108 protein-coding genes (2 of these 108 only partly in view) are annotated in these 115,343 nt (G+C 42.6%); 21 read left to right on the top strand and 87 right to left on the bottom strand.

Annotated elements, in window-relative coordinates; genetic code table 11:
- On the bottom strand, positions 1 to 623 hold the 5' portion of the coding sequence (locus ACZ5AE_RS02160; RefSeq protein ID WP_464569052.1) for a YhfC family intramembrane metalloprotease. It extends 211 nt beyond the left edge of the window; the window shows 623 of its 834 coding nt (coding positions 1-623); the start codon lies at positions 621 to 623; its stop codon lies beyond the left edge, outside the window.
- Between the two features lie 207 nt (positions 624 to 830).
- Between ACZ5AE_RS02160 and ACZ5AE_RS02155 the strand changes: the two genes are divergently transcribed.
- Positions 831 to 2,009, top strand: a complete 1,179-nt coding sequence (locus ACZ5AE_RS02155; RefSeq protein WP_464569050.1) for an SLC45 family MFS transporter — start codon at positions 831 to 833, stop codon at positions 2,007 to 2,009.
- Between the two features lie 135 nt (positions 2,010 to 2,144).
- Positions 2,145 to 3,116, top strand: a complete 972-nt coding sequence (locus ACZ5AE_RS02150; RefSeq protein WP_464569048.1) for an NAD(P)H-dependent flavin oxidoreductase — start codon at positions 2,145 to 2,147, stop codon at positions 3,114 to 3,116.
- Positions 3,117 to 3,250: 134 nt separating this feature from the next.
- On the opposite strand, the gene ACZ5AE_RS02145 is transcribed toward ACZ5AE_RS02150, so the two are convergent.
- The 3 genes from ACZ5AE_RS02145 to ACZ5AE_RS02135 all read right to left on the bottom strand — a co-directional run bounded on the left by ACZ5AE_RS02145 (position 3,251) and on the right by ACZ5AE_RS02135 (position 5,063).
- A complete protein-coding gene (locus tag ACZ5AE_RS02145) occupies positions 3,251 to 3,706 on the bottom strand; it encodes a hypothetical protein (protein WP_464569046.1) in 456 nt (151 codons plus the stop codon).
- A gap of 27 nt (positions 3,707 to 3,733) precedes the next feature.
- Positions 3,734 to 4,240, bottom strand: a complete 507-nt coding sequence (locus ACZ5AE_RS02140; RefSeq protein WP_464569044.1) for a hypothetical protein — start codon at positions 4,238 to 4,240, stop codon at positions 3,734 to 3,736.
- An 88-nt stretch (positions 4,241 to 4,328) separates the two neighbouring features.
- Complete coding sequence (locus tag ACZ5AE_RS02135; protein WP_464569042.1) at positions 4,329 to 5,063, bottom strand: sulfite exporter TauE/SafE family protein; 735 nt, start codon at positions 5,061 to 5,063, stop codon at positions 4,329 to 4,331.
- Positions 5,064 to 5,244: 181 nt separating this feature from the next.
- Between ACZ5AE_RS02135 and ACZ5AE_RS02130 the strand changes: the two genes are divergently transcribed.
- Complete coding sequence (locus ACZ5AE_RS02130; protein ID WP_464569040.1) at positions 5,245 to 6,150, top strand: SDR family oxidoreductase; 906 nt, start codon at positions 5,245 to 5,247, stop codon at positions 6,148 to 6,150.
- A gap of 286 nt (positions 6,151 to 6,436) precedes the next feature.
- On the opposite strand, the gene ACZ5AE_RS02125 is transcribed toward ACZ5AE_RS02130, so the two are convergent.
- From ACZ5AE_RS02125 to ACZ5AE_RS02055, 15 genes are all read right to left on the bottom strand, one after another.
- The gene (locus tag ACZ5AE_RS02125; RefSeq protein WP_464569038.1) at positions 6,437 to 6,952 is read right to left on the bottom strand and encodes an RNA polymerase sigma factor; all 516 of its coding nucleotides are present in this window, start codon (positions 6,950 to 6,952) and stop codon (positions 6,437 to 6,439) included.
- A 13-nt stretch (positions 6,953 to 6,965) separates the two neighbouring features.
- Positions 6,966 to 8,948 (bottom strand): DUF6449 domain-containing protein, encoded by a 1,983-nt coding sequence (locus ACZ5AE_RS02120; RefSeq protein WP_464569036.1) that lies wholly within the window; start codon positions 8,946 to 8,948, stop codon positions 6,966 to 6,968.
- Positions 8,923 to 9,822: an ABC transporter ATP-binding protein gene (locus tag ACZ5AE_RS02115; RefSeq protein ID WP_464569034.1), complete on the bottom strand. Its 900-nt coding sequence runs from the start codon at positions 9,820 to 9,822 to the stop codon at positions 8,923 to 8,925. The genes ACZ5AE_RS02120 and ACZ5AE_RS02115 overlap by 26 nt, the downstream gene beginning before the upstream one ends.
- A 5-nt stretch (positions 9,823 to 9,827) precedes the next feature.
- Entirely contained in the window at positions 9,828 to 10,205 is a 378-nt protein-coding gene (locus ACZ5AE_RS02110; protein WP_464569032.1) for a GntR family transcriptional regulator, read from the bottom strand.
- A gap of 269 nt (positions 10,206 to 10,474) precedes the next feature.
- The gene (locus ACZ5AE_RS02105; RefSeq protein WP_464569030.1) at positions 10,475 to 11,653 is read right to left on the bottom strand and encodes an amidohydrolase; all 1,179 of its coding nucleotides are present in this window, start codon (positions 11,651 to 11,653) and stop codon (positions 10,475 to 10,477) included.
- Between the two features lie 2 nt (positions 11,654 to 11,655).
- On the bottom strand, positions 11,656 to 12,885 hold the full coding sequence (locus ACZ5AE_RS02100; protein WP_464569028.1) for an allantoate amidohydrolase: 1,230 nt from the start codon (positions 12,883 to 12,885) through the stop codon (positions 11,656 to 11,658).
- 15 nt (positions 12,886 to 12,900) lie between these two features.
- Positions 12,901 to 14,112 (bottom strand): hypothetical protein, encoded by a 1,212-nt coding sequence (locus ACZ5AE_RS02095; RefSeq protein WP_464569026.1) that lies wholly within the window; start codon positions 14,110 to 14,112, stop codon positions 12,901 to 12,903.
- Between the two features lie 256 nt (positions 14,113 to 14,368).
- A complete protein-coding gene (locus tag ACZ5AE_RS02090; RefSeq protein WP_464569024.1) occupies positions 14,369 to 15,361 on the bottom strand; it encodes a LacI family DNA-binding transcriptional regulator in 993 nt (330 codons plus the stop codon).
- Between the two features lie 3 nt (positions 15,362 to 15,364).
- On the bottom strand, positions 15,365 to 15,823 hold the full coding sequence (locus ACZ5AE_RS02085; RefSeq protein ID WP_464569022.1) for an aldose epimerase family protein: 459 nt from the start codon (positions 15,821 to 15,823) through the stop codon (positions 15,365 to 15,367).
- A 33-nt stretch (positions 15,824 to 15,856) separates the two neighbouring features.
- Positions 15,857 to 17,344: a UDP-glucose--hexose-1-phosphate uridylyltransferase gene (gene galT, locus ACZ5AE_RS02080; protein ID WP_464569020.1), complete on the bottom strand. Its 1,488-nt coding sequence runs from the start codon at positions 17,342 to 17,344 to the stop codon at positions 15,857 to 15,859.
- On the bottom strand, positions 17,341 to 18,522 hold the full coding sequence (locus tag ACZ5AE_RS02075; protein ID WP_464573515.1) for a galactokinase: 1,182 nt from the start codon (positions 18,520 to 18,522) through the stop codon (positions 17,341 to 17,343). Before ACZ5AE_RS02075 ends, galT begins: the two co-directional genes overlap by 4 nt.
- Positions 18,523 to 18,660: 138 nt before the next feature.
- On the bottom strand, positions 18,661 to 19,416 hold the full coding sequence (locus ACZ5AE_RS02070; RefSeq protein ID WP_464569018.1) for an NRDE family protein: 756 nt from the start codon (positions 19,414 to 19,416) through the stop codon (positions 18,661 to 18,663).
- A 353-nt stretch (positions 19,417 to 19,769) separates the two neighbouring features.
- The gene (locus ACZ5AE_RS02065) at positions 19,770 to 21,395 is read right to left on the bottom strand and encodes an ATP-binding protein (protein ID WP_464569016.1); all 1,626 of its coding nucleotides are present in this window, start codon (positions 21,393 to 21,395) and stop codon (positions 19,770 to 19,772) included.
- 1,222 nt (positions 21,396 to 22,617) lie between these two features.
- Entirely contained in the window at positions 22,618 to 24,087 is a 1,470-nt protein-coding gene (locus ACZ5AE_RS02060) for a PstS family phosphate ABC transporter substrate-binding protein (RefSeq protein ID WP_464569014.1), read from the bottom strand.
- 150 nt (positions 24,088 to 24,237) lie between these two features.
- Positions 24,238 to 25,470: an allantoate amidohydrolase gene (locus tag ACZ5AE_RS02055; protein WP_464569012.1), complete on the bottom strand. Its 1,233-nt coding sequence runs from the start codon at positions 25,468 to 25,470 to the stop codon at positions 24,238 to 24,240.
- 465 nt (positions 25,471 to 25,935) lie between these two features.
- On the opposite strand from ACZ5AE_RS02055, the gene ACZ5AE_RS02050 reads away from it, so the two are divergent.
- Positions 25,936 to 27,093, top strand: coding sequence for a M20 metallopeptidase family protein (locus ACZ5AE_RS02050; RefSeq protein WP_464569010.1), 1,158 nt, complete (start codon positions 25,936 to 25,938; stop codon positions 27,091 to 27,093).
- Positions 27,094 to 27,216: 123 nt separating this feature from the next.
- Here ACZ5AE_RS02050 and ACZ5AE_RS02045 read toward each other — a convergent pair whose 3' ends face one another.
- From ACZ5AE_RS02045 to ACZ5AE_RS02025, 5 genes are all read right to left on the bottom strand, one after another.
- Positions 27,217 to 28,599 carry an L-cystine transporter gene (locus ACZ5AE_RS02045; protein ID WP_464569008.1) on the bottom strand — a complete coding sequence of 461 codons (1,383 nt, stop codon included), beginning with the start codon at positions 28,597 to 28,599 and terminating at the stop codon, positions 27,217 to 27,219.
- A 213-nt stretch (positions 28,600 to 28,812) separates the two neighbouring features.
- Positions 28,813 to 30,222 (bottom strand): amino acid permease, encoded by a 1,410-nt coding sequence (locus ACZ5AE_RS02040; protein WP_464569006.1) that lies wholly within the window; start codon positions 30,220 to 30,222, stop codon positions 28,813 to 28,815.
- Between the two features lie 96 nt (positions 30,223 to 30,318).
- Entirely contained in the window at positions 30,319 to 31,938 is a 1,620-nt protein-coding gene (locus ACZ5AE_RS02035; protein ID WP_464569004.1) for a M20/M25/M40 family metallo-hydrolase, read from the bottom strand.
- 28 nt (positions 31,939 to 31,966) lie between these two features.
- Entirely contained in the window at positions 31,967 to 32,770 is an 804-nt protein-coding gene (locus ACZ5AE_RS02030) for a dimethylarginine dimethylaminohydrolase family protein (protein WP_464569002.1), read from the bottom strand.
- Between the two features lie 19 nt (positions 32,771 to 32,789).
- A complete protein-coding gene (locus tag ACZ5AE_RS02025; protein WP_464573514.1) occupies positions 32,790 to 33,644 on the bottom strand; it encodes a dimethylarginine dimethylaminohydrolase family protein in 855 nt (284 codons plus the stop codon).
- A 169-nt stretch (positions 33,645 to 33,813) separates the two neighbouring features.
- Between ACZ5AE_RS02025 and ACZ5AE_RS02020 the strand changes: the two genes are divergently transcribed.
- Entirely contained in the window at positions 33,814 to 34,554 is a 741-nt protein-coding gene (locus ACZ5AE_RS02020) for an IclR family transcriptional regulator (RefSeq protein WP_464569000.1), read from the top strand.
- Positions 34,555 to 34,627: 73 nt separating this feature from the next.
- On the opposite strand, the gene ACZ5AE_RS02015 is transcribed toward ACZ5AE_RS02020, so the two are convergent.
- A complete protein-coding gene (locus tag ACZ5AE_RS02015; protein WP_464573513.1) occupies positions 34,628 to 35,098 on the bottom strand; it encodes a nucleoside deaminase in 471 nt (156 codons plus the stop codon).
- Positions 35,099 to 35,683: 585 nt separating this feature from the next.
- Between ACZ5AE_RS02015 and ACZ5AE_RS02010 the strand changes: the two genes are divergently transcribed.
- Positions 35,684 to 35,809, top strand: a complete 126-nt coding sequence (locus ACZ5AE_RS02010) for a hypothetical protein (RefSeq protein WP_464568998.1) — start codon at positions 35,684 to 35,686, stop codon at positions 35,807 to 35,809.
- A gap of 202 nt (positions 35,810 to 36,011) precedes the next feature.
- Here the strand turns inward: ACZ5AE_RS02010 and ACZ5AE_RS02005 are convergent, their stop codons facing one another.
- Both ACZ5AE_RS02005 and ACZ5AE_RS02000 read right to left on the bottom strand, forming a co-directional pair.
- On the bottom strand, positions 36,012 to 36,605 hold the full coding sequence (locus ACZ5AE_RS02005; protein ID WP_464568996.1) for a biotin transporter BioY: 594 nt from the start codon (positions 36,603 to 36,605) through the stop codon (positions 36,012 to 36,014).
- A 148-nt stretch (positions 36,606 to 36,753) separates the two neighbouring features.
- A complete protein-coding gene (locus ACZ5AE_RS02000; RefSeq protein WP_464568994.1) occupies positions 36,754 to 38,058 on the bottom strand; it encodes a S8 family peptidase in 1,305 nt (434 codons plus the stop codon).
- A 280-nt stretch (positions 38,059 to 38,338) separates the two neighbouring features.
- Between ACZ5AE_RS02000 and ACZ5AE_RS01995 the strand changes: the two genes are divergently transcribed.
- Together ACZ5AE_RS01995 and ACZ5AE_RS01990 are read left to right on the top strand one after the other, a co-directional pair.
- Positions 38,339 to 38,851, top strand: a complete 513-nt coding sequence (locus ACZ5AE_RS01995; RefSeq protein ID WP_464568992.1) for a DinB family protein — start codon at positions 38,339 to 38,341, stop codon at positions 38,849 to 38,851.
- Between the two features lie 106 nt (positions 38,852 to 38,957).
- Positions 38,958 to 39,494, top strand: coding sequence for a ribonuclease H-like YkuK family protein (locus ACZ5AE_RS01990; RefSeq protein ID WP_464573512.1), 537 nt, complete (start codon positions 38,958 to 38,960; stop codon positions 39,492 to 39,494).
- A 140-nt stretch (positions 39,495 to 39,634) separates the two neighbouring features.
- Here the strand turns inward: ACZ5AE_RS01990 and ACZ5AE_RS01985 are convergent, their stop codons facing one another.
- The 4 genes from ACZ5AE_RS01985 to ACZ5AE_RS01970 form a co-directional block, all read right to left on the bottom strand.
- Positions 39,635 to 40,585, bottom strand: coding sequence for a siderophore ABC transporter substrate-binding protein (locus ACZ5AE_RS01985; protein WP_464568990.1), 951 nt, complete (start codon positions 40,583 to 40,585; stop codon positions 39,635 to 39,637).
- Between the two features lie 90 nt (positions 40,586 to 40,675).
- Complete coding sequence (locus ACZ5AE_RS01980; protein WP_464568988.1) at positions 40,676 to 41,434, bottom strand: iron ABC transporter ATP-binding protein; 759 nt, start codon at positions 41,432 to 41,434, stop codon at positions 40,676 to 40,678.
- Positions 41,431 to 42,381, bottom strand: coding sequence for an iron chelate uptake ABC transporter family permease subunit (locus tag ACZ5AE_RS01975; protein ID WP_464568986.1), 951 nt, complete (start codon positions 42,379 to 42,381; stop codon positions 41,431 to 41,433). The genes ACZ5AE_RS01980 and ACZ5AE_RS01975 overlap by 4 nt, the downstream gene beginning before the upstream one ends.
- Entirely contained in the window at positions 42,374 to 43,324 is a 951-nt protein-coding gene (locus tag ACZ5AE_RS01970) for an ABC transporter permease (RefSeq protein WP_464568984.1), read from the bottom strand. The genes ACZ5AE_RS01975 and ACZ5AE_RS01970 overlap by 8 nt, the downstream gene beginning before the upstream one ends.
- 208 nt (positions 43,325 to 43,532) lie before the next feature.
- On the opposite strand from ACZ5AE_RS01970, the gene ACZ5AE_RS01965 reads away from it, so the two are divergent.
- The gene (locus ACZ5AE_RS01965) at positions 43,533 to 44,048 is read left to right on the top strand and encodes a redoxin domain-containing protein (RefSeq protein WP_464568982.1); all 516 of its coding nucleotides are present in this window, start codon (positions 43,533 to 43,535) and stop codon (positions 44,046 to 44,048) included.
- Positions 44,049 to 44,056: 8 nt separating this feature from the next.
- Here the strand turns inward: ACZ5AE_RS01965 and ACZ5AE_RS01960 are convergent, their stop codons facing one another.
- From ACZ5AE_RS01960 to ACZ5AE_RS01885, 16 genes are all read right to left on the bottom strand, one after another.
- Entirely contained in the window at positions 44,057 to 45,076 is a 1,020-nt protein-coding gene (locus tag ACZ5AE_RS01960; RefSeq protein WP_464568980.1) for a DUF418 domain-containing protein, read from the bottom strand.
- 286 nt (positions 45,077 to 45,362) lie between these two features.
- On the bottom strand, positions 45,363 to 46,880 hold the full coding sequence (locus tag ACZ5AE_RS01955) for an acetyl-CoA hydrolase/transferase family protein (protein WP_464568978.1): 1,518 nt from the start codon (positions 46,878 to 46,880) through the stop codon (positions 45,363 to 45,365).
- Between the two features lie 131 nt (positions 46,881 to 47,011).
- Positions 47,012 to 47,656 carry a LytTR family DNA-binding domain-containing protein gene (locus tag ACZ5AE_RS01950; protein WP_464568976.1) on the bottom strand — a complete coding sequence of 215 codons (645 nt, stop codon included), beginning with the start codon at positions 47,654 to 47,656 and terminating at the stop codon, positions 47,012 to 47,014.
- Between the two features lie 88 nt (positions 47,657 to 47,744).
- Positions 47,745 to 48,245 carry a hypothetical protein gene (locus tag ACZ5AE_RS01945; RefSeq protein WP_464568974.1) on the bottom strand — a complete coding sequence of 167 codons (501 nt, stop codon included), beginning with the start codon at positions 48,243 to 48,245 and terminating at the stop codon, positions 47,745 to 47,747.
- Between the two features lie 45 nt (positions 48,246 to 48,290).
- Positions 48,291 to 48,899: an SAM-dependent methyltransferase gene (locus ACZ5AE_RS01940; RefSeq protein ID WP_464573511.1), complete on the bottom strand. Its 609-nt coding sequence runs from the start codon at positions 48,897 to 48,899 to the stop codon at positions 48,291 to 48,293.
- Between the two features lie 5 nt (positions 48,900 to 48,904).
- Positions 48,905 to 50,281, bottom strand: a complete 1,377-nt coding sequence (locus tag ACZ5AE_RS01935; protein ID WP_464568972.1) for an RsmB/NOP family class I SAM-dependent RNA methyltransferase — start codon at positions 50,279 to 50,281, stop codon at positions 48,905 to 48,907.
- Positions 50,282 to 50,511: 230 nt separating this feature from the next.
- A complete protein-coding gene (locus ACZ5AE_RS01930) occupies positions 50,512 to 51,318 on the bottom strand; it encodes an MBL fold metallo-hydrolase (RefSeq protein WP_464568970.1) in 807 nt (268 codons plus the stop codon).
- A 265-nt stretch (positions 51,319 to 51,583) separates the two neighbouring features.
- Positions 51,584 to 52,141, bottom strand: coding sequence for a hypothetical protein (locus ACZ5AE_RS01925; RefSeq protein ID WP_464568968.1), 558 nt, complete (start codon positions 52,139 to 52,141; stop codon positions 51,584 to 51,586).
- 18 nt (positions 52,142 to 52,159) lie between these two features.
- Positions 52,160 to 52,777: an SCO family protein gene (locus tag ACZ5AE_RS01920; protein ID WP_464568966.1), complete on the bottom strand. Its 618-nt coding sequence runs from the start codon at positions 52,775 to 52,777 to the stop codon at positions 52,160 to 52,162.
- Between the two features lie 348 nt (positions 52,778 to 53,125).
- Positions 53,126 to 54,805 carry a cbb3-type cytochrome c oxidase subunit I gene (locus ACZ5AE_RS01915; RefSeq protein WP_464568964.1) on the bottom strand — a complete coding sequence of 560 codons (1,680 nt, stop codon included), beginning with the start codon at positions 54,803 to 54,805 and terminating at the stop codon, positions 53,126 to 53,128.
- Between the two features lie 14 nt (positions 54,806 to 54,819).
- A complete protein-coding gene (locus ACZ5AE_RS01910) occupies positions 54,820 to 55,287 on the bottom strand; it encodes a cytochrome c oxidase subunit II (protein ID WP_464568962.1) in 468 nt (155 codons plus the stop codon).
- Between the two features lie 11 nt (positions 55,288 to 55,298).
- Positions 55,299 to 55,448 (bottom strand): hypothetical protein, encoded by a 150-nt coding sequence (locus ACZ5AE_RS01905; protein ID WP_464568960.1) that lies wholly within the window; start codon positions 55,446 to 55,448, stop codon positions 55,299 to 55,301.
- 356 nt (positions 55,449 to 55,804) lie between these two features.
- Complete coding sequence (cyoE, locus tag ACZ5AE_RS01900; protein ID WP_464568958.1) at positions 55,805 to 56,737, bottom strand: heme o synthase; 933 nt, start codon at positions 56,735 to 56,737, stop codon at positions 55,805 to 55,807.
- A gap of 161 nt (positions 56,738 to 56,898) precedes the next feature.
- Positions 56,899 to 57,687 (bottom strand): enoyl-CoA hydratase/isomerase family protein, encoded by a 789-nt coding sequence (locus ACZ5AE_RS01895; RefSeq protein ID WP_464568956.1) that lies wholly within the window; start codon positions 57,685 to 57,687, stop codon positions 56,899 to 56,901.
- Between the two features lie 238 nt (positions 57,688 to 57,925).
- Complete coding sequence (locus tag ACZ5AE_RS01890) at positions 57,926 to 58,393, bottom strand: phage tail protein (RefSeq protein WP_464568954.1); 468 nt, start codon at positions 58,391 to 58,393, stop codon at positions 57,926 to 57,928.
- A gap of 452 nt (positions 58,394 to 58,845) precedes the next feature.
- Complete coding sequence (locus ACZ5AE_RS01885) at positions 58,846 to 60,030, bottom strand: ATP-grasp domain-containing protein (protein WP_464568952.1); 1,185 nt, start codon at positions 60,028 to 60,030, stop codon at positions 58,846 to 58,848.
- Between the two features lie 152 nt (positions 60,031 to 60,182).
- Between ACZ5AE_RS01885 and ACZ5AE_RS01880 the strand changes: the two genes are divergently transcribed.
- From ACZ5AE_RS01880 to ACZ5AE_RS01870, 3 genes are all read left to right on the top strand, one after another.
- Entirely contained in the window at positions 60,183 to 60,977 is a 795-nt protein-coding gene (locus ACZ5AE_RS01880) for a YheC/YheD family protein (protein ID WP_464568950.1), read from the top strand.
- Positions 60,978 to 61,114: 137 nt separating this feature from the next.
- Positions 61,115 to 62,158, top strand: a complete 1,044-nt coding sequence (locus ACZ5AE_RS01875; protein ID WP_464568948.1) for a Mur ligase family protein — start codon at positions 61,115 to 61,117, stop codon at positions 62,156 to 62,158.
- On the top strand, positions 62,134 to 62,367 hold the full coding sequence (locus ACZ5AE_RS01870; RefSeq protein ID WP_464573761.1) for a hypothetical protein: 234 nt from the start codon (positions 62,134 to 62,136) through the stop codon (positions 62,365 to 62,367). Before ACZ5AE_RS01875 ends, ACZ5AE_RS01870 begins: the two co-directional genes overlap by 25 nt.
- Positions 62,368 to 62,549: 182 nt before the next feature.
- On the opposite strand, the gene ACZ5AE_RS01865 is transcribed toward ACZ5AE_RS01870, so the two are convergent.
- The 8 genes from ACZ5AE_RS01865 to rlmD all read right to left on the bottom strand — a co-directional run bounded on the left by ACZ5AE_RS01865 (position 62,550) and on the right by rlmD (position 71,640).
- A complete protein-coding gene (locus ACZ5AE_RS01865) occupies positions 62,550 to 63,881 on the bottom strand; it encodes an amidohydrolase (protein WP_464568946.1) in 1,332 nt (443 codons plus the stop codon).
- Positions 63,878 to 65,590 (bottom strand): adenine deaminase C-terminal domain-containing protein, encoded by a 1,713-nt coding sequence (locus ACZ5AE_RS01860; RefSeq protein ID WP_464568944.1) that lies wholly within the window; start codon positions 65,588 to 65,590, stop codon positions 63,878 to 63,880. The genes ACZ5AE_RS01865 and ACZ5AE_RS01860 overlap by 4 nt, the downstream gene beginning before the upstream one ends.
- A gap of 77 nt (positions 65,591 to 65,667) precedes the next feature.
- Complete coding sequence (locus ACZ5AE_RS01855) at positions 65,668 to 66,726, bottom strand: ABC transporter substrate-binding protein (RefSeq protein WP_464568942.1); 1,059 nt, start codon at positions 66,724 to 66,726, stop codon at positions 65,668 to 65,670.
- Between the two features lie 55 nt (positions 66,727 to 66,781).
- A complete protein-coding gene (locus ACZ5AE_RS01850) occupies positions 66,782 to 67,822 on the bottom strand; it encodes an ABC transporter ATP-binding protein (protein WP_464568940.1) in 1,041 nt (346 codons plus the stop codon).
- A gap of 41 nt (positions 67,823 to 67,863) precedes the next feature.
- Positions 67,864 to 68,643: an ABC transporter permease gene (locus ACZ5AE_RS01845; RefSeq protein WP_464568938.1), complete on the bottom strand. Its 780-nt coding sequence runs from the start codon at positions 68,641 to 68,643 to the stop codon at positions 67,864 to 67,866.
- On the bottom strand, positions 68,636 to 69,472 hold the full coding sequence (locus ACZ5AE_RS01840) for an ABC transporter permease (RefSeq protein ID WP_464568936.1): 837 nt from the start codon (positions 69,470 to 69,472) through the stop codon (positions 68,636 to 68,638). Before ACZ5AE_RS01840 ends, ACZ5AE_RS01845 begins: the two co-directional genes overlap by 8 nt.
- A 378-nt stretch (positions 69,473 to 69,850) precedes the next feature.
- Positions 69,851 to 70,222 carry a hypothetical protein gene (locus ACZ5AE_RS01835; RefSeq protein WP_464568934.1) on the bottom strand — a complete coding sequence of 124 codons (372 nt, stop codon included), beginning with the start codon at positions 70,220 to 70,222 and terminating at the stop codon, positions 69,851 to 69,853.
- Between the two features lie 47 nt (positions 70,223 to 70,269).
- Positions 70,270 to 71,640: a 23S rRNA (uracil(1939)-C(5))-methyltransferase RlmD gene (rlmD, locus tag ACZ5AE_RS01830; RefSeq protein ID WP_464568932.1), complete on the bottom strand. Its 1,371-nt coding sequence runs from the start codon at positions 71,638 to 71,640 to the stop codon at positions 70,270 to 70,272.
- Between the two features lie 408 nt (positions 71,641 to 72,048).
- Between rlmD and ACZ5AE_RS01825 the strand changes: the two genes are divergently transcribed.
- Complete coding sequence (locus ACZ5AE_RS01825; RefSeq protein WP_464568930.1) at positions 72,049 to 72,369, top strand: hypothetical protein; 321 nt, start codon at positions 72,049 to 72,051, stop codon at positions 72,367 to 72,369.
- A 195-nt stretch (positions 72,370 to 72,564) separates the two neighbouring features.
- Here the strand turns inward: ACZ5AE_RS01825 and ACZ5AE_RS01820 are convergent, their stop codons facing one another.
- The 3 genes from ACZ5AE_RS01820 to ACZ5AE_RS01810 form a co-directional block, all read right to left on the bottom strand.
- Positions 72,565 to 74,034: a nicotinate phosphoribosyltransferase gene (locus ACZ5AE_RS01820; RefSeq protein ID WP_464568928.1), complete on the bottom strand. Its 1,470-nt coding sequence runs from the start codon at positions 74,032 to 74,034 to the stop codon at positions 72,565 to 72,567.
- Between the two features lie 62 nt (positions 74,035 to 74,096).
- The gene (locus ACZ5AE_RS01815; RefSeq protein ID WP_464568926.1) at positions 74,097 to 74,648 is read right to left on the bottom strand and encodes a cysteine hydrolase family protein; all 552 of its coding nucleotides are present in this window, start codon (positions 74,646 to 74,648) and stop codon (positions 74,097 to 74,099) included.
- Between the two features lie 145 nt (positions 74,649 to 74,793).
- Positions 74,794 to 75,735: a diacylglycerol kinase gene (locus ACZ5AE_RS01810; RefSeq protein ID WP_464568924.1), complete on the bottom strand. Its 942-nt coding sequence runs from the start codon at positions 75,733 to 75,735 to the stop codon at positions 74,794 to 74,796.
- Positions 75,736 to 76,151: 416 nt separating this feature from the next.
- On the opposite strand from ACZ5AE_RS01810, the gene ehuB reads away from it, so the two are divergent.
- The 5 genes from ehuB to plsY all read left to right on the top strand — a co-directional run bounded on the left by ehuB (position 76,152) and on the right by plsY (position 80,151).
- Positions 76,152 to 77,018, top strand: a complete 867-nt coding sequence (gene ehuB, locus ACZ5AE_RS01805; protein WP_464568922.1) for an ectoine/hydroxyectoine ABC transporter substrate-binding protein EhuB — start codon at positions 76,152 to 76,154, stop codon at positions 77,016 to 77,018.
- Positions 77,019 to 77,102: 84 nt separating this feature from the next.
- Positions 77,103 to 77,759 (top strand): ectoine/hydroxyectoine ABC transporter permease subunit EhuC, encoded by a 657-nt coding sequence (ehuC, locus tag ACZ5AE_RS01800; protein WP_464573510.1) that lies wholly within the window; start codon positions 77,103 to 77,105, stop codon positions 77,757 to 77,759.
- Entirely contained in the window at positions 77,756 to 78,466 is a 711-nt protein-coding gene (gene ehuD, locus ACZ5AE_RS01795) for an ectoine/hydroxyectoine ABC transporter permease subunit EhuD (protein ID WP_464568920.1), read from the top strand. The genes ehuC and ehuD overlap by 4 nt, the downstream gene beginning before the upstream one ends.
- A gap of 98 nt (positions 78,467 to 78,564) precedes the next feature.
- On the top strand, positions 78,565 to 79,338 hold the full coding sequence (ehuA, locus tag ACZ5AE_RS01790; protein WP_464568918.1) for an ectoine/hydroxyectoine ABC transporter ATP-binding protein EhuA: 774 nt from the start codon (positions 78,565 to 78,567) through the stop codon (positions 79,336 to 79,338).
- Between the two features lie 186 nt (positions 79,339 to 79,524).
- On the top strand, positions 79,525 to 80,151 hold the full coding sequence (gene plsY / locus ACZ5AE_RS01785; protein WP_464573509.1) for a glycerol-3-phosphate 1-O-acyltransferase PlsY: 627 nt from the start codon (positions 79,525 to 79,527) through the stop codon (positions 80,149 to 80,151).
- Positions 80,152 to 80,261: 110 nt separating this feature from the next.
- Here the strand turns inward: plsY and ACZ5AE_RS01780 are convergent, their stop codons facing one another.
- Complete coding sequence (locus ACZ5AE_RS01780; RefSeq protein WP_464573508.1) at positions 80,262 to 80,816, bottom strand: thioredoxin family protein; 555 nt, start codon at positions 80,814 to 80,816, stop codon at positions 80,262 to 80,264.
- Between the two features lie 224 nt (positions 80,817 to 81,040).
- Between ACZ5AE_RS01780 and putP the strand changes: the two genes are divergently transcribed.
- Positions 81,041 to 82,519 carry a sodium/proline symporter PutP gene (gene putP, locus ACZ5AE_RS01775; RefSeq protein WP_464568916.1) on the top strand — a complete coding sequence of 493 codons (1,479 nt, stop codon included), beginning with the start codon at positions 81,041 to 81,043 and terminating at the stop codon, positions 82,517 to 82,519.
- Positions 82,520 to 83,173: 654 nt separating this feature from the next.
- Here the strand turns inward: putP and ACZ5AE_RS01770 are convergent.
- Positions 83,174 to 83,707, bottom strand: coding sequence for a DUF1697 domain-containing protein (locus ACZ5AE_RS01770; protein WP_464568914.1), 534 nt, complete (start codon positions 83,705 to 83,707; stop codon positions 83,174 to 83,176).
- A gap of 142 nt (positions 83,708 to 83,849) precedes the next feature.
- On the opposite strand from ACZ5AE_RS01770, the gene ACZ5AE_RS01765 reads away from it, so the two are divergent.
- Positions 83,850 to 84,281: a VOC family protein gene (locus tag ACZ5AE_RS01765; protein ID WP_464568912.1), complete on the top strand. Its 432-nt coding sequence runs from the start codon at positions 83,850 to 83,852 to the stop codon at positions 84,279 to 84,281.
- A 342-nt stretch (positions 84,282 to 84,623) separates the two neighbouring features.
- Here the strand turns inward: ACZ5AE_RS01765 and ACZ5AE_RS01760 are convergent, their stop codons facing one another.
- From ACZ5AE_RS01760 to ACZ5AE_RS01705, 12 genes are all read right to left on the bottom strand, one after another.
- Entirely contained in the window at positions 84,624 to 85,769 is a 1,146-nt protein-coding gene (locus ACZ5AE_RS01760; protein ID WP_464568910.1) for a cation:proton antiporter, read from the bottom strand.
- A 769-nt stretch (positions 85,770 to 86,538) separates the two neighbouring features.
- Positions 86,539 to 87,966, bottom strand: coding sequence for an Asp-tRNA(Asn)/Glu-tRNA(Gln) amidotransferase subunit GatB (gene gatB, locus ACZ5AE_RS01755; protein WP_464568908.1), 1,428 nt, complete (start codon positions 87,964 to 87,966; stop codon positions 86,539 to 86,541).
- 12 nt (positions 87,967 to 87,978) lie between these two features.
- Entirely contained in the window at positions 87,979 to 89,430 is a 1,452-nt protein-coding gene (gene gatA, locus ACZ5AE_RS01750; protein ID WP_464568906.1) for an Asp-tRNA(Asn)/Glu-tRNA(Gln) amidotransferase subunit GatA, read from the bottom strand.
- Positions 89,431 to 89,443: 13 nt separating this feature from the next.
- On the bottom strand, positions 89,444 to 89,737 hold the full coding sequence (gatC, locus tag ACZ5AE_RS01745; RefSeq protein ID WP_464568904.1) for an Asp-tRNA(Asn)/Glu-tRNA(Gln) amidotransferase subunit GatC: 294 nt from the start codon (positions 89,735 to 89,737) through the stop codon (positions 89,444 to 89,446).
- 175 nt (positions 89,738 to 89,912) lie between these two features.
- Positions 89,913 to 90,569: a bifunctional 4-hydroxy-2-oxoglutarate aldolase/2-dehydro-3-deoxy-phosphogluconate aldolase gene (locus ACZ5AE_RS01740; RefSeq protein ID WP_464568902.1), complete on the bottom strand. Its 657-nt coding sequence runs from the start codon at positions 90,567 to 90,569 to the stop codon at positions 89,913 to 89,915.
- A gap of 19 nt (positions 90,570 to 90,588) precedes the next feature.
- On the bottom strand, positions 90,589 to 91,530 hold the full coding sequence (locus tag ACZ5AE_RS01735) for a sugar kinase (protein ID WP_464568900.1): 942 nt from the start codon (positions 91,528 to 91,530) through the stop codon (positions 90,589 to 90,591).
- 18 nt (positions 91,531 to 91,548) lie between these two features.
- Positions 91,549 to 92,697 carry a galactonate dehydratase gene (dgoD, locus tag ACZ5AE_RS01730; protein ID WP_464568898.1) on the bottom strand — a complete coding sequence of 383 codons (1,149 nt, stop codon included), beginning with the start codon at positions 92,695 to 92,697 and terminating at the stop codon, positions 91,549 to 91,551.
- Between the two features lie 53 nt (positions 92,698 to 92,750).
- Positions 92,751 to 93,572: a carbohydrate ABC transporter permease gene (locus tag ACZ5AE_RS01725; RefSeq protein ID WP_464568896.1), complete on the bottom strand. Its 822-nt coding sequence runs from the start codon at positions 93,570 to 93,572 to the stop codon at positions 92,751 to 92,753.
- On the bottom strand, positions 93,569 to 94,447 hold the full coding sequence (locus ACZ5AE_RS01720; RefSeq protein ID WP_464568894.1) for a carbohydrate ABC transporter permease: 879 nt from the start codon (positions 94,445 to 94,447) through the stop codon (positions 93,569 to 93,571). Before ACZ5AE_RS01720 ends, ACZ5AE_RS01725 begins: the two co-directional genes overlap by 4 nt.
- Before the next feature lie 123 nt (positions 94,448 to 94,570).
- Positions 94,571 to 95,890 (bottom strand): ABC transporter substrate-binding protein, encoded by a 1,320-nt coding sequence (locus ACZ5AE_RS01715; protein WP_464568892.1) that lies wholly within the window; start codon positions 95,888 to 95,890, stop codon positions 94,571 to 94,573.
- A gap of 268 nt (positions 95,891 to 96,158) precedes the next feature.
- Positions 96,159 to 96,905, bottom strand: coding sequence for an IclR family transcriptional regulator (locus ACZ5AE_RS01710; RefSeq protein WP_464568890.1), 747 nt, complete (start codon positions 96,903 to 96,905; stop codon positions 96,159 to 96,161).
- Positions 96,906 to 97,078: 173 nt separating this feature from the next.
- Positions 97,079 to 97,561, bottom strand: coding sequence for a VanZ family protein (locus ACZ5AE_RS01705; protein WP_464568888.1), 483 nt, complete (start codon positions 97,559 to 97,561; stop codon positions 97,079 to 97,081).
- Between the two features lie 97 nt (positions 97,562 to 97,658).
- Between ACZ5AE_RS01705 and ACZ5AE_RS01700 the strand changes: the two genes are divergently transcribed.
- Positions 97,659 to 98,108: an OsmC family protein gene (locus ACZ5AE_RS01700; RefSeq protein ID WP_464568886.1), complete on the top strand. Its 450-nt coding sequence runs from the start codon at positions 97,659 to 97,661 to the stop codon at positions 98,106 to 98,108.
- A gap of 22 nt (positions 98,109 to 98,130) precedes the next feature.
- Here ACZ5AE_RS01700 and fosM read toward each other — a convergent pair whose 3' ends face one another.
- The 15 genes from fosM to ACZ5AE_RS01625 form a co-directional block, all read right to left on the bottom strand.
- On the bottom strand, positions 98,131 to 98,553 hold the full coding sequence (fosM, locus tag ACZ5AE_RS01695; protein ID WP_464568884.1) for a FosM family fosfomycin resistance protein: 423 nt from the start codon (positions 98,551 to 98,553) through the stop codon (positions 98,131 to 98,133).
- 90 nt (positions 98,554 to 98,643) lie between these two features.
- Positions 98,644 to 99,078, bottom strand: a complete 435-nt coding sequence (locus ACZ5AE_RS01690) for a YueI family protein (protein WP_464568882.1) — start codon at positions 99,076 to 99,078, stop codon at positions 98,644 to 98,646.
- A gap of 267 nt (positions 99,079 to 99,345) precedes the next feature.
- Positions 99,346 to 100,629: an isocitrate lyase gene (aceA, locus tag ACZ5AE_RS01685; RefSeq protein WP_464568880.1), complete on the bottom strand. Its 1,284-nt coding sequence runs from the start codon at positions 100,627 to 100,629 to the stop codon at positions 99,346 to 99,348.
- 75 nt (positions 100,630 to 100,704) lie between these two features.
- Positions 100,705 to 102,297, bottom strand: coding sequence for a malate synthase A (gene aceB, locus ACZ5AE_RS01680; protein ID WP_464568878.1), 1,593 nt, complete (start codon positions 102,295 to 102,297; stop codon positions 100,705 to 100,707).
- A 195-nt stretch (positions 102,298 to 102,492) separates the two neighbouring features.
- Positions 102,493 to 103,110, bottom strand: a complete 618-nt coding sequence (locus ACZ5AE_RS01675) for an NAD(P)-binding protein (RefSeq protein WP_464568876.1) — start codon at positions 103,108 to 103,110, stop codon at positions 102,493 to 102,495.
- Between the two features lie 12 nt (positions 103,111 to 103,122).
- Positions 103,123 to 104,592, bottom strand: a complete 1,470-nt coding sequence (gene cobA / locus ACZ5AE_RS01670) for a uroporphyrinogen-III C-methyltransferase (protein ID WP_464568874.1) — start codon at positions 104,590 to 104,592, stop codon at positions 103,123 to 103,125.
- A gap of 163 nt (positions 104,593 to 104,755) precedes the next feature.
- Entirely contained in the window at positions 104,756 to 104,953 is a 198-nt protein-coding gene (locus ACZ5AE_RS01665) for a Rieske (2Fe-2S) protein (protein WP_464568872.1), read from the bottom strand.
- A 179-nt stretch (positions 104,954 to 105,132) separates the two neighbouring features.
- Positions 105,133 to 106,680: an L-glutamate gamma-semialdehyde dehydrogenase gene (pruA, locus tag ACZ5AE_RS01660; RefSeq protein WP_464568870.1), complete on the bottom strand. Its 1,548-nt coding sequence runs from the start codon at positions 106,678 to 106,680 to the stop codon at positions 105,133 to 105,135.
- Positions 106,681 to 106,877: 197 nt separating this feature from the next.
- Positions 106,878 to 108,041 carry a CamS family sex pheromone protein gene (locus ACZ5AE_RS01655; RefSeq protein WP_464568868.1) on the bottom strand — a complete coding sequence of 388 codons (1,164 nt, stop codon included), beginning with the start codon at positions 108,039 to 108,041 and terminating at the stop codon, positions 106,878 to 106,880.
- Between the two features lie 12 nt (positions 108,042 to 108,053).
- Positions 108,054 to 110,060 carry an NAD-dependent DNA ligase LigA gene (ligA, locus tag ACZ5AE_RS01650; RefSeq protein WP_464573507.1) on the bottom strand — a complete coding sequence of 669 codons (2,007 nt, stop codon included), beginning with the start codon at positions 110,058 to 110,060 and terminating at the stop codon, positions 108,054 to 108,056.
- Positions 110,061 to 110,158: 98 nt separating this feature from the next.
- A complete protein-coding gene (gene pcrA, locus ACZ5AE_RS01645; RefSeq protein WP_464573506.1) occupies positions 110,159 to 112,477 on the bottom strand; it encodes a DNA helicase PcrA in 2,319 nt (772 codons plus the stop codon).
- Between the two features lie 71 nt (positions 112,478 to 112,548).
- A complete protein-coding gene (gene pcrB, locus ACZ5AE_RS01640) occupies positions 112,549 to 113,232 on the bottom strand; it encodes a heptaprenylglyceryl phosphate synthase (protein WP_464568866.1) in 684 nt (227 codons plus the stop codon).
- A 196-nt stretch (positions 113,233 to 113,428) separates the two neighbouring features.
- Entirely contained in the window at positions 113,429 to 113,734 is a 306-nt protein-coding gene (locus ACZ5AE_RS01635) for a YerC/YecD family TrpR-related protein (protein ID WP_213120898.1), read from the bottom strand.
- Between the two features lie 24 nt (positions 113,735 to 113,758).
- A complete protein-coding gene (locus tag ACZ5AE_RS01630) occupies positions 113,759 to 114,811 on the bottom strand; it encodes a DUF3048 domain-containing protein (RefSeq protein WP_464568864.1) in 1,053 nt (350 codons plus the stop codon).
- 73 nt (positions 114,812 to 114,884) lie between these two features.
- Positions 114,885 to 115,343, bottom strand: partial view of an adenine deaminase C-terminal domain-containing protein gene (locus ACZ5AE_RS01625; protein ID WP_464568862.1) — the 3' portion only. It continues 1,287 nt past the right edge of the window; only the last 459 of its 1,746 coding nucleotides appear in the window; its start codon lies beyond the right edge, outside the window — the gene reads right to left on this strand; it ends in the stop codon at positions 114,885 to 114,887.

Genomic DNA, 115,343 nt, shown 5'->3' with positions numbered 1-115,343 from the left:
CCCAACAAAACCAGTAAACTAAAAGCCATCTGCAGGAAAACCGCCAAGAAACGCTCAAGGATGGCTAAGTAATAAAAGCTGGCTCTCTGATTTAGAATTCCCTCTTTAATATCTGACACCTGGTCACTTGGCAGTTGGGCCAATGAACTTTCAAACGTTCCAGCATTGATCATAAAGGAAAAAGCTAAAGCCTGACCGCAAATCATCAGTATTAGAAGGATTGCCTCAATCCCGCCCCAGCCAATGCCAAACGAGATGCCGCCTTTATAGTCATGGAATTTTTTCAAAAGCCAGGTAAATAATATGAACCTTCCCAATTCCTCAAAAAGCCCTGCTGCCATGGCGCCGTATGCCCCCCATGCCCAAGGATGGTCAGCGTAATTTGGGAAGTTTGTGATTACAACCACATGCAAAATCTTCTCAAGCACTTGAGTGAACACGATAAAACCAACTGCTCCTAAAATAACCGGCTTTGCAGACACCCCGGTTCTCTTTCTATAAAACAAAATCAACCCGATAAATAAAACAAACGAAAAGATAATTGGCACAAACATCGCAATAATCTTTGCGGAACTTACCATTTCAATCTCCCCTTTAAGCCCACTGTTTTTTATTATTATCATTATCAATAATGATAATAATATCTTTTCTAATATCTGTCAATTGTTTTTAGGAAAATTTCTTTTACTGGGCTCTTCCTTATCAAGCTATGAAAAAATCAAGCAAAAGAATGAAGGTGCGGCATATGATAATAACATTCCTATTTAAAGGTTTATTCCGCATGCTTTCGATATAGGACAAAAGAATAAGCTGCGGTGGGGGGGCTTCTCTTGCGAAAAACATGGGTGTTAGGGTTCGGATTTTTCAGTATTAGTATTGGCTGGTCTTTGTATAATGGCTTTGTCCCGTTCTTTCTGAATGATTATCTAGAAAGCACGGCTTTAATCGGCTTTCTCATGACGATTGATAATTATTTCGCTCTTTTTATACAGCCCTATGTCGGCACCCTCAGTGACCGTACCCAGACACGCTTCGGAAGGCGCATGCCCTATCTGCTTATCGGCATCCCGCTCGCAGCCCTCTTTATCGGGCTAATTCCTTTCCATCATAATCTTTTCACGTTAATCCTTTTCATGGTTGGTATGAACTTATCAATGGCCATTTTCCGCTCTCCCACCATTGCCCTGATGCCCGACATTACACTAGAACATCAGCGCACCAAGGCGAACGGGATTATTAATTTCATGGGCGGCCTGGGTGCCATCTTGGCGTTTAGTGTGGGAGCGTTTTTGTTTAATGTTCATGAATCCTTTCCTTTTCTGCTAGTGGGTTTTATTTTATTAGTGACATTATGGGTTCTTTTTAAAAATATTAAGGAAAACCGTGATTCGTTGCCGGTAACCATGACAACTGCTTCTAGGATAAATTATAAAAGTGAACTCAACGCACCCACGTTTTTTTTACTTGCGGCCATTTTCTTTTGGTTTGTGGCGATCCAGGGGATGGAGGCGTTGTTTACCTTGTACGGGGTAAAAGAACTTGGCCTGTCCAGAAGTGATTCCGCCTTTTCGTTGGCGTTCTTTTCATTAAGCTTTGTCCTATCCTCTATCCCAAGTGGTTTTTTTGGGGCAAAATACGGAGAGAAAAAGGTGATCTTAATTGGGGTCATCGGGTTGTTTTTTGTCTTTCTCTTCTTAAATTGGGTGGACTCAGTGTTTATCCTGAGATTCTTCCTGGTTGTCGGGGGAATGTTTTGGGCATGCATCAATATCAACGCCTATCCTTATGTAGTTTCAACAGGCAGTGAACACAGAAATGGGACCCGAACCGGCTTGTATTATTTGGTTTCCTCCCTCGCGGCCATCGTATCCCCGCCAGTGTTAGGTCTGCTGATTGACCTCTTTGGATTTGGGATGTTATTCTTTGCAGCTGCGGTAAGCATGCTTTTTGCGTTGGCCTGCATAATTAAAGTGAAGAATTCGGAGGCTGTATCTGATTCGGTTCATTAATATGGAGATAAATTTGAACTTTTTGTGACAAGTTTAATAATATTATCAACTATTAGCACCAGTTGTTAAGGGGCTCACTGCTCTATGGAAACCCTATTGCTACAATGAGAAGGTGTTAAGATCCTTCAAATAATAATGAAATGGGGTTTTTTCTTGGATTTTCCTCAATTGAAAATAGGTCATATGATGCCCAAATTCCCTATCATGCAAGGCGGTATGGGAGTAGGAATTTCTTTAAGTAAGCTAGCATCAGCAGTTGCTAATGCTGGAGGCATTGGAATTATCTCAGGAACAGGGATTACGGTCGAGGAAATGAGATTACATATTCGAAAGGCGAGGGAAGGTATTACTGGCACTGGTTATATAGGTGTTAATGTTCTATTTGCCATGAATGACTTTGCGGAAAAAATGAAAGCAGCCATTGAAGAAAAGGTTGATTTCATTATATCAGGGGCTGGAATTTCAAGAGATATGTATGCCTGGGGCAAAGAAGCAGGCATTCCTGTCATTTCGATTGTTTCTTCAGCAAGGCTTGCAAAGATGTCTGAACGCCTTGGGGCTTCAGCTGTTGTGGTGGAAGGATTTGAAGCCGGCGGGCACCTTGGAACAGACAGGCCGTTATTCGATATCCTGCCAGAAGTAATAGGCGCAGTGAAGATTCCAGTCATTGCTGCCGGCGGCATTTTGACAGGAGAGGATCTTGCCCGCGCCTTAAAGATGGGGGCATCAGGGGTCCAAATGGGCACCCGGTTCGTAGCCAGCGAAGAATGTGATGCACCGTTATCGTTTAAGGAAAAATATGTTCATGCCCGCCAAGAGGATACGATCTTGGTCAAAACAACGGTTGGCCTCCAGGGCCGTGCGATAAAGAATCATTTTACCGAACTCATTTCCGATGAGAAAAAGGTGAAAATAAAGAAGTGCATTGACTGCCTGAAGAATTGTTCTTATCGTTTTTGCACACTGGATTCGTTGATTACATCCATGAATGGGGATAGTGAGAACGGCCTTGTTTTCGCTGGTGCAAGAGTGCATGAAATCAAAGAAATCCTACCGGTTAAAACTATTATTACCAACATCATGAGAGAATACGAAGCTTGTGTTTGAGTGCATGGGTGAGTGCATGGGTGAGTGCATGGGTGAGTGCATGGGTGAGTGCATGGGTGAGTGCATGGGTGAGTGCATGGGGACGGTTCTTCTGCCTCTCCTTAAAAATGAGGAAAAAGAACCGTCCCCATGTTTCACGCCTGAATCACACCCAAAAAAGCATTCTTCTTATTTTCTATTTCCTCTAAAACCGTGTCATTTTCACGAAGGGTTTCCTGAATGTGTTGGACTATCGCGAGCGGTTCCTGCCCGCTGATCTGTTTGGCAACCCGCTCAAGAAGGACCTTTGTATCGACTGAAAATCTCCTAGCAAAGCTATGGCATTTGACAATATTATGGCGGAGAAAATCAGAATACTCCGGGGTGAACGCACGACGGATGCAGCCTCTCATCCCGGCATAGCCATACGAAACCTCAGATGCTGCACGATAAAACAAAATCATCCCATCGGCACGGCTTGACCCCGGATGCAGACGGAGTTCTGTCACATACGACATCAGCCTTTTTACCACAACTATTCCCCTCTCGGTTGCGTCCCACCATTCCAGCAGCCGTTGTCGTTCCTCTTCATTCATTTCCGCACCAGGCATTCCCTGCCCTCCCTATCATTAGTACTATTAAAGACGCGGAATGGCTTGAACCTTTTGCACGCGTTTCAAAATCACATTCCATTCAGGACCAAAAAGAGCCTTGCCGTACTCAATGGCCTGGTTGATTTTTTCAGCAATCTGCCGGTTTAATTGTCGACTCTGTTCGATCAAATAATAAGTATCCTGCCCTGCCTCTTGAGCAACCAACTCAAAATTAGGGCTCAATTGTTTTTCGCTGATTCGCAGCGTGTCGAGGTCGAGGACCAGCATTTCTTTTACTAGAGGAATCGTTTCGCCGCCCCTCAATCGAGCAATCGTCCCCCTGACCGCGTCATAGCCGTACCCGACATCCGCTACAGACGCATGATATGGGTTCAGGCCCGGCGCATTCCGCAGTGAGGGAAGCACGCGTAACCCAGTAGTAATCGAGCAAACCACTTCTTTTGCCACCATCCCCTGTTCCAAGGCAGCATCAATCGCATCAAGATAACCAGTCCACTCAGTACTGCCGCCAACCACAATATCACCCTCCACAAATCCTGCTCCTTTAAGGTATGCCTAAAATGCAGGAACGGTTCTTTCGTTCATTTAAAAATGAAACATTAGAACCATCCCCCACGTATCATATAACTTTATCTACAAATATTTGGAAAATCAGACCGATTGTAACTACTCGCAAAATGGGTTTCACATATTTTGGTTTTAGTTTTTCGGCGATGCGGACGCCGATTTGTGCACCGGAAAGGGAACCGAGCAGGAGCGCAAGCGTCATTGGCCAAATGACTTTTCCAGTGGCGATATAGGAAATGGCGGCGCCAAAGCAGCTGGAAAAAGTCGCAATCCGCACTAAAGCCACGGCACGAAGGTAGGCAATATTCAAATAACCGAACAAATAAAGCATCAGCGTTCCTTGTCCCGGGCCGAACAGACCATCGTACATTCCAATTCCGAACAATCCTGGCACACTAACCTTGTTCATCTTTAACGGTTCCGTGCCGGCGAAATTCCCTTTCCCCTTAAAGGAAGCGATAAAAGCGAAAATAAGCAGAATAATGGCGATGATGTACATATTTTCCCCCGATATATGGGATGCGATGAAGCCGCCTGTCACCCCGCCGCCGAGGCTGACAGGAATAATCCAAATGGCTTCCTTTAGGGATATTTCCTTTTTTCTATAAAGATGGTAAAAGCTCGAAAAAGAACTGACCGTGTTGGATACTTTGTTTGCACCAATAGCCGAGTGGATTGGCAGCCCTAATATCAGCATGGCAGGGAGGCTGATAAGTCCGCCCCCGCCGGCAAGCGTCCCAAGCGTTGTGGCACAGATTCCAATCATGTATAACAAGATATATTCCATTGTGTTTACACCCCCTTGTTACTTCACTACCAGTATATTCCTGTCCCTTTGATAAATAAATTTCGCAGTCTTTATGAAAAAAGATAAGAAATACTTATCGATTTTATCATCCGGTAACCTCTCGGGATTCAACCACATATAGTGTCATAGTTAAATGCCCAAGTTTATGGAGGTGCCTTTCATGAGAAATTATCCGATGTATCCCTACTACAGCAAAGAAACAAAATGTGAGGAGAAGCCAATATCTTTTCCACCTCAGCATCAGGACCAGCAGCCGGGGCTCGAACACTTAATGAATCCTAGGCCGATTTCGGAAAACCCGGACTACAAAGGAAGCGGTAAATTAAGGGGCAGAGTGGCTATAATAACCGGCGGGGATAGTGGGATAGGCCGAGCTGCTGCATATGCTTTTGCAGGAGAAGGAGCGGATATTGTTATTGCTTATCTTTATGAGGAACGGGATGCCGAGGAGACAAAAGCCAGAGTGGAGGAGATTGGCAGGCTCTGCTTGGCCATTCCGGCCGATCTCCGTTATAAGGAAAATTGTCTGGAGGTTGTGAAAAAAACGATTGAGACGTTCGGAAAACTGGATGTTTTAGTTAACAATTGTGCGGTGCAGTATCCACAGGAGCAGTTGATAGATATTTCCGAACAGCAGCTGATCCATACTTTTGCCACGAATATCTTCTCCTATTTTTTTATGACCCAGGCAGCATTGCCCCATTTAAAGGATGGCAGCTCGATTATTAATACAGCCTCCATCACAGCTTATCGTGGCGAAAAAACATTGATTGATTATTCCGCCACAAAAGGTGCCATCGTTTCCTTTACGAGGTCACTCTCGCAATCTATCGTTGACCAGGGTATCCGTGTTAATGCGGTAGCACCGGGACCGATTTGGACACCGCTAATTCCGTCATCGTTTTCGGCGGAACGTGTTTCGACATTTGGAACCGACACTCCGATGAAACGGGCCGGTCAGCCATTCGAGCTCGCACCCGCCTACGTCTACCTCGCCAGCGATGACTCACGGTACGTCACCGGGCAAACCTTGCATGTAAATGGCGGGGACTTCATTTCCTCATAAGAAATGGCCGAGGTCATTAACAACGTATGAAGTTTTGCGCTTTGAACCGTTGCTGGAACTCTATGAAGCTCTCATAACTACCGAGGCTTCACCTTTTCTTTTGGCCCGGGCGTTATGAACCCTTTCATAACCACCGATGCCTCCTTTTTCCTTCTCGCCCGGGTGTTATGAAGCTCTTATAACTAACCTACCATCTTATTTTCACTCGGTTTAGTAGAAATAAAAAAAGGGTGTCCGCCCCACTCGGACAATTGTCCACGCGTGGCGCCTGACACCCTTAAACATACTATCCAGCCGCCAAAATCTCCCGCAGCTGTTTTCTCGCCCGGTAAAGCCGGGTTTTGACAGTGGCGGATTTAAGGTTGAGGCGGCTGGCTATTTCGGTTTCTTTTAGTCCGTACTGCATTTTGAGTATCAGCACTTCCTGGAATTCCTTGGAGAGGTTCTCTATTGAGCCGCCGATCTCCTCTTGGAAAAGCCGGATGACAGCCGCCTCCTCAGTACTAGAACCGCTGCTCGCTCCGACACAGTGCAGCGGTTCCAGTTCGGCATAGTCCATCGGCATCCAATGGCGTCTTTTCTCCGATCTAAGAAAGTCAATCGCGGTTCTCGCAGTAATGGCCGAGAGCCATGCTCCTAATTTACCATTGTCTTCGACCGTGTCCAATTTCCGGTACGCCTTTAAAAAGGATTCTTGGACGATATCTTCTGCCAAATACTCGTCTCTAATATACTGATAAGCAATATAATATAGCTGTTTTGCGTGTTTAGTATATACCTCATTAAAATTTACCGCGTTCATTTCTCGCTCCTGGTTACTTAAAATGATTTTTAATAAACTCCGGCACATGCTCCTCATCAAAATAAGTGATTTCACTAAAATGACCATCTTTAAATTTCACAATTGCCGCATATTCATATCGAGGATTTGTCCCGGCGTTCTCAAGTACTTGTTCAATTTGGCCTTTATCGGTAATTTTCAAGGTGTTCCCGCTGTGTTCTATCGCAGATTCGATATCTGTCGGAAATTTACCGCCATCCTCAATGGAAGAGAAATCCCCCTTGGCCACCAGAACGTGTGAGATATCCTCTGCCGTTACCTTTGCTTGATCGAGAACCTCTTTTTCCTTCAGCCAGCCCTCAAATTTCCGATAAGTCGGCTTTAGTTCAAACATAACAGACTGTTCGTTCCCCAAATTGATTTCAACCATTGAACCTAGACTCGTATAATAAATACTATCATTATAGGATTCAGCAAGCACATCTTCCCTTAAGAGAGACAACGCATGCCTTACATCCTCAGGCTTTGCAAGGGTGACAAACTTGTTCACCGGCCCATTAGCCCTGATTTGCAGATATTTCACTTTGTTTTCATCCATCATAAAAATCTCTTTTGAAGTCATTTTAAATTCCTTCGATTCGTAAATCGGCTTATATATATCCTCATAAAGACGCGTCATGACACGGTACTGGCGAATGACCTTTTTCCCGTTTTTCAATTCATACATGATAAAAAACTCTCTATCGGATTTATTCTTTTCCTGCTGGTTGATTTTTTTATTTGCCAAGATTTGTTTATGCATCTTCAGGACGGCCGCAATGTTCTCCGGTTCCTTCATTGGTTTAGGGTCAAAGACATCCCCGTAAAAACCATCATGGCTCAGGTAAAAATTTGGATTGTCTGTTAGCAGGACATTCTTAATTTCACTTTGTTCGGGAACTCTATTTTCATAGAATCCAAGCGCCTGAACTCCTAACACAAACAGCGCCATTGCAGCTAAATAAACGATCAGTCCTTTGATGCGAGTGAAAACCCGCCATGTCTTACGCAGCACCATCTCAGCCGCAAAGTAGCCGAGGGCTGCTCCGATTCCATAGCCAAACAAGGTCCAGCCAAAATTCCTAAAAGAAACTTCGTTAAAATACGCCCCTCCCAAGAGCATGAAGCAAAAGGCAGTTCCATATTTAAAGACCGAACGCAATTTCGGGAAGGCAATCGCTTCCGAGGCCGACTCTAGATTTCTTTTTTTATAAAAAAGCAAGGACACACCGTACAAAACAATTGTAAGGACAATATATAGTACAGCGTCCTTCCATTGAAAAGCGCGGTTTTCAAGAACGGCCGTAAAGGTGATTGGTGATAATTTTTCCATCTGGCGGTTTAGGAAAAAATCACTCGGGAATCCATAGAGTAAGATTTTCAAATTATATGACAGCAATACGGTAATTCCGATGGGGAAGAATAGAAAAGCATACGCCAGTACAGCTTGAACTACCGTGATTCCCGTCATAATTCCAACAAATACGCTGGCTATATACAGGAGCAGTGTAATAACAATGATTGTGCCTGACCAGTAGAGTAAATCATGGATGGTGAACAAGCTGCCGAGGTCATAGGTGAAATGCATAATGTAAGTGATTCCTGTCACGATGGCTACCGGCAGGACGAGCAGCACCATTCCTGTCAGGGCATAATGGTGAAAAATCCGTTCCCTTTTTAACGGAAGACTGTGCATGAGGTCCGTTGCTTGTTTGACATGCAGGAACCGAAATAAAAAGACAGCCAAAATAACAGGGGCAATCGCGATTAAGAAAACCTGAATCTCATAATCATATTGAAAAAGATTATTACGAGACTGGTAGAATAAGAAATTATCGGCATCGGAATACAGAATTAACAGGATGCGAATCGGGAGCACAAACAGCAAACCAAGCAGATAAATAACAGAAATCCACCCTGTGCTCCTACCCATTTGCAGCATCAGTTCTTTATTAAACAACGACATTTTTGATGGCATAGCCGATATCCCCCATTTCGTAAATAAAGATCTCTTCAAGTGTTAGCGGGAGCAGGTCAAAAATGACGGGATGGGTCTCGATAATTTGTTTGGCAATTGTTGTCTCTTCACCCCTGACGATAAGCAAATGGACACTTCCTCGTTTTTCCGAATGAAGCGGCTTTAGTTTATCGAGCAGTCTGTCCGGTACGCCATTCTTATAGGCAACTTGGACTTTGTGAACATTTGACTTTAGATCATCCAGTTCTTTTTCGATTAAAAGTGTCCCTTTGTGAAGGATACCGATATGGTCGCAAATGTCCTCAATCTCCCGAAGGTTATGGGATGAAACGAGAATCGTCATTTCTCTTTCCGCCACATCTTGAATCAGCAGATTCTTCACTTTTTTTCGAACAACCGGGTCAAGACCGTCCATAGGCTCATCTAGGATGAGAATATCCGGCTTTGCCGCAAGAGCCATAATAAAGGCAATCTGCCGCTGCCACCCTTTGGAAAAGGATTGAATTTTCTTGTTTACATCCACCTCAAACGCTTGGGCCAAATTCTTGAAGCGCTCCTCATCCCAGCTTGGATAACAGCTTCTATAAAAGCGGGCCATTTGCTTGGTGGTGTATTGTGGGAAAACGTATGGATGGTCTGGTATAAAAACAAGTTTTTCTTTGAGGTGGACGTTTTCAAAAACGGGCTGCCCGTCAATCGAGATTTCCCCTTGATCCTGTCGGTAAATACCCGCGAGCAGCTTGATAATGGTTGTTTTTCCTGCTCCGTTGGAGCCGATTAATCCATATATTGAACCCGATTGAATGGTCAGGTTGACGTTTTCAATAGCTGTGTATCGATCAAATTTTTTCGTTACGTTTTTAAATTCAATCATGGCTGTCAGGCTCCCCCCTTAGAAGCATCAAGGTCTTGAATGAGACTGATCAGTTCTTGGGCAGGAATCCCTAGGTATAAGGCCTCCAAGATTAATTTCTCCAGTTCCTTCTTCATTTCCACAATCTTCTCCTTGTCAATAGCTTTTTGGTTAGGATTGACAAAACTTCCCTTTCCTTTGACAGAGTAAATATACCCCTGCATTTCAAGCTCTCGGTAAGCCTTTTGAATCGTATTTGGGTTGATGGAAAGCTCAGTTGCAAGCTGCCGGACCGACGGAAGCTGTTCGTCAGGGTTGAGCAGCTCATTCATAATCAGTTCCTTTATCTTATCCACCAGCTGTTCATATATCGGCTTGCGGCTCCTCATATCCAGCTCAAACATAACTGGGTGCCCCCAATCTGTATTAACTGTACTATCATACATAGTACACTATGATTATATTCCATCCACTTCCAAATGTGAACCCATAATTTTGTAAATTTACGCAAAATATTATTTAGGAGGTGCCAGGCACCTCTTTATGTAGCTTGATTTTTGGTTTTTGGACTGTTTCTATACATGCACATATAAAAAAAGGTGTCAGCCCCACGTGGACAAAATACCATTCTGTCCACAAAGTGCTTGACACCTTGTTCTATTATTCACCTATTCTATTTTTCATTTAGGTATGCCCATGCGTATTGTGCGTAGAGTTCGGCGCCGGTTGCGAGGGCATCTTCGTCGATGTTGAATTTCCCATGGTGGTGGGCCCATTGTGTATCTTTTTCAGGGTTGCCGCAGCCTACAAGAGCAAAGCTGCCAGGGGCCTCCATCATGTATTCACTGAAGTCTTCCCCGCCCATGGTTGGCTTTTCGAAATAGACAGCCTCCTCGCCAAACGCTTCGGAAGTGGTCTTCTGAACAAGCTTTGCACTATACTCATCATTGTTAACCGCTTGGGTACCACGCACGTAATCAACCTGTGCCGTCGCCCCGTAAATGGCTGCTACTTGTTCCGCATATTGCTTTAGCTGGGTTTCAATATGGTCCCTCACTGCCGGGTCGAAACAGCGCACAGTTCCCTCAATGTACGCATTTTCAGCAATTACGTTAAACCGTGTCCCAACGACCATTTTTCCCACTGTTAGAACTGCCGGCTGCTGCGGGTCGACAGTGCGTGAGACCACTGATTGCACATTCATCACAAATGAGGAAGCCACAACCGCTGCATCAATACAAGCTTGTGGAATTGCACCATGACCGCCTCTACCTTTAAACGTGACGGTAAATAGGTCTGCGGAAGCAAAGGATGGTCCAGGATTGCAGGAAACCTTCCCGGTCGGCATCTGCGACCAGATATGGATGCCGAAAACATTATCGACCCCTTCCATTGCTCCTTGTTCCACCATTCCTTTCGCACCTGTCGCCACTTCCTCCGCCGGCTGATAAATCAAACGGACATTACCAGGCAGTTCTTCTTTTATCTCATTCAGAGCCTTAGCGGCAATCAACAGCATTGCTGTATGGGCATCATGACCGCAGGCATGCATTTTGCCATCCTCTTGGGAGGCATATGGAAGATCCCTATTTAATTCATCCACCGTCAAGGCATCCATATCACCCCGCAGCCCTACGGTTTTACCAGGCTTCCCGCCTTCAATCGTGGCAATGACACCCGTGGGCTCTGTCTTCCGGTACGGGATCCCAAGGTTGTCTAGATACTCACAAATAAAGGCGGTTGTCTTATATTCCTCCCAGGACAATTCTGGTTCACGGTGAAACTTTCTGCGCAACTCTACTAATTCTTCGTTATATTTTTGAATCGCTTCTTTAATTTTTGCATGAATCATAGCTATTCTGCCTCCGTTAACGTTTTTGCTGTTTGGTATAAAATCTCTATGGCATTGGCGATATCCTTACTGCTGGACCACTCTTCCGGACAATGGCTGAGCCCGTCCTTACTAGGAATAAACAGCATTGCCACGTCGGTCACATCGGATAGTACCATTGCGTCATGGCCCGCACCGCTGTTGATGGAACAGTAGGAAAGATTCAGCTCGCTGCATTTCTGTTTTAAAAGAGAGACAATCTCTGGATTCATCACTTTCGGCGGCATGTATAATTGCTGCTGGACTGTGGTCTTGATTCCATTGCCATTATAGGATTGGGTCCATTCCAATACCTTCTCGACAGCATCTTGGACGCGTTCCTCTTTTCCGGAACGGATATCGACGGTAAACACAACTTTATCAGGAATAACATTTGCCCCGTTCGGCCAAACGTTAAGACGGCCTGTAGTGATGACTGTTCCTTCCCCTGCCTCACAAGCAATTTCCGGAAATCGAGCAATCATTTGTGCAGCCGCAACTAAGGCATCCGCCCGGCGGTCCATTGGGGTGGTGCCCGCATGCCCTGCACGTCCTTCAACGGTTACTTCCAATTGGGTTAATCCAACAATAGCTTCCACCATGCCAATCGGGATTCCTTTTTCCTCAAGGATTGGCCCTTGTTCAATATGCAACTCCAAATAGGCCTTAAGTGTTTTTGGTTCCCTTTTTTTCGGCAAAGAGGGGTCGAGGCCAATTTCAGTCATCGCCTCGACAGCGGTCTTCCCATCTTTATCAGTAATCTTGAAAAACTCTTCCTCTGTTAATAAGCCCGTTATCCCTCTCGACCCCATCAGACCGCCGCCAAATCTAGAACCCTCTTCTTCTATCAGGGCAATCACTTCCAATGGGTACTTGGGTGTCAGGTTATTTTTTAAGAAAAGTCCTGCAACCTCGAGTCCCGCCACCACACCGGCAGGTCCGTCGTAGGACCCGCCATTTGGTACGGAATCAAAATGGGAACCGACTAGGACACTAGGGGCATCCTTTAACGTGCCTTCAAGTTTGCCAAAAATATTGCCTAAACCGTCTTCGCGAACCTCTAGTCCGTATTCCTTCATGATTTCTTTAATATAATTCCGGGCCTGTAAGTCCTCTTTGCTGTACGTCAGCCGGGTTGTCCCTTTTCCCGGCGTGGCAGTGAATTGGCTCAGGACCTCTATATGTTTTTCAATTCTCTGCTGTAAATCACTCAATATTTTCTCCTCCAATTATTTCAAGAATCCAACAAAGATCCCCGCTAAAATAACCGATACAATTGTCACTGTGATGAAACCACCCACTAGCATTGGCGGCAGCATACGATTTGTCAGGAATTCTCTTTCTTTCTCGTCATCTGTTAACGACTTGATTACTTCATTGGTAATGATATAGTCAGCCGGAAATCCGTATAAAGCAGTCAGGGAAACGGCAAACGCCATTTCTTTGCTCACCTTCAAAATCTTGCCGGCGATAAAGGAGAAGATATACATACCGATTACTGCTAAAATGATGGTGCCCACCAGTGGATATAAAATCTGCATCATCATGCTTGGTGTCGCTTGCTTGAGGCCGTCAAAAATAAACAGCATCAGCGCCATAATGGCTAAACCAAAACCGTTGGCTTTTTGCAGGACCTGCTTTTCCAAAAAGCCAGCACTTGAGGCGATGACGCCAAACAACAAACATAGAACAAACGGGCTGATGGAAACAACCGGCGCGGCCAACGCTGAAACTTGATAGGCAAGATAAGCAACTAATGCAAGTCTAAAAAACTTAAAGAAATCGGTGTTGTATTTATCAGGTAAATTTTTAAACAGCTTAAGTTCAGGTTTTGCAACCGCGGAAGCGGCGGCAACCTCTGCTGCAGCAGTTCCCTGTTCCTTCATCATGGCGATCTCCCCACTGCGGTACTGCTTCAAAAGCCTTTTTCCCTCTTTCTTTAATACGATTGAGGTGATCGGATAACCTGCAAATCCCTGAACAACATAGATAACAATAGCAAAAACGGATAAAGATGCGAGGCCTGCTTCCTTTGCACCTTCAGACATGATTAATGCAGAAACTACCCCGCCCACTAATGGCGGAATCGCCACAACGACTGTTTGAAAACCGAAAATAAGGCTGCCTATGGTCATCAACATGGCAATAATCCCAAGGATTCCAGAAAGGGCAATGACAATCGTTTTCCATTGCTTTTTCAATTCATGAAGAGATAGCAAGGTACCCATATTAGTGATTAACAAGTACATCAGCATCGTCGCAACTACAGGCGGTACACCTGATATCGATACGATATCTTTAGGAAAAAAGGTCCAATAACCAATAATGAATAATACAGCACTGACAAATATTGATGGGATCCATGCTTTCGTCCGTACCGCAACAAGGTCTCCTACTAATAAAATAAATACCACTATGACTAAGGCTAGCATTTGTGACATCTAAATCACTTCACTTTCTTTAAGATGGAATATAAAAATTTGCATTATTGTTATTAGTATAATAATATAATTTTATTTTTCAGTCAATTTATAATTTTTTAATTTTTAAAGTAACCGTTTTCATAGCATTTATCCATTTATCTGCAAATTAATTGTTATTTTAGTAGTTTTATAAAATTATTCCAGAAACATCTATTACCATAAAAAAAGCGGCACCATCCATCCCGAGATGGACAATGCCGCCTTTTTATAGTCATTAGAAAGTGCTGTTTCTAATGACTAGTTCGGTTGCGATCGATATTGTTTTAGCTGTTTTTCTTCCTTCAAACCTTTCTAGCAGCGTATCCACAGCTGTTTCTCCCATAAGCTCTGTATGAACCTTGACTGTGCTAAGTGAAGGAAAAACATATTTGGATACACTTATATCATTAATACCGATAAGGTTAACTCGTTTTGGCACAGAGATTCCTTCTTCAAGGAGCGCCCGCAGCGCTCCAATTGCAAGTGGATCATTTCCGGCTAAGAAAGCCGTTGGGAGGTTATTTCCATGTTCCTGAATAGCTCTATGCATCATGGAATAGCCATTGTCGACTGAGAACATCCCCGTATATATATATCCCTCATTTAATAGACCTTTTTCGTTTAAATGACGTTTGAACGCCAATTCCCTTGGGTCTTCCAGGGTTGAGCTTTGATCTTTAAACCCCTCTCTTCCCCCAATATAACCAATCTGCTTATGCCCTTTTTCCAATAGATAATCTAGGACTTTAACAGTGGCTCTTTCAAAATCGACCACAACCGAATCATATAGATCTTCATCTGGAGAATAATCGACAAACACAATGTTATCCGTAACAGAAGACAATTCACTTACTTGCTTGCTGCTGAATTTACCGATGGCAATAAGTCCCTGGATGACCTCTTCCTTCAATTCCTCGAAGCTATCCTGAAAGTATTTAATGACCTGAATCCCATGGTGCCGGCAGCGGTTTTCCACTCCAAGCCGAATGGACATGTAATACAAATCCTCAAGCTCTTCTTTTTCTGTATACCATTGAAAAAGAGCAATTTTTCCGATTTCGGGTTTACGGGCACTTGCTTTTTTCTTATAATCCAGCTCCTCAGCCACTTCAAAAATCCGCTTTTTCGTTTCGTCGCTGACTGAAAGGGTCGCATCATAATTCAGCACTCTTGAGACAGTGGCAATTGATACTCCCGCTTTTTTTGCAATATCCTTAATAGTTGCCATAAATCAAACTCCTATTGTATTAGAAAAAAAACGATACTTCGTTGTGGAATAGTATACTTCCTCGGGATTTAAAATGACAGTTGGAAAATCCGGATGATGGATGGCATCGGGAAGCCCTTGGGTTTCTAGGCATACGCCCAAATAGTTCCGTGCCCGGACACCCGAGACAGAATACGGCCCTTCTAATACTTTCCCGTCCAATTCAAATTCGGCGCCTTTAATTCTTCCCGCTACCCGTCCAACCACTGCCCCAAAATACGGGGACCATTCCAGATAATCCTCAAAACGGTCAAACCCGAGCACAACATTTTCCACTTTACCCTGCCGGTCAGGCACCAATATTTTGTTGATGATACAGCCATAATTTAGACAGGACACGGCTATTCCTGAATCACTAGTTAGCGTATATTCGTATACCTGCTCACCATTATAACGTCCAAATACATTTTCTGCCATTTCCATTTTCTCACTTCCTCCCAAACCTCAATCTATAGATTACAACGATTTGACAAAACGCAGGAACCCAGCTTTCCCATCTTCATTCCGTTTAAACATGCCCGCATCTTCCAGTACCTTCAAAAATTTCCTTCCAACCTCTGCTCTTACCAACGCACTCACGTTTGACTCGTCAACCTTGCCTTGAAATCGCCGCTTTAACTCCTCAGCCCAGCTTAAATGATAGCCTGCAACCTCTGCTTTTTTGTCAAGGATAAAAGCTTCCACCTCTTGCAGTTCCGCCAACAGGCGCGCCGGCAAAACCGCCAATCCCATGACTTCGATGAGGCCGATGTTTTCCTTTTTGATATGATGGACATCCGCATGCGGGTGGAAAATGCCCAGCGGATGCTCCTCGCTCGTCCGGTTATTGCGCAGAACCAAATCCAGTTCAAAAAGGTCTCCTTTCTTTCGGGTAATCGGTGTAATCGTATTGTGCGGAACCTCTCCGGTCAAGGCGATAATATCAAGTGTTTCGTCGCTATAGTTTTTCCATTTGTCCAAAATAAGGGAACCTGCGGCAACAAGCGTATTCATTTCTTCTGAACGCAGACGAATGACAGACAATGGCCATTTCACAACGGCAGCCTGGACATCCGGGAAATTGGGTATCTCAAATGACCATTCCGATTCCGCCTTTGCCATTGCAAATTCATAGTTGCCTCCCTGGTAATGTTCATGGGATAAAATCGAACCGCCAACTATCGGGATATCGGCATTGGAACCAATAAAATAATGTGGAAATTGCTCAACGAAAGCTAACAGCCGCTGGAAGGTCAGCCTGCTGATTTTCATTTCAGTATGCTCTTCAGACAAGACTATGCAGTGCTCGTTGTAGTAAACATACGGTGAATACTGCAAATACCACGTCTCATCCAGAAGATTCATCCGAATCATACGGTGGCTAGAGCGGGCAGGATGGCCGATTCTCCCGGCATACCCCTCATTCTCAACGCAAAGCAAACACTTCGGATACCCGGTTTGTTTCATCGCCCGCTCAAGCGCAATACTTTTCGGATCTTTTTCTGGCTTTGATAGATTAATGGTAATATCTAATTCACCGTATTCTGTTACTGCTTTATACTCAATATTTTTACGAATCCGCTTCACCTGAATGTAATTGCTATTTTTACTTAAATCATAGTAAAACTCGGTAGCCGCCTCCGGACTCTGCTTGTATTTTTGAAAAAATTGCCGATTGATTTCGGAAGGCCTTGCCATAAAGCAGTTCATGATTTGGCTCGAAAAAATTTCTTTTTCGTCAAAGATATCTTCAATGATTCCTTGTTTGCAAACATAATCGACCATTTGATCGAGTAAATCCGGGATGGACAAATCCATCTTTTCTGCCGGTTCGTTAATGCTGAAATCTTTCAAATGCAGTAGTGAGAGGACTTGATTACGTGCATAAATAACATCCTCTTTCTCTATTAATTGAGCCTCCAACGCACGCTCAACTAATTGTTGGACTAGTTGTTGAGTGCTCATCTCACTTCCTCCATTCCGATTTCCTTCGCCCCATCGCCAATGCCCGCCACGTAAAAGTGCGCAGCCCGGCCAATTTTATCAAGATAGGCCGCACCAACATTGGTAATAAACTTTTCAACCTCTTCATTGACAACAATTGCAATGGCGCAGCCCCCGAATCCTGCCCCCGTCATCCTCGCCCCAACGACTCCTGGCTGCTTCCAGGCCGCTTCTACTAAACTATCAAGTTCAATTCCAGTAACTTCATAGTCGTCCCTTAAAGAAGTGTGGGACTGGTTCATCAACTGTCCAAACGACACTAGATCGCCAGCCTTAAGTGCATCGAGCGCCTTTAATGTTCTGACATTTTCATAAACTGCATGCTTCGCTCTCTTGCGTACTATTTCATTTGTGATGAAAATCTGGTTTTCAGCAAACTCCTCTTCAGATAACTGCCCCAGCGCTTCAATAGGAAGCTTTTCCTGAAGCTCTGCAAGAGCCGTTTCACATTCGCTTCTGCGCTCATTGTATTTTGAGTCAGCAGATTCACGCCTCTTGTTCGTATTCATTATGATAATTTTGTGGCTATCTAGTTGAATCGGTGCATACTCGTATTTGAGAGTCTGGCAGTCTAGTAATATTCCTGTATCCTGCTTTCCCATACCAATGGCAAATTGGTCCATAATCCCGCTGTTTACTCCAATAAATTCATTCTCAACCCTTTTGCCAATTTTAATTAAATCAAGTCGTGGTATCTCCAATTCAAACAGGCCATTGACAAGGACACCAGTTAACAATTCAATTGAAGCGGATGATGACAGGCCGGCACCATTCGGGATATTACCATGGATGACACACTCAAAGCCCTCTGGTATTCTATAACCTTCCTCGATAATATAACGGATCATCCCTTTCGGATAGTTGGCCCAATTGTGCTCTTTATTATATTCAAGCTGATTTAAGTCAAATTCAATTACTCCATTATCGGGAAAGTTAACAGAATAAAGACGAACCAGCTGGTCCTCACGCCTGGCAGCAACTGCATATGTTCCATAAGTAATCGCACATGGGAATACATGACCGCCGTTATAGTCGGTATGCTCGCCGATCAAATTAATCCTTCCCGGGGCAAAGAAAGCCTTTTGGGGTGGGGCATGAAATAAGTCATTAAAGGTTTTTTTCAGTGTAGTCTCATTCATCATGGTTTCCTCCAGCTACTTAAAGTCTGCTTCGTTACCTTCATTGTACTAACACAAGTAAAACTAAGGCAATTATTTTTACTAAAATTTTTACTAAAATGATAATAAAAAAATACAGCAGATGCATAATCCGCTGTATTAATAGGAGATGATATATTTTTGATCATTGGTACCTTCAGTTGAAAAAACTCGTTCTATATATTTTATTTCATTATCAGACAAAAGCATAACCGTCGAACTTCTTGTCCCGTAATTCCCACTTTTGATAAACATTGGTGAAAGCATTCTTTCCATCTCTAATGACACGCCCGTATTCGGCAGTCGTTCATCCGGTGCAGAATCTGCATTATTGAGAAGGGTCATAAGCTGCTCCTCGAGGACCTTCGGGTCATTGGCTACGATGTTTGACATGCCAGCCTTCCCCATTATCACCTTTGGCCACTCGGTATTAAGAAGATGGTTGCTGACCCCATAAATGCCCGGCTCAAGCTTTTGAAACTCTTGTCCAATGTTAGAATAATAATAAAGTCCCTCGGCATCCCCTGCCAGCAGGTTGTAGCCGGGGTATTGCTCCTTTGTTTCTGACAGCTTTTGCATGTAACTTTCAATGGTCCCATTGTAATTCAAGGCATCCGCCACCAGTTCCCCCCTTGACCGTTTTCCCTCGGCAACCTCTTTTGGATTGCGATAGTTGGTCAATGCGGCAAACCGCCCTCCCCGGGTGACACCCATCCAAGTTCCCATTTTCTCCAGATCCCTGCCGGCAAGGATATCAGGCTCATCTTCCCAAAAATGGGCAGGAGCAGTCGGCCTTTTATAAAACTCATCCCGATTGGCAGCCACAATCAGCTGATACTTAGGGTGCACTTTATATGCAAAAAGAATTAAACACACGAATCATCACAGCCTTTTTGGAAAATTTCCCTTCTACTATTTTAACGGTTTATTACCTTATCCGCCATGTTCTTGATAAAACTCAATCAAACGTTTGATTAGCTTCTCAAAGCCTTATGTATCAAGTAATCCTGCGTTTCAATCAAACGTTTGGTTAGTTTTTTCCTCACATTTCTCAAATCTATACAAACGGTTGATTAATTTTTCCGTTCGACCTAAAAAATCCAATCAAACGTTTGATTAGTTCCTCCAACCCTTATGTGCCAAGCATTCCAACGTTTCAATCAAACGTTTAATTAGTTTTTCCAACAAAAAAGAGACTCTCTGAATAGACAGTCCCTCATACCAATCTTTTATATTGCCAGCGGTAATTTAATTTCTACTACTGTTCCTTCGTTTTGTTTGCTTGAATACGAAATACTTCCTTTATGCTGCTTGATAATCTTATGGCAAATCATCACACCAAGTCCGGTTCCTTTTTCTTTTAAACTATAAAACGGTTCGCCTAACCGCGGCAAAAGCTCTTCCGGGATCCCGCAGCCATGGTCCTTTATCGTAACAATACAGTCACCATCAACTCCTTTACAGAGATGGATGTCAATATCGCCACCCTTCGGCATAGCCTCCATGGCATTCTTTATAATATTCAGGAATACCTGCTTCAACTGGTTTTTCTCACAAATAACCGGGAACGGTGCCCCTTCAAACAACGTGTTCATTTGTATACCGGTCATAAGTGCCTGCGGAGATATAAATTCAATTGTATTGTCAATCAGTTCCCGTAAATCCGCCCTGGTGAGTTTAACCGCTTGCGGCTTGCCCAATGAAAGCATCTCACTTGTAATGGTTTCAATTCGGGACAGTTCACCCAGCAGCAAATCACTGTATTCAAAAGAACTGTTTGCAGCTTTATAAAGCTGAACAAATCCCTTAATTGTTGTAAGAGGATTCCGAATCTCATGGGCTACCCCTGCTGCAAGTTCTCCGACGATCGAAAGCTTCTCGGATTGCAATAGGATCTCTTCAGATTTTTTTCGCTCCGAAATATCCCGGCTAACGATGACAAGGTGCTCAATCAACTCATTCTCCCCTCTGACTGGCATGCAGCGGGATTCAAATTCAATCCAGCGCCCATCTTGATGAAGAAAGCGAATTTCCATTGACTGGGCTTCTTCTTTATCAAACATCCTTTGAACCGTTTTTCTAAAAAAATCCACATCATTTGGATGAATGAATTTACACAGTTCGACTCCCTCCAACTCCGATAACTGATGTCCCAGGATCAATTCATGAGATGGAGAAAAGTACGTAACTGAGTGATTTTTACGCATTACTTTAATCAGGTCAGAAGTGTTTTCTGCGATCAATCTATATTTAGATTCGCTTTTCTCAACCATCTTATACATTTCTATTAATCTGCTATTCATTCGGTAAAGCTTTAAATAGGATTCGATTAGCAAAACACCAGTAATGACACCGAGCAGGACGAAAGCTACATATTCAATGTGAAAAAGTGGCTTATCTCTCAAAACATTAAATATAATCGGTACTTCTATAAAATAAATAATGGCATAAAGGGCAAAGAATATAACACTTCTTTTCACTGCGGTAAAGCGGGCTGTAAATACATGGGCAATACAAAAGCCAGCTACAATAATTAACCAGCCGATGATTGGTGTGGCCAGCTGCCCCCCTACAAGCAGTCTTGCACTAATTGAACAGATTGCAGTAATCACGCCGCCGACTGGACCAAAATAGGCAAAACTGATAATGACTGCTGCATAACGGATATCATATATATATCCGCCCCTGTGAATGGCGAGGGCAACAAGAATAGCAGAAACCATTCCTCCATAGAACCCCACAATTAACCGGTAATGTTTAAGCGGTTTAAAATCACTAAATGAACCCGCAACAATTGGTAAAAATATTAAAAATGCAAAGATTGCAAGATTAACGATGTAATCTAATAGAACCAACTGACTCCCACCTAAAAACTAGTATATATATATATCATAAACCAGACTGTCTTTCATTGGAATAGTTACCTTTAGGTGGAATTTTCCATTAAAAATATTCTCTTTTCTAATAGATTGTTGCTTTCTAATATAAAAACCGCTTCAAGAAGGAAAGAATCACTAACTGCCTCGCTATAAGCGATCAAACATTAAAAAAATTAGGGAACTGGGCGCATATAGCCCTTCTATGCACCCCAACTCTTGATAAATTCTGCGGTCCGGGCGCATATAGCCCTTCTATGAGCCCTAACGCTTGATAATTTCTGCGGTCCGGGCGCATATAACCTTTCTATGCACTCCAACTCTTGATAAATTCTGCGGTCCGGGCGCATATAACCTTTCTATGCTCCCCAACTCTTGATAATTTCTGCAGTCCGGGCGCATATAGCCCTTCTACGCGCCCCAACTCTTGATAAACTCTGCGGTCCGGGCGCATATAGCCCTTCTATGAGCCCTAACGCTTGATAATTTCTGCGGTCCGGGCGCATATAACCTTTCTATGCACCCCAACTCTTGATAATTTCTGCGGTCCGGGCGCATATAACCTTTCTATGCTCCCCAACTCTTGATAATTTCTGCGGTCCGGGCGCATATAGCCCTTCTATGCTCCCCAACTCTTGATAATTTCTGCGGTCCGGGCGCATATAGCCCTTCTATGAGCCCTAACGCTTGATAATTTCTGCGGTCCGGGCGCATATAACCTTTCTATGCACTCCAACTCTTGATAAATTCTGCGGTCCGGGCGCATATAACCTTTCTATGCTCCCCAACTCTTGATAATTTCTGCAGTCCGGGCGCATATAGCCCTTCTACGCGCCCCAACTCTTGATAAACTCTGCGGTCCGGGCGCATATAGCCCTTCTATGTGCCCCAACCCTTGATAAATTCATCGGTCCAGTCGCATATAGCCCTTCTATGCGACCCAATGCTTGATAAATTCTGCGGTCCGTTGCATATAGCCCTTCTATTCGCCCCAACTCTTGATAAATTCATCGGATCGGTAGCATAGGAGCAAAAATCACACTATTTACGAAAACAGCAGAAAAATGACCCTCCCGCAAAATACGAAAGAGCCTAATTAATATTCAGTTTTAATTTTCTAATATTATTAATGTTTAAAAATTGTCCACACCACCTGGACATATGTCCACGGACGGTGCGTGTCACCTCGATTGACACCACATTACTGTTCAGCAAGCTTGATATAGCCAATTCTCTCAACTAATTCCTGGCCTTGCGGGCCTTGCATCCAGTCGAGAAAGGGTTGTATGTTTGGGTTTGTGTTGTCTTTAAGTGTGATGGCGTAGAGTGTGGCAGTGAATGGGTAATTGCCGCTTGCGATGTTTTCTGGATCTGGTTCAATCCCGTTAATTGCCAACAGTTTAATATCTGGATTTTCCTTCATTCCGGTTGCAAAAAAACGAAATGAGAACCCTATTGCATTTTGATAGTTTCGATAGTCGGCCACTTGTTCAATAATCCCGCCCATCCCTTCGGGTACATCCTCCTTAAGAGGCTTCATAATCTTTGTTTCTCCCATTATTTTTTCCAAAAGGGTTTGGCTGCCGGAATTTTTCGGACGCTGAAAGGCAATAATTTTCTCGGAACCTCCTCCAAGCTCGGACCAATTGTTAATCTTTCCAGAGTAGATTCCTTTAATTTCAGAAACCTTTAAACTATCTACCTCATTTTTCGGATTCACGAAAAAGACAAATGCTTCCTTGCCAATCGGGGTCATAACCAGCTCTTTCCCAGCTTGCTTTGCCATTTCTCGCTGCTCCTTAGAAGGCTCAGCCCCAAAGTAAATGTCTACTTCTCCCGATAATAAGCGTTCATAGGAATAAATGGTGTTTGTAAAGCTGACAACCTCCCTGCTTTCACCCATCACCTTTTCAATATTTTCATAAGTTGCGAGGGCAAAGGCAGAATAAACCGGAAAGGCCGCTTCTGCCCCATCCAGGACGGGCATTTCCATTGGGTTCGTTATAATAAAAGTTGATTTTGTGGTAACCTTCGGTAACTTGTTATTTGGATTTGTCACATCGTAAGGAGTTAGGTCCGTGCTTGAGTAGCCGCCTGCGTATTTAAAGCCATAAGACGGCAAAACGGTTTGGCTGCGATACCATTGAACAGCTGAACCAGTTCCAATTGCCAAAAGGAGCACCGCTAAAATAGGTAAAAACTGCTTCTTCTTGGTCAAAACAACAGTGAATTGTACCTTACGAGAGGCCGCTGCTATAATCACTCCGATAGCAAATGAAAGCTCATAGGCCAGCGGTGCCCATAAAAACAGCCTTCCCTCGCCGCCAAACATAGCAGCAAAGTAAATCGGTGCATAGGCGATATGAAAGATGCAATAGAATAACCATGAATCTGCCCCGTAAAATCCGCCATTAATCAGCATAAAAACAGCCCATAGCACTGTAGTATAAGTAAGTGGAACCGGGATTAGGGCAATATACTCTTTTAATTGGCACAATCTTAGCAGTTTCCTGCCAGCAAAAAATCCTGCCAAACCGCCGCCCACGAAGAGAACAGACAGCAGGATTTCCATAAGCTTTTCAAAATTCCCCATTAATGGCAGTGTAAGGAAAGATAACCCTAGTGGCACTAATCCAAAATAAAAGATGAAAAGTAGCAGTTTTTTTCCCATTATAGCCGCCCCCTCTTTAATATCTAGTCCCTTTTAGAATATTATGGTGTAATTTTACACCATAACACCAACTTCAACAACACATTTCTTCCTTAATTTAACATTAAAAAAACTCCTCCGATAAACGGAGGAGTCTGTTCCATTATCATTTTATTTATTTAACAGTGTAAGAACTGTATCCAATACGACATTGACCCCTTTTTCGCAGTCTTCCCAGGCAGTCAATTCTTCCTCGCAATGGCTTTTTCCGTTGATGCTTGGAACGAACAGCATGGCCGTTGGGACATAGCTTGCAATGAACTGGGCATCATGCCCGGCGCCGCTAACCATTCGTTTATGGGTATATCCCAGCGACTGGGAAGATCGCTCCAAGGAAGCGCAAAGTTCCGGTTCGAACCACACCGTGTCGCGCTCCCATAATTTTGTTATCTTGATTTCACAACCTTCGTCGAGGCCTAAATGCGGCAGCCCTTGAACGAAATCTTTGAAAGTGTTGACGATTTCCATGTCTTTATGGCGTGCTTCAAGCGTAAAGACAACTTTATTCGGAATGACGGTATGGATGCTTGGATATACGTTTACCCTGCCGATGGTGAAAACAAGATCGGAGTCCAAAGCACTTAGACGTTTACGAGTTTCATTAATTAGGTTGTTTGTTGCAAATAGGGCATCCTTGCGCATGTTCATTGGAGTCGTTCCGGCATGGTCCGATTCCCCGGTTACCTCTATTTCAAAGCAAGCCATGCCGACAACACATTCTACTACACCAATTGTGTGGCCTTCTTTTTCGAGGATAGGCCCCTGTTCGATGTGCAATTCCAAAAAGGCGGCTGCTTCTTTAAGACGGTTTTCTACACTTCCATCATATCCAATTGCCTTAAGAGCTTCTTCAAAGGTTATCCCTTCTGAATCTTCCTTTTGAAGCATGGCGGCTTTGTCAAATTTACCTGCGAGTACACCTGATGCCATCAACGAAGGCTCGAATCTTGCTCCCTCCTCATTCGTGAAATTGACAATTGTAATCGGGTATTTAGGTTTAATTTTATGGTCGACAATTGTACGCACGACTTCAAGCCCTGTCAAGACACCTAAAACACCGTCGAACCGGCCACCTTTTTTAACGGAGTCTAAATGGGAGCCAATCAGGATGGGAGGCTTATTTTCCGTTCCACCAAGCGTCGCATACATGCAGCCCATGTCGTCAACCTTCACAGTCATCCCTAATTCCTCACAGCATTTGCGAAAATAACCTCTTGCCGCACGGTCCTCTTCCGATAAAGAAAGACGGGTGACACCATTATTTTCCGTTCGGCCAAACTGGGCAAAACGTTCCAATTCTCCTTTAAGTCTTTCTCCATTAATCAATATCTTTTGTTTTTGCATTTGAACACTCCCCTTTAAAAATTAATAACGGTTTTATACTTTCTTGAGGAAGACAATGCTTTTGTTTTAAAAAAATAGATTCTAAACATTATAGGAATATTCAGTTATTTTAATTATAGTCCAGCTAAACGAGATTTCACTAGATAGTTTGAAAAATAAAAACGGATAACCCACTAGAAGGGTTATTCTGTACGGTCCATTACCCCTGAAAAAGCACTTTATTGTTTTTCATCCGGTTCTCCTCTATCTAAAAATCTTACAAAAACTATATCTCTCTTAATTAGGTTACTAGTCTAGTGAATTTCTTTTCCGAATTAGCTCCCTTTTTTGACTATCTATTGATTCCTGAACACCCCGCTACATGAAAACATTTATTTCCATCCAGTATTTGATTCTTGTAATATAGTTGAATATATCTTAAAATTGGTTGCATAAAAATACACATAGGATCGAAGGAGTTACATCATGTTACAGACAAAAAATGTTGATTCAGAGTTAAAGGCCTGGGCCATCGAGCAGCGCCGTCATTTTCATATGCATCCGGAGCTGTCCGGGCAGGAATACAATACCTCCGCTTACGTAAAAGAAAAATTGGCGGAATTCGGGATCCCTTTAGACAACAGGTTTTCCGGCCCTAGTGTGGTGGCCTTTTTTAAAGGAACAGAAGGAAGCAAGACGATTGCCCTAAGGGCCGATATGGATGCCCTGCCACTCCAGGAGGAAGGGGACAAGCCCTATATTTCCAAAGTTCCTGGCGTCATGCACGGCTGCGGCCATGACGGCCATACGGCCATTTTGCTGGCGGCGGCAAAATGGATGAGCAACAATCCTGATTTGGTGAAAAATAATATCCGCTTGATCTTTCAAAGCTCAGAGGAAGCCTCCCCAAGCGGCGCCCAGAAGCTTGTGAGAGAAGGAGTGCTGGACGGGATTGACGCGATTTATGGAATCCACCTGATTTCACGCATGCCTATGGGAAAGGTTGGCTTTGCCACCGGCTATGCGATGGCTTCGTGTAATGACTTTGATATTAAAATTGAAGGTAAAGGCGGACATGGCGGATACCCCCATGATACGGTCGACCCGATTTATATTGCCAGCCACTTGATTCAGGCTTTTCAATCAGTTGTCAGCAGGAATTTGCATCCATTGCATGCAGGAGTTATTTCATTTGGGGGGATGCAGGCAGGAAATTCCTACAATGTCATTCCTCACGAGGTGACATTGAAGGGGACAATCCGGGCATTGACCTTTGAGGCAGCCGAGCTCATGCATGAGAAAACGGCCCAGTTGACAGAGTCCATCTGCGCAAGCTTTGGGGCTAAAGGACTTTATCAATTTATCGAGGGAACCCCTCCGTTGTACAATCACCCGGAAGCATGTGAATTTGCCCGCGGTGTCATTGAAAATACCTTTGGAGCAGATGCTTTCTTGCCAATAGACCCAGTACTAGGAGCCGAGGATTTCTCCTATTACTTGAAAGAAAAGGTCGGGGCCTTCATCAATGTCGGGATGCAAAGTGAAAAAAGCCAGTATCCGCACCACCATCCGAAATTCGATATTGACGAAGACGCCATCCCAACCGCCATTGAACTCATGATCCAACTGGCGCTGCAAGCGTAAAACTAAAATATCCTGCAGAATGCGGAACTTCAATAAGCACGCAAAGAAGCCGAACCCCAACCATAACATTTGGGGCTCGGCTTTTTATATTATGTGTCCACGCCGGGAGCCTGTCACCCGTGCTTACGCTTCAACGATGTCCGGCTGCTTGTAAGTGTCGGTATCGAATTCGCCTGTTGCTTTGCTGGTAAGAACGCCAGCTGTCATGGCACCGCTGACGTTTAGGGCTGTTCGGCCCATATCGATAAGAGGCTCAACGGAGATGAGCAGGCCGACGATGGCAATTGGCAGATTCATCACGGATAGCACGATGAGGGCTGCGAAGGTCGCGCCGCCGCCAACACCGGCCACACCGAAAGAACTAATAGCAACGACAAGAATAAGAGTCAGAATAAAGCTTAGACTCGTCGGATCGACACCGGCAGCAGGTGCAACCATGACCGCCAGCATAGCTGGATAAATCCCTGCACAGCCATTTTGCCCAATAGTCAGTCCGAAGGAGCCGGCAAAGTTTGCAATCCCTTCAGAAACACCCAAATCCTTTGACTGGGTTTTAATCGTCATCGGGAGCGTTCCCGCACTCGTTCGTGAAGTGAACGCAAAGGTTAACGTAGGGAGTGCTTTTTTCACATAGTTATATGGACTTAGTTTCGCCGCCATTAAAAGCAATAGATGCACAATAAACATAATGATGAGCGCTACATAGGAGGCGACCACAAACGTCCCTAGTTTCACAATTGCATCGTAATCACTTGTTGCAGCCACCCTCGTAATAATCGCAAGTATTCCGTATGGTGTCAGCCTAAGCACCATGGTGACCACTCTCATCACAACCGAGTATACGGTGTCGATGATTTTTGAAAAGAATTCCGCATGCTCCGGTTCTTTCCTTTTTACACCCAAATAGGCAATTCCAATAAAGGCGGCAAAAATGACAACAGCTATAGTTGAAGTTGGTCGGGCGCCTGTTAGGTCTTGAAACGGATTACTTGGGATGAAATCAACGATTTGCTGCGGCAATGTCATATTTTCGACTGTCGGAACCCGTTCCTCCAATTGTGCAATACGAGCCTTCTCTGCATCGCCTTGGGTCAACTGAGCTCCGTCTAAATTAAATCCCAGAGCAGAGCCAATTCCGATGGCTGCCGCAATCGCTGTCGTACCGAGCAGGATACCAATGACAAGAACACTGATTTTGCCAATGTTTTTAGATAATTTCAGTTTCGTAAATGCCCCGACAATCGAGACAAAGATCAACGGCATAACTACCATTTGCAGCAGTTTGACATAACCGTTTCCGGCAATATTAAACCATTCAATGGAACGTGCCAGTACCTCAGATGTCGTACCGTAGATGGCATGAAGAATAATTCCAAAAATAATACCCAAGCCAAGTGCCGTGAAAACACGCTTTGAAAACGAAACATGCTTCCTTTGCATCTGGAACAACCCGAACATGAGCAACAACAGAACAGCAATGTTTACAATGATCAGAATGGTATTCATGTTTGTCCTCCCCTTTTGATTTTTTGGAGAAACGCTAAACTACACATTCCAATGCGCCAAGTCGGAATTCCGATTTAAACCATCAAACGTTTGTATTACATAAATATGTATGGAAGAATGTTAAAATTCCATTACAAAAACGATCGAAAAGAATAAATTTTTCAAAGAAAAAACTGACCTGCCTCCATGCAGGTCAGTTAAAATGAAAAGTTCTTAAAGTGGAGTGATTTCGTTATTCGTCGGGCTGAGTTTTTCCAATTTCTTGTTTCTAAAGTAATAGAACAAATAACAAATTAACAAGAAGCCTAGTCCTACCAGGAGCCCCGTCAGCTGGGCTGGGTCGAAGGCCAGGAAAATTAATATCGATACACAGAAGATGATACATACCAATGGAACTAAAGGATAGTAACGTACTTTAAATTGCAAGTCCTCCAATTTTCCGCCTGCCTGTAAGTATTTGCGCCGGAACATCAACTGGGATAACGCAATTCCCATCCAAGAAATCGTTACAGAAATCCCCGCAATTGACATTAATAAAACAAACACTGTATCCGCGGCTACTACGCTTGTCAATAACGACAGCAAGGAGAAAATCATCGTAAACACAAGGGCTGCGAATGGCACTTTCCGTTTGGATAATTTTCCGAAATACTTTGGTGCCATGCCGTCATGCGCCATCGCCCAAAGCAGCCGGGTGGAAGCATAAATACAGGAGTTCCCCACCGAAAGAATTGCAGTTAGAATAACAAAGTTCATAATATCAGGAGCAAATGGGATTCCCGCTAAGTCCATTAGCGTAACGAATGGGCTTTCCAACAAGCCAAGTTCCTTCGTCGGAAAAATGGCCGATAATATAATTATAGAAGCAATATAAAAGACGATAATTCTGAAAAGGACATTTCGAATGGCACGAGGTATATTCTTATGAGGTTCTTCACTTTCGCCGGCAGCAATGCCGATTAATTCTGATCCTTGGTAGGAGAAAATAACGTTCATCATCGTTACAAAAATAATCGTCAGTCCTGCTGGAAACAGTCCTTTTGGAGCGAGGTTTTCCATAAATGGGGCCGGTCTGTCATCAAGCGGAATAATACCAAAAATCGCCGCTGCCCCGATAATAATAAAGAAAATAACAGCTATGACCTTAATACCCGCAAACCAATATTCCGCCTCCGCAAAGCCCCTGGTTGTCAGCGCGTTGAGTACAAAAAGCAGAGCAATGAAAACGGCGCACCAAATCCATACGGAAACACCGGGAAACCAGCGCTGCATTAAAATACCTGCAGCGGTAAATTCCACCCCCGCTGTCGTGGCAGATCCAATGAAATACATCCAGCCTAACGAGAAACCGGCTGCAGGATTAATAAATTTACTGGCGTATGTTTGGAAAGAACCTGTAACCGGCATATAGACTGCAAGCTCTCCCAAGCACACCATTACCAAATACAAAATAAGGCCGCCAAATAAAAAACCTATTAACGCGCCTCCTGCTCCTGCTTGGTTAATCGTGTAGCCCGCATTTAAAAATAACCCTGTGCCAATTACACCGCCTAATGAAAGCATAAACAAATGACGCCGTTTCATTGACCTGTTTAACTGGTTCTTTTGACCTTCTTGTCCCATCTTTACCCACCCCTTTTTTAAAGTCCACCCATGTGGAAAACACTCATTTGTCCACGCACGGCGCCTGACACCCATTCCAATAACATTAATTAATTCCTAGCAGCGAACCTTTTTATCCGCCAGCATTTTGATCATGCCTTCGACGAGGGCTGGTACTTCTTCGAAGGCGTTTTTGATGTGGAGGCGTTCGGTTCGTTTGTGAGCGTCTTTGCCAAACGGTCCGACGTTTAATACCGGTGCCTGGAGCTGCGTCATTTCATCGAATGGGATGCTGTAGCTTGTTCCCCAGACCGGTGTATTTTCTTTAAACACAGTCCAGCCTTCGCCGGCATCCAGATAATTAACATAGCTTAAATCGCTGATTCCATTAAAATAGTGGACTTGATTGACAGGAAGCACATACTTTTCAAAACCGCGTTTCTTCACGTAGGCAATACACTTTTTCACCAATTCATTTTCCGACGAGTTTACAGCAGGATAATATGGCGGTGCATACAAGAGGACAATCGCTGGTGCTAGCTCCTGACACTCAATGATTAGGGCATCCGCAATACGGAAAGACTTTTCCCGGTCATCCCACTCCTCCCTTTTATGAACGGAGGCTTTGACTCCCGCAACAAATTCTGCACCAAATTTTCGAAGCGCATGCTTTTCCAGTTCATCATAACGCAGCACTCGTACTTGTCCTACCGGAGTAACCGACTGCGCTTTGCAAATCTCATAATAGGCCTGATTGCAGGATTTAGCTGCATCTAATGCAACTTTTTCGAACATATTCATAATTTCTTCCGCATTCCGCTGCATTAAAAATACGTTATACAAAGCGGCCGAACGGTATGGTGTTTGAACAGAGTACTCCAGTCTTAAATCCTTTTGCTGCAGTGTCACTGGAAGCGGCGTTCTTTCTCCCATCACCGTTTCCTGGAGGCTTAAATTCCACTCCATCCTCTGTGTTAAAAATGAAGCAATATACGGTCCGGTAATGCCGCTAAGCGGTTCCCCAACATGGGTCTCTTTTCCGTAAAAAAGGGCAGACGGCATAATCTTGCCGATTGAACCTGAGTACACATAAAAGTTTCGGTCACCCGGCTCTTGGGTAAAGACCGGCTCACTATTTAGGAATAGGTTAAAGGTAAGCTGATGCTTTTCCTTTAATTTCAATAATTTCGGAACCGCTGCACGCATCCCCGAAGAATTCACTTCTTCATCCGGAACCGTCAGGAGCAAAAGATTAATCGGCCATTGCTCGACCGAAGCCTTTTCAATCAGCCCCATTTGCATGACCAGACCCATTTTCATATCCATCGTGCCCCTGCCAAATAGGTACTCTCCTGATAAAAGATCTTCCCGAGCCTCCGCCGGTAATTCATCGATTCGGGAATGGAGAAGTTTCGTTAATTCCTCTGGCCGATATGCATACTCCTGAAGGTCTCCGTATTCTTCGGTATTCACCGTATCAAAATGACTAATCAATACAATCGTTTCCGCCGCACTCGGATGTTTATATAGAGCGGTAACAAAACGGCGGCCTAGATCTGCATCATGAAGACTCAAGTGTTCTGGATTTTCTTGAAAATATGCCAAATCTTTAAGCTTCGCCGCCACCTTGGAAGGAAACTCACGCTCTCCCTCCGTCAGCGTCATACTTTTCCAGCTTACTACTTCGCATAATAGCTCCCGCAAAGCCTTCGGTGTCCCCCACTTAAGCTGTCTCATGGCTCCCAAACTCCTTCAAACACAATTTTTAAAATCTTAGTGACAAGCAGCTCAAACCGCCGTCCAATTTCCGGAATTCCGATGTATCAACCTCAATTGTCTGATATCCGGCATCCTCAATTTTTTGTTTTGTCTGCGGGTAACCTGCAGGGATGATCACGTAGTCATTTACCTGAATGCAATTTGCCGCATACTCTTCTTCCGGAGGCACAATAATTTTTTTGTAAGAATTGAAATCAGGGTGATCGACAAATTCACCAGCCGCCACAATCGTTTGATTTCCTAAATAAGCAATGCCGGTTTTTAAATGGAAAAACTTCTGAAGCGGTACAATGGTAGCTTTATAGTTTTCGGTTTCTAAGATTTGTTTCAGCTGCTCGGCACCTTCCTGGTTTGTCCGCTCGGAAATACCGATATAAAAATGATCATCAGCTTGTAAAATATCTCCTCCATCGAGCGTGCCAGGCGCTTTAATATAGTAAATTTTATCGTAGAAGGATTTGATGGCAGGCTCCATGTCTTGGATTTCGCCGTTTCTTGATGCAGCCCCCGGATTGGAAATAACCGCAAATTCCAGGGTTAAAACAGCAGTATCTTCCACAAAGGTGGAGTCCGGAAATTGTTCGTTGCTTGACAGGACAGTTACTTCAGTGCCGCATTTTTTAAGAGCTTCAATATAAGCATCGTGCTGCAGTAATGCTTTCTCTAAAATCGGTGTGCCAAGGTCGGAGGTGGTTAAGCCATTGATATACGTATTACCGGGTCTTTTGACAATAGTGTTATGAAACATTTTCCCTTCTTTTGCTTGTTTTAATGCAGATTCCTTTAACATGTTTTCTTCCTCCATTTTTTTATTTTCGTTCCACCGGACATGTCAGACACGTAGGTCCACCCGTCCCTAAATAAGAGATTTCATTTCCTTCATACTCATATACGGTCGCCCCGGATTCTATTAATTGGCGCTTCGTGACTGGGTTTCCGGAAACCATCATGCAAACCTGCGGTTCCAGCGCCAGCACGTTGCAGCCGAGTCTTAAGTACTCATCTTCGGGTACCTCTACCAACTCGAAGCCGCGTTTAATGAGCATTTGTCTGAGAAACACAGGCATCAGCCGTGAATAAACAACTGCCAAATCTTTGTCCACGATACTGATTATGGACATTAGGTGCAGACATTCGTCCTCCCCTTGGTCATGCGGGAGTTGCACCACGATTACCTCATCGACTTGATCTGCAACCAACTCTTTAATTTGCCGGATGGCTTCATCATTTGTCCGGTAGCCGCGTCCGATTAACAGTGTACGGTCATCAAACCAGACAAGGTCTCCCCCGTCGGCAACAGCCTCGCCCGTCAATTCTCCTACTATCGGAATCTCTTTTTCTTGTAAAAATTCTTTGTAAACCTCTGCCTCCGGCTGCCGCAATGTTTTTCCTGATTTCAAAATGATGGCGCCCTTTGGCGTGAATTTAACGGGATCATGGGCATAGAGTGAATCCAATCCAACCTGTTCTGATTCCGGCAAGAACTCAACATCCCCTACATGCTCCTTGATAATGGCAAGAAACTGCTCATATTCCTGTTGTGCCTTCGTGAAGTCAGGTTCATTAATATAGTTGAATCTTTTCCATTCCTTACTTAAATGCTCCTGACTGATAAATGCATCGTTCGGATGTTTGACAATGACCCTGTTGAGCCTTTTATACATAGATGTTAACAAAAAAACACCTCCGCTTTTCCACATAGTGGAATCGGTTTCCTGTGACAGGAAAACTTATAATATGATATTATAAGCTTATAAAGTAGATGTCAATATTTTTCAAATTTACTGAATATAATAGACGTTTTCCAAAAAATCAAATAAGGCAGGGAAATACATGCAAACAATTGATCGAGCAATGCAGATTATTAAGGTTCTTGCAGGAAGTGATACAAAAAGATCGTTCGCCATTTCGGAATTATCGAAGGAATCCGAACTGCCTGTCAGTACATTGCATCGGCTATTACAATCCATGAAGCAGCATGGACTAATTCAACAGGACCCAGAGACAAAGTTCTATTCAATGGGGAATGCCTGGCTCCAGTATGGCCTGCAAATGTACGACACCTTTGACTTTTTGGCGCTGATCCGCCCAGAATTGGAAAAATTAATGCATGAAGTAGAGGAAAGTGTTTATTTTAGTAAACCTATTGGTTTAGAGTCTTTAGTTGTAGAAAGAATTGACTGCCTGAATAACCCGATTCGAATTTATGATCAGCTTGGAATACGGATACCTTTGAACATTGGAGCAGCCAATAAAGTGATGCTTGCTTATATGCCTCCAAAAGATAAGCTAAAAATTGTTACTTCTCTAGTACCTGAAAATGAACACGAGGCGTTTATACAATTATTGCAGGAGGTTCAAAAGCTTGGGTATGGAGAAAGTCATGGGGAAAGGACACCAGGTACGTCATCGGTCGCTGCTCCGATTTTCAACCACCAAAACGAACTAATCGGTGCCATCAGCATCGGTTACGTCAATTTCAATGTAACGGAGGAACGGAAAAGCTTTTTGATTGAAAAAGTAATGGAATTCGGGCTGCGCATCTCCAGAAAATTAGGAGCAACAAAGCAGTAACGGGATCAGGCACTGAAAAAAGACAAATGTCCACCCGGGGTGGACACTGAGGTCACCTATAGATGGACATTTGTTAGTATTGTTGTTTATTGGCTTTATTGACCCATGCTGTGAAGGGCTGATAAGTGTTGTTCGTGAGGAGCTGTATCATGGGAATGGTTCGTCTTTCTGGGGGAACGGAAAGCTGTTCGTAAATAAATTGGTCGTCAAATCCGATTTTCGCAGCATCTTCATGTGTACAGGAATAATACACCTTCTCTAATCTAGACCAATAAATAGCACCAAAACACATTGGGCATGGCTCACAGCTTGTATATAGCTCACAGCCGGTCAATTGGAAACTATTTAAAACCTTGCAGGCTGCCCTAATCGCCTGCATCTCAGCATGGGCGGTCGGGTCATTCTTCAAGGTTACCTGATTGCTGCCAACACTAATAATTTGTCCATTCTTCACGATAACCGCCCCAAACGGACCGCCGCCATAGCGGAGAACATTATCAAGCGCTACATCAACGGCCATCTTCATAAACATTTCGTCCCTCATAGATTCCCCCCAACTCTCAGACATTATCTCTTCCTTTCAATTTATTATCCTTCTTAGGAAAAAAGAATGATGACTTATCTTCCCAATTAAAATACAGGCGGGATATTTTAAAAAAAATGTAGGTTTAAATAATAGAAATTTTGTAAAATACTATTATCCATTGCTTGGCCTATAATTATTTTTGGCTCTTTTCGTAAAGTTTGTTGTTTTGGGAATAACACTGTCCGTTCCTTTCCGCTACAGGCGCTCAGCAAACCCGCGGGGAGGAAGTCGAGCCTCCTCGACGTTCCGTCTGCGGGGTCTCGACCTTTCCTCTATTTCCCGCAGGAGTCAAGCACCTTTCGCTCCAATCCACTCAGTGTTTTCAATATAGTTAAAAGCAACAATCTCTGAGAAAAGAGCCTTATTTTTTTACTTAATCAAAGAATTCATTGCCTCTTCTTTAAACACCTTTGGAAGGATTGACTGCCATGTATAAAGCCAAGCTTTGACAAAGAAAAATCATTAAATAATGTCATTGATTTGTTTGGGGGTTCAGGATTTAAATTGATTACATGTGAACAAATTGGTAAGACTTCTTTCACAATGGAACAAACTGTTGATTTGGTTAACGATATTCGCAATGGGATTGAAAAAGGATCAGTAAATGCGGAATACAACGGGGACAACATTCTGATTTTTTATACAGCATCTTTCGGACTTTACTACTAAAAGATAAATGAATATGTTTCAATGGAAAAAGCCTACGGCTTCATAAACAAAGAAGTGGCAGTAACCTAACAATAGGTACTGCCACTTCTTTTCTTAATGATATCACTTTTTAATATTACCCGCTTCTGTCAGGCACCACATAAAGAGACATTTGTTCACGTGGCGTGGACAATTCAAGATTATTCCCCTTTTGCCTTTGCTCTTAGGATGCCCTCTTTAAGTTTTTGAATTGTCCCTTAGAAAGGACGGTTTTTTCCAGACGGTGGGCCATAATGCCGGCAAAAACAGATAGGACGATGTCTTTAGGGAGTGGCGGTACCATCCATAGCCAAGCCATTTTATAGGTGAAGCCTTCCGGCGCTGCAGCCCAAAGTTTGTAGGCATAATACATCCAGTTGGTTCCAAACAGGTAATTGACCGCCATTCCAATTAAAGCCGCTATAATAAAAGCAGGCAAGCCTTTTTTCTTTTCGACGATTCTTCCAATGATAAAAGCTGCAAAAATATAAGAAATAATAAAGCCGAAGGTTGGACGAAGGATGATTCCTAGTCCTCCAAAAAAGCCAGCAAAAACTGGGACTCCGACCATGCCGACTAACGTATATACAATCATCGCAATGGCTCCCAATCGGCTTCCTAATATTAGTCCTGCCAATATAGCAAAAAAGGTTTGCAAGGTGATCGGCACTCCGCCAACCTGCAAAAACGGAGCAATAGTCGTAATGTTTGCCCCGACCGCCATCAGGGCCACGAACATGCCGACAAGCGTAATATCCAGCGCTCTTAACTTTCTCATTTTCTTCCCACCCTTAATTAAATTCTGATGTCTGATAATTTAAAAATAATGGGCGGGTGATTATTTGTCAACCAAAACATTATTTAAGTTAACAAAAATGGCCGATTTCTACCATAATTAAGAGATCTCCCTATTCTGCTAATTTTGCTTACTTCGGAATTGATCTATCCGCATTAATATAGCCTTCGCCGTAAATTGCGTTTTCGCGGTCCTTCCATAAACCTGTCCCACTTTTCAGCAAATCTTTCACTTGCTGCGGTGCTGCATTAGGGACTTGCTGTTTAACCAATGCACATATACCGGCACAAATAGGTGTTGCCATCGAAGTGCCCGATAAAACAAAGTAATCATTGTTTACCCTTGCAGATTTTTGCAGCTTATCCAAATAGGAATTAGGAGATCTTAGTGAAATGATATTCACCCCTGGCGCTAAAATATCCGGCTTATTTAATTCATCGGAAACATTTTGGAATCCTCTGCTCGAAAAGCTGGCCACATCGTCATCGCCGCGGTCCACTGTATTTTTATCATCAAGAGCCCCAACTGTAATCACTTTTTGACTAATACCGGGACTAGCGATGGTTCCATAATTCGGACCTTCATTCCCGGCTGCCACTACCACCACAATACCTGCTTCCCAGGCCTTTTCAACGGCCTTAACCATCAGATCTTCACCCGGCTGAGCTGTGCTGCCTAATGACATGCTGATGATATCAATTTTTTCAGGCGGATTACCGGCATTGTAATTAATGCACCAATCCACCCCTTCCATGACTGTATCCAAAGACCCTGAGCCCAATTTATCCAACACCTTTACGCCAATCAGATTTGCACCTGGGGCAGGTCCAGCATAAGGGCCGCTCGCGGCCGCGTCACCAGCACAGTGCGTGCCATGGCCATTATCATCATAAGGGTCTGTTTCATTATTGACGAGGTCAACAAAACCTTTAATTCTATCCCCTAAGTCCTTGTGTGGATAAATGCCAGTGTCGATAATCGCAATTGTTACACCTTCCCCCGTTAGTACAGTGTTATTCCTTGTGATATTTTTGGCATTAGCGGCAGGAACAGCAACATCAAGCAACGCCTTCACTTCCCTATTTAAATAAACCTTTTTGACGTGATGGCAGCTTGACAGGATCCCTTCTAACCCATTTGGGGTCACATCTGCACTATGGCAGGACACACTTGATAAACTTCGTTTCATACTATTTCGGGCATGCTGTTTCATCACTTCTGATACCTGATGGCAGCCTTTTTCAAAACAGCTTTCCTCAAATTCAATAATGACAGGAATTTTCCGGCCCCATTTAAGGAATCTCTCAAAATATTTATGCAAAAAGCACGGCGTCCAAGTAAAGGGTTTGTACAGGTTTAAAACTTCTTCCCGTAAATGCCTGTCCAGTTTATGTGCATGAGTCCGAACCATTTGAACCATTGAATATCCAAACAATTAATTTCTCATCCTTTCATAGCTTTTTAAATAAGCTATGAAACTTTTAAAAAATGGTAACGGTACCTGTCCAATATCTAGTAATTAGCGGTTCTTTTGGGTTTTTGAAAAATAACTCGTTTGCTTTGTAAGAGTGCCAAGCACCGCTCGTGGAAACTGTCCCCCTCAGGCATAGAATTTCTCACCAATGTTGTTTTGCTGAAAAAGGAATATTTGGCTTGAGGCCGAATATAAAACATAGTGGGACATATTTTGTTAGTCCAATATAGGGGGAATGATTATGCTTGATTTAGAGATACTTCATGAAAGGCTGGCTGAGACACGCAAACAGTTGCTAAACGAGATAAATAATCTCAGTTCAGCGGAATTAAACCAATCACCTGGCGAAGATAGCTGGAGTGTGGCTCAGGTCTGCCACCATCTTTATTTAACTGAAATGGCATTTACCAGGGGGGTAGTCTATGGCATGAACTCAGACACTAGCAAAAAGGCAGCTCCACAACCGTTACATCTATTTTTATTAGACCGTACTAAGAAAGCAGATGCACCCAGTATCGTTGCCCCTTCATCAGAATCTTTTGAGCTGCAGGAAATTCTCAAATTGCTAGATGAATCAAGAACATTTTTACTCGATGTTATGGATGGAATAAAAGACAAAACCATTCTGACCGAGAAATCTGCTAAACATCCTCTTTTTGGCTATCTACCTCTTTACCAATGGATTGAAAACGTCTATTTGCACGACCTGCGGCATATTGAGCAAATAAAGGAAATTAAGTCTGAAATTCTCTAAAGGCCCATTCCTAGAATCATTTCAAACGCTGCACGCAATCCTTATTTTTCCATAAACTAGAATAATAACATCAAAGATTTGAAGGGAAAGATGTGGTGGATTCATGATGGTAAATCCCAGGCCTGCGGGTCATACATTTAAAAATCTTCAAGACAGCAAGATGTCATTTGAACAGGTTTTCGAGCGAATAACTGAATTTATGCATAGCGACCCATGCGGGAATTATCGCTTGATGGTCGGAACGGATTCTCAGGTTCACAGGTCACATACCATTTTCATTACCGGTATTGTCATTCAAAATATGGGGAATGGCGTTTGGGCGTGTATAAAAAAGGTGATTGTCCCAAGAAAAATGACTCAGTTGCACGAGCGGATTTCACTGGAATTATCTTTAACGGAGGAAGTCGTCTCCCTGTTTACAGAGGAAAAGAAAAATGAATTAATCAATATTGTTCTGCCAAATGTCTATCAAGGGGCTACCTTTACGATAGAAGGCCATATCGACATCGGGGCGGGAATTCGAAACAAAACGAGTGAGTTTGTTAAAGAAATGGTGTTGCGAATGGAATCCATGGGCGTAGAACCAAAAATAAAACCTGACGCCTTTGTCGCTTCAAGCTACGCCAACCGTTATACAAAATAATGCTAAGCATAGCAAAAAAGTGTCCACCCCTGGTGGACAAATTGCCCATTTGTTCACGAGGGGTGCCTGACACCTTTTTTTTTGATGGCCATTTTAGCTTTATTCCAATTCTACATAGAAATAAAGATGATACGGGGCTCTTATAGCGCTTTTTCGATTTCGTCCGCCATTAATTTTATCGATTTTAAGCCGCCTCCGCTTAAATACCAAGTATTAGCGTCCAGATAAACAATTTTGTCGTTCTTGTAGGCGTTGGTTTTCTCCACTAACTCATTTTCCACTGCCTTTTTGGCCCCTGCATCTCCCCCGACCGCTACATTACGGTCAATTACAAATAATACGTCCGGATTCTTCTCCATAATGTACTCAAATGTAACTGACTGACCATGTGTAGATACCTCGATTTTTTCATCAGCTGCTCCGAAACCAAATACATCATGAACCAAACCAAAACGGGAACTTGGGCCGTAAGCGCTGATTTGTCCTTCGTTTGCCAAAACAATTAACCCTTTTTGCTTTGCGGAAGATGCCTTCTTATTTAACTCAGCAATGTCAGCTTTCACCTCTTTTAATTCTGCAGCAACCTGATCTTCTTTTCCAAAAACTTCACCGACTATGTTCATATTTTTCTCGAAGGATTCCATGTATTTGGAGTAATCAAACTCAATAAATACGGTTGGCGCAATCTCAGCGAATTGATCATAAAGCTCTGCCTGCCTTCCTGAGATAAAAATAACATCTGGCTTCATGGCGTGAATCGCTTCAAAATCAGGCTCTTTTAGGCTTCCGACATTCGTATATTTTTTATCTGCATATTTTTTCAAATAATCAGGCATCGCTGCTTGCGGTAGACCAGCTACTTCCACACCAAGTTCATCTAATGTATCCAAAATACCAAAGTCAAACACGACAACCTTTTTCGGATCTTTTTCAACAACGGTTTCACCGTATTGATGTTTTATAGTAATTTTTTCTGATGTTTCCTTGCTTTCCGAAGCGTTTTCTGTTCCTGCTTCTTCCTTTGCCCCTCCGCAGGCGGCCAATACTAGAATGATAGAAAAAACAATACCTAGCAAACTCCACTTTTTCATTAGTAATCTCTCCTTTAATTATGAAATGAATGAAAACTCGCCGATTGGCAAGTCCGATTGCACATTCATGAGGCGCAGTTGAATTTCCTATTAGCTAAAATAAACACATATTCGGCAGCTGCCCATTTGCTGGATGGGGATATCCATATCGTAAATTTCCTTTAAGGCCTCCGACTGAATGATGTCTTCGGTCGGGCCATCCTTGACCACCCTGCCATCCTTCATCGCGACAATCCAGTCCGAATAAACAGAGGCAAAATTAATGTCATGCAGCACAATCACAACGGTTTTTCCCAGTTCATCAACGAGGCGGCGCAATATCTTCATGATCTGAACCGAATGCTTCATATCCAAATTATTCAGCGGCTCATCGAGCAAAATATACTCTGTATCCTGGGCAATGACCATCGCAATAAAGGCGCGCTGGCGCTGGCCCCCAGATAGTTCATCCAAATATCGGTCCTCAAGGTCGGTTAAGCGCATGTATTCGAGAGACTGGTCAACTATTCGCTCATCCTCCTCGGTCAGCCTTCCCTTTGAGTAAGGAAAGCGGCCGAAAGAAACAAGCTCGCGAATCGTGAGGCGCACATTCATGAAGTTGGACTGTTTTAGAATCGAAACGCGCTTGGCAAACTCATTGGACTTTATCTTTCTGGCATCCGCTTGGTCAATCAGCACCTCCCCCGTGTCTGCATCCAAGAGACGGCTTACCATCGAAAGCAAGGTTGACTTCCCCGCCCCGTTAGGTCCTATAAAGGAAGTTATTTTTTTCGGCTGAATTGTTACCGATACGTCCTCCACGACTGCCTTTTTCCCATAAAACTTTGATAGTGACTTCACTTGAATCATGCAGCTTTCCTCTCCTTCAGCAGTAGATAGATGAAATAGACTCCGCCTACAAAATTGATAATCACACTAAGCGTCGTTGAAAAGGTGAAGACCCGTTCAACCGCCCATTGCCCGCCAACTAATGCAATGATACTCATGACAATCGCCCCGCTGATCAGCATCCTGTGTTTATACGTTTTGAAAAATTGATACGACAGGTTGGCGACAATCAAGCCGAAAAAGGTAATCGGGCCGACAAGGGCGGTCGAGATAGAAATAAAGATGGTGACAATAATGAGCATTTTTTTAACAATCGAATCATAGGGGACACCCAGATTGATTGCGGTTTCGCGCCCAAGGGATAACACATCCAAAAAAGGTAAATACCGCCACGCATAAATAATGACAGCACAGATAATGATTAGCGCAATCCACACTAAATCTGAATTGATATTATTAAAACTTGCAAACATGCGGTCTTGAACGATTTGAAACTCGTTTGGATCAATGAGCACTTGGAAGAACGTCGATATACTAGAGAAAAACGTGCCGACAATAATACCAACCAGCAGTAAAAAGTAAATTTGCTGACCACCCTTTTTAAATAGGAAACGATAAAGCAGCAAGGCGAAAACAATCATCGCAGCCACTGAGATTAAAAAGTTTAACTGCTTATTTACCACGATGATATGACTGGAGCCAAGAAAGAAAATAATCAGCGTTTGCAATAGCAAGTAGAGCGCATCAAGCCCGATAATGCTAGGTGTTAAAATCCGGTTATGGGTAATCGTTTGAAAAACGACTGTCGAGTAGGCAATCGTAAATCCGGTAATCACCATAGCCAGCACCTTTAGCATGCGCCTTGGCAGGGCATAATCAAAGCTTCCGTTTAAATCATGGAAAAGGTATAAGGCGCAGCATCCCGCAGCAATGATAGCGAGGCCGGCCATTTTCATTGAATTACGCATGGGCTTTCCTCCTGAACAGCAGGTATAAGAATATTCCGCTTCCAATCACGCCAACCATGAGGCTGATGGAAATCTCATACGGATAAATGATGACCCTGCCCAAAATGTCGCAAATCAGAAGGAAAATCGCGCCAAGGAGCGCCGTATGCGGCAATGTTTTTTGCAAATGATCGCCTTTAAAAATCGAAATGATATTTGGAATAATCAACCCGAGAAACGGAATGACTCCAACGGTTAAAACGACTGTGACTGTTATGAGTGCCACGAGAATGAGCCCGATATTCACAATCCGGCGGTAGGCAAGGCCGAGGTTTTTTGAAAAATCTTCTCCCATCCCGGCAACTGTAAAGCGGTTGGCATAAAGATAAGCTATTACTAAGATCGGTATACTTATGTATAAAAGTTCGTATCTGCCTTTCATAATCGTTGAAAAATCCCCCTGAAGCCATGCAGACATATTTTGAATAACATCGGCGCGGTAGGCAAAAAACGTCGTCACTGAGGACAGGATATTCCCAAACATCATACCGACAAGCGGAATAAAGATGGCATCTTTGAACTTGATGCGGTCGAGTATCTGCATGAACAAGAATGTTCCCCCAAGGGCAAAGACGAAGGCAACCGCCATTTTCTCCATCATTGATGCGTTTGCAAAAACAAGCATTGAAACAAGAATTCCCAGTCTGGTCGCATCCAAGGTTCCGGCGGTGGTCGGCGAGACAAATTTATTTCGGCTGAGCTGCTGCATGATTAGCCCCGCAATACTCATACCCGCACCGGCAAGCAAAATGGCAACAAGACGCGGCAATCGGCTAATTAGGAATATTTGTGTTTCCTCCGAACGCAGGTCCAGCAGGTCCAAAGGCGTTATACTGCTAACGCCGACGAATAATGAAATGATCGATAATATAATTAATCCAGGCAGTAAATATCGCTTTTTCATGATTGTCTCCAATATTTCTAGTATTCTATCGTTTTAATAAGCAAATAGCTAATCTCTAAGTGATATTGAAAATCATTATCAACTATTTACAATATTCATTATAGCAATGGAAAAATGCAAGTCAACACTTAATTGAGAATTTCTATCAATTATTTTTCCAATATTGAACAGTTATAGTGTTGATCATGCTTTTTAATTTCGTTTAATAATGGAGAAGATACTTAAGTATGAGATTTTTTTAAAAGGAGGAATCACGTTGGAGGTTTCTTTGAAAATTGGGGGCCAAGCACCAGACTTTTCATTACCGGCAACCACTCAGGAACAGCTGTCCCTGTCCGATTATCGAGGGGTAAAGAATGTTGTTATCGCTTTTTACGGAATGGACTTTACCCCCGGCTGAATTAAAGAAATCGCCTCTTGGAAAGAGGACTACAAGCGCTTTAAACAGCTGGATGCGGAAGTGCTGCCCATCAGTGCGGACCATATCCATTCCCATCGCGTTTTTGCGGCCAGCATGGGGACATTGCCATATCCCCTGGTATCAGACTGGCATAAACAAACCATTAAAAGCTACGGGGTGTTTAACGAAAAAGGCGGAGTCGCCATCCGTTCCGTCTTCGTAGTCAACAAAGAAGGAACCATCACCTACATCAACACCTCCTTCAAAGCTGACAAAAGGGAAGATTATGAGGCCGTCTTTGCAGAACTTGAAAAGTTAAAATAACCCGGGAGTCAGGCCCCCGGGTTTTTCATATGCCGCCGCATGGGCGGAAGCTTCATGTATGTGATTGCCCGCCAAATCCATTCGAACGGTCCGTATTGGAAGAATCGCAGCCAAATGACACTATATGTCAATTGAATAACGTAAATGGCCAGACATATGTAGAGTGTTTCGAGGTAAGAAATTCTCCCGAACAGGTTAAAGGTATATCCCGCTAGATAGATAAATACAGTTTGCATAATGTAGTTTGTCAACGCCATCCTGCCGTAGCTTTTTAAAGGTGACAACAGCTTTTGGAAAATCTGAAACTGTAGCACCAGAACTAAAAGTCCCGCATAAAATGCCGAAATAATTGGACCTATTGTTATACCTAGATCTATAAACCTCACTGTCTCTTTTACAGATGGCCCAGCCCATTCTTCGGAAAAAACCGGTGCGTATTGATATTGATAAAGCAATCCTATTCCGCTTAACACGAACATAATTACAGTAAAAACGGCAATTGGTTTTACCCTTTTGGATACCGCTCCAAACAAACCTAACTGACCTGCAGTAATTCCTAACAGCATAACTGGAATTACTATAAAAATTTTAATGGAGGAGATGCCAATAATGACTAACAAACCGAACCCAATGATGAGATTCACTACTTTATTTACCTTATAAAAAGGCAGCAGGATCATTCCACAAATAGCGTAAACGGTCAGTGCCTCTCCCGGATGAAACCGTACATGAATCAAGCCAAAGAGGAATAATACCGCAATTCGCCGCAAGAATAAGACATATCCATTCATGCCCTTTGCATTGGCCCGTGTAATAAAAATATAGAATCCTACACCAAACAAAAAGGTGAAAATAGTGTAAAAGCGGCCTTCCACTAATAAATATAAAAATCGCCAATAGGAAGCGTCCAATGATTGAGACGCGGGAGTTTTAGCAGACAGCAGTGGTCCAATATTCACTAAAATGATTCCCAACAAAGCAAAACCGCGCAAATAATCAATTACATCAATTCGTTTATCTAACTCCATTGTACTCTCCTTAAATTGGTCCCTGACACCAGATCACTCTACTCCCACACACGCTTAATACTGACATTTTGATTGCAAAAGGTCAAAAGGAAGACAAACATTCCCCCATAAAAACAAACAAGTACCCTCTACTTCTTTTATTTCGCCGCTCTCCTAGTATCCCTTCCTTGCAAAAAAAAAGAGAATTAACCTACCATCAGGTTAATTCCCTTTTTCCATCATTTATTCCTTATCAGCTAAATTATCATGTTCTTCAAATTGCGGCGGCTATTCGTTTTTCAATATTTTATACCGTTTCCGGCACAGTCAGAAGCATTGTTCCATTAGCTGCAAAATTAGTATGCCAGGAGAAAGCCTTTTCCAGCACATGAGGAGTTTGTCCGCCTCTAGTGAGAGCTTCCTGATAATATTCGCGCAGCTGCTGACGGTACATTGGATGTGCGCAGCGCTCGATAATCAATTCCACCCGCTGTCTTGGTGCAAGTCCTCGTAAGTCTGCATACCCCTGTTCCGTCACAATGACATCGACATCATGCTCAGTATGGTCGACATGGGATACGAAAGGCACGATGCTTGAGATCTTACCGCCCTTAGCGATGGATTTCGTTACAAAAATCGAAAGGCGGGCATTGCGGGCGAAATCCCCGGAACCGCCGATTCCATTCATCATCTTTGTTCCAAGTACATGGGTGGAGTTGACATTACCGTAAATGTCTAATTCCAGCGCAGTATTAATGGAAATTAATCCAAGACGGCGGATAATTTCCGGATGATTGGAAATCTCCTGTGGCCGCATAATAAGCAGATCGCGGTATTTTTCAAAATTGCCATAAACCTCTTTCATCTTCTGCTCAGACAATGTTAATGAGCAGCATGAAGCAAACTTAACCTTCCCAGCATCAATTAAATCAAACACTGCATCCTGTAATACTTCAGAGTATACTTCAAGGTCTTCAAACTCTGAATCCAAGAGGCCATGAAGAACCGCATTCGCAACCGAACCAACCCCTGACTGAAGCGGCGCAAGCCGGTTTGTTAGACGGCCCGTTTGCACTTCGGTTCGTAAGAAATCGATTAAATGGCTGGCCATGATGACCGTTTCGTCGTCCGGTGGAACAATCGTTGAAGGCGAGTCTAACTGGTTGGTAAACACGATCCCTCTTACCTTATCAATATCAACCGGTATTCCAATCGTGCCAATCCGGTCTTTTACCCCCGTTAATGGAATCGGGCCGCGCTCACCCTGCTTCACAGGCTCATATAAATCATGCAGCCCTTCAAGGTTCACCTGATGTGCCAAATTGATCTCGATAATAATGGCCTTTGCATTCAGAGCAAACGATAGTGAATTGCCTACTGAAGTGGTCGGAATCACCATTCCATCCTCAGTAACTGAGAACGCTTCCAATATAGCGAAGTCGACAGGCTCCATGACACCGGCGCGAACTAGTTCCGAAGTATGTGATAAATGCTGATCGACAAACAATAACTCACCATTATTAATTTTCCCGCGCATCGTTGGGTCTGCTTGAAAAGGAAGTCTCTTCTCAATAATTCCAGCCTCAGCAAACAGCTTGTCGACATCTGATCCTAATGACGCCCCCGTATATACATTGACCTTAAAGGATTCCTGCTCAGCCCGTTTCACTAAGGCAAACGGAACCGCTTTCACATCACCGGCACGTGTAAAACCACTTAACCCTAGTGTCATTCCGTCCTGTATCCACGATGCCGCCTCTTCCGGCGTCACCACACGGTCCCAAAGTCGTGAATCTTTTATCCGTTCATATTTGCTTTCTAACATTTCATCCCACTCCCCAATGGAATATAATACTTTAATTTTAACCCGTAAATGTTTTCAGTAAGATAAATTGGGGATTAGTTACGAAATTTTCGGATAAGACAGAAAATCTAATGACTAAAGCAGAATTTTTCCTAAAATCCTAACAATCTACGAAAATAGCCCGAATAAGATTGGCTGACCTGCACCCTGTCGCCATTTTTCATCGTTAGAATAAAGGTTGAATGAGTGTCCGGGTGAATCTCCTTGATATGATTAACATTCACAATAAACGAGCGGTGGCAGCGGATAAAGTCATCCTTCGGAAGCAAAAATTCAAATTCCTGCAGGGAATATCTATGGGTACCGCTGTGCTCTTCGGCATAAACAAAGGTCTTTTTCTCCTTTGCCTCGATGTAGATAACTTGTGAGAAAGGAACCGGAATCCAGCCGTCCTCTGATTTAATGGTAACGACTAGCTTGCCGCTCGTCAGCGACGGAAAAATCGCTGTCACACAGCCCTCAATCTTCCCGTCATGAAAAAACGGCACCGCCATCCCATGATAGGGAATTCCAAACACATCACGTTCGATAAACTCCGAAACCTTCTGCCCTGAATTCACCGCTTTATGGGCAATCGTCCCTTCCTTCAAAGGGTCTCCACGCTTAATCTTCAAATCAATCCGCTTGCTCGGCCGGTAATAAATATACTCACTAGTGTTGGAAACCGCAATCGAGATCTCCTCCGAAAACAACTCACTAATTACATCTAACAGCGAAACAACCGTAATACTCTCCATTCAATATCACCTCCAAATTAGGTATCAGGCACTGTCCGTGGACATTTGTACTCCTGGAGCAGACACTTCCAATTTCAAAACCTATTTATTATAGCGGAATAAACATATGGGCCAGGAATATGACAAGAAAAATCATCGCGGCGGATAGGTGGAACCTGCGGCGGAAGCCGGATGCTTTTTTATGTCTAAGCCACCCCGCAAACAACACGACTGCCAGCGTTACCAGCGCCAATACACCGCTCCATAATTTTAAATGTTCCCAGCCAAGCAGCGGGGCAATTGCATATAAATTGATGACAGAATGACCAATAATGGTTGACGTACCCAATACCGCAATCGGGATATGCCATTTCATAAAATAGCGTGAAAACTTGGCAAGCCGGATTTTCACCTTTCGTATCGACGTTTTCCGAATCACCAAGAATATGAAATACATATTGATATTGACCAGAAACAATAGCATTGCTAACTGAGCCAAAAACTGCGCCAGTACTACCAGGGCATTATCATGAGGACTAAATAACCAAATATAGACGATCGAAATCAAGGCTATACATCCATTTAAAAAAATCCATAAACGGTGGTACATTCATATCCCTCCCGGTGAATCCAGACACTGCCTCACTCAATTTCTCTAATATTCCAGCCGATAGATTAAAAATCGCTCGTTTTGATTATGCCGATAAACATACGGCAGTTTTACTTCCTCCCTCAACTCAAACGCCGTTTGGTTTTCCAGAAAGTAAATATAATCCTCAGAGGGGTAATATAAAATCACATCAAGTTCCCGCGGGTGTTCTTCAACTGAAACTAAAATATTGTTAATAACCTTTTGAAAGACCTGAATCGAAAACGGATTGAAAAAATAAAACCGATTATCCTGAATGTCTATCGGATATTCCTCGGCCAGACAGCATCTAAACTCGATTTTATTGCGGCTTTTCTTTGTTTTTCGAATATAACTTTCGCAATTCGCCAGTGCTGCCTGAAACAGCCCCTCATCCATTTCAACTCCAACCACGGATGTGTGAAAAAAATAGTGGATATAAAAGTTCAGCCGTCCCCGGCCGCAGCCAAAATCCACAATCCGGTCGCCTGGTTTTAGCTCATAGGATTTAAATAATTCTTCCAGTCCGCTATAGGGAGTTGGCTCATAGCGGTGGTAATGCAAGGACTGGTGAAATCCCTGCTGCTCCGCTCTTGTCTTTATATTTAATAGCTTATCATAATAATGTTCCTTCATGTCCTTCAACCAATCCCCGTCCATCTAAGCCCTTTTGGGAAATGGTTTTTCAAACTATGATCTGACAGTTTGCCCCAGCCGATGGAATAGCCTTCTACCTCCAACAAATACCAGCCTTTCGGGCCCTCCGCCGCCAAAGACTCTCCTTTTAAATAGGCGAACATTTCACGGGAATCCTTCTTGAGATTCCATTTATGCTTCACCTGTTCCCCGGTTAAACCTAAAGCGAGGGCATGGGAAGGCTCAAAGCGGTTCTTTTTAATCGTCCCCAAATGCCAGCCTGGTCGGACAACCTTCAAATTTTCCAATGACAGCATCTCTTTCGGCAGCAAGTACAACTGCTCGCCAAATAAAAGAAATTCCCCTTTTGGCGTCTCAAGTAAGGTCTCCTCTGCAAACTGATAATAGCTTTTTAAAACTTTCTGGTCAGACAAAGTTTTGGCGTACTTCAGCCTGCCGCCCGCCTCTTCACCTTCCTTTTTTCTTACAACGGCAATGTAGTGGCCCTCACCCTGTATTTGATGAGGCCAAATCCTGATTGTCTTTCCAAGACCGGAAGAACTATCTGAAATCCAGTCCTGCCTGCCTTTTCCAAAGCCCTCATAAACCTGAACGTCCTCTATCTCAAAGTTAGGGTTATCTTTTAAAAACTTACTAATGACACCTTCATTTTCTTCAGGTGAAAATGTACAGGTCGAGTAAACGAGCCTGCCCCCCGGGCGAAGCATTGTCCCAGCGTGTTCGAGAATATCAAACTGCCGAGCGGCACATAAAGCTACATTTTCAGGACTCCATTCAGCACAGGCATCAGGGTCCTTGCGAAACATCCCCTCTCCAGAGCACGGTGCATCGACCATGATCCGGTCAAAATACCCCGGAAACCGCTGAGCCAGTCTCGCCGGAGTTTCATTAGTTACAACAGCGTTCCTAATCCCCATCCGCTCGACATTCTGCGAAAGAATCTTGGCACGTGCAGGGTGAATTTCGTTCGTGAGCAAAAATCCCTGTTGCTGCATTTTTCCCGCAATATGAGTGGTTTTCCCACCCGGCGCTGCACATAAATCCAAGACACGCTCACCCGGCTGCGGGTCGACTAGCTCCCCTGCCGCCATCGCGCTTGGCTCCTGTATGTAGTATAAACCTGCCTCATGGTAAGGATGCTTCCCCGGCCGGTCCTCTGTTCGATAGAAAAACCCCTCTTTTACCCATGGAATTTTTTCCAGATTAAAAGGGCTGATTTGTTTAAACTCTTCTACAGAGATTTTCAAAGGGTTCACCCGAAACCCTTGCGCTCTATTCTCGTGATAACTTTTTACAAAATCCTCATATTCTTCATCTAAAAGTCCCTTCATTTTTTCGAGAAAGTCCTTTGGCAATTCCATATTGATCACCCATTTGCTGATTAAGATAATGTTTACGATAAATTTACCACTCTTTTAAATAAAATAAAACGGCAGTTCACCGTTTCAGGGTAACTGCCGTTCAAGTAAACATTTTCGATCATAACAATCAGTTAGTTCCAGCTTGCTTGGGGCCCCATTATTTTCAAGAAGGCAGGTGTATGTATCAAATGCTTCCATATAGGTTACCAGTCTATTAGTCCTGTCTACCACTATTCCATAACACCTTTCGAAAAACCCGCAACGATTGACGAAACGATATGAATTGAGTCCCATTCTCCGCCCGAAACAGTAATAAGCGGGTATTTTTTTGGAAACAGCTTTTCATTAATCTCCGCCAAGGAAAGCCCGCCTTTATAGAGATGCTCCACTTCCACGCAAATGTTCTCGAGATTCTCTAATTTTTGCTTCAGCATATCTTTTCCATTCGGTATATAGCCTGCGTGAGCGCAAAACATCGAACCAAAATCATAGTTTAATAGTTTCCGAATCGAATCCATGATGACAGGAATAGACTCGCTCGACATTATCAACTTTGTCTTTGGAGAGACAAATAAATCACCGGAAAACAGCCGGCCTGTCTCCTCATCAAGCAGCGCAACATGATCATCGGCGTGGCCCGGGGTGTAGATTGCTTTCCAGGTTGATTTGTTCGATTGAATTGAATCCCCCAGTGGCAAAGCCTGAAACTCCCTTCGTACTCCCCAGGTAATCTGGCGGTATTTCGGATAGGGAGCAAACTCCCCACAAATGCCTACCCCTTTGGGATGGACATAAATTGGAACATCTCGATGCTCCTGTATCCACGGTGCGGTGCCAGAATGGTCCTCGTGGCTATGGGTTAAAACAACCTTATCAAATGAATGTCCTTTATAAAAAGAAATAAATTCCTCTTCAATGGATTGAGGACCCGTATCAACCAACATGCCGTCTACTAAATAGGCATAAATTTTACGGCCAAACCTTTCAACAGTCCCCTCAATGCAAATGACATCCTCATTCGTGTACAATTCTATCATTTTTGTATCATTCCTTTCCTTCTACCATTATACAATACCAGTTATTGGATGTATTATTTTTACAAATTGAAGAAGGTGTTTCCTCCACTAGTTGTTTGCGAAAACTCACTGGGTATTTGCGATTCTCATCGTTTTATTTGCGAAAGCCACTGTTTTATTTGCGAATCTAAACAAGAGGGAGCTGCCTCTTTGCCCCTGGCTCGGATAAATCCTATAAAAAGTAAAAACAGCCGCCCGGAAATCACTCCTAGCGGCTGCTTTTCGATTATTCATAGTTCGTCCGGTCCGTAAATGTAATATATATCAAGTATATAACTATACATATTGCCGTAGTCAAGAAGCCCCAGCCTAGCGTGATTTGCTCGATAACCAAGTAGTTATTGCATAACTGGACAGGTGCATCAATATAAAGCCATCCTACCACTAGAAACAAAATGGTGAAGAAGATAAAAAGAATGTTTTTTCCAATTGAATTCAGCCTTTTCCAGCTGTCCCTCAAGGGAATTCCAGCTAAAAGCGATAAACTCAAAAACTTAAATACCTCTACGCTTTGATCTGTTAAAGCATCATCCATCGAGCGCGGCAGTGTCCAGAAGTCTATAATTATGACAAACAATAATATTCCCGGAACGCCATTCCCGTTCCATTTTTCAAAAAATCTCGGAAAGCGGTCCATAAAAAATCTTGCCATCAAGAATCCTGCAAACACTACCATTGGCATTTGCATATGCATATGGATAATCATCACGGATTCCATAAAATGGGCAATAGGCGGAATAGCTAGGGCAATAAGTAACAAGAATCCGTATATAAATTGTTGCATTGATTATTCCCCCGCTTCCTAATTTAGAATCTTGACAACCTTATCGGCTGCCTCATCTATTTTTTTATAGTCCATCACATCTTGAAGACTGCCTTTTGGGTCCACTAAATAAAATGCTGAATTATGTGTGAAATTCCCGTATCCGTCAGGAATGACAGTCACTCCAAATTCTTTTAGCAAAGCATCCAATTCATTCTTGTCCGGAACCCTTGCCATCCGCCAGGTTTCCCCATCACTGTTAAAATAAGTGCGGTATTTTTCCAGCGTCTGTGGAGTGTCTCTTTCTGGGTCAAAGCTGATGCTTAAAAATACGATATCTTTACCCAAATATTTCTTCGGGATCTGTTCGTAAACCTTTGACATGTTCATTTCCAACTGCGGGCAGACAGATGTACAAGATGTATAAAGAAAGGTAATAAATACGTACTTCCCTTTGAATTCAGAGATGGAATAATCCCGTTGCTTACTGTCCTCCAACGTTATTTTAGGAAATTTCGGCTTATCGTCCAGCAGCCTGTTGACCCTGGCTGTTTCTGCCGTAAAGGCCCGAAAACCGTCTGTGCCTGTATAGAATAAAACAAATCCAAACACAAACACGACTATTAGTGAAATTACCTGATGCCGATTTTTGATCATAACGACCACTTCCCAAACCTATTTTTAAAAAAGTTCTCTCTCTTTTAGCAGAAAGAGATAGCCCAGCATGCGAGCTATCTCTTCTGTTATCAATTCTGTCCAGCTTCAGCGCCTAAGGGCTCGAAGGTCTACAGCCAATCCGCCAAGAAGGCTAAAGTGCAGACTTTTCTCCAGCTCGACTTATGCCTTTCTCCCCTGTCCAAGGCGCTTCCGCATTTCTACTGTCCAGCTCCAGCGCCTAGGGGCTCGAAGGTCTACAGCCAATCCGTCAAGAAGGCTAAAGTGCAGCCTTCTCGCCGGCTCGTCTTATGCCTGTCGCCCCTGTGCAAGGCGCCTCCGCTTTTCTGTTTACCAAGTCTTGAACCCAGGTGATCCTGGAGGTGCATTGACAATAAATTCTGTTAATGGAACGACATATGCCATTGCAACGACTAACAGCATAACTACAATCCAAAGTCCCCAGCGCTCTGTCCAATAAGGAGTTGGAGAAGCATTTTCTTCTGCTTCCGCAATTGGGAATTCTGTTTCCCCTTTTGGTGCAAAGAACATCATATTAATCACGGCATACACTTGAAGAATAACCCCAATGATTAACAAAGTACCACCGACAGCCAGACACATCATATACGGGCTCCAGCCTAAAGCTGTTGCATGATCGCCATATGTTGTAAATGAAGTTCTTCGTGGTGAGCCAAATAATCCGACTGTGTGCATGGCACCTGACATAAAAATCATGCCGATTGTCCAGATCCAAGTTTGGATGACACCTAATTTATTAATTTGTGGTGTTAGAACACGTCCTGAAATATATGGAACTAACCAATAACTAATCCCAAAGAATGCCAATGCGACCGTCACACCAAGTGTTAAGTGGAAGTGACCGACAATCCACATCGTGTTATGAACAACTGTGTCCAATTGGTTCGTTGTTTGCGCAATACCACCGGCACCCGCTGGAGCAAAGGAAGCCATACTGATAAATAGCGCTAGGAAACGAACATCCCCCCATGGCATCTTTTTATACCAGCCGATCAGACCTTTTCCGCCTTGATTTCTTGCAGTCTTTTCAAATACGGCAAACATAGCCCAAGCAGTCATTAATGATGGGAAACCAATTGCTAAACTCATAAAGACGTGCATCATTTTGACTGGTAAAGAAATACCTGGGTCAATGATTTGGTGATGGAATCCACCGGTAATGTTCATGATTACCAAAGCGATAATAACGACGCGGGTTAATGTATCGCTCCAGCGTCTGCCGCCGATTAATTTCGGTGCAATGACATACCATGCAGAAGTAGCTGTTAAATACCAGATATTTACGAGCGTATGTCCAAAGGCCCAGAACAATGTACGAGAAACCATAACATTAACGGTCTTAACCCAGCCCAAGGACCAAGGAACTAGAATTAAAACTTCAACTGCTACAGGAATAAGTGCAAAAAACATTAGAACGTTAATACCAGTTGCAAAGTAAGAGAAGATTGGAACATGCTTTCCTTTATTATTTTTCCGCCAATTAGCCACTTGGATAAATGCGCCGACGTTGCACAGCCACATACCCACTGCGAAGAATACCAACCCGATATAAAACATTGGGTGTGCTTTTAAAGGCGGATAGAATGTGTACATTACTGATGCTTCATTCATAAGGATTGGAATAACAACCAATACCGCGCCAATAATCTTGGATGCAAACGCAGTCCAGACAATCTTTCTAACCTTTGGAAGAAGCCCTCCCAGTTCATGTGAAAGACCTGCATACAGATAACCAAATGTAAAGAAAGTAGTGAATGCAAGAAGCATGAATACACCGTGCATCGTAAGAACTTGATAATAGTTTAACCACGATGGCAGCTCTAGAAGACCGGCACGGTTTAAACCTTGTGCTAATCCTAAAAACCCACCAACTAACAAGATAACAAATGAAACAAATAAATATGTTTTCGAAATTTTTGCGTCTTCTTTATTAACACCTAGCAATTTAGTTGCTTTTGTTTTAAACGTTTGATTTATTGCTGTTTCCATAGCCTTTCCCCCCTTTACTTAACCGTAATTGTTGTGCTCATCATTTGGTGACCGGCACCGCAATATTCGTTACATAGCACTAAATAACTTCCCGGTTTATCAAACTTTTGAGTAACTCTTGAGATATAACCTGGTGTTACCATTGCGTTAGCGTTTGTTTCGGCAATTTCAAAACCGTGGACAACATCTTTTGATGTTAAGATAAAATGCACTGTCGATCCCGCTGGAACTTCAATATTTCCAGGATTAAAGCTAAATACTTGCAATGTCATGACTACTTCGTATTCATGATCGCCAATCTGTTTAATTCCAGGCTTATCAAATGGCGCTGTTTGATCTACTTTTTGCGAATCGATAGTTTCGATATTACTTGGCGGTTCCATTCCTTCAGCAACTGCCTGATAGCCCGTGATTAACATGAAAATCATCATTATACCAAAGCTTAATGCCAGCCAAATTTTTTCATCAAGATGCATTTTCATTTCTTTCCCCCCTATACTCTAGTCATATAAAGCCCATATAAAGTTAAATAAGTAACGAGAATAACGACGCCAACCACACCTACGGAAATCCATGTACCTTTTAATGGTTCTTCGTGCTGCTTGCTTGGCTTATTATTACGATTTGCTTTTGCAGATGCCATTTGTGAATCCCCCTTTTGATTTATTCTGTTTTCTTACTTCCATAATAGTTAGGAACGATTCTCAGCGAAGTGAACTGCGTCACATTTCATAAGTGATTTTGGTCGTATGAAAAATAGAAAAACTATTGTTCCTTTTGTCCAAAATCCGAATGCTTATGAAAAAGAGTACGGAATATAGCTTTATTCCCACTGTTTTTAACTTGTTAATTGAATTATTTTTATTGTGGAATAGAAAAAAATGGAGAAAAAAGGGGCGGAAATCAAAAATGACAAATTTGTGAATTAAGGTGCAATAACCATAAAGGTATAAAAAAAGCCGCCCTTATTTTTTATAAGGACAGCCAGGAATTAGACTATTAAAATATTGGTAATGTTACCACAATCATCAAAAGAAACAAGATGGTGATATAGTTTACGGAGTACAGAAAATTAATATGAGCCCATTTGAGATCATCTTTTGTAAAAAATCCGCTGATGCTCACAACCAGCCAGCCAAGGTTCATCACTGTCGCTATGATGACAAAGGTCAGCCCAAGCGAGCCCAGATAGAACGGCAATGGCATTAAGCAGGCGATATAGACTACCATTTGCCTTTTGGTCATTTCAAATCCATGTACCACAGGCAGCATCGCCACTTTCGCAGCCCGATATTCCTCGCACTTCTTCATCGCGATCGCAAAGGTATGCGGCATTTGGAAAACAAAGATAATCAGAAATAACATAATCGGAACAATATGAGTCCCCGGCTCAATAGCCGTCCAGCCGATAAGCGGGGTAACAGCACCTGACACGGCGCCGATCACCGTGTTAAGTGTATACCTGCGTTTAGACCACATCGTATATAAGATAACGTAAGTAAACCAGCCCACGAAAGCGTAAATAACAGCTTCCCATCTCGTAAAAGATAAAAGTATGAAGCCGAGTACTGAAAGGACAATTCCTATCTTTAACACTACATTCAGAGGAATATGCCCTGTCACGGTTGGCCGATGCTTTGTTCTATCCATGACAGTATCGATATCAACGTCATACCAGTTATTGATTACAAGTGCTCCGCCCATGACCAGCGTACTGCCAATGATGGTCAGCAAAAATACATTCAAGTAATCAGAAAAAGACGCGTCAGTAAAATAAAGCGCCAGCCAAAACCCAGTAAAGACCGGCAATACATTGGCTAATAAGACAGGACCTTTAAAAAGAGCTTTTATATCAGCCATAAGGCCGGAACGATTATTTGAAAAAGCAGCACTTTTGCCTTTCAGTGCGGAAGGTATTCCATTTTGACTCATCCTTACAACCCTCCCCCATAAATGGTTATTACTATCTACAACTTAAGTACATGATTCCATATTACCATACTTTATCATGAAACACCCTTGTAGAAAAATTGGCAAAAAAAAGACGGGGGATGGCCCCCGTAACTTAAATTATTCTTTTAATTTACTAATTACTATTCTCCCCGGAAAACAGGTTTCCGTTTCTCAGCAAAAGCCTTTACCCCTTCTTGGACGTCTTTTGTTCCAAAACAAACTTTAATTGAAGCTAATTCTTGTTTTAAAATTGTTGTAAGATCCGTGTCTGGGCTTGCTGCAAGCAATCTTTTGGAAAGTGTCAACGCCACAGGGGGGCCTTCCGCTAACTCCTTAGCAAAGTTCATAACCCTGTCTTGAAATTCTTCATCTGGGAAAATTCCGTTAACCAAACCAATCTGTTCGGCTTCTTCAGGATAGATGTCCCGGCCCGTATAGATCAATTCCGTTGCTTTTCCCTGTCCTACCAAACGCGGTAAGAAATAGGTCATACCTGCATCCGGATTAAGACCACGGCGGATGTACCCAGCTGTTACCCTAGCACCAGCAGACATAAAGCGCAGGTCACAGGCTAGAGCAAGAGCAAGTCCTGCACCTGCTGCAATTCCGTTAATCGCGGCAATGACTGGTTTATCACAATGAACGATTCCCAGCGCCTGATGACCAACCCAACCCAAGTCATCTAATTTTTCATGGCGGGTAAGAGTAGATCTATCTCTCTTAGCATAGTCAGAAAGGTCAAGGCCCGCACAAAAACCACGTCCACTCCCGGTTATCACAATGACACGAACTTCATCGTCAGCAGATGCCTCTGCAATTGCCTGAATGATCTCAGCACTAAGTTTATCATTGACAGCATTGAGACGCTCTGGCCTGTTTAGTGTTAAGGTGCGGACCCCATTCTGTGTTTCTACTAAAATATGTTCCATTATATCACTCCTATTAAACTATTAGTTTAAATTTTCTGATTAATGAAAACATAGCATATCCAAGATGATTTGTACAAGCAAAATACTTATTTTGGAAAAATATAACCACCATTGATTTATGTTATTCCAACGAAATCCTCACAAAATTCCTAGTGCTGTACCCATAAAATCTCCAGCCTTTAAGAGGTCCCTTATTATATAAAGGATCTAGTTTTGTTGGGATCATAAACCTGCCCCCCTAATATTCTCCTTTAATGACAAAATATGAGCCCCGAATTGTTCCAGCTAGTTTAGACTTCTGCCTTGCAAACTTAAACTTCCCTTCTAACTCCTTGGGTACTTCCATCCCCTCAGAAAGCTTAAAACCAACGGCCCGCTTAGGCTTAGGGCCATCAACCGTATAAAGGACGTTGACCGAAAGACCATCTTCATAAAAGACGTAAGTCCAATCAATATTTTCCACTTGAAAACGAGACGTCTCTAAAGGTTTTGCCGCAAACTCAATATCACGTTCTTCTTTCAAAATACGGTTTACATAATCAAGAGTCTCCCCGCTTTCACTCGCAGGCACCACCGTAAATTCATGCTTGTATTTGTTCATAAAGTACCGGGCTTCATTAGCACGTAAACCAGCAAGCGCTTCTGATACAGGTGAGGACTCTAAACCAACCGTAGACACATTTTTAAAATCAACGACATAGGACATTTCCATCTCTCCTTTTAGCTCTTTATTTCCTAACAACAGGATACCACATTTCACCAAAAACTAATCCGTTCCACAGCTATATCTTAACCTCTGCAAGTAACTAATGCAGTTCAAAGGAAAATTGGTGCTTCAAAGTTTAATATAAAAAGGATAGACGCCAGCTTAAAAATGCTCCGTCTATCCTTTTTTTAAAATCCTTATATTTTTGGCTCTTTTCGTAAAGTTTGTTGTTTTTGGGAATAACACTGTCCGTTCCTTTCCGCTACAGGCGCTCAGCAAACCCGCGGGGAGGAAGGTCGAGCCTCCTCGACGTTCCGTCTGCGGGGTCTCGACCTTTCCTCTATTTCCCGCAGGAGTCAAGCGCCTTTCGCTCCAATCCACTCGGTGTTTTCAATATAGTTAAAAGCAACAATCTCTGAGAAAAGAGCCATATTTTTTATAAACCTATTTATTTAATCTTTAAAAAATCTCTCAGCCTGTTGTTCTGCGGATATCACTTCTTCCTTGGAGTTACCGGCAAGCAGGCAGCTTAATATAATTGGATTTTCAGTTGTTACTTCTGCTGGTTTATATATACTAAGTGGAACTAGCCTTTTCAGTTCCATTAACCGTCTTATTTCCTTTTCAACCTTTGTAAAATCAATGGTTGTTTTAAATGACCTCAACTTTAGTGTTTGAACGTTTAAGGCATTCATGATACTTTCCTTTAAAAGCAGTGCAACAGTTGACCCGTTTTGTCTAAAATTTAAATCAATAACAAAGACTCGCTCATCTTCCCCTATTACGATATCGATTCCAGCAATGCCCCAATAGCCCAGGGAAATAGATTTTTTCATAATCTTCTCAGCCAATTCAATTACTTTGTTCGGCAGCTGATTGGCTCTTTCAATCCAATTTCCCCCGTACTTGCCTTCTTCAGTTATGATTTGTTCTGCTGCCCCAAGATAAATAAGACTCCCTTTATGAATTTGAGCGAATTGAATACAATAGTTATTCTTGATTGGAATAAATTCTTCTATTACAACGAATTTACATGATTTAAAAAGTTCTTTTGCCTCCAGAAGCTGTGCTTCGTTCCTGCATATAACCACATCGAGTCCGGCTCCAGCTGGCTCATCAGTGACGGCTTTTACTACGAAAGGCAAGTCAAAAAGGAAATTATTACTATTCAAGAAATGAGTTATTGGCATTACCTTGCGATTAGCAAGATTCTCCTTAGGAACAAGTTCTTCAAGGTTTCCTTTATTGTTCAAGTAGGATAGCAGCTTTGGATCGACCCAATATTTTTCGTATTTTAATTCTTCCGGCAGATGGGGGTAATTAATAACAACCTTGTCGGAAGCAATTTGAAAATTATTCAATACTTCATAATAACTATTTTGATCATGATAAATATACCGGTTATTGGCGATTTTCATGCCCATTTCCTCAAAGAAAGCTAAACATGATGGCCCTATAACATTTTGATGGCACACAATAGGCATTTCCCTTGCAAGAAGCAATAAACTTCCTGTAGTCGAATGCTGTGAGATTAAGTCTGGCAGCCATCGTTTATTTTTATATGATGCTCTTGGGTTATAGATATAACCTGGACCAAAAATTTCATAAAGAGTGGTACTTGGCTTAAATTGTGCCATAACTCATCCTCCAATAATATTACTCCTTGTACTAGGTTATTCGGAAAAATGAGGATTGGAGAGTTATCCGCCTTTTTCATTGCCATATGGGCTGTTCAATCAATCTTATATTTTCGTTATAGATATCCTAATTAACAAAAAGGAGAGTTTCTATGTCATCTAATAAAAGGGCTGATAAATATTTCAAATATCAATTATTGCTTGGTTATCCGGGCCTAGAGGCACATAATCCAAAAACAGATTTATTTACAAAAGAGAATCTTTTTAAAATGATGGAGCAGCGTGATGAAATCATTGTTAAACCGATTAGAGGGAACGGTGGAAAGAGAGTAACAAAAGTAACCAAAATCGACAACGGAAATTTCAAAGTAAATCGAAGAAATGCAACCTCATTTTTCCACGATAGGAACTCACTATACAACTACTTAAAAAAAGAAGAAGAAAAGAAAAAAAGACCTTTTATTATCCAACACTATATTCCTTTAGCGAAAATTGACGGGAGACCCATTGACTTTAGATATGTTGTACAGCGAAAACACGGAACAACCGATTGGATCATTACTGGAAAACATGCGAAGGTTGCTCCTGCAGGTTATTTTGTCACAAACTTAAAACAAGGAGCAGAGATTTTAACTGCAGAAAAGGCGCTGGAAAAATCAAACTTAAAAGACGTTTCTATTCAAGAAACATTAAAAGTATTAGATCAGATCGCTTTATTGGCAACTGAATGTTTAACAATACAATTTAAGAACCATACAATTTGGGGATATGATTTAGCTGTAGATGAAAGCGGGCATGTTTGGATCATTGAAGCAAATAGTATTCCCTTGCTCGGAGGTTTTCGTTTATTAGAGGACCGCTCCATGTATGAATCCATGATGTCGATTATCGATTCCAATGGTGAAACATATACCTCCAAGGGCTGGCAACGAGGAAGGCAGCGCTAAATGATTTCTATACAATTAAATGACATATTGAGAATTGTACAAGGTACAATTGTATAGGTAATGGGAATCCAATAGTCAATCATGCTGCAATAAAATATTCTCAGATTCATAAAAAGAAGATGACGTTATTTTTTCTTTTGAATCCAAACGAGCCTTTTAAAAGGTTAAGAAAATATAAAAATGTAATTATTGTTTCGGAGAAACCTATACTGCTGCAAACTGCCAGGTTAAATCACATTATTATCAAGGTAGAGAATATCCAACATGCTTTTTGGGACTTCATTCATCATTATCGAAGCCTTTTTACTATACCGATCATCGGCATAACAGGTACCAGCGGGAAAACGACCACTAAAGAGATGATAAAACAAGTGTTAAAAATAGAAGAGCTAAATGTTAAATCAACGTATAAAAGTTTTAACAGCCCTCGTAGAAATTTGCTCTATTTTTTTGATATGGATAATAAAACGGATGCTGCAGTGATTGAAATGGCTGTGGGAGACCCAGGCGATGTAACCTTTGCATGCAATGCCTTTCAGCCGACAATAAGGATATTGTTGAATATTGGTGTATATCATCTCGATAGCTTTAAAACAGTGGACAACTATATTAAGGCAAAGGCTGAAATATTAGAAGGGATAAAGCCTGAAGATATCTTGATATTAAATGCCGATGATGAATATAGTAAAAAGATTGATAGCAGCCGTGCAAAACACAAGATTTACATTGGAATCCGAGAAAAAGCGGATTTTATGGCAAAAGATATTCAATACAGCGAAAATGGATTAAGCTTTACACTTGTTCACAAAAATGAAGAATACCCCGCAACGATACCAGGATACGGCAAGCATAATGTTTACAATGCGTTGGCTTCGATTGCCGCTCTTTTTCAAATTGGTATTAGTATAAAAAATGCGATTAAAAATTTATCAATGTTCCAGCATCTTGACTCCCATTTACAACTATTATCCGGAATAAATGAATGTTTAATTCTTGATGACACATGGAACAATACTCCTCCAGCTATGGAAGGAGCCTTAAAGGTTTTGAAGGACATTTCAAAGGGGAAGAAGAAAATTGCCGTTTTAGGCTGCTTTCCGCGAATCGGAGAAAGCAATACAGCCGAAAAGGAATATCAAAACATTGCCAAAAACTGGTGGAAACAGGGATTGATCAATTAATCATTACCGACGGAAAATCTGTGGAAATTGGAAACCAAGCTAGTAAGTTGGGAATGGATGAAAAAAACATTCACTATTGTTTTACGGATGAAGCGGTTTTGGAAACCCTCATTCCTTTCCTTACACTAGAAACGATTGTATTATTAAAGTTTTCAAAAATTAGAAGAGGATCCTTATATGATAGCTTAAAAAAAATGATTATACATTAAATATCAGATAATCTTGATCAAATTCAGTTTTGTTCGTCCATTACAAGAACCATTTAAAGGCAACGACCAAAGGGTTAGTTGCCTTTCTTTAAAATGAGTTGTGAGACACTCCCATGTCCCGACTTCGGATTGTAGAGGCGTTTGATCAATTCGGCTAGGGGAGTCTCCAACCACCCCTAATCCTATTTTCCCTCCATTGCTTTTAGAGCCTTTCTATTGAATCCGCATTCTTCCATGGCAGAAGTAAGCTCTGCTCTTAATTGCTTTACATCAAAATTTACTAATTGTTTGTCTGCCACGACTTGCTTTCCAGAAATGAATACGTCACGTACATTTCCGGCATTTGCAGAGTACACCAAAACACTATACGGATCAAAAATAGGAAACATATTGACTGAATCGACTTCCACTAGAATAATGTCAGCTTGTTTTCCTGCCTCGATTGAGCCAATTTGGCCCTCCATACCTAAAACTTTCGCTCCCCCGATGGTCGCTAACTTTACAATCTCTTCAGCTGGAAATGCACTGCGATCCTTTAAAAAAGTTTTATGGAAATTAGCAAACAAACGCATTTGGCTGAATAAATCGAGCGTATTCCCACTGCTTGGGCCATCTGTTCCCAGCCCAACAGTTACACCCGCAGACAATAGATCCTGGACACGGGCCACTCCTTTAGCCGATTTCGTATTGGCGCCGATACAATGAGCAACCTTTACATCATACCTCTTCAGCAGTTCAATATCATGATCAGACAAATGAATACAGTGGGCAGCTACCAGCCTTGAACTTAGCACACCAATCTCTTCTAAAAATTCAATCGGTGTTTGATTGCGTTCTTTTCGATACTTCTCCATTTCAAAATCCATTTCACTGACATGCATCATCCATGGCACATTGTACCTTTGAGACAAAGCATCCGCTTGCTGGAGTACTTCAATGGTGTTCGTGTAAGGGGCATGCGGTGCTATAGATGCCCGAATCCTGCTATTTCCTTGCCATCTTGGCAGAAACCCTTTGGCGTATTGCAATCCGCCCATTGGCTCTGACACATCGACCGTTACGGAATCAATGACTGTTTCTGCCAAAAGGCCGCGGCTATGCATTTCTTCTGCTGCTTCTGCCAATTGCTGCTCAAAATAATACATATCAAAGAAGGTTGTTACACCGGCAAGCTGCATTTCGGCAATTGCATATTTTCCACTGGTATAGGCAAGATGTTCATTCATACATGCATTTTCTAACGGAAATAAGAAGCGGCGCAGCCGGTCAGGATAGTCATCACCTAAAGAACGAAACGGAATCATGCCGATATGAGTATGTGTATTGACCATACCCGGCAGCAAAATCGCACCTCTAGCATCAATGCATTGGTCGCAGGTCATCTTCTTTGGGAGCAAATCCATTGGACCGGCTTCTACAATTTTACCTTCGTCTACTATTAAATAGCCGTCTTGAAACTGCTCCATTTTTTCATTCATCGTCAATATCCAGGCGTTTTTAATGAGCAAATTCAAACTCCCTCACCCTCCACCAATGGGATCATCATTTGCGAACGTACATTCATCATCCCTTTGTCGGTAATTTTGATTGCAGGTGAAACCGGCAAAGATAAAGTTGAAAAAGACATAATCTCATTACTGTTGCGATAGCCTAACTTAATCATCGCTTTGCGTACTTCTTTTAATTGCTTGCCTAGTTCCTGCATCGGTGCATCGCTGATAATCCCGCCGACTGGCAATGGGCATACCGCTTCCACCTGTCCCGCTTGTGTCACGACATATCCGCCTTGCATATCCAATAATCGTTTCTGAGCCGCTAATATATCTTCCGTACTCTTCCCCATTACCATCAAATTATGATGATCATGTGCCCAAGTAGTGGCTACGGCTCCTTTTTCGGATAATGCATTTTCAACAAACCCATAGGCGATGTCCCCTGTTTTCCCGTACCGTTCCATCACGACAATTAAGGCCAGCCCGCTATTCTCCCAATCTAAATAACCATCTGTAACGGCCATCTCCCGCTGTACATGTTCGGTAAAGGTACCCACTTCGGAAATTTGCATCACGTTGACGACAGCCTTTTCAGCCGAATTCACCTTGATCCGCAAATCCTCTGAAGTTAGTGCACGGCATTGTATCGATTGATAGAAGTGATCAGGAAAGGCAGGTTCCACAGCCGGATACTTGATCGCATTTCCCCGTTCGTGTACCAATTTTCCATCCTTATAAACTGCCGCTATATCCAGGCTTTCTACATTATCTATTAATAGAAAATCAGCTATAAATCCCGGGACAATGGCGCCGCGGTCCTGGAATCCCATACGTCTTGCAGGGGTATAGGTAGCACAGTATAGTGCCTGTTCTGCCGGCATGCCGCATGAAATCGCCAACCGTACATTCGCATCCAAATGACCCTCAAGCAAGTCGTCCGCCATCACATCATCTGTAATGATTGCCATATATTCATAGAATTGATTTTCCACAATAACACGTATATTTTCCGGCGTTATTGATTTCTTTTGAAACTCTAAAAACATCCCGCTGGTGATTTTCTCATAAATGGATTGGGGCGACTGGTGGGTATGATCAGCAGTAATGCCCGCATATAAAAATTTGGCCAATTCTAATTCTGAAACACGCGGCACATGTCCTTCCAAAGGCATAGATGGCCTCTCCGTTTGTATTACGCGTAAAATCTGCCGAATCAAGGAATCCTGTTGATTGACAATGCCGTTAAAGTCCATTGCTTCCCCTAAAGCAATTACTTTCGGATTCTTTAGGAGCTGCTTCACTTCTTCCACGCCAATATAACCGCCAGTAGTTTCCAGCTCGGGGGTCGTCGAAGGAACAGAGGAAGGAATCGCATAGAAAATGTCCATGACACTTGGCTGCGAAAAAAATGCCTCCAGCCCTTCCATACCAAACACATTGGCAATTTCATGTGCATCAGCTACCACCGTTGTCACTCCATGAGTTAGGACAGCCTCTGAAAAAATGGCTGGGGACGTCATAGAGCTTTCAATATGCATATGAATATCAATTAAACCAGGGACCAAATATTTACCTTTTGCATCGACTACTTCAACCGCTTGTAAATTCTCTACCTCGTCAGCTGTTACATAGTAAAATTTATCTTCAACAATATACACATTTTTCTGTTCAAACTTTTTCGTAAACGTGTTAAACACCTGTCCATTTATTATGGCTAAGTCAGTATTCATTTATCTTTCCCTCCTTAGATAAACCGCCAAAGAGAAAAGGGCCAAGATGATCCTCGGGCCCTTTTCCTAAACCGAAACTATTTGTTCAAAATTCTATTCCACTGATTGATCCAAGATTCAAGGTTCTTATTGACTAACTGTGAATCTACCTTCTTAGTGCGAGCAGCCACATCACCGTATGTTTTATTTTTAGCAGTTTCTTCGTTTAGCTCTACCTTATTATTGGTTGGCGCTTCATTTAGAGATACGGCAGTTTTTTCTTGAACTTCCTGGCTTAGTCTCCAGTTAATATACTTATAAGCTAAATCTTTATTTTTAGAATTTTTGTTGATATTGATAGTGTTAAAGTTGGCATAAGTACCAGATTGTGGTACAACGTAAGCAACATCCGGATTAGATTCGGTAATCATCGGAACAGCAAAGTCGCCGACAACCGCCGCTGTGATTTCTCCTGATTGGAACATGTTGGCTAAATCAGATGATTTGCTATACGTTTTTACTACGTTTGGTGCTATGTCAGTGATTCCTTTAAACGCAGCCTTACCACTATCTTTTGAAATGTCAGTATTCTCGTGGTTACTTCCTAAATAAAGCATGGCAGGACCAAAGGTGGTCGCAATGTCAGGAATGGAAATTTTGCCTTTCAAAGAAGAATCCCATAAATCATTCCATTCTTTAATATCCTTACCGGCGGCCTTCTTATTATAGACAATTCCGATACTGTTTAACGTATATGCAGGGCCGGAACCATCTGCAGCTAATTCTTTTGCGCTATCGATTAAGTGGTCCATATTCGGAACCTTGGAGCTGTCTACTTTTTCAAACAAACCTGCTGCTACACCTTCCGCCGCATTGGATTGGGACAATTCGATTACATCAACCGTTGAGTTCGGATTGCTTTTAAGCTTAGTTAAACGCTCAGAGCTTGTACCTGTTTCTAACACAATGTCTACATTGTATTTTTTCTCAAATGGTTTGAAGACATCTTCCTGCATTTTATCTTCTTCTAAGCCAAAGGTTGAGATCACCAATGTTTTTGGTTTTTCCTTGCTTGCAGTGCTGCTTCCGCCGCCGCATGCTGCCAGCACACTAGCAGCTGCAAGAGTTAAGCCTACTAAACCTATTTTCTTTTTCATTTTTCATGTCCCCATTTCTCAGATGAAAGTTTTTATTAATAAATTTATTTGCCTATTAAACTATGATTAGCTTGTGAGCAGGGATGGATAATGTAACTGTGTCTCCTACTTGGTAGATGACATCATCCGCTTTATTTGCCAGCAATGTACCAATCGGGGTTTCAACCTCATATTGGTAGGACTTTCCCAGGAACGTACGGACCTTAATCTTGCCTATTACCGTATTATTGGTATTTGGCTCAGTACCTTCTGCAATCTCAATATCATCTGGACGAATGGTTCCTGTACATTTTGCCGGTACCCATTGGCGGGTACTTTCGAAGACCGTTCCATCGACCGCTTTATACTTCCAGTCTTCAGTAGGTGCCAGCTTAAAGAAGTTCTCAAACCCGATAAAACGGGCCACAAACTCCGTTTTTGGATTTTTGTAAATTTCCTCAGGTGTGTCAAACTGCTCAATCACGCCTTTATTCATAACGGCCACTTTGTCCGAAATCGAAAAACACTCCTCTTGATCATGCGTAACAAACACGGATGTAATCCCCAATTGGCTTTGGATCCGTTTAATCTCAATCCGCATCTGGTGGCGCAATTTTGCATCCAAGTTACTGAGAGGTTCATCTAATAATAATAATTTCGGCTCAATCACTAAGGCACGGGCTAATGCTACACGCTGTCTTTGCCCGCCGGAGAGCTGCTTAGGATAACGATTTCCCAGCTCTTCTAGCCCAGTAATGGCTAAAATATCATTTACTTTTTTTTCAATGGCTTGCTTTTTTTCTTTGCGTAATTTCAAACCAAACGCAACATTTTCCTTAATTGTTAGATGGGGAAACAATGCGTAGCTTTGGAAGACCATTCCAAACTCCCGTTTATGAACGGGCACTTTCGTTAAGTTTTGATTATCAACCACGAACTCCCCATCATTTGGCTCAATTAAGCCGGCAATCACCCTTAAAGTGGTTGTTTTCCCGCACCCAGATGGTCCTAATAAGGAGACCAGTTCTCCTTTTTCAATCGATAAATTTAAATCTTTTAATATATCAGCTTTGTTATCATAACTTACACGAATATCTTTTAATTCAACATAGGACATAATACTGTTCTACCCCCGTCGCTGTTGGATTCTGTCTATTCCTATGAAATACTGGCTAACCCTAATGTTTTTTCAATAATAAACATCAAAACAATCGTCCCAAGCATTAATACAACGGATAATGCCGAGACGGACGGGTCGTAGTTGTACTCAATATAATTCATTAAGCTGGTTGGCAGCATGGTAACACCTGGTCCTGATAAAAACTGCGAAACAGGGATATTGTTAAAGGAGTTAATGAACGCAAGCATAAAGGATGCAAAAATTCCCGAAGTAATGTTTGGCAGCACCACTTTGATAAACGTCTGTAATTTTGTGCAGCCTAACGTCCATGAAACCTCTTCAATTGAAAAGTCTAACTGCTCTATCGTTGAGCCCACAACCCGGATTACGTATGGCAGGCAAATTAAGAAATGGCCTAACAACAATCCTTGGATAATCGGAAATTGGAACTTAATCACGATAAATTGATACATCGCATATCCAACGACCAATCCAGGCACGATTGTTGGTGAAAGGAAAAAACTCTTAATCCAATTCCTTCCGAAGACCTTATGACGTGCTAAAGAATAGGCGGCTGGCACACCAATAATCAACGCCAAGAGTGTTGCAATAAAAGCTACTTTTAAACTAAGAAAAAAGCTGTCCATAAAGGCTTCATTGCTAAACACCTTGCCGTACCAATCAAAGGTAAAACCTTTAATGGGAAATTGAATGGTTGAATTAGTTCCAAAAGAAGTCACGATAATAATTAGCAAAGGTACTAGCAAAAACGCAAATACCAAACCCGCAAAGACTTTTAAACCAATGTTTTTACGCACTTGCCTCACCTCGCTTATCCATGCGGCCGGCAACCCAGTTGAATAGCTTCATCACGATTAATGTCGCCACAATCATAATCAAAGCAATGACACCGGCACCCTGCCAGTTTCCTAACGCGGTCGCATTTTGATATAGGAAGGTTGCTAACATGATGTTCCGGTTTCCACCTAATAATTGCGGGGTAGTATAGGCTGTCAAGCTTCCTGTGAAAACTAAAATACTCCCAACAATAATTCCCGGCACACTTAATGGCAATATCACCTTCATAAATGCTACCAAGCGATTCGCGCCCAACGTTTCTGCTGCTTCCATAATCTCCGAATCAATGTTCTCTAATATCCCTACTAAAGTAATAACCATTAAAGGTAAGAAGAGATACACAGAGCCAATCACAATGGCGAATTCCGTATAAAGCAGAGTAAGTGGTTTTGATATTAACCCCACGCTCTTTAAAGCATTATTTAGAATACCGTCTTGTCCCAAAATGGTGATCCATGCAAAACTTCGCACAACCGAATTCGTCAACAACGGAAACAGTGTAATCGACATTAACAGGCCACGCCATTTTTTGGGACTTTTCGAAATATAAAAGGCGGTTGGAACTCCTAACACTACACAAATCAAAGTCGCAATCAGTGAAATCTTTATCGTCCGCCAAAAAATACCAAGATTATAATCATCCTTAAAGAATGAAGTGTAGTTACTCAAAGTGAATCCTCCATCAAAGAAGGTTGGGTAAATGGCGGTAATAAGCGGTAACACCAAGAATAAAATCAAAAGAATCAATCCTGGAGCCAAGATGATGTAAGGGATTCTTCGCTGTGTCATTTCTGGCCTCACTTTCAAAAAGGGTTATTCATTCATGCATGTAATCAAGTTTAAGTTTTTTTATTCCTTCCATAGAGTATTATAATTTATCAAATTCTCATTAGCAACATAAAATACGAATATTTTTTTCATTAAACATATTCAATGTTCGTTATTTCTGCGTAAAATTAAAAGAATTTGTTATTAGACGCTTCGTTTTCCCTTTATTCACGAATATCATTATTAAAAACCCTTGCGAATTTAAAAATAAATAAAAATACCAACTTAAGGAATATATTCATCCTTGTTTCGCTTTCTGGCGTTGAAAAGCTAATTTTAACAGCAAAAAACCACTCCCGAATTTTATAGGAAGTGGGTCTGTTATTGTATTAATTTATTTCATAAGTGGTTTCTCTTTTGTTGAAACAGATCAGTCTTTTTGCTGCCTTTTTGCAGAAGCTCCATATTCAAAAAGTTTTCCTTCATCACAGGGTATACTTTTACCTTAATGAAGAGAACAAATAGGGTAAACGGAATGGTGAAAATAAGACCTAACAGTACAATTGGTGCATAAATAAAGGCTCCGCCAATTATAACAAAGGAATAAATGATTGGAATTAGATATACAGGGAAAAATATGAGATTCATAAAAATCAATGCCATATATTTAACCTTTTCCGTTTTCGCAGCGGCACTCTTGCTCAATTGTTTACACTCTTTTATTTCATTTATTGTCACTTGAAAAATATCTATAAACAAGTTCAGTTTCATTGTTAGTCCCCTATTTAGGCATTTTCTATTTTTTTCCTTATCTTCTACTATGCCAATACAATTTGCGCGACACACTCAACATGCATTGTCATCGGAAACATGTCAACCGGCTGAACTTCCAATGTTTTATAGCCGCCGTCTTCTAATATCCGCAGGTCCCTCGCTAATGTAGCCGGGTTACAGGAAACATAAACAACCTTTTGTGGTTTCATGTCAATGATTGTTTGAAGGAGGGCTTCGTCGCAGCCTTTGCGCGGCGGGTCCACGACCAGCACATCCGCATTATTACCTTCCTTGTACCATTTTGGTATAACAACCTCGGCTTCCCCTACAGCGAATTCAGCATTGGTCATTCCGTTCAATGCCGCATTCCTGCGAGCATCTTCAATCGCTTCCGGAACCACTTCGACACCGACAACCTTCTGAGCTTTTTGAGCCAAAAATAAAGAGATGGTACCAATTCCGCAATAAGCATCAATGACACTTTCCTCACCGTTTAAATCGGCATATTCCAAAGCTTTATCGTAAAGCACCTTCGTTTGAACAGGATTGACCTGATAAAAGGATAACGCTGAGATTGCGAATTTCACATCGCCAATATAATCATAGATCACTTCGCTGCCCCACAAAAGGTTGGTTTTCTCGCCAAGGATGACATTTGTCCGCTTCGAATTCACGTTATGGACAATCGACTTTACCTTTGGAAGGCGGGCGATGATTTCTTCAATTAACTCTTTTTTGTACGGGATTTCCGGTGTTCTGGTAATCAGCACGACCATGAGTTCCCCGGTTTGTTTTCCATACCGGGCCATAATATGCCTTAAAACACCTTTATGCGTTTCCTCATTATAAGCCGGAATCCCAAACCGGCTGCAAATTTCCTTGACCGTTTGAACCGCTTCATTTACTTCAGGCAACTGGATGACACTTTCATCCATATCGACGATTTCATGGCTTCTTGGCTTAAAAAAGCCGGCAACCAGCTTTCCGTCCTTTTCACCAACAGGCACCTGAGCTTTGTTTCGGTAAAACAAGGGGTTGGCCATTCCTAAAATCGGGTGAACTTTCACATCCTCCAATTTACCAATCCTTGTGAGTACCTGCCTGACTTGATTTTCCTTGTACTTTAACTGCCCCTCGTAGCTGATATGCTCAAGCTGACAGCCTCCGTATTTCGTTTTCTCACTGTCAGGGATTTCCACCCGATACGGACTTCTTTCGTAAAGCTCGATAACCCTTCCAATCCCATAGCTTTTATTAACCTTGATGACTTTGACTTTCGCCTTTTCGCCCGGCAGACCGGTCGGCACGAACAGCGGATAGCCTTCCACCTTCGCCACCCCTGCCCCGTCATGAGTTAAATCTTCAAATATAACATCTATATAATCATTTTTATTGACTGGTAATGCTCTGCTCATTCGCTTCTTCCTTTACGTCTCTATTTACTAGCAAGATTTTATCATAAAGCAGGATTAAATGCGAAAAGACCCGTTGTCTGGCTTATCAAGGACATTTCCTTCTGGTTTTAACCGGGTTTTGTCCTTCATAACTCCTATCAAGGACATTTCCTTCTGCTTTCCAACCAATTTTGTCCTTCATAACATCTTTCAAGGACATTCCTTCTACTTTCCAATTTTGTCCCTCATCCGTTCTACCAAATATTTCTCCTGGCACTCTCCCCTTCTAAAATATTAAAAGAGCCCGATTAACAAAAACACGGCAAATAATAGTGTAAAATAGGCGCAAAAATTGTCAGAATATTTTTGTTTTAAAATATAATGATAGTGTATATGATTAAATCAACCCATTGGAAGGAGTGGATCGCGATGAAGATGATAAAAGGCTTCTCGATCATCATGTTCCTTGCCTTTCTGGCCTTCACCTTTTTACATTCTTCAAATTCGCCTCCCCACCACCATCCAGAAAGCAAGGCAATCATTCAATTAGATGATTGGACAGCGAAGCATCAATGGGACGATGAGAAAAAACAGCCATTTGACATGCAGCTATTCTTCCTGCTTATATCGATCATGCCTTTCGCATCAATACCTCTCCAATTGTTTCAGACAAACTTCAGCAGAAAGCAAAATTTTCTTATCCCCATTTTTTATCAAGCTAACTATGTGATTAAAGCCTCCCTTTTTTAAATTAATTTAAAAATAAGGGAGGAAATATAAATGGCAATGTGGTTCCGAGTATTAATTATTGGTTACTTTTCTTTAACAGCAGCTGGACTTCTGACTTTCCAAGGCATTGAAATTTACCATGCCTTCATAGACTTCTTTAAACAGAAATAAATAAAAAGGCTGTCCCCAAAGCATTACTGCGGGACAGCCTTTTTGTTATTCTTCTTCTTTCATCGCTTCCACTTTTTCTTTAACTTCTTGGATATTTCTCATTTTGTTATCCCAGCATTTCTGGCTTAGGTCGACTGGGTAATGCTCCGGATTGAGCATCCGCTTGTACTCGTCCCAAAGGGCAGCCAAATTCTGCTTCAAATATTCCCGGGATTCCTCCAGACATGGAATTTCATAGACAAACTCCCCGTTTACAAAAATATCCTCATGAAGCTCTTTTGCTGTAAAATTGGTAACCACCTTGTTTAAAAACGTATGCGTTGGGTGGAACATGCGCAGCTTCTTTTCCGGAAGCTTTTCATCTTCCATTGTGATATAATCCCCTTCAGCATGATGATTCGTATTATTGATAATCCGGTAAACCTTTTTTAAGCCTGGGGTGGTTACTTTTTCGGGGTTGGAAGAAATTTTAATCGTATCCTCCATCTCACCTGCTTCGTTTTCAATCGAAACAATTTTATAGACAGCGCCTAAGGCTGCCTGATCATATGCAGTAATCAGTTTCGTTCCGATTCCCCAGCTGTCGATTCTTGCGCCTTGAGCTTTCAGGTTAATTATCGTATATTCGTCCAAATCGCTCGATGCAAAGATTTTTGCATCCTCAAAACCTGCCTCATCCAGCATTTTCCGCGCTTCCTTGGAAAGATAGGCAAGGTCACCGCTGTCAAGGCGAATTCCGATAAAATTAATCTTATCCCCAAGCTCCTTTGCCACTTTAATGGCATTTGGCACGCCGAGACGGAGTGTATCATATGTATCCACCAAGAAAACACAGTCCTTATGGGCCTCAGCATATTTATAAAAAGCAGTATACTCATCCTTGTAGGCCTGCACCATGGAATGGGCATGCGTCCCTGCAACCGGAATGCCAAACATTTTCCCCGCTCTTACATTGCTGGTCGCTTCGAAGCCTCCTAGATAAGCTGCCCTTGTTCCCCAAATAGCAGCATCCATTTCCTGAGCCCGTCTTGACCCAAACTCCATGGCTACTTCATTGCCGACAACCTGCTTGATTCTTGATGCCTTCGTAGCAATTAATGTTTGATAATTCACAATGTTAAGCAAGGCTGTTTCAATGAGCTGTGCCTCTGCCAACGGCGCTTCCACGCGCAAAATCGGCTCACTGGCATACACTAGCTCGCCTTCCCTCATGGACCGAATCGTTCCAGTGAAATGCATATTCCTTAAATAGTCCAAAAAATCATCCTGGTAGCCTGTTTCATTTTTCAAATACTCAAGGTCATCCTCACTAAAGCGAAAGCTTTGAATAAACTGGATGACCTTTTCAAGACCTGCAAAAACGGCATAGCCATTGCCAAAAGGCTGCTTACGGAAAAACAATTCAAAGACCGCCCGTTTATTGTGAATGCCATCCCTCCAATACGTCTCTGCCATATTAATCTGGTACAGATCCGTATGCAGAGTTAAACTATCATCTTGATAAATGTGTTTCATAATTGACCTCCGAGGTACTATTACAGCTTTTCACTATTATATCCATATTATCATTAAAAAGACTATTTAACCACAGCGCCCAAAGACTGTTCGAAATGGCCGAGGGCCCACTCATGCCCCGCCGGATTGAAGGAAGCAACCGCATCCTTGTAGACGACTATCTTGAAGCCTTTGTTATAAGCATCAACAGCGGTATGAAGGACGCAGATGTCAGTGCAGACGCCAACTAGGTGGATCTCATTGATTCCCCGCTCGCGCAGCTTGATTTCAAGATCTGTCCCAGCAAAGGCAGAATATCTGGTTTTATCTATATACTGGACATTTTCTCGTTCCTTATTTTCCTCATATACTTCCTGCAGCGCCCCAAATAAATCCCTTCCTGAGGTGCCGCGCAGGTTATGGGGCGGAAATAGCTTTGTTTCCGGATGAAATTCATCGCCTTGGTCGTGGACATCAATAGCAAAAACAACATATTCGCCGCTTGCAATAAACTCTTTTGTCAGTTCTGTAATTCTCCCCTCAATCGCCTGCCCTGGTGCGCCACAGGTTAATGCCCCGGCATCGGCAACAAAATCAAATGTATAATCAATATTAATTAACGCCCTTGTACCCATGTGAAATCGCTCCTTTTAATCGTGTCATGACTTATGTCTTTAATTCATTATACATAGTCTTTGGAACCTTTTCACACAATTAAGAATTTATAAAAAAGCCCGCTCCATCTGGAACGAACTTTCGCGATTGTGTATTATATTTTTTCTAACTATACCGTTTTCCCGGAACCCAATCGGTTGGCCGGTCATTTGGCCGGATATCATCAAATCGAACGAACACTTCTAAATGCCGGTACAGGTTTTCGAATTCTGCAGGCAGCAAGCCGCCAAATTCTCCGTCTAAATTTAACTGCACCTTTTCATCTGAGAACACTTTAACCCGGTTTGCTTTGGTATACAAAACGTTTGGGTCATTTACATGCTCACCGCGAACAGCTAGCGTTGCAACCCTAATAAATTCAGCCAAATTTACTTTTTTCAAAATCAGCAGTGAAAATAATCCGTCGTTAATTGATGCATCTGGAGCTAACCTTTCAAATCCGCCAATGGAATTGGTCAACCCAATGAGAAACATCATTGCTTCCCCTTCAAATATTTTTCCATCATATTCAATCTTAAGATGGGAAGCCTTAATTGACGGCAGCATTTCTATCCCTTTTAAGTAGTAGGCAAGCTGGCCCAGCATTGTTTTCAATTTGCTGGGTACCTCATAGGTTAATTCGGTAATCCTTCCCCCGCCGCCAATATTAATAAAATATTTATCATTAATCCGGCCAATATCAACGGGAATAAGCTCCCCGCGTGTGATAATATCTACTGCTGCCGTAATATCACGCGGTATATGCAGAGCCCTGGCAAAATCATTGGTCGTACCGGCAGGAATAATCCCTAGTCTCGGACGGTAGTCTTGTACAGCAATGCCGTTAACTACTTCGTTAATCGTTCCGTCACCGCCAGCAGCAATGACCACATCGTACTGACGTTCCACAGCAATTCGAGCTGCCTTTGTCGCATCGCCCGCACCTGTTGTCGCGTGACAAGATGCTTCATATCCGGCGAGTTCCAATTTTTCAAGGATTTCCGGTAAATGACGTTTAATCATTTCACGTCCGGAAGTAGGATTATAAATCAGTCTTGCTCTTTTCATCCATCATCATCCTAATTTTAAGATCAGCTTATTATTTCTATATTCTACCAATTTATTCGGTGCGTTACAATTATGCCTTACATCCTATTTTTAGGAAAAAACGCCCCTTTACTATAATACCTTTGTTTTATTTTTTTGCAAAAAATATTTACCTTTTTAACTCAATAAAAAAGGGCTTTAAAAATGGGCCAGAGTAGCATCCAAGAGTATCTGGGAGCATATGGAAGGATTTTTCAGGATACGTTGTCTCAGTAAATGAGAGCTAGTGAGAGTCCTTCTCATTAAAGATAATCCCTAAATATCAGATTTGTCTGATATTTGAACTTAAAGTAAAATGGGAACCAACCCTTTTCTGCCCAGTTTTCTTCCATTTTTCCAATCAAAGAAATTTTATATTTTTATCAGGGAGGTCGATCATGAAATTAAAAACCATATTACTAGGTATTTTATCGATTTTTTTATTAACCGCTTGTTCGGTTACCACCTCAGGGGATGAAAAGCTTTCTACCCTTGAAAAAGCAAAGAAGGAAGGCAAAATTGTAGTTGGGTTTGCCGGTGAAAAGCCTTATGCCTACGAAGATGAAAACGGGAAATTGACCGGAGAAGCGGTTGAAGTCGCACGTGCCATCTTCAAGGAAATGGGTATTGAAAAAATGGAAGGAAAGTTAACGAAGTTTAGCTCTTTGATACCTGGGCTAAAAGCTGGGAAATTTGATGTTATTACTGCTGGCATGTACATAACGCCAGAACGTTGTAAACAGGCCGATTTTGCTGAACCTGATTATTCCATCGGTGAAGCGCTTGCTGTCAGAAAAGGGAATCCTAAAAACATTCACAGCTACAAAGATATTGCTGCAAACCCCGATATCAAGATTGCCGTCATGAACGGTGCGATTGAAATGGAATATCTCAAAGCTGCCGGGGTGAAGGAAAGCCAAATGGAAATTGTCACCGATATACCATCAAATATCACCTCACTAGTGTCCAATCGTGTTGATGCCATTACAATGACAGGGCCTACACTCTCCGCTGCGCTAGACACAGCAGATGCCAAGAACATTGAGGTCGTGGATGATTTCACCCAGCCTGTCGTCGATGGAAAAAGCGTTCGCGGCTACGGAGCAGCAGCGTTTAAACAAGGCGATGATGAGATTCTAGAAGCCTATAACAAGGAACTGAAGAAAATGAAGGAATCTGGGGAGCTTTTGGATATCCTCGGCAAATTTGGATTTACGGAGACAGAATTACCTGGAGATATCACAACAGCAGAACTTTGCCAATAATGATGGTGGTTCCAGTAAAAAGGCGCTCCGCATGAGAGTGCCTTTTTCTGGTAATCTATGAAACTTTTTTTGGAGGGATGAATTATCAATAAATTTATCGATATTTTTTTAAAAATATTACCGGGTGCGGTCGTGACCATAGAGATATTGCTTGCATCTGCCTTATTGGCATTTGTTATAGCATTTATAGCGGGAATAGGACGTGTGTCCAGATTCTCAATTGTTCGAAGTGTCTCCTCATTATACGTTGAGTTGTTTAGAGGCACTTCGTTACTTGTCCAATTATTTTGGATTTTCTTTGCCCTGCCTGCCTTTGGCATCCAGTTCACCGCTTTTCTCGCCAGCGTCGTTGCTCTAGGGCTCAATTACGGGGCGTACGGTTCTGAAATTGTCCGCGGGGCTATCACCGCTATTCCAAAAGGGCAGACTGAAGCTTCCATTGCATTAAATATGACGAACTTCCAGAGGATGAGACTGGTCATTCTGCCGCAGGCCTTTCGCATGATGCTGCCGGGCTTCGGAAATATTTCAATCGAACTGTTAAAAGGAACCTCGCTTGTTTCTTTAATTACCTTAACTGATTTAACCTACCGAGGCTTGATCATTCAAAACTCAAACATCAGCTATACGATGCCCGTTTTTGTTACCCTGTTATTCGCCTATTTCATGGTGGCACTGCCGCTTATTATCCTCGCCAGAAAGCTGGAGAAATGGTCAGCGAAAGGAGTGGCAAACGCATGAGTTGGGATTGGAATTTTGCTATTAAAGTTTTCCCTGAAATACTTAGCGCTATTTGGCTTGTAATTGCAATAACCATCGGCTCTTTTATGGTTTCCTTAATACTTGGGCTTGTTTTGACTCTTGGAAGAAGGTCAAGGTTTAAACCCTTATCCCTTTTGGTTTATGTGTTTATCGAATTTATTAGAAGCACCCCACCGCTCGTTCAACTGTTTTTTGTATACTTTGCACTTCCTGCGATTGGCATTTCCATCAATAAATATGCAGCAGGAATCCTAACACTCGGGATTCATTACAGCACCTACGTTTCCGAAGTATATCGTTCAGGAATAGAGGGTGTTCAGAAGGGTCAATGGGAAGCTGCCACTGCGATGAACTTTAGCAAGGCACAAACCTGGTTCCGCGTTATTTTACCGCAAGCCATACCTCCGGTTATCCCGATGCTCGGGAACTATTTCATTGTACTGTTTAAAGAAACTCCGATTTTAATGGCCATCGGCATCGGTGAATTTTTACAAAAAGCACAATTGATAGGATCTAATCAATTTAAATATCTCGAACCGATTACTATTGTGGGATTGTTGTTTTTCCTGCTTAGCTACCCCTCAGCCTTGCTTATTAATAAACTGGAACAGAAATCCAAGCAGGCATTCAGGGGAAAAAATAAGCGTCAAAGCGCCCGCCCATTCCGTTTAAAGTCGGGGGCATAAACTAGTTATTGTTTGAAAAAAGACACAGAAAGGATGAGATGATGAGTGTTCCAGAGAGGAAACTAGAATCGTCAAAAAAAGTATATCCTATAAAACAAATGAAAAATCCAATTGTTTCCTATGAAAATATTAAAAAAAGTTATGGTGAGTTCGAAGTATTAAAAGGCGTAAACCTAAACATCTCTCCCGGTGAGAAAGTGGCATTAATCGGCCCCAGCGGTTCAGGGAAAACCACAATTATCCGGATGCTAATGACACTGGAAAAACCCAGTTCCGGTTTTATTAAGGTAGAAGGAAAATATTTGTGGCACAAGGAAGTGAATGGCGGGCTGGTTCCAGCCACTGAAAAACATTTACGTGAAATGCGCCAGAATATTGGGATGGTCTTCCAGCACTTTAACCTCTTTCCCCACATGACCATCTTACGAAATGTCACCGAGGCACTGATCCATGTCCTGGGCCTGCCAAAGGAAGAAGCATTCCGAAGGGCCGTTGAAATGCTCAAAAAAGTTGGCTTAGGTGACAAATTGGATGCCTACCCTGCTCAGCTTTCCGGCGGACAAAAGCAGCGGGTTGCCATTGCGAGAGCGGTTGTCATGCAGCCAAAGGTTATGCTGTTTGATGAAGTTACTTCTGCACTTGACCCGGAGCTTGTGGGTGAGGTTCTCCAAGTCATTAAGGACCTTGCAAAGGAAACGGATATGGCGATGATTTTGGTTACCCATGAAATGGACTTTGCCCGTGATGTCGCCGACCGAGTTGTCTTTCTTCACGACGGTCAAATTGAAGAAGAAGGGACTCCAAAGGAAATTTTCGAAAACCCTAAAAGTCCAAGATTACAAACCTTCTTAAGCCGATTCTTGAAATCTTAATATCAATAAAAGGAGGGCGTGGGTCCTCCTTTTTTCTCAATTTACTAATCCAACTTACAAATAGTGCTCTTTTCTATCATCGTCAAGAACAGGACTGTTAATTTCCAATTCATGATAGTTCGACAAAATACTTCCATTTACTTATGGTAGAATAAAAGAAAATTCTTCTAAAAGGGAATGATTGTTATGTTCTGGTGGCTGCTGCTTGCCTCCTATTTAATTGGAAGCATTCCAACCGCATTGATTATAGGAAAATTGGTCTACGGTATTGATATACGGGATCACGGCAGTAAAAACCCCGGTGCTACTAACACGCTGAGAGTGTTAGGGAAAAAGTCCGCCGTCTTTGTGCTGGTGATTGACCTAGCTAAGGGCGCATTCGCCGCGGCACTTCCTATCTATTTCCGGATTGATGCAGAACCGCTTTACTTCGGCCTTGCAGCAGTAGCCGGCCATTGCTTTCCCATCTTTGCCGGGTTTCGGGGCGGCAAAGCCATTGCGACAACTGCAGGCGCTTTGTTGGTTGCCAATCTTCCGTTGCTCGCAATTGCTTATATTACCTTCTTTACCGTTACTTTTTTGACCAAGTATGTTTTTTTCGGTTCTATCTCTGTCGGACTTAGCCTGTTGGTTGTTGATCTAATCTCGCCAAAACTGGAATTTGAACTGATCTTTCTCCTATTCTTTTTCTTCCTAATCTTTCTGCACCGTTCTAATATTAGGAACTTTATTTTAGGGATTGAGCCAAAGATCAATGACAAGAATTTGAGCAAAGACCGGATTCCCCCTAAAAATAGCGGGTTTAAATTTTAATTGGAACTCGCCGATTGGCGAGTCCGTTAGGACGGTTCATAAGGCATAGTTGAATCTATTTGTTAAGAAAGGGCCCCAATCGACCGTATTTGTCGCCGGGGCCCTTCATTTTACTTTAATAAGACAGCCATGATGCTGTTAGCAACCGTCTGCCAAATGGAAGCATCCGTTTGATAAGAGGCAGCTAGTTGCTTATACATAGCCAGCTGCTTTTCCTGAAAATCCTCTGCATCCTTGTCAGGCAGGGCCGCACGTTCTTTTTCCACCCTCGCCTGCACTTCTGGTGCGCGCGGGCCCCAGACTCCTATTTCATTTCCTTCTTGGTCGATAAAAATAAAGATCGGAATCGCCCTTGATGTACCATTGGTCAAGTATTGGTCCATCAATTCCAGATTTTGATCGCGCAGGACCATCCGCACTTCCATGTCCGCTGCCTCGGCAATTCGCAGCAATACCGGATTATTCAGCATCGCATCTCCACACCAATCCTCTGTCAAAACAATAGCCCTCAAATTCCGAGGCTTTAGTGTTTCTAGCCGTGTTGAATCCTCTTCCTTTAAAGCAAACTTCTCATAGATGGAAAGCATTTGTTCTTTATTTCGAGTCATCACGTTGATGTATTCATTGACCGACATTCCTTTTTCGAACCAATCATTTAAATTCATCATTTCCCAACCTTTCTTATTTTCTTTTATGATAAACATTTTAAATTTGAATTACAAAAACACCGCTTACAGCGGGTTACTATATTATTCTAAAAATATTTTTCACTATTTTAATAAATCAATATTTTGGTAGTAGAATTTTAGAGAACAAACAGATAAAATATAAATACTGCAGAAATTATTATTCTAAATATTTTCTGTTTTTAAAAAAAGGGGGTAAATATATGTCCAATGAAACTTTACAACTTGTTTCGATTGGTATTTACTTGGCCGCAATGCTGTTTATTGGCTGGTATTCCTATCGAAAAACAAGTAACTTAACTGATTACATGCTCGGAGGACGTTCTTTGGGTCCTGCTGTAACCGCTTTAAGTGCCGGTGCTGCCGACATGAGCGGATGGCTCTTAATGGGACTGCCTGGGGGAATTTATGTAACCGGTTTAGCCGATGCCTGGATTGCTATCGGTTTAACAATTGGTGCTTACCTGAACTGGTTATTGGTTGCACCGCGCCTTCGCTCATATACGCAAGTAGCAAATGACTCCATCACAATTCCTAGCTATTTAGAAAACCGCTTTAAAGACAACACAAAATTGATCCGGATTGTTTCAGGTATTGTTATTCTTATTTTCTTTACTTTCTATGTTTCATCAGGTATGGTTTCCGGCGCTGTCTTTTTCCAAAGCTCCTTTGGTACAAGCTATCTTACTGGGCTTTATATCGTTGGCGGCGTTACCATTGCCTACACATTATTCGGCGGATTCCTTGCTGTAAGTTATACTGATTTTATTCAAGGATTAATGATGCTGATTGCTCTGCTTCTTGTTCCTGCACTTGGAATTTTTAACACTGGCGGTCCAGCTGAAACCTTTGATACGATTCGTGCGATTGACCCTACTTATCTTGATTTCTTTAAAGGAACAACCTTCTTGGGGATTATTTCTGCAATGGCTTGGGGTCTTGGTTACTTTGGCCAGCCACATATCATTGTCCGCTTTATGGCCATCAAAACAGTTAAAGAAACAAAAAGCGCCCGCCGCATCGGAATGGGCTGGATGATTTTCTCTTTAATCGGAACTATTTTTACCGGATTCATCGGAATTGCTTTCTTCCATAACAATCCACAGCATGTTTTGGAAAATCCTGAAGCGGTATTTATCGAACTCAGCCAGATTTTATTCCATCCATTATTCGCAGGGTTTGCACTTGCAGCTATTCTCGCAGCCATTATGAGTACGATTTCCTCTCAGCTAATCGTGACCTCCAGTGCATTAGTTGAAGATTTATACAAAGTAGTCATGAACAAAAATGCTACGGATAAGCATTTGGTCTTCTTAGGAAGAATGGCAGTTCTTACTGTAGCAGTAATAGCCGCATTACTTGCTCTGGATCAAAATAGTACCATTTTAGACCTTGTTGCCTATGCATGGGCAGGCTTCGGTGCTGCATTCGGTCCTATCATCCTATTAAGCTTGTTCTGGAAAAAGATGACGAGCTCGGGCGCTCTGTTTGGAATGATCGTCGGGGCTGTCACTGTCATTGTTTGGAAAAACACCGGACTTGGCGATACACTTTATGAAATTGTTCCAGGGTTTGTTTTCAACCTTGTGGTATCTATTGTTGTCAGCTTGATCACGTATAAGAAAAATGATGCAATTGAGAAAGAGTTTGATGAAAGCGTCCGGTTGTTAAAACAGGAATAGTTATATGAGGGAAACGCTCGGAATATTGATCCGAGCGTTTTTTTTGCAATTCTATTTAAAGTAGATTGTTATATGGTACCTTACTCTTATGAAGTTTGGTGGTTTTGGCTTATAAGGCCTTTATATGCTACCCAACTCTTTTGGGGTGCGGCGGTTCGGGCTCATATGACCTTTATATGCTACCCAACTCTTTTGGGGTGCGGCGGTTCGGGTTCATATAGCCTTTATATGCTACCCAACTCTTATGGGATGCGGCGGTTCGGCCTCATATGACCTTTATATGCTACCCAACTCTTTTGGGGTGCGTTGGTTCGGGTTCATATAGCCTTTATATGCTACCCAACTTTTATGGGGTGCGTTGGTTCGGGTTCATATAGCCTTTATATGCTACGCAACTCTTATGGGGTGCGGCGGTTCGGGCTCATATAGCCTCTATATGCTACCCAACTCTTATGTAGTTTGCCGATTCAGGCTCATATAGCCTCTATATGCTACCCAACTCTTATGTAGTTTGTCGATTCAGGCTCATATGACCTTTATATGCTACCCAACTTTTATGGGGAGAATCGGTTCGGGTTCATATAGCCTTTATATGCCACTGAACACATTTAAAAAAATGCTGTTCCGTACGAAAAAACAAACATGTTCTCAACCTTATGCTTTTGCCAGGGAATCGAGTTTAACTACCGTTTTCCAGTTCCTCACAGTCCCAGGAACTCCTAACTTCGGAAGCTGCTGTGCCAGCTTGGAGGTTCGAATGCTTTGACGGAGAATCAAATAGACATCTTTTCCCTCTATTCTAAATTCATCCTGATTACTTTGAACGGAGCCCAATTGCTGAATACCCTCCTGTGATGGTTCACCAGCCAAAAAGGCTACCTGTATACTTTCTTCCTCGTTTAAAGATTCAATTGGGAATGGACAATTCCGGATGATTCGTTCAAAGTCCTCCGCTGTCCTTAAAACAACAGGGACTGGAAATCCAAATTTCTTGGCGATTTCATCCTCCAACAGATGGGTAAGTTTTTCCGGCTTCTCGTTTGATTCAAATAGGACGTTCCCGCTTTGAATATAGGTTTTAACCTTTTTTAGCCCTAGCTCTTCCAATAGACCTTTTAAGTCTGCCATTTTGATAATATTGTGCCCGCCAACATTTATGCCTCTTAATAGTGCAATATAAATGGTCATAATAAGCCCCTCACTTTTCCCGCCTTTTTTTCAATCTTACCATTTCTTATCATGGATAAACGAATTGAAACCGGTTTTGAAAGGAGTTTTTTAGAAGTTTAGAGAAAAACTAAGTAACAACGTTTTTGGGAGGGTTTTATTGATGATTCCACAACGAGTAAGCCTGGTTACCATTGGTGCCTATAATCTGCCTGCACTGCGTGTTTTTTATAAGTCTTTGGGCTGGGAAGAGACTGAGTCCAGTTCTGACCAATACGCTGTTTTTAAAACGGCTGGGGTGCTTCTTTCTCTGTATCCTATTGAGGAGCTGGCGAGGGATGCAGGGATTGAATTTGGGAGCTTGTCTCAGCACTATAGGCCTGTTACTTTAGCAATTAATGTTGATGTTAAAGATCAGGTAGATGAAGTGATTGGGGAAATCCTCGCGGCAGGGGCCCGAATCCTAAGAGAACCAAGTGATGCCTTTTGGGGCGGCCGGATAGCCTACTTCGCCGACCCCGAAAATAACGTTTGGGAAGTCGCCTGGAACCCAAGCTCTGTATTTGATGAGCGGGGAGCTATGATTTCCTTCTAGTTTTTTGATTTATACTTTTCATAACTACCTAGTACTCGAGCTCGACTGCCTCTCGGGCGTTATAAACCCTTCATAACTACCTGGAACTCGGATTGGACTGCCTTTCGGGCGTTATGAACCCTTTATAACCACCTGGGCCCTGGGCCCAGTCTCCTTTCGGGCGTTATGAACCCTTTCATAACTACCTGGGCCTCGGAACCGACTGCCTTTCAGGCGTAAAAACCATCCATACTACCTGAGCCACGAGATCGACTACTTTTTGGGTGTTATGAACCCTTCATAACTATCTAAGATACATAACCGATTGCCTCTCAGGCGTTATGAACCCTTCACTGCCATTATTTATCCAATGTTCTGCCTAGGAGCCCACTTAAAAAATAATTTCATCATCGGCGGAGTTACCAATGTGGAAACTAAAGTCACAACAACAATTATGGCGAACATGTCCTGACTTAGAAGTTTGGTCTCCAACCCAATATCGGCAATAATCAATGCCACCTCGCCGCGGGATACCATCGCAGCACCAATTCCCAAAGCACTGCCCCAAGAAAATCCCGCTAAAACTGAACCTAGAGATGCACCAATTAATTTCGTTAAAATAGCTAAAATACTCAATAATACGATAGGAATAATATTTTCACCAATTCCGCCGAACTGTGCGGTCACACCGATTGAGGTAAAGAACACTGGTACAAAGATGGAATAACTGATGGTTTCGACCTTTTCAAAGATTTCATGTTTGAAATCCGTTAAACTGATTGCAACACCTGCGATATAGGCACCTATAATGGCTGCCACTCCTGTAAATTCTGCTAAATAAGCATAACCAAAACAAATTATTAAGGCTGAAGATATAACCGTTTCTGATTCCTTTAAAACAGAGAATCTTTTTAAAAATAACGGGACGACTGCCCAGCCGATTAAAAGCGCCCCTGCGAAAAATGCCACCTTTTTTAAGATAACCGCAGTCAGATTCACATCCCCGCCTGAGAGGCTCATTAAAAAGGCCAACGCTATAATAACCACAACATCATCAATTACTGCCGCTCCCAAGATAGTAGTACCTTCCCGGGTTTTTAGCTGATTCATTTCTTTCAGCGCTTGCACAGAGATGCTGACGCTGGTGGCTGAAAGCACCAAGCCTAAGAACCAAGATTGAAAATCCGACATTCCCAGCATAACCCCAGCGCCATAACCGAAAACAAGCGGGAATATTATACCGCCAAACCCTACATATGTTGATGCTTTACCTGTCCGCTTAAATTCATCCAGATCCGTTTCCAAACCGGCGATAAACATAAGCAGGATCACACCAATTTCACTGAATTCTGCTAAAGTTTCGGTTTCATTAACCAACCCCAATACGGAGGGCCCTAAAACAATGCCAATTAAAAGGGTCCCGAGAACGGATGGCTGCCCAAGTCTGACACTAAGACTTCCGGCAATTTTCGAAGCAATTAAAATGATAGCCAATTGGAGAATTAACATATTACACACCTCTCTCAATGGTTAGCATTTGTTTTAAGCAAGTCATAAATGCAACACTATTAAAAGGCTTCTATCATCGACAAATCATCCCCTCTCCCCTACTAATCAAACGTTTAATTAATAATATACTAACCTTTATTAATTCAAGGGTTCGGATAAAAATAAAGTAAAAAAATTGCCGATATCTTGCCGTCTAATCAAACGTTTGATTAAACTCCATGAATTCCGGTAAATCACTGTTTTCCCAAGACTTGCTCAAAAAACTTATCGCCTTTTGGTATATGGTATTTCCACGTTTCGCTAAAACCCATTTAAATTTGATATTTTCATGCCAATCGAACGATTGATTAAACAAGCATGAAAGTCATTTAAAATAAGGATAAATTTTAAAAAAGCACCTAAAAAGTCTGCCGAAAAATGTCTCCAATCAAACGTTTAATTAAATTACCGCTCCTTCTTAGAAAAATAAGCTTTTTTCCCTTTGCAAGGGCCGAACAGTGCCGTAGCATATGCCTTTTATTTCATTAATAAACTCAAATCAACCCGAAATATAAAGCATCTTGACTTATTTCCCATCCTTCGACACTTAATTCCAATTTGCAACATCATCCAAACGTTTGGTTAAATCAACAGCAAAGCCTTTTCAACAAAGGAATTTTTCCCGGGAAATGGTACAGCGATTGTCGAATATTGCCCCGACAAATTCTGCAAAGAAACTCCTTTACAGCATGTAAAAAGCCGGCAGAAAAAATTCTACCAGCTTGCAATCTTACCGCTTATTTAATTCCTGCACTAACAACTTATTCACCAATTGCGGGTTGGCTTGTCCCTTTGTCGCCTTCATGATTTGCCCAACAAGGAAGCCAGTGGCTTTTGCCTTACCACCCTTGAAATCTTCAATCGATTTCGGATTGTTATCAAGAATCTCACCAATAATCTTCAAAAGCGTCCCTTCATCGGAAATTTGCACAAGCCCTTTATCCTTAACAATCTGCTCGGCATCGCCGCCGTTTTCGATTAGCTCTTTAAAGACAGTCTTGGCAATCTTCGAGGATATTGTGCCATTATTAATCAACTTGATCATACCGGCTAGACCTTCTGGCGTAAGCGGAACATCGTGAAGTTCCTTGCCTTCCGCATTCAGGTAAGCGGAAACCTCAACCATGATCCAGTTAGACGCCATTTTAGCATCCGCACCGGCTGCTACTGTCGCTTCGAAGAAATCAGCGGTTTCTTTAATTACAGTCAATACTTTTGCATCATAAACCGGGAGTCCAAGCTCTTCGATATAACGCTTTTGACGCTCATCTGGAAGCTCAGGAATTTCTGCACGAATCCGTGATTTCCAGTCTTCGTCAATATATAATTCGAGAAGGTCCGGTTCCGGGAAGTAACGATAGTCATCGGAGCCTTCCTTTACCCTCATCAGAATGGTCGTTCCAGTTGCCTCATCAAAACGGCGTGTTTCCTGCTCTATTTTACCGCCCGACGACACAACCTCCCGCTGTCGTTTTTCCTCATATTCTAGACCCTTTCGGACAAAGTTGAAGGAGTTTAGGTTTTTCAATTCCGTTTTTGTTCCGAATTCCTCTTGCCCCACTGGACGAATCGATATATTGGCATCACAGCGGAGTGAGCCCTCTTCCATTTTACAATCAGAAACGCCGGTATATTGGATAATCGACTTTAATTTCTCCAAATAGGCATAAGCTTCGTTTGGAGTTCGGATATCCGGCTCAGACACGATTTCAATCAGCGGCGTTCCTTGACGGTTAATGTCCACTAATGAATAGCCTTTTTCATGGTTCAGCTTGCCGGCATCCTCCTCCAGATGAATCCTGGTTATGCCAATCCGTTTTGTATAACCGTCCACTTCAATTTCAATCCAGCCATGCTCTCCGATAGGCTGGTCAAATTGCGAGATTTGATATGCCTTCGGGTTGTCTGGATAAAAATAGTTTTTCCGGTCAAACTTCGTATGTGTGGCAACTTGACAATTTAGCGCCATTGCCGCTTTCATCCCGTAATCGACTACCTTTTTGTTCAGAACTGGCAGCACACCTGGGTAGCCAAGGTCGATGACAGTTGTATTTGTATTCGGCTCAGCACCAAAGTGGTTTGGGCTGGATGAGAAAATTTTTGAGTCTGTTTTTAACTCTACATGGACCTCAAGTCCAATCACTGTTTCAAATTCCATTCTATTCACCCCCTACAATTGCGGCTTCTTTTTATGATGGTCGGTTGCCTGCTCAAACGCATGGGCAACACGATAAATAGTTGCTTCGTCAAAATGCTTGCCGATAATTTGCAGACCTAACGGCAGTCCGCCGTCAAAACCGCATGGAACTGAAATTCCCGGCACACCGGCAAGGTTCATTGGTATTGTCAGAATATCGTTCACATACATCGTTAATGGATCATCAATATTTTCACCAATTTTAAAAGCAGGAGTTGGCGTAGTCGGCCCTATAATAACATCATATTTTTCAAAGACCTGCTCAAAATCCTGTTTGATCAATGTACGTACCTTTTGCGCTTTTTTATAGTAAGCATCATAATAACCCGAGCTTAGCGCAAAGGTTCCAAGCATTATCCGGCGTTTTACTTCCTCACCAAAACCCTCTGCCCGTGTCTTTTTATATAATTCAAGTAAATTCTCTGCATCAGGTGTACGGTAGCCATAGCGGACGCCGTCAAAGCGTGCCAGGTTCGCAGATGCTTCTGATGAAGAAATTAAATAATAAGCTGCCAATGCATACTTAGAGTGAGGTAGAGACACTTCTTCCCAAACTGCGCCAAGACCTTCAAGAACCTTTAGTGCCTCCAGCACAGATTGACGGACGGATTCTTGAACACCTTCGCCAAGATACTCTTTCGGTACAGCGATTTTTAGGCCCTTCACATCACCTGTTAAGGCTGCAGCAAAGTTTGGAACATCCACGTTTGCTGAAGTGGAATCCATTGGGTCTAGTCCGGAAATGGCCTGTAATAAATAGGCATTATCCTCAACTGTTCGTGTGATTGGACCAATTTGATCAAGCGATGACGCAAAGGCGACAAGTCCAAAGCGGGATACCCTGCCATAGGTTGGCTTCATGCCGACAACGCCGCAAAAAGCAGCCGGCTGGCGGATGGAGCCGCCAGTGTCAGAGCCCAATGAAAATAGCACTTCTCCAGCCGCAACGGATGCTGCTGAACCGCCTGAAGAACCGCCTGGGACCCGGTCAAGATTCCATGGATTCTTAGTCTTTTGGAAGCGGGAATTTTCGTTGGAAGACCCCATTGCGAACTCGTCCATGTTTAACTTACCGATTGTTACCGTTTCTGCCTGCTGCAGCTTTTGAACTACTGTAGCATCATAGATTGGGTCAAAGTTTTCGAGTATTTTGCTTGCACAGGTTGTCCGGAGACCTTTGGTGACAATATTGTCTTTCACGCCGATTGGCATGCCGTAAAGCAGCCCTTTTGCGGCATCCAGATTGTCATCTAGGGACTTTGCCGTTTGTCTGGCACGCTCTTCATCCAATGTTAAAAACGCCTGAACCTTGTCCTCGACCTCAGCAATCCGCTTATAGGATTCGTCAACCAGGTCAGAGACTTTCAGTTCTTTTTTATGTAAAAGCTCATGAAGATCTGAAACTTTATGGTCAAATAAACTCACACTAATAATCCTCCTACTCCCCTAAAATAGATGGCACTTTGAATTGGCCGTCCTGATGCTCAGGCGCATTTTTCAATACTTCCTCACGCGGCAATCCTTGCTTTGGGATATCCTCGCGGAGAACATTTTTCATATCAAGCACATGGTATGTAGGAGCCACATTGTCTGTATTCAGTTCATTTAACTGTTCAGCAAATGTGATGATGGCATCAAGCTGCTTGGTGAACTTTTCTGCCTCATCCTCGGTAATCGCAAGACGCGCCAAATTGGCCACGTGCTTCACCTGGTTGGTTGAAATTCGCGACATATTTAAGTTACCTCCGATTATTGTCATTTAATATAGATGATACCAAACTTTTTCGCTTTACCGCAATGATTACCCTTTAAGTATGGACAAGAGTTTTTAATTTTAGTTCAATTCGGACATTCGAAGTATTTTTTCCAAAAAGAAAAAGCACCCTTTACAGGCGATGGGTGCCTTGTTATCTGATCAAATTACGCGCAGCTCTTACTGCCTCGACATATTCTGCTGCTTTTGCTTTTAATTCGCTGAAGTTGCGTTCTTCTATTAACTTAGAATTGACCAAGCTTCCTCCGATTCCACAAGCTACCGCTCCCGCATTAATGTAGGACTCAATATTTTCTAACGAAACGCCGCCTGTTGGAATAACAGGAATGTGAGGAAACGGTGCCCTGACATCCTTAATGTATTTCGGTCCGACATGCCCTGCCGGAAACAGCTTAACCGCATCTGCACCCCATTCAACTGCTTGTATCATTTCTGTCGGGGTCATCACGCCAGGTATCGCTATTTTCCCATAACGCAGTGCCGTTCTAATCACCTCTTCAGAAAGGCTGGGGCTAAAAACAAAATCTGCACCTGCCGAGATGGCACGCTGAGCGGATTCACGGTCAATAACTGTTCCCGCTCCGATAAGAGCTTGACCTTTAAAGATCTGCGAGTATTTTTCAATTGTTCGGTATGCATGTGGTGAATCTACAGTCACTTCGAGTGCCGTCACTCCGCCCTCGACAAGGCTTTCAATCACCTGTCCGACAATCTCCTCAGGCATCCGGCGGATGACTGCGATGATGCCGCTTTCGACTAATTTTTGCAGCAACAGTACTTTCGGTATCACGAAAATCTCTCCTTCTCTACTATCTTAAGATTTCTTCCGAGCGGTCAGGAGCAATTTCAGCCCAATATGGATAACCCTCCACATCACCTGCAACCGTTACAGCAGAAGCTCCTACCCGGTTTCCAAGGGATACAGCATCCTTATAGGACCAGCCGCGAAGCAAGCCCGATATGAAGCCGGCAGCAAACCCATCGCCAGCACCAACAGTGTCGACTACCTTCTCAACTCTGTACCCCTCGACGTATTCCTGCTTGTCCCCATCATTGTAATAGGCTCCGGTATCCCCGAGTTTCACAACGACCGCCTTTGATCCATTTTTAATTAATCGCTCAGCTATTTTCTCAGGAAGCTTTTCTCCTGTAAGAATCAGACCTTCTTCAATACCCGGCAAAACGATATCGCATTTACCGGCAATATCCATTAACACCTCACGCGCTTCTTCCTTTGTCCAAAGTTTAAGGCGAATATTCGGGTCGAAAACAATCGTCACCTTATTTCGTTTGGCTGCATCAATCGCATGATAGACAAGCTCTCTGCAGGATGGACTTAACGCTGGTGTGATACCTGTAATATGAAGGATTTCCGCTTTGGCAATTTCACTTTCCTGCAAGTGAGCTTTTCCCATTCTGCTTGCCGCTGATCCAGCCCTGAAATAATTTACTTTAGGATCTCTTCCATCTTGCCGTTCCTTAAAAAATACTCCTGTCGGGGAGGCATGGTCAAAGGTTACCAAACTGGTATCGACCCCTTCTCCACGAATAAAGTTTCGGATATATAGACCGAATTCATCCTCACCAAGACGACTCGCCCAGCTTACCCGATGGCCAAGTCTGGCAAGAGCGATGGCAACGTTTGACTCAGCTCCGCCGATGGTCTTTTCAAATTCGCTGACATATCTTAGCGGCCCCGCTTTTGAGGGGTTTAAAAGGACCATAGTTTCACCAAAAGTAAGAACCTCCATTATTTATCCTCCTTACTTCTACCACTCTGCAACGCTGCCGTCTTTATTGCGCCAGATCGGATTTTTCCAATCATGTCCAACCTTAGCCATTTCCTTGACATGCTCTTCATCTACCTCAATGCCTAAACCTGGGCCCTCCGGTATTTTTACATAGCCATTTTCATATTTGAACACTGATCTATCCTTAATGTAATCAAGTAAATCGCTGCCTTGATTGTAATGAATTCCTAAGCTTTGCTCCTGAATAATTGCATTTGGCGTACAGAAATCCACCTGTAAGCAGGAAGCTAAAGCAATTGGCCCAAGCGGACAATGCGGTGCGACGGCAACATCAAAGGCTTCCGCCATGGTCGCGATTTTCTTCATCTCGAGAATGCCGCCAGCGTGAGAAACATCCGGCTGGATAATATCAACATATCCATCCATCAAGAGCTGCTTAAAGCCCCAGCGTGTATACTGTCTTTCACCAGTCGCGATTGGGGTTGAAGTATATCGGGCAATTTCCCGTAATGCCTCATTATTTTCCGGAAGGACTGGTTCTTCAATAAACATCGGACGATACGGCTCTAATTCCTTTGCAAGGATTTTTGCCATTGTTTTATGAACACGCCCGTGGAAGTCAATGCCAATTCCCACATCCTTACCGACCACTTCACGAACAGCGGCAATCCGGTTAAGGACACTTTCCACACTTGAGAAGTTATCGATATAGTCCATTTCTTCAGTTGCGTTCATTTTTACTGCTGTAAAGCCGGCATCAATCTTTTCCTTTGCAGCAATGGCTACATCGCTTGGGCGGTCGCCGCCGATCCAAGAGTAGACACGAATTTTATCGCGTGCCGCCCCGCCAAGCATTTCATAGACAGGCATATTGTAGAATATGCCTTTAATATCCCACAGCGCCTGCTCAATTCCTGAAATGGCACTCATCATGATTGGACCGCCGCGGTAAAACCCTCCACGGTACATCACCTGAAAAAGATCCTCAATTTTTCGTGGATCCTGACCGATTAAATAGTCACTAAGTTCCTTTACACAAGCCTCAACCGTGCTCGCCCGGCCTTCAACGATTGGTTCACCCCAGCCTTCTAAGCCGTTATCCGTTTCAATTTTTAGAAAAAGCCAGCGTGGTGGAACTTTGTATAACGTTAGGTTCGTGATTTTCATAGTAAATTCGCCTCGTTTATATTATTTTTAAAATCACTTGTTTGCTAAGACTATTAACCTTTCACACTTCCGCCTGTTAATCCTGCAATGATATAACGTTGGGCAAATAGTGCGATGACCAGTACAGGTGCCGTAATGATGACAGACGCCGCCATTAGACCGCCCCAGTTAATTTCCGAATAGGATAGGAAATTAAAGATGGCGATTGGTAATGTCTTCGTGTTATCGCCTGCTAAAATCAGTGAAAACATAAAGTTATTCCATGAGAAGATGAACGCCAAAATGGATGATGTCACAATCCCCGGTCCGGAGATTGGCAGCATAACTTTGACAAACGCACCTGGAATGGAACATCCATCCACACGCGCTGATTCCTCAAGTTCATGTGGAAGCCCTTCGAAAAATGGAATCATAACCCAGATAATAAACGGCATGGTTACAAGCATATGGCTTAAGATTAACGACGTATATGTGTCAATTAATTGCAGTTTTGAAAAGATAATGAACCACGGGATAAGGAAAGAGATCCCCGGTACAATCCTTGCTACAAGAATTAAAAGACCAAATCCCTGCTGCTTGAATTTTGCAATTGAATATGCGGCAGGCAGGCCAAGGATGAGGCCAAAAAGGGTTGCACCCGCTGCAACGATAAAGCTGTTCCATATAAAACTAAGAAAGTTATATTCTTTAAAAACATTAATATAGTTATTAAAGTTTGCAGTGATCTCAAATATTTTTTCCGTATTAAGAATTTGCACTTGTGTTTTAAAAGATGCAAGTAACATCCACAGGAAAGGGAGTAAGAACAAAAATAGTACAAAATAGACGCCGAAATGGGTGAAAATGGATTTAATCGGACTTTGTTTTTCACTCATAGCTGTACACCCGCCCTTTTCCGTAAAATAATCGTGAATATACTAATCGATAGAACGATGATAAAGAAGATCATCAATAATGCCGAAGCTTGGCCAATCTTGAAGTATTGGAAGCCTAAAACGTACCCGTAAATGTTAGTTGTCTGGGATGAAGTCCCCGGTCCGCCCTGAGTAGTAGCATAAATAATGTCAAACGTTTTTAACGCGTCAATCATCCTTAATAAAACAGCGGAATAAAGCGTCGGTTTTAACAACGGAAGCGTAATTTTTGTAAACGACTGCCAAGGAGTCGCCCCGTCAATCATTGCTGCTTCGTAAGGATCCTTCGGCAGGGAAACAAGACCTGCTAGAACGATTAAGGCAATCATCGGGGTCCATTCCCAAACATCAATAAAAATTAACGAAGGCATAACGAGACTTTGTGATGTCAACCATTCCTGAGCCGGGATTCCTAGTTTGCCTAAAAATATGTTAGCAATCCCAATATTTGGTTCATAAATCAATACCCAAATTAAACCAACCGCAACTGGAGTTGCTACCATTGGGAGCAGGAATAAGGTTTTGACAATCCCTTTTCCAACGATATTCTGATTCATAAGAATCGCAATTCCAACCCCTAACACCGTTTCAATCAGTACAGCTACAATTGTAAAATAGAACATTAACCAAAGTGATTTAAGAAAAAGTTCATCTTTAAATAATGCTATATAGTTATCCAAAGCCACCCATAACGGAGGAGTCACATTCGACATGCTCCACTCATGGAAACTCAGCCAAAATGTATAGCCCACAGGCATGACCATCATTAATCCTACAAAAAGCACAGCCGGCAAGGTAAAAACCCACTTGATGTGACGGTCAATCCAATTTGTCATTCTTTTGTTCCTCCCGGAAAAATTTATGGTTTTGTTAAAACAAACGGCTTTCGGGCACGATCCAGTGTTACAACCTAGATTGCTGACCGAAAGCCGAATGGAAGTTATGTTGCGTAAAATTTCTTATTTCTCACTGTCAAGAATTTTTTGGAATTCTCCGTCTGCCTTTTCTGCAGCAGCCTTTACATCCTTGCCTTCGATACCAGCAATGATGATATCACCGATGGAATCACGTGCGCTTCCTACGTTGATTACCACTGGACGGTCATAAGAGGTACCAGCTTTACCATTTTCAGCAATAGCTTCCGCTAAATCTTTCGGGAATTTAGCAGTTCCTTCTGCAGACTCCCAAACAGAAATACGTGCACCAGGATTTCCTTCAGCTTGAAGCTTGGTAACCATTTCTTTGCTTTCTACCCACTTAATGAACTCCCATGCCGCATCTTTCTTCTCAGAATTAGCGCCAATACCAAGTGCCCAAGATGTTACGTTGTATGGCTTAGAACCATTAGCACCAGCTGGGAACGGAGCAAAACCAACTTTGTCAGCCACAGCGGATTTTGATGGATCAGTTGCGTTTGTAAACAAGGATGATGCATCTGTGTAGAAAGCAGCTTTTCCTTGAGTGAACACAGCCATTGCTTCAGGCCAGCTCATGTTTAAAGTACCTTTAGGGCCATACTTGTTTAATAGGTTTCCATAATATTCAAATGCTTTTAATGCCTCAGGTGAAGTAAGGGTTGATTTTCCATCCTTCATAAAGTCTCCGCCAAAGCCATATAGGAAGCTGGAGAACTGAGTAACTGCAGCAGCACGTTTACCACGAGCAACAAATCCTGCTACGCCATTAGCAGGGTCGTTTAACTTCTTAGCCGCTGCTTCAAGCTCTTCTAGAGTTTTTGGAACTTCAATTCCAGCTTTTTCTAACAGGTCTTTACGATAGTAGAGAACTTCTGTCTCTGTTACAAGTGGTAATCCGAAGTATTTTTTGTCTTGTTGCACACTTCCAAGGGAAGAAGGAATAAAATCATTTGTATAGTCTTTTTCTTTAGAAATATATCCAGTCATGTCAGCGAAGTAGCCGCTTTTATGGAACATCTTACCGTCTTGAAGAGGACGGAACATAACAACGTCAATGTTTTTAGAGTTAGATGCAAACTCAACCGAAGTTTTTTGTGTTAATTGGTCTTCAAAATAGCTATCAATTTTAACTTTAATGCCTGTCTCTTTCTCAAACTCTGGCAATTGTGCTTTAATTGCCTCTGTCCAAGGATGGTTGGCAGCAACTAAGCGGATTTCTTGAACCTTTTTCTCACTCTTCTCAGGCGCCTTTGAGGTGTCAGATGAATCCGAACCACTGCACCCAGCAAGTGCAGAGCTAAGACCAACAGTTAGAGCAAGAACACCAGCAGCTTTTTTAAAACCTACAAAACTCTTTTTCATAATTTTCCCCCTGTATTTATTTTCAATTAATTGATAACGGTTTCATTTTGTGCTGTAGACCTATAATGAACAATTAAAAATAGTTTGGTAGAATAATAAACAATTTTCCTAAAGTGACCAAATGACAAATTGTTGCCTAAGATCTCTAAAGCGCTTTCAAAGGAACTATAGATAAACAGCTTTTTTAATAGAATCAATAGAATCGTAATGACCCTTTTCCTACATGCAAGTCCCCCTTTCAAAGGTTTAATTAAACAAAACTTTGTGGTTATCTGTACCCAATACTGTAAGAAATTTTCGTTGAGGTATGGAGCAAGTTTTCCACAATTCGTTCTTTATTTTTTAACATTCTTTCTTTAGGACCTGCTACGCTAATTGCGGCCTGAATCGTACAGTCTACTCCATATATAGGAGCGGCCAGACAATATAACCCCTCTTCATTCTCCTCATCATCAATGGAATAGCCCAGACTTGCGAACATATCCAGTTGCACTTTGAGAGATGTTTTGTCAGTTATCGTCTTTGGTGTAATAGGCTGCAATATTAGGTTTCTGATAATTTCCTCCCGTTGCTCATCCGGGAGAAAGGTTAAGAAGGCTTTTCCTAACCCTGTGCAATACAAAGGCTTGCTTTTTCCCGGTTCTGCTGTGGTACGTATAGATCGGTTGCTGTTGATCTTCGCCACATAGATAAGTTCAGAATCTGATATAACAGCCATAAAGACAGTTTCCTGGACCTCTTCCATTAATCTTTTCAGAAAAGGCAACCCTTGAGCCGCAACATCAAGACAATTCATTGCTATGCTTCCAAGGGGGATAAGCTTTGGTCCAAGGCTATACTTTTTTGAAAAATCGACCGTCAAATAGTTTGCTTGAAGTAAAGTCTCAATCAAACCTGATGTACTGCTCTGCGGAAAAGCAAGTGTCTTGCTTATTTCTTTGATAGTTAATCCTTCTGGGTGCTGCGCAAGCAACTCAAACACTTTTAAGACGCGGTCTGCCGATTTAACAGCCATCTCCCGATCCTCCTTGAAATCACATATGTGATTTTAAATCATGTATGTGATTTCATTACCCATATTACTACAGTATGTAAACCCTTACAACACATTTTTTTCTTATCAATTAAAAAATCTGCAAATTTTCAAAAAACGTTGCAGATTTCAACATAATTTCAGTTCCGTTTGCCTTATTTTTTTACTTTCTTTTTGGGGCGGGAAAAAAACTGCACAATTTTAAATGGGATATAACCCAGAATTCCGCCAAAGGTATTTAATATCAAATCATCCACATCGAAGCTGCCAAATTCAAACACTAGCTGAAGAATTTCATAGGTCAGACTTAAACTGAACGCGGCAAGCATGACGGTTCTAAGTTTTTGAAACTTTTTTGCCAAGAGTGGTAAGATAAAGCCAAGCGGGATAAAGCCAACCACATTTCCAGCTAAATTCTTCACCCGAATATCGAAATTGACATCAGCTATATACAAATAAAAATTAATGGTTTTAAAGGGAACAAAATTGTTTGAGCGCCAGTGGTATCCATCATAGGTGAAATTAAACTGATTGATTATCTGTGATAGCGGGATATATTTGAATAATACGAGTTTTGTTAGAATTGCCAGATAAAGGCATAGTACTAAAAAAAGAAATAGTTTTTTTATTAGGTTCATGTTTTTTGCTGCTCCATAAAAATTAATAAACTAACCATACCATATTTTAAAAACCATCGGGTTTTTAAACAAGAAATATTTCACTGGAGGTTTTTGGATGGCTGAACATCGATTTCTATTAAATGCTAACTGGCCAGGGCTTCGGAATGATGTAGGTGAAATTGAAACCGCAAACCTAAAAACAAATGTATCTATCCCACCGGAAATGGACGGCCCAGGAATTGGGACAAATCCCGATGAGATGCTTCTGGGTGCGGCTGCGACTTGCTATATCATTACGCTTGCCGCCATGATGCAGCGCAGCGGGCTTGAAAAGGTGGACCTAACCATGGAATCCGAAGGAATTGTCGATGTAACCAAAGGGGTTATTACGTATAAAAAAATTATCCATCGGCCGCATATCATTTTAATGGCAGATGCTGCTGAAAAGGATTTTGCATTAGCGCACAGGCTCGCCAAGAAAGCGGAAACCTCCTGTATGATCAGCAGAGCGGTGCAGGGAAATGTGGAGATTGAATTACGTGCAGTGGTCGAGGCAGCAAACTAAAAGGGGCTATTAGGCCCCTTTTTCAATTGAAAAACTCCATATGCTTTTTTTCTTGTTTATAGTAATCCAGCCTGTCTTGGAGTGTACCTGTGTGAAACTCAAATTTATGTCCATCCGGGTCGGTAAAATATAGCGATCGTTTATCCCTTTCGTCTCTTTGACGGCCCGGCAGAATGTTGACCTGTAGTTTTTTCAGTTTTTCAAACATCTTAAGGAAGTCTGCCTCCTCGATTGAAAAAGCCAGATGCGTATAAGATTGATGTATTTCATTTCTTGGTATATCCTTCTCCTCATTAAGGGCAAGCCATAAGCCATTTAGATCAAAATAGGCGGTAGTTCTCCCTTTCACCAGCAATTTGGCGTCAAACACGTTTTGATAGAATTGTATGGATTTATTTAGATTAGAAACGGAAATCAAAATGTGGTTTATTCCTTTTATAGTCATGATTCGCCCCCCCCTTCTAAATATTACCACGATTTTAATTTTGGATATAAAAAAACCCATGGCCACCTTTATTCCATGAGCCGATAAGCTTCATTTTCTTCTAAATAACTTCGAAAAAAGTCCTTTCTTCATATTTTGCTTCGGTATCACAATTTCCTTTTTTGTAAGGTAAATATCTTCTATATCAATAGCATGATTCATGGCTAAAACTAAGCCGATGTCGGTGTCATACTCCTTATTGGTGACAATGGTGTGGCCAATATTGAGTTTGGATGCCACTTTTACATATTTGGATAATTGGGCGTAACCCATATTTCCGTTCAGAAAAAGATGGGCACTGGGATATTTCTTCATCAATTGCCCAATTTGAGGGTAAACTTCGGTTTCATAGACTTGTTTTTTTGTAAGGACTACGATAATTCGTTCGCGTAAGGATCCTAAAAACTTCCGTCTTTCCTCAGGCTTGGTTTCGAGCGGTCCATGGATACCTTGCTGCAAGACCTCGTCAACGGTTGGTTTTTTCAAAATGAATCAACTCCATTTAAAGGGCTAATTACTATGTATGATTCTGTAAAGAAAACGTTCCTATCTCTGCGAAAGTAATTAGGTCCTATCCGACAGTAAATCCGGTCTATCCGACAGTAACCTGACCATACGACAGTAAAGTAGGCTTATCCGATAGTAAATCCAGCTTATGTGACAGTAATCAGCACTTATACGACAGTAAACCCCGCCCCATAGCAAAGATCCCTCCCCCCATTAAGGAGGGAAGGATCCGCTTGATCACTATTCTTATTTCGAACCAGTAAACTGCTCTTCTTCCGTAGAACCTTTCAACGCAGTAGTGGAAGACGTTCCGCCAGAGATGACCATGGATACTTGGTCGAAGTAACCAGTACCAACCTCGCGCTGGTGGCGAGTAGCAGTGTAGCCGTATTGCTCGCTTTCAAACTCAGCCTGCTGCAGAACAGAGTAAGCAGCCATGCCGTTTTCTTTATAGCCGCGGGCAAGTTCGAACATGCTGTGGTTTAGGGCATGGAAGCCGGCAAGAGTAACAAATTGGAACTTGTAACCCATTTTGCCAAGCTCTTTTTGGAACTTCGCAATTGTTTCATCATCAAGCTTCTTCTTCCAGTTAAAGGAAGGTGAGCAGTTGTAGGCAAGCAATTTGCCAGGGAACTTCTCATGGATTGCCTCTGCGAAACGGCGTGCCTCTTCAAGGTTTGGCTCGGAAGTTTCGCACCAGATCAGGTCAGCGTAAGGAGCGTAAGCCAATCCGCGGCTGATCGCTTGATCAAGGCCTGCTTTTGTACGGAAGAAGCCTTCAGCTGTACGGTCGCCAGTGATGAATGGTGCATCGTTTTCATCGATATCGCTTGTGATTAAGTCTGCAGCGTTAGCATCTGTACGGGCAACCAGTACAGTTGGAACGCCCATTACGTCAGCAGCCAGACGGGCAGCAATCAGGTTGCGAACTGCGGTTTGCGTTGGAAGCAATACTTTACCGCCTAAGTGGCCGCATTTCTTCTCAGAAGAAAGCTGGTCTTCAAAGTGAACGCCTGCTGCACCTGCTTCAATCATGCCTTTCATTAGTTCGAAACAGTTCAACTGGCCGCCGAAGCCTGCTTCAGCATCAGCCACGATTGGAGCGAACCAGTCGATCGAATTGTCGCCTTCTCCATGAGTGATTTGGTCTGCCCGCTGAAGCGCTTGGTTGATACGCTTAACGACAGCCGGAACGCTGTTTGCAGGGTATAAGCTTTGGTCAGGGTACATATTTCCGGAAAGGTTGGCGTCTGCAGCAACCTGCCATCCGCTTAGGTAGATAGCCTTTAAACCGGCTTTTACCTGCTGCACCGCTTGGTTACCAGTTAAGGCGCCAAGAGCGTTGATATAGTCTTCTTCGTTTACTAGTTTCCAAAGCTTTTCAGCACCTTTGCGTGCTAATGTATGTTCAATATCGATAGAACCGCGAAGTTTGATAACATCCTCGGCAGTATATGGGCGTGTGATCCCCTTCCATCGTGCATCCATTTCCCAGCTTTCTTGTAATTGCGCTACTCTTGCATCAGTCATTTTAAAATCCTCCTATCAACCTATTAAAGTATTTTTTTAAAATATATTTTTGAAGAGTTAAAAACTCTCAAATCCCTATAATTGTTCGTAACCTGGAATAGTTAAGAAATCGGCGAATTCGTCATTTAAAATTAAGTTGTCAAATAGCTTAACGGCTTCGTCAAACCGTCCATTCAAATAGGCTTGGTCCCCAATTTCCTGCTTTATTTTCGTAAGTTCCTCCGCCTTTAGCTGTTCATATAATTCGAAGGTTAACTTCCGGTTGTCTTTTAAGACGCCCTTCGGATGACGGATCCACTGCCAAAGCTGTGCCCGTGAAATTTCAGCGGTAGCCGCATCCTCCATTAAATTATGAATCGGTGCTGCACCACGGCCTGAAAGCCAGGAAGCCACATATTGAATCCCAACATTGATGTTGATACGGACGCCTTCCTCAGTAATAGTACCTGTTGGCACTTCCAATAAATCACTAGTTGTAATGGTGATCTTCTGCTGTTTCATCGTATGGATTTGGTTTGGAGTAAGCATTTCGCGGTTGAAAACCTCCATCGCCACCGGAACAAGCCCAGGGTGGGCAACCCACGTCCCATCGTGACCGTCCCTTACCTCGCGCTCTTTGTCAGCGCGAACCTTGGCAAATGCCTCTTCGTTCGCCTCGGGGTTATCCTTGATTGGAATCTGTGCTGCCATTCCCCCTATTGCCGGTGCCTTGCGGCGGTGGCAGGTTTGAATTGTAAGTAGTGAGTACGATCGCATGAATGGCACTGTCATCGCAACCTGCGAACGATCCGGTAATATAACATCATCTTGGTTACGCAGTTTTTTCAAATAGCTAAAAATATAATCCCATCTTCCACAGTTTAATCCGGCTGAGTGTTCCCTTAATTCATAGAGAATCTCTTCCATTTCAAAAGCTGCCAGGATGGTTTCAATCAACACAGTTGCTTTGATGGTGCCTTGGGCAATCCCCAGCTTTTCCTGTGCGTAAACAAATACGTCATTCCAAAGCCGTGCTTCCAAATGGCTTTCAAGCTTTGGCAGGTAAAAGTAAGGACCGGTTCCCCTTGCCAGTAGTTCCTTGACGTTATGGAAAAAATACAATCCAAAGTCGAAAAAGCTGCCTGAAATGGCTCTGCCGTCTAATAGCACATGCTTTTCCTCGAGATGAAATCCACGGGGTCTGACAATTAGTACAGCTGTTTTTTCATTCAGTTCGTATTTTTTTCCGTCTGGATTTTCAAAGCTAATCGTCCGATTCACGGCATCCCGTAAGTTGATTTGTCCCTCAACGAGGTTCTCCCAAGTCGGTGATGTCGCATCCTCGAAATCTGCCATGAACAATTTGGCACCGGAGTTTAAAGCATTGATGACCATTTTTCGGTCTGTCGGCCCGGTAATCTCCACCCTGCGATCTTGGAGATCTTGCGGAAGGGGGGCAATTGTCCAGTCACCATTTCGGATCGGCTTTGTCTCAGGAAGAAAAGCAGGAAGCTTGCCATCATTAATTTCCTCTTGGCGTTTCTGCCTGGACTGTAACAGTTCAACCCGTCTTGGACCAAATTTGGTTTCAAGTTCTTCAATAAATTTCAAAGCATCTGGTGTTAAAATCCTGTCGTATTGGGCTTTCAAGACCCCAACCACTTCCATCCCCCTTGTTTGAGTTGACACGAACTTGATCACCCCTTTGTTATAATACAGTAACTTGCCTCGCTTTGTATTATATAACACGTTTCTATAAAAGGGAACTACTTTTCTGAAAATTTTTTAAAAAAAGTAAAATTCCCCTATGTAGATAAAAAAAACCATAATATTACTAGATTCTTAACACGAAAAAAAGCAGATACCTCAACTCAGGTATCTGCTTTAAATCATTTGTTCATATAAACGCTGAAACATCTCATCAAAGTTGCTGCTGTTCAAAAATTCTGGACTGACAATGGCTGTTAACAATTTTCTTTTTAAATCCGCATCCTCAACATTTTTCAAAATCCATTTCCTTTTTGAAAAAAGAAATTCTAGATAATCCTCGTACCGCGAGTCAAACTGCTGCTCAAGCTGCTTGCGGATCTGTTTCGCTAGGATTGGGCTTGCTCCTCCCGTTGATACGGCAATGCTTAAGCGGCCCCGTTTCAAATGGGAAGGCAGATGGAAATCCGACTTGTCCGGATTGTCCGCTATGGATACAAGCTGATGCTCCGACGCTTCTTCCGTCACAAGATTGTTGGTGTGTGGGTCATTCGTTGCCGCTATGATAAGAAACGCTTCCTGTATGTCCGACTTGGCAAACGGCCTCTTCTCCCAGTTTATTTTCCCTTCATGGGCCAGATGTTGTATAACAGGTGTGCTTTCGGGGCTAATAACTGTAATGGCAGCTCCAGATTCCAGCAGGCCTTTTACCTTCCGCTCAGCTACTTTGCCGCCGCCTGCCACGACTACCTTTTTTCCTTCAAGTTTAAGCATGATTGGGTAATAACCGTACATTTTGCACCCCATTTACCTATTGGCAGGAGTTTTTTCCGGCCAAGGGCCAGTTAAATACTCAATAAGCGCTTCTTTAGTGGCTTTTTTCGGCATGCCGCTTTCCACGAGACCCAGTTTGGCCACTTCGGCCATCGTTTGTTTGCCCATTCCGACAACTTGGACATTTTTCAAAAAGGCTTCTGTTTCGATGCCGAATTTTTGCAAAGCTGTTATACATGGCACAACAGAGGCGCTCGAAGGGAAAACAACCGTATTTACATCCGCGTCATCCATCATTCTTTTAAAAATTGGAAAGAATTGTTTGTCCAGTATTTTGTCACTTGTTTTCCAGAAATCTGCATTTTCGTATTTTTGTAACTGGATGCTGCCATCTCCCACAACAAGCATTTTCCCCCCATCGGACATTTCATCGATCAAGCCAGGAATGAATCCTCGTTCTTTTAAGGCATTAATAGTTTTGATGGAAAGACCAAAAAGGTCTGCAGCAACTTTCCGAATATCCACCTGGTGATTCTTTAACGCCGCGAAAAATTCTTCGATACTCTCAGGCGATGTGAATAGGATTTTTTGATAACTGGATATTGTACCCATAATCTCTTCGTTAACAGGTGCGGCGATTCTTTTCCACCTTGGAAATTCGATTACATCCGCACCATGAAGCATCAGTTCCTTCGCTAACTGGCTCTCGCCTTCACTCGTACGGGCCAGAAGAATCTGCCGGCCATGTAATGGCTTTTTCTCAAACCAGCTTATTTTTTCACGAAGAGATGCGACATATCCAACCAAAATAATCGCCGGATTGCTAAACTTCGCCTCTTCTGCCTTGGCTGCGATATCCGCCAATGTTCCTTGTAATGTCTTCTGACGGCCGAAGGTGCCCCATTGAATTAAAATCACCGGGGTTTCGGCTGGCTTCCCGTAGGCAATCAAGTTTTCACTAATGTATGGCAAGTTCCGGACTCCCATGTAAAAAGCAATTGTATCCATCCCACGGGCAAGGCTTGCCCAGTCAAGGAGCGGCTTGCCTTCCTGTGATTTATCATGGGCCGTTACGACCGTAAATGACTCCGCATGTTCCCGATGGGTGACAGGGATTCCAGCATAAAGCGGGGCTGCCATACCGGATGTGATACCTGGGATAATTTCAAAAGGTATTTGGTGATCCGCCAAGGCCTCCGCTTCCTCGCCAACCCGGCCGAATACACCCGGGTCGCCGCCTTTAAGCCTGACCACTGTTTTACCTTCCAATGCTTTGGCGACCAAAACGTCATTTATATTTTCTTGCCGTAAAAAATGACGGTCCGGCAATTTTCCCCCGTAAATCAGTTCGCAATTGTCCGGAGCAAACTCCAAAAGCTTCGGGTTGGCTAGCCGGTCGTATAAAATTACCTCTGCCTGCGTAATGGCTTCAAGCCCTTTCACAGTAATTAAACCAACGTCCCCCGGTCCTGCTCCTACTAAAAAAACTTTTCCAGTTCCCATCGTGCAGCATCCTTCCGTGTTTTCCTTTTATAATACGACAAATATAATATCTTTTTCTATTTTTATGTTAAATGTTTTGGCATTACAAGTATCCGGAGCCTGCACAATCCCGTCTTTTAAGGAGATTTTCCAATCATAAACTGGTCAGAAAACATAATCCACGCTAATAAGCCCTTCTTCCGAATGGACCGCCCTTCGGATGGGGACTGCGGTTCTCCAAGGTATATTCATTGCCATTAGGAATCTTAAATAGGACAATTTCCTTGTCAGCGATGTTAATGATGTAACCAGATCTTGGTTTTAGGTTTGAATAGTTTGCAAAACAGGTATACGGGTTATAGTTTCCAGCATATTGCTTCACTCTCCAGCTTTAATGGTATGTTCAGTATAATATTTCTCTTGAATCTCTTCACTATGAACGCTTCACCTACTACACTCTATTTTGTCCTTCATAACCTCGATGAAGGACATTTTCAGCTCAACTCCTTCACAAAACAAAAACCCCTCCCACATTCTGTGGGAAGAGGGCTCATTTTACTCTTAGTACATTTCAGACGTTGTTTTCCCCTGCATATGAAGCAGCAAATAGTCTGGACCCCCGGCTTTGGAATCGGTTCCGGACATGTTGAAGCCGCCGAATGGCTGGTATCCGACGATGGCTCCTGTACAGCCGCGGTTGAAGTATAGGTTACCGACATGGAAGTCCTCACGTGCCTGCTCCATATGGGCACGGTTTTTAGTAATAACCGCACCAGTTAAGCCATATTCAGTATTGTTGGCAATCTCAAGTGCTTCATTGAAATCCTTCGCCTTTGAGAAACCTACCACCGGCCCGAAAATTTCCTCTTGCATGATGCGGGACTTCGGATCTAAATCGGCAAATACAGTTGGCTTGATGAAGTAACCTTTGGAGCTATCTCCTTCGCCGCCAGTCATCAATTTGCCTTCTGACTTACCAATTTCAACATATTCCATTATTTTCTTGAATGCATTATTATCAATAACTGGGCCCATGAATGTATCTTGTTCAGTTGGCTCGCCAACTTTTATTTGATTAGTCAATTCCACAACGCGATTCAATACTTGATCATATACATCCTCAACGATAACGGCACGAGAACATGCAGAACACTTCTGACCGGAGAATCCAAATGCAGATGCCATGATGGATTGTGCAGCCAATTCAAGATCTGCTTCACTGTCCACAACAATCGTATCCTTACCGCCCATCTCAGCAATTAATCGCTTCATCCAAAGTTGTCCTTCGCTTATTTTGGAAGAGCGGTCGAATATGCGCAGGCCGACATCGCGGGAACCAGTAAAGCTGATGAAACGTGTATCCTTATGATCAACTAAGTAGTCACCCACCTCAGCGCCGCTGCCTGGTACGAAGTTTAGCACACCCTTTGGCAAGCCAGCCTCTTCCATTACTTCCACAAATTTTGCCGCAATAATCGGCGTGGTGGAAGCCGGCTTCAACAGAACCGTATTTCCGGTTACAATTGCGGCAACAGTCGTGCCTGCCATAATCGCAAATGGAAAGTTCCAAGGTGAAATGATGATGCCCACACCAAGAGGAATATAATCATAACGATTAAATTCGTTTGGACGGCTCTGTACAGGCACCCCATTTTTTAAGACAAGCATTTGCCTGCCATAGAATTCTAAAAAGTCAATTCCTTCGGCTGTGTCCGCATCTGCTTCTCTCCACGGCTTACCTGCTTCTTTCGTCATCAGAGCAGAGAACTCATGCTTGCGGCGGCGGATAATCGCTGCCGCTTTAAACAGCACATCGGCGCGGACTTCAGGCTTGGTTTTTCTCCATGTTTTAAATGCCTCAACAGCCGCCTGAATCGCTTTTTCTGCAAGTTCTTTATTGGCCTTTGACACACTGCCGACTACTTCCTCCTTGTTGGCGGGATTATAGGAAACGATTTTTTCCTCAGTAGTCACTTTTTCACCGCCGATGATTAAGGGATAATCCTGTCCTAAATAGCCTTCCACTGTTTTTAAGGCTTGAAGATAGGCTTGGCGGTTTTCTTCCACAGTAAAATCTGTTAATGGCTCATGTTTATATGGTTGCACCATGCTAAACCCCTCCTATGTAATCAATCATTTACATCCGAAATCCCAAATCCTTGTATCAAATAATAATAAGTTGCCTAAAAATACTGAAAACCACCTCATTAAATAGGCGGCGAATTTCGCAGATAAACAATCCTATTTTGCCTCGAAAATTGGATTGTTAACCAAAAAAAAGACCCGTCCGCTATAGCGGTCGAATCTTATTGATAAATATATACAAACGGTTCATTTTCATTAGCTTTACGGACAATCAGTGCTTCAGGGCCGTCCACGGAGGTCACATTTACTGATACCGAAATGTATTCAGGAAAATGCTCCATGACCAACCCTGTGACATATTGGGTAAATCCAATTCCCTCTGTTTTTCCGTAAAATTGAATTGGAATCGTGATATCTAAATTTTGCAGCTGATCACCAACATAAAACGCTCGGCCAATAACGCCGTTAAAGTTAGGAAAATATTCTTCAACATCCTGTTTAAAGTTTAAAAAGGCGATTGTATCATCTCGATGTGCCTCCTGGGCATCACTGGATGGGAATAAATAATACTTTTCGTCGATTTTTTCCCATGAGTTTAGATTTGAGCTGCCTTTATCAACAGTTGTATACGCAAAGAAATTCCCTGGCACGACCGAAGATTTGCTTTGCTGAGCAAATAATGCAATCGTGATTGGAACATCCCCTACATTTTTCATGGTCCTAATTCGTTTGATCATTTCTTCCGCTATTTTCTTTCCTTCGCGTTCCATATCTGCAAAGTCAATATGCTGCTCTTTTTCAACTGTACCGCCATCCACTTGGACCTTGTAATAGTAGGTCGAATTAAGGGCGAGACCAATGGTAATTCCCCCGAGGGAAACGTTGCCCTTATCATCTTTTGTTAAATAATCATGCTCCAAAATATGGGCTAAATAAATCGGACTGCTCGGTTCACCCGGAGGGCCTGTATCAACAGGATTTAATCCGATATTATCCGTTGCCTTCATACTTTTTTCCTTTAGCTGCTCCTCTGTATATTGTCGGCTCAGCAATTGTCTTACTGTTTTTTCCTTGATTTCTTGTCCTTCACGGAAAAAATATTTATCGGTATCAAAGCTATTTTGGGCTATACGCATTAAACCCATTTCAAACTCGTTTAAATCATATCTGGTATTGATATTATTAACGACCAATCCACGTGCTTGACCCGGCTCAAATGGCAGAATGGTCCGGTAATATTTATCTGAAATATTATACTTCGGAATAATTGCCTTCCCTTTATCCTTCTCCTTTGTTTGCACTTCTTCATTTTGCTTTTGAAAAGTAGGTGCACAGGCACTTAGCAAAAAGACAAGGGAAAGCGCGAGCAATGAGAGTTTTCTCAAAACTGACACCTCTTACTTATTTAATTCTTCAAGGAGCTTCTCTTCATCCCACACTTCAATTCCCAGTTCCTGTGCTTTAGAGAGCTTGGATCCTGCATCTTCCCCGGCAATGACCAAGTGGGTTTTCTTGCTTACACTTCCCGCTACATTTCCGCCTAACGCCTCAATCTTTTCTTTTGCTTCATTTCTCGATAAGCGTTCTAATTTACCGGTTAATACCACTGTTTTGCCGGCAAAAATGGAATTGTATTCCTCGGCGGATACCTTTCTTACCCCTTTAAACTCCATGTTCACTCCAAAAGAAGCTAATTCCTGAAGCAATTCTGTTGCTTCTTCCTGTTCAAAAAAGCTGACAATGGAATCAGCCATTTTATCACCAATTTCATTAATGGCAATCAGATCTTCTTTGGAAGCAGACGCTAACCTCTCCATGGTCCCAAATTCCTGAGCCAAGGTTTTTGCTGCTTTTGCCCCGACATGACGGATGCCAAGCCCGAAAAGCAGCTTCTCTAACGAATTATCCTTAGAGGCTTCAATCGCCTTGAGAAGGTTGGTAACCGACTTATCTCCCATTCTTTCAAGGGCAATAAGCTGGTCATACGATAGCTTATAAATATCAGCAACATCGCTGATTAATTTTTCGGCAAATAACTGACTGATGACCTTTTCCCCGAGGCCATCAATGTTCATTGCGTCTCGTGAGACAAAATGGATTAAACCTTCACGGATTTGCGCCGGACATTTGGGATTAATGCAGCGAAGAGCCACTTCACCTTCTAATCGGACTAGTTCGCTTTCACATTCCGGACAGTGTGCCGGCATATGAAAATCGACCTCTTCTCCCGTGCGCTGATCAGCCAAAACATTGACCACTTCCGGAATAATGTCGCCGGCTTTTTTAATGACGACCTTGTCGCCAATTTTGATATCCTTCTCGCGGATTAAATCCTCATTGTGTAAGGAAGCACGCTGCACAGTTGTTCCAGCCACTTTAACTGGTTCTAAAATAGCTGTGGGTGTAATAACGCCGGTGCGGCCGACGCTTAATTCAATATTCTTCAAAGTCGTTACAACTTCTTCAGCTGGGAACTTATATGCTATTGCCCAGCGCGGGCTCTTGGCAGTCGTTCCAAGGGCAGCCTGCTGCTCTAAGGAATCAACCTTAATAACGATCCCGTCGATTTCATAAGGCAGATGCGGGCGCTTTTCCACCCAGCTATTTACATAGTCAATTACCTCGTCGATATTGACGCACTTTCTCCGCTCTTTATTCGTTTTAAACCCAAGTTTGTCCAAGTAATCTAAGCCTTCGCTATGCGAGACGACGCCAAGGTCCCCTGGGTTTCCAATTCCGTATAAAAAGATATCCAGTCTCCGGGAAGCCGTCATTTTCGTGTCAAGCTGACGGAGTGAGCCTGCTGCTGCATTTCGTGGATTGGCAAATAGCTCCTCCCCCCGGTCTTTCCTAGCATCATTCAGCGCATCAAAGGAACGCTTCGGCATAAAAGCCTCACCGCGGACCTCTAAGGACACAGGTTCTGTGAGGCGAAGCGGAATGGATTTAATTGTTCTTAGATTTGCCGTTATATCTTCGCCAATCGTGCCATCACCGCGGGTAGCCCCCTGGATAAACAAACCGTCTTCGTAACGTAAAGAGACTGCCAGACCGTCAATCTTCAGCTCGCAGACATATGAAAATTCATCCCCTACAGCCTGACGGATGCGGCGGTCAAAGTCGCTTAAGTCCTGTTCGTTAAAAGCATTGCCCAAACTCAGCATCGGTGTTCGATGCTCGACTTTTTCAAAAACATCGAGAACCTCCCCGCCAACCCTTACAGACGGAGAGTCAGGTGTTGTTAATTGGGGGAACTTTTCTTCAAGCTCTAATAGCTCCTGCATTAATCGGTCATATTCAGCATCCGGAACGGATGGTTTGTCTAAGACATAGTATTCATAACCGTATTGGTTTAATAGTGTTCGCAATTCGGATATTTTTTGTTCAGCGGTTTGAAGGTCCATATATCCAGCCCTTTCCTCATCTAATTGCAGCAAGTTCCCCCCAAAAAAACAGGGAACCTATTTTTCACCTAATTTTAGAGATTCTTCAGGAAAAATCGTTACACTTTTTTGATCGGTGCAAATTTGGCAAGCAACCGTTTGATGCCAGTCGGACTTGGGAAAGCAATATCAAGTTCAGTGCCTTCCCCCTGTCCTTTCACACTAACAACGGTCCCAATGCCCCATTTTCCATGTTCAGCTTTGTCGCCAACCTTCCAGTCAGCTCCCTCGCCGGAAGCAGCTGAAACTGGGCGCATAACTGGCTTACGTGGTGAGGCAGGAGTGCCCAGTGTACTCCGTCCTGTTCCTGAAGCCCCGGCTGATTCGAAGGAAGAACGGGATCCTCCAAAGGAAGAACGGCTTGACCCAAATGAACTGCTGCCCGATGAAAAGGAAGAACCTCTTGAGCCAAACGGCGAATTTCGTCTTTCCGGTTCAAAGGCTTCCAAAAGGTCTTCGGGAATTTCGCTAATAAACCTAGACGCTGGATTCATATTTGTCCGCCCAAACAGGGTTCTCATTTGGGCATTTGTAAGGAACAAATTTTGCTCTGCTCTTGTGATTCCTACATAGGCAAGACGGCGTTCCTCCTCCATTTCAACCTCTTCCATCAAGGAGCGGCTGTGCGGGAATACTCCTTCCTCCATGCCAATTAGGAATACTATTGGGAACTCGAGTCCTTTTGCCGAATGCAAGGTCATCAAAACAACTGAGTCTGCCTTTTCCCCATCATCATCCATGGAATCAATGTCGGCAACAAGAGCTAGATCAGTTAAAAAGGAAACAAGAGTTTTATCTTCATTTGTTTCTTCAAAATTTTTCGTAACAGATAATAATTCCTCAAGGTTCTCTAAGCGGCTTTGGGCTTCTATGGATTTTTCCGCCTTTAGCATTTCGCTATAGCCGGTTTTATCGAGGACTTCCTCCACCAATTCAGTTACGGATAGATATTCCTGCATATTCGTATAATTCTTGATTAAATCGCGGAATTCTGCTGCCGCTTTTGTTATTTTCGGACTTAAACCAATCAAATCGACGGATTCTAGGGCTTGAAAAATCGACATATCATGCATCGCCGCAAAATCAATAATTTTATCAAGCGAGCTTGAACCGATGCCCCGTTTCGGAACATTGATGACTCGCTGCAGGCTGATGTCATCATCTGGATTGGAGATTAATCGCAAATAGGCAAGCATATCCTTGATTTCTTTTCGGTCATAGAACTTCGTTCCGCCTACAATGGCATAACCGATGTTTGATTTAAGCAGTACTTCCTCCATCACACGGGACTGGGCGTTTGTACGGTATAAAATGGCGATGTCCGAAAGCTTGTACTTCCCGTCTTGGGTCAGTTCCTTAATTCTTCCTGTAACAAACTGTGCTTCACCCTGCTCACTGTCAGCCCGGTAATAAACAATTTTGTTTCCTTCCGGATTTTCCGTCCACAAATTTTTCGCCTTGCGGTTAAAGTTATTTTCAATCACTTTATTAGCTGCCAGAAGAATCCTTTTGGTAGAGCGGTAGTTTTGTTCAAGAAGAATGACAGTAGCGTTTGGATAATCTTTTTCAAAGGAAAGGATGTTGGCAATATCCGCACCTCTCCAGCGGTAAATAGACTGGTCGGAGTCACCCACAACACAAAGATTTTTGAATCTGTTTGCCAGTTGTTTGACCAGTAAATATTGCGCTTTGTTCGTATCCTGATACTCATCCACGTGAATATACTGGAACTTGCGCTGGTAGTACTCCAATACTTCCGGCACACGCTGGAACAATTGAATTGTCTTCATGATCAGGTCGTCAAAATCCAAGGCCTGATTTTTTCGGAGGCGTTTCTGGTATTCTTCATACACATCGCTGACAACCTGTTCGAAATAGCCCCCAGCTGTTTTTGCATATTCTTCCGGGTCGATGAGTTCGTTTTTAGCAGAGCTAATGGAACCCAAAATTGCCCTCGGATCAAATTTCTTTGGATCAATGTTCTTTTCCTTTAGAATCCCTTTAATAACGGATTGCTGGTCGCTTGAATCCAAAATCGTAAAATTTCGGTTAAACCCAATTCGGTCGATGTCACGACGTAAAATACGTACACACATCGAGTGAAAGGTAGAAATCCAAATTTCTTCTGCAGCGCCGCCCATCATTTTCGCAATTCGATCTTTCATCTCTCGGGCAGCTTTGTTCGTAAATGTAATAGCCAAAATATTATAGGGATTAACCCGTTTTTCCACAATTAAATAAGCAATTCGATGCGTTAACACTCTCGTCTTGCCGCTTCCGGCCCCGGCCATGATCAACAGCGGTCCGTCCGTGGCTTTTACAGCCTTTTGCTGTTCCGGGTTCAAGCCGTTTATCAGTTTATCAGTTAAATATTGCAATCTATCCACCACCAAATACAAACATTTGTTCTATTTTTATAATAACGAATTCAGTGCCCTTAAGCAAATTTTTACCAGACCCTGTTCACTGTTTCTAATGCTTGGTCAAAGTTTTCATAAATAGCGTTTCCGATGACAATAACGTCCGCGTGCTTAGCCATTTCAGCTGCCTGTTCAGGCGTTGAAATGCCGCCGCCATAAAACAGCTTCGTGTTATTAAGCACCTTTTTCACATCAGCAACCAATTGCAAGTCGCCATATTTGCCACTGTATTCTAGATAAAAAATGGGCAGATTAAACATTTTTTCCGCCATCATCGCATAGCCCTTAACGTCATCAATGGTCAATTGTGTATTGGCGGAGGCAAGTATCGCTGCTTTGCAATCTCTATTAAGGATGCAGTAGCCCTCCATGACTATTTCTCCCCAATCCATAATTTCACCAAACTCCTTCACCGCCTGATGGTGAAGGCCGGTTATCCATTTCGTATCGGTACTATTTAGGACGGTTGGGATAAAATAAAGATCGAAGCCGGGGGTTACGGTTTCGATGTTGGATATTTCAAGTACACAGGGAACAGTATAGCGGCGGATTCTGGCCATCAAATCCAGCACATTTTCAAGCGTGACTCCGTCTGTTCCGCCAACAATCACGGCATCCGTACCAGATTCGCAAATTTTTTCAAGCTGTTCGTCCGATATTTCTTTATTTGGGTCGAGTTTAAACACGTGGCGCCACGCGTGAACATCGTACATCTATTAAGCCCCCCAATTCATAATTCCATTAAACCATTATAGCACTAGAGCATTCGATACAAAAACAATACAATGAAACTACTTTTGGAAAATACCGGAACAATGAATAAAAACTCGTCGATTTGAATTTATACTTTCCTATTAGCTAAAAAAGAAAAAAACCGAAGTCTCTCACTCCGGTTTTTTGATATTTAGGCTATGCCTGGCTGTTTTCTTCCTTTATTCGCTCTAAGACCATTTCATAGGTGTCGTTTCCGAAGTTCAAGCATCGTTTTACGCGTGAAATGGTAGCTGTGCTTGCTCCGGTTTCCGATTCAATTTTGTGGTAGGTGTTTCCTTCACGAAGCATTCTGGCTACATCCAGGCGCTGGGCTAAAGCTTGAATTTCGTTAATCGTACATAAGTCATCAAAAAAACGATAGCATTCCTCCAGGTCTTTCAAAGAAAGAATGGCTGTAAACAATTGATCAAGCTCTTTACCACGTAGTTTATTAATTTGCATATAATTTCCCCTTTACCGTATAAATCATTGTACATCAAATGAAACGCTTTGAGAAATGCCTGGGTTAGACGGCACTACATTGACCCACGTTTTCCCCGGAACGAGCGGAACCTCTTTCCCGTCCTTCACGGGAACAATTCGTCCGTCCTTGTTCTCCCAATTCACTTCGTTTACTTTTCCCATTTGCAGCAGGTAGGCTTTGCCTCCTGATTTTAAATCCACTTTCAGGTGGCCTGCCGAATCATAAACCTGGTGAACTGCTTCGATGATAAAAATATTATCCAGTAGGACTGGCTCATTATTTTCTAAATCCACGGTCTGTTCACCGCCAGAAAAGCGTTTGTACTTGCCAGATTGGGGATCAAACGTAAAGGTCGAATCAGAGATGCCTCCACTTGAGTAGGAAATCATAATAGATCTTGCTTCTTTTCCAGTGACCTTACTTTTTTCGTCCTCTTTAAAAAATGTAAAGCTTGGCGGTGTTTCGTCCATTGTATAGTGCTTTTGTTCAACACCTTTTAAAATGTTTTCGTACGTAATGTACGAGTTATGAGGTGCTTTACGGGCACTGGACCTCTTAAATAATGTACCATCATATTGCATTCCATTTAAGTTATCAACATAGTTGCTCTCAAGCATCTGCCTTGCTTCTTCACTGTACCCATGGGCGATATAAAGAGCGTTTAGACCTTTGGCCAGTTCAATATAATAAGCTCGTGAACTTCTTACCGGACCTATATTTGCCGGTTTTTCACTTTGAAAGACAGCTAAGAACCGGGTAATATCTCCTTCGGCAATAAGCTCATAGACAATATCCGCCTTAGACAAGCCTGATTGCGGCCTTGCCTGAGGATGATTATTAACCATGACTGCGACTGCTCTTCCATCTGTTTTCGTTTCTGATTTTACGCCAGTGAGAGGAAAATAGTAGGCGGCTTCTTCTGTCTTTTCTTCTTTTTCCACTACCTTGTCAACCACTTTTACTTTTGGTTCTTGTGGTTTTACCGTTTCTTCTTTTTTACTGCATCCGGAGAACAGTAAAAGAAGCGCTGCTGCTGCAACAGCCCATTTTTTCATCCAGTCAACACCCCTGTTTTCTCTCCATGCATCCGGGCACTTTCACGCGTTAAATCATTAACTCAATTATAGTTTAACGCATTATTGATGGAAAGAGTACTGTTTTGTTCATCACATCATACATCCCCTGCTGGGTAATCCGAATATAAGGCAAATGAGTCGTTGAGAAAAACAACAAGCTATATATCGGATCCGAAAAGCTGTAGCCTCGATTTTTCAATTCCTCAAGGAGACGTTTCTCCTGGACCATTAACTCCTCCATCGGAAGATTTGACATAATTCCAGCCAATGGAAGCGGCAGCTCGCAAATAACCTCACCGCCTTCGACCAGGACGATTCCTCCTTCCAATTCTTTCATTCTATTAAATGCCAAAAGCATATCCTGCTTGTTTTTTCCAATTAAAATGATATCCCCTGTATTGGAAAAAGAACTCGCCAGTGCAGATAAATTATTGGCAAATCCTTTTAACATCGTGTTAATCCGCCATTTCCCATTGCGGTCAATTAAAGTAAAAAAACACTCATCATGATC

Source organism: Neobacillus sp. S1227 (genome assembly GCF_055385255.1).
The sequence above is the reverse complement of the archived record's forward strand: the minus strand, read 5'-3'. Positions and strand labels throughout refer to the sequence as shown.

Excerpts from the sequence above, each read along its gene's own strand:
- ACZ5AE_RS02150 (WP_464569048.1), top strand. The coding sequence starts at position 2,145 with ATGAAATGGGGTTTTTTCTTGGATTTTCCTCAATTGAAAATAGGTCAT.
- ACZ5AE_RS02145 (WP_464569046.1), bottom strand. The coding sequence starts at position 3,706 with ATGCCTGGTGCGGAAATGAATGAAGAGGAACGACAACGGCTGCTGGAA.
- ACZ5AE_RS02135 (WP_464569042.1), bottom strand. The coding sequence starts at position 5,063 with ATGGAATATATCTTGTTATACATGATTGGAATCTGTGCCACAACGCTT.
- ACZ5AE_RS02130 (WP_464569040.1), top strand. The coding sequence starts at position 5,245 with ATGAGAAATTATCCGATGTATCCCTACTACAGCAAAGAAACAAAATGT.
- ACZ5AE_RS02125 (WP_464569038.1), bottom strand. The coding sequence starts at position 6,952 with ATGAACGCGGTAAATTTTAATGAGGTATATACTAAACACGCAAAACAG.
- ACZ5AE_RS02120 (WP_464569036.1), bottom strand. The coding sequence starts at position 8,948 with ATGCCATCAAAAATGTCGTTGTTTAATAAAGAACTGATGCTGCAAATG.
- ACZ5AE_RS02115 (WP_464569034.1), bottom strand. The coding sequence starts at position 9,822 with ATGATTGAATTTAAAAACGTAACGAAAAAATTTGATCGATACACAGCT.
- ACZ5AE_RS02110 (WP_464569032.1), bottom strand. The coding sequence starts at position 10,205 with ATGTTTGAGCTGGATATGAGGAGCCGCAAGCCGATATATGAACAGCTG.
- ACZ5AE_RS02105 (WP_464569030.1), bottom strand. The coding sequence starts at position 11,653 with ATGATTCATGCAAAAATTAAAGAAGCGATTCAAAAATATAACGAAGAA.
- ACZ5AE_RS02095 (WP_464569026.1), bottom strand. The coding sequence starts at position 14,112 with ATGTCACAAATGCTAGCCTTAGTCATAGTGGTATTTATTTTATTAGTA.
- ACZ5AE_RS02090 (WP_464569024.1), bottom strand. The coding sequence starts at position 15,361 with ATGGCAACTATTAAGGATATTGCAAAAAAAGCGGGAGTATCAATTGCC.
- ACZ5AE_RS02085 (WP_464569022.1), bottom strand. The coding sequence starts at position 15,823 with ATGGAAATGGCAGAAAATGTATTTGGACGTTATAATGGTGAGCAGGTA.
- galT (WP_464569020.1), bottom strand. The coding sequence starts at position 17,344 with ATGAGCACTCAACAACTAGTCCAACAATTAGTTGAGCGTGCGTTGGAG.
- ACZ5AE_RS02075 (WP_464573515.1), bottom strand. The coding sequence starts at position 18,522 with ATGAATGAGACTACACTGAAAAAAACCTTTAATGACTTATTTCATGCC.
- ACZ5AE_RS02060 (WP_464569014.1), bottom strand. The coding sequence starts at position 24,087 with ATGGGAAAAAAACTGCTACTTTTCATCTTTTATTTTGGATTAGTGCCA.
- ACZ5AE_RS02055 (WP_464569012.1), bottom strand. The coding sequence starts at position 25,470 with ATGCAAAAACAAAAGATATTGATTAATGGAGAAAGACTTAAAGGAGAA.
- ACZ5AE_RS02050 (WP_464569010.1), top strand. The coding sequence starts at position 25,936 with ATGTTACAGACAAAAAATGTTGATTCAGAGTTAAAGGCCTGGGCCATC.
- ACZ5AE_RS02045 (WP_464569008.1), bottom strand. The coding sequence starts at position 28,599 with ATGAATACCATTCTGATCATTGTAAACATTGCTGTTCTGTTGTTGCTC.
- ACZ5AE_RS02040 (WP_464569006.1), bottom strand. The coding sequence starts at position 30,222 with ATGGGACAAGAAGGTCAAAAGAACCAGTTAAACAGGTCAATGAAACGG.
- ACZ5AE_RS02035 (WP_464569004.1), bottom strand. The coding sequence starts at position 31,938 with ATGAGACAGCTTAAGTGGGGGACACCGAAGGCTTTGCGGGAGCTATTA.
- ACZ5AE_RS02030 (WP_464569002.1), bottom strand. The coding sequence starts at position 32,770 with ATGTTAAAGGAATCTGCATTAAAACAAGCAAAAGAAGGGAAAATGTTT.
- ACZ5AE_RS02025 (WP_464573514.1), bottom strand. The coding sequence starts at position 33,644 with ATGTATAAAAGGCTCAACAGGGTCATTGTCAAACATCCGAACGATGCA.
- ACZ5AE_RS02020 (WP_464569000.1), top strand. The coding sequence starts at position 33,814 with ATGCAAACAATTGATCGAGCAATGCAGATTATTAAGGTTCTTGCAGGA.
- ACZ5AE_RS02015 (WP_464573513.1), bottom strand. The coding sequence starts at position 35,098 with ATGAGGGACGAAATGTTTATGAAGATGGCCGTTGATGTAGCGCTTGAT.
- ACZ5AE_RS02010 (WP_464568998.1), top strand. The coding sequence starts at position 35,684 with ATGGAACAAACTGTTGATTTGGTTAACGATATTCGCAATGGGATTGAA.
- ACZ5AE_RS02005 (WP_464568996.1), bottom strand. The coding sequence starts at position 36,605 with ATGAGAAAGTTAAGAGCGCTGGATATTACGCTTGTCGGCATGTTCGTG.
- ACZ5AE_RS01995 (WP_464568992.1), top strand. The coding sequence starts at position 38,339 with ATGCTTGATTTAGAGATACTTCATGAAAGGCTGGCTGAGACACGCAAA.
- ACZ5AE_RS01990 (WP_464573512.1), top strand. The coding sequence starts at position 38,958 with ATGGTAAATCCCAGGCCTGCGGGTCATACATTTAAAAATCTTCAAGAC.
- ACZ5AE_RS01985 (WP_464568990.1), bottom strand. The coding sequence starts at position 40,585 with ATGAAAAAGTGGAGTTTGCTAGGTATTGTTTTTTCTATCATTCTAGTA.
- ACZ5AE_RS01980 (WP_464568988.1), bottom strand. The coding sequence starts at position 41,434 with ATGATTCAAGTGAAGTCACTATCAAAGTTTTATGGGAAAAAGGCAGTC.
- ACZ5AE_RS01975 (WP_464568986.1), bottom strand. The coding sequence starts at position 42,381 with ATGCGTAATTCAATGAAAATGGCCGGCCTCGCTATCATTGCTGCGGGA.
- ACZ5AE_RS01970 (WP_464568984.1), bottom strand. The coding sequence starts at position 43,324 with ATGAAAAAGCGATATTTACTGCCTGGATTAATTATATTATCGATCATT.
- ACZ5AE_RS01960 (WP_464568980.1), bottom strand. The coding sequence starts at position 45,076 with ATGGAGTTAGATAAACGAATTGATGTAATTGATTATTTGCGCGGTTTT.
- ACZ5AE_RS01955 (WP_464568978.1), bottom strand. The coding sequence starts at position 46,880 with ATGTTAGAAAGCAAATATGAACGGATAAAAGATTCACGACTTTGGGAC.
- ACZ5AE_RS01950 (WP_464568976.1), bottom strand. The coding sequence starts at position 47,656 with ATGGAGAGTATTACGGTTGTTTCGCTGTTAGATGTAATTAGTGAGTTG.
- ACZ5AE_RS01945 (WP_464568974.1), bottom strand. The coding sequence starts at position 48,245 with ATGTACCACCGTTTATGGATTTTTTTAAATGGATGTATAGCCTTGATT.
- ACZ5AE_RS01940 (WP_464573511.1), bottom strand. The coding sequence starts at position 48,899 with ATGAAGGAACATTATTATGATAAGCTATTAAATATAAAGACAAGAGCG.
- ACZ5AE_RS01935 (WP_464568972.1), bottom strand. The coding sequence starts at position 50,281 with ATGGAATTGCCAAAGGACTTTCTCGAAAAAATGAAGGGACTTTTAGAT.
- ACZ5AE_RS01930 (WP_464568970.1), bottom strand. The coding sequence starts at position 51,318 with ATGATAGAATTGTACACGAATGAGGATGTCATTTGCATTGAGGGGACT.
- ACZ5AE_RS01925 (WP_464568968.1), bottom strand. The coding sequence starts at position 52,141 with ATGCAACAATTTATATACGGATTCTTGTTACTTATTGCCCTAGCTATT.
- ACZ5AE_RS01920 (WP_464568966.1), bottom strand. The coding sequence starts at position 52,777 with ATGATCAAAAATCGGCATCAGGTAATTTCACTAATAGTCGTGTTTGTG.
- ACZ5AE_RS01915 (WP_464568964.1), bottom strand. The coding sequence starts at position 54,805 with ATGGAAACAGCAATAAATCAAACGTTTAAAACAAAAGCAACTAAATTG.
- ACZ5AE_RS01910 (WP_464568962.1), bottom strand. The coding sequence starts at position 55,287 with ATGAAAATGCATCTTGATGAAAAAATTTGGCTGGCATTAAGCTTTGGT.
- ACZ5AE_RS01905 (WP_464568960.1), bottom strand. The coding sequence starts at position 55,448 with ATGGCATCTGCAAAAGCAAATCGTAATAATAAGCCAAGCAAGCAGCAC.
- cyoE (WP_464568958.1), bottom strand. The coding sequence starts at position 56,737 with ATGAGTCAAAATGGAATACCTTCCGCACTGAAAGGCAAAAGTGCTGCT.
- ACZ5AE_RS01895 (WP_464568956.1), bottom strand. The coding sequence starts at position 57,687 with ATGGAACATATTTTAGTAGAAACACAGAATGGGGTCCGCACCTTAACA.
- ACZ5AE_RS01890 (WP_464568954.1), bottom strand. The coding sequence starts at position 58,393 with ATGTCCTATGTCGTTGATTTTAAAAATGTGTCTACGGTTGGTTTAGAG.
- ACZ5AE_RS01885 (WP_464568952.1), bottom strand. The coding sequence starts at position 60,030 with ATGGCACAATTTAAGCCAAGTACCACTCTTTATGAAATTTTTGGTCCA.
- ACZ5AE_RS01880 (WP_464568950.1), top strand. The coding sequence starts at position 60,183 with ATGTCATCTAATAAAAGGGCTGATAAATATTTCAAATATCAATTATTG.
- ACZ5AE_RS01860 (WP_464568944.1), bottom strand. The coding sequence starts at position 65,590 with ATGAATACTGACTTAGCCATAATAAATGGACAGGTGTTTAACACGTTT.
- ACZ5AE_RS01855 (WP_464568942.1), bottom strand. The coding sequence starts at position 66,726 with ATGAAAAAGAAAATAGGTTTAGTAGGCTTAACTCTTGCAGCTGCTAGT.
- ACZ5AE_RS01850 (WP_464568940.1), bottom strand. The coding sequence starts at position 67,822 with ATGTCCTATGTTGAATTAAAAGATATTCGTGTAAGTTATGATAACAAA.
- ACZ5AE_RS01840 (WP_464568936.1), bottom strand. The coding sequence starts at position 69,472 with ATGACACAGCGAAGAATCCCTTACATCATCTTGGCTCCAGGATTGATT.
- ACZ5AE_RS01835 (WP_464568934.1), bottom strand. The coding sequence starts at position 70,222 with ATGAAACTGAACTTGTTTATAGATATTTTTCAAGTGACAATAAATGAA.
- rlmD (WP_464568932.1), bottom strand. The coding sequence starts at position 71,640 with ATGAGCAGAGCATTACCAGTCAATAAAAATGATTATATAGATGTTATA.
- ACZ5AE_RS01825 (WP_464568930.1), top strand. The coding sequence starts at position 72,049 with ATGAAGATGATAAAAGGCTTCTCGATCATCATGTTCCTTGCCTTTCTG.
- ACZ5AE_RS01820 (WP_464568928.1), bottom strand. The coding sequence starts at position 74,034 with ATGAAACACATTTATCAAGATGATAGTTTAACTCTGCATACGGATCTG.
- ACZ5AE_RS01815 (WP_464568926.1), bottom strand. The coding sequence starts at position 74,648 with ATGGGTACAAGGGCGTTAATTAATATTGATTATACATTTGATTTTGTT.
- ACZ5AE_RS01810 (WP_464568924.1), bottom strand. The coding sequence starts at position 75,735 with ATGAAAAGAGCAAGACTGATTTATAATCCTACTTCCGGACGTGAAATG.
- ehuB (WP_464568922.1), top strand. The coding sequence starts at position 76,152 with ATGAAATTAAAAACCATATTACTAGGTATTTTATCGATTTTTTTATTA.
- ehuD (WP_464568920.1), top strand. The coding sequence starts at position 77,756 with ATGAGTTGGGATTGGAATTTTGCTATTAAAGTTTTCCCTGAAATACTT.
- ehuA (WP_464568918.1), top strand. The coding sequence starts at position 78,565 with ATGAAAAATCCAATTGTTTCCTATGAAAATATTAAAAAAAGTTATGGT.
- plsY (WP_464573509.1), top strand. The coding sequence starts at position 79,525 with ATGTTCTGGTGGCTGCTGCTTGCCTCCTATTTAATTGGAAGCATTCCA.
- ACZ5AE_RS01780 (WP_464573508.1), bottom strand. The coding sequence starts at position 80,816 with ATGAATTTAAATGATTGGTTCGAAAAAGGAATGTCGGTCAATGAATAC.
- putP (WP_464568916.1), top strand. The coding sequence starts at position 81,041 with ATGTCCAATGAAACTTTACAACTTGTTTCGATTGGTATTTACTTGGCC.
- ACZ5AE_RS01770 (WP_464568914.1), bottom strand. The coding sequence starts at position 83,707 with ATGACCATTTATATTGCACTATTAAGAGGCATAAATGTTGGCGGGCAC.
- ACZ5AE_RS01765 (WP_464568912.1), top strand. The coding sequence starts at position 83,850 with ATGATTCCACAACGAGTAAGCCTGGTTACCATTGGTGCCTATAATCTG.
- ACZ5AE_RS01760 (WP_464568910.1), bottom strand. The coding sequence starts at position 85,769 with ATGTTAATTCTCCAATTGGCTATCATTTTAATTGCTTCGAAAATTGCC.
- gatB (WP_464568908.1), bottom strand. The coding sequence starts at position 87,966 with ATGGAATTTGAAACAGTGATTGGACTTGAGGTCCATGTAGAGTTAAAA.
- gatC (WP_464568904.1), bottom strand. The coding sequence starts at position 89,737 with ATGTCGCGAATTTCAACCAACCAGGTGAAGCACGTGGCCAATTTGGCG.
- ACZ5AE_RS01735 (WP_464568900.1), bottom strand. The coding sequence starts at position 91,530 with ATGGAGGTTCTTACTTTTGGTGAAACTATGGTCCTTTTAAACCCCTCA.
- dgoD (WP_464568898.1), bottom strand. The coding sequence starts at position 92,697 with ATGAAAATCACGAACCTAACGTTATACAAAGTTCCACCACGCTGGCTT.
- ACZ5AE_RS01725 (WP_464568896.1), bottom strand. The coding sequence starts at position 93,572 with ATGAGTGAAAAACAAAGTCCGATTAAATCCATTTTCACCCATTTCGGC.
- ACZ5AE_RS01720 (WP_464568894.1), bottom strand. The coding sequence starts at position 94,447 with ATGACAAATTGGATTGACCGTCACATCAAGTGGGTTTTTACCTTGCCG.
- ACZ5AE_RS01715 (WP_464568892.1), bottom strand. The coding sequence starts at position 95,890 with ATGAAAAAGAGTTTTGTAGGTTTTAAAAAAGCTGCTGGTGTTCTTGCT.
- ACZ5AE_RS01710 (WP_464568890.1), bottom strand. The coding sequence starts at position 96,905 with ATGGCTGTTAAATCGGCAGACCGCGTCTTAAAAGTGTTTGAGTTGCTT.
- ACZ5AE_RS01705 (WP_464568888.1), bottom strand. The coding sequence starts at position 97,561 with ATGAACCTAATAAAAAAACTATTTCTTTTTTTAGTACTATGCCTTTAT.
- ACZ5AE_RS01700 (WP_464568886.1), top strand. The coding sequence starts at position 97,659 with ATGGCTGAACATCGATTTCTATTAAATGCTAACTGGCCAGGGCTTCGG.
- fosM (WP_464568884.1), bottom strand. The coding sequence starts at position 98,553 with ATGACTATAAAAGGAATAAACCACATTTTGATTTCCGTTTCTAATCTA.
- aceA (WP_464568880.1), bottom strand. The coding sequence starts at position 100,629 with ATGACTGATGCAAGAGTAGCGCAATTACAAGAAAGCTGGGAAATGGAT.
- ACZ5AE_RS01675 (WP_464568876.1), bottom strand. The coding sequence starts at position 103,110 with ATGTACGGTTATTACCCAATCATGCTTAAACTTGAAGGAAAAAAGGTA.
- cobA (WP_464568874.1), bottom strand. The coding sequence starts at position 104,592 with ATGGGAACTGGAAAAGTTTTTTTAGTAGGAGCAGGACCGGGGGACGTT.
- pruA (WP_464568870.1), bottom strand. The coding sequence starts at position 106,680 with ATGGTGCAACCATATAAACATGAGCCATTAACAGATTTTACTGTGGAA.
- ligA (WP_464573507.1), bottom strand. The coding sequence starts at position 110,060 with ATGGACCTTCAAACCGCTGAACAAAAAATATCCGAATTGCGAACACTA.
- pcrB (WP_464568866.1), bottom strand. The coding sequence starts at position 113,232 with ATGTACGATGTTCACGCGTGGCGCCACGTGTTTAAACTCGACCCAAAT.
- ACZ5AE_RS01635 (WP_213120898.1), bottom strand. The coding sequence starts at position 113,734 with ATGCAAATTAATAAACTACGTGGTAAAGAGCTTGATCAATTGTTTACA.
- ACZ5AE_RS01630 (WP_464568864.1), bottom strand. The coding sequence starts at position 114,811 with ATGAAAAAATGGGCTGTTGCAGCAGCAGCGCTTCTTTTACTGTTCTCC.